The following is a 115,343-nucleotide window of genomic DNA, read 5'->3' on the forward strand; positions in this document are numbered from 1 at the left end:
GGAAAAGGTGGTGGCCTTCGCGGCTGTCCAGCGCTTCAATCACCGTGGTGCCGGGCGTGGGCAAGGCTGACCAGCGCTGCTGGATCTCCAGCAACGGACGGATGGCCTGCATTTCCGGCCCTTCGTAGCGCCCCTCCGTGGCGCGGCGCATCTGTTCCAGCGCAGCGTGCGCCAGTTCCGACGACAGCGGCATCTTCCCGCCCTGCCAGCGCGGCACAGCGCCCTTGGCGCCGGTGGCGCGACGTACCCAGGCCGTCATCTCGTGCACGCGCACGAATTCGAGGATGCGGCCCCCGAACAGGAAGTGGTCGCCCTTGCTCAGGCGCGAGATGAAGCCCTCCTCCACCGTGCCCAGCGTGGAACCGTTCATATACTTCACCTGTATCGTCGCTTCGGACACGATGGTCCCGATGCCCATGCGGTGGCGGCGCCCGATGGCCGCGTCCGGCACACGGTAGACGCCCTCCTCGTCCGGCAGCACGCGGCGGTACTCCGGATAGGCGATCAGGCTTTGTCCGCCGCGCGCGACGAAGTCCAGCGCCCATTGCCATTCTTCCGCCGTGAGCTCGCGGTAGGACCAGGCGCTGCGCACTTCCTCGTACAGTTCCTCACTGCGAAAGCCGCCGCCCAGCGCCACGGTGACGAGATGCTGCACCAGCACGTCCAGCGGCTTTTCCGGCACGGGCCGCGGCTCGACGTGGCGTTCGCGCACGGCCTCAATGGCGCCCGCCGCTTCCAGCAATTCCAGGCTGTGCGTGGGCACGAGGGTCACGCGCGATTTGCGCCCCGGTGCGTGGCCGGAACGGCCGGCCCGCTGCAGCAGCCGTGCGATGCCTTTGGCGCTGCCGATTTGCAGCACACGCTCGACCGGCAGGAAGTCCACACCCAGGTCCAGGCTCGATGTGCAGACCACCGCTTTCAACGTGCCCTGCTTCAGGCCCTGCTCGACCCAGTCCCGCACTTGCTTGTCCAGCGAACCGTGATGCAGGGCGATCAGGCCGGCCCATTCGGGTTTCGCGTCCAGCAGGTTCTGGTACCACAGTTCGGCCTGCGACCGGGTGTTGCAGAAGACCAGGGTGGTCGCGTGCTTTTCGATCTCGTCTGCCACCGGCTGCAGCATCTGGATGCCGAGGTGGCCGGCCCAGGGAAAGCGCGAGGGGTGGTCGGGGATCAGCGTATCCACGATGATGTCCTTGCGCAGGTGGCCTTCGACAATGGCGCCGCCGGGCGCCAGCGCGTCGCGGGCCTGCTGCAGGTTGCCCAGGGTGGCCGAGAGGCCCCAGACCGCGATGCCCTGCCGCCACGCCCGAAGCCGGGTCAGGGCGAGCTGGGTCTGCACGCCGCGCTTGTTGCCCAACAGCTCATGCCATTCGTCGACGATGGCCATGTCCAGTTGCGCGAACAGTTCTTTCGCGTCGGGGCGGCTGAGCAGGACGGTCAGGCTTTCGGGCGTGGTGACCAGCGCTTGCGGCAGATGCTTCGCTTGGCGGGCGCGCGTGGCCGCATCCGTGTCGCCGGTGCGCGATTCGATTTGCCAGCCGGGGAGCAGGGCTTGTGCTGCGTCCTGCAGGGCGCGCAGGGTGTCCGCGGCCAGCGCGCGCATCGGCGTGACCCACAGAACGCGCAGGCCTTGCTTGCGGCTCGGCTGCGCGCGCTGCAAGGCGGCCAGCCAGACGGCCAGTGTCTTGCCCGAGCCGGTGGTCGCGTGCAGCAGGCCGGATTCGCCCTTGGCCGCGGCGTCCCACACTGCGCGCTGGAAGGGGAAGACTTGCCAGCCGCGCGCGGCGAACCAGGCCTCAACCTCGTCACGCGACGGCGCCGGTCCCGCGTCGGTGACGGACGTCGCGGCGGCGGTGGCGGGGACGACGGGCGAAAGGGGCTTGCGCGGCGGCAGTGGGCGCGGACGGGGAAAGGACGGCATGGTCAGGGCAGCGGTTCGCGGGACAGCAAGCCGCGCAGGGTGTCGAGCGTATCGGCATCCTCGACGGTCTTGTCATCGCGGCGGCGCAGGATGCGCGGGAAGCGCACGGCGATGCCGGATTTGTGCCGCGGCGACAGGGCAATACCCTCGAAGCCGATCTCGAACACCATGGTCGGCTTCACGCTGCGCACCGGCCCGAAACGTTCGACCGTCGTGCGGCGGATCGCATTATCGACTTGCGCTATCTCCGCATCGGTCAGCCCGGAATAAGCCTTGGCAAAGGGCACCAGACGGCGCTCGCCGCCATCGTCGTCCCACACCGCAAAGGTATAGTCCGTGTACAGGGAGGCGCGCCGTCCGTGACCTGCCTGTGCATACACCAGCACGGCATCCACGCTGTAAGGATCGATCTTCCACTTCCACCACGTGCCCACATCCTTGGTCCGTCCCACGCCATACTGCGCGCCGCAAGCCTTGAGCATCATGCCCTCGACGCCGCGCAGGCGCGACTCCTCGCGGATGGCAGCCAGCTGCATCCAGCTATCCGCGTGCACCAGGGGAGAAATGCGCAGCTGCGGCATATTCACCTGCGCGACCAATTTCTCCAGCAGCACACGCCGCTCGCGCTGCGGCAGCTGGCGCAGATCGACGCCATCCTGCTCCAGCAAGTCGTAAGCGACCAGTACGGCCGGGAACTCCGCCAGCAGCTTCGCGCTGAGCAGCTTGCGGCCAATGCGTTTCTGCAGCGCCGCAAACGGCGCCGGCGCATCGCCTTCGGCCCAGACCAGGATTTCGCCATCGATGACCATGCCCTCCGGCAGGCGCAACGACACCAGCTCCGGAAAGCGCTCGGTGATCAGATCTTCGCCGCGCGACCACAGCCAGTTCGCGCCGCCGCGCGACACCAGCTGCGCGCGCATGCCGTCATACTTCCACTCCACCTGCCAGTCGGCCAGCTCGCCCAGCGACTCCACCGGCGCCTGCAGCTGGTGCGCCAGGAAGAAAGGATATGGCTGGCCGCCCCGCTCCGCATGCTCGCTGGCCGAGGGCGGCGCCAGCAATTGCAGGAAGCCTTTCGCGGTGGGGCTGACGCGGCCATCCGTCCACCCCATCAGGCGCTGCGCAATCAGCTTGCTGTCCACCGCCGCGATGGCGCTCAAGGCCCGCGTCACCAGCAGGCGCGATACGCCGACACGGAAGCCGCCGCCGATCAGCTTGATCAGCAGGAAGCGCTCGCGCGTCTCCAGCTCGTCCCAGTAGCGGAACAGGGCCAGGCGTACGGCCTCCGGCGGCTGCCCGCGCAGCGGCGCAATGCGCTGTTCTATCCATTCCGCCAGCCCCACACTGCTCTCGTGTTTCGGCGCCGGCAGGATGTGGGCGATGGTCTCCGCCAGGTCGCCCACGGCGCGATAGCACTCGTCGAACAGCCACTCGTCCAGCCCCGCATACTCCGTCGCGTACTGGCGCAGCAGCTTGACCGGCACGGCCTGGCGCGGCTTGCCGCCGGCCAGGAAGTATACGGCCCACGCCGCATTTTCCGGCGCGGCGCTGGCGAAATAAGCCTGCAGCGCTTCCAGCTTGCGCCTGGTGGCCGTGGTCTCATCCAGCTCGGCGTAGAGCCGGGCGAATTCACGCATTGGCGCCCTCCTGCGGCGCCGCGGCCGCTGCTGCTTCCTCCGCCTCGTCGTCGCCGTATTCCGTGTCGAAGGCTTTTGCGTCAAAGCCGTTCTGGCACAGCCAGCGCACCATGACGGGGATCGAGCCATGGGTGACCACCACGCGTTCGGCGCCCGTGGCGCGGATGGCCTGCATCAGGCCCGGCCAGTCCGCGTGGTCGGACAGCACGAAGCCGCGGTCCACGCCGCGCCGCCGGCGCGCGCCGCGCAGCTGCATCCAGCCGCTGGCAAAGGCATCGCTGAAATCGCCGAAGCGGCGTATCCAGGGTGAGCCGCCGGCCGAGGGCGGCGCAATGACCATCGCGCGCCGCAGCGCGGCCTTGTCCACATCGCCCACCATCACGGTCGGCGGCAGCGGCACGCCCGCCTCGCGGTAGACCCGGTTCATCGGCTCCACCGCGCCGTGGCAGACGATGGGGCCGATCGAGGGATCGAGCCCGCTCAGGATGCGCTGCGCCTTGCCGAAGGTGTAGCACAGCATCACGCTGGCGCGGCCTTCCTCCGCATTGCGCCGCCACCAGGCGTTCATATCGTCGAAGACCTGCTGCTGCGGTTGCCAGCGATAGATGGGCAGGCCAAAAGTGGACTCGGTGATGAAGCAGTCGCAGCGCACCGGCTCGAAAGGCGTGCAGGTCGCATCCGGCTCCACCTTGTAGTCGCCGGAGGCCACCCACACCTCGCCCTGGTATTCCATGCGCACCTGGGCCGAACCGAGTACATGGCCGGCAGGATGCAGCGAAATATGCACGCCGTTGTGCACGACCCGCACACCGTATTCGAGGCCCTGCACCGTGATCTCGCCCAGGCGCGACTTGAGGATATTCACGCCCGGCTGCGCCGTCAGGTAGTGGCCATTGCCCACGCGCGCATGGTCGCTGTGGCCGTGCGTGATCACGGCGCGCTCCACCGGCCGCCACGGATCGATGTAAAAATCGCCGGGCACGCAATACAGTCCTTCTTTGCGCACGACAACCATTTCGGACATGGCGGCTCCCAAAAATGTTGGGCCATTGTAGCCACGGCGCAGCCGCGCTTTCTGTCCGTTAGCGCACAGAGTCTATGGTCGGAGGTGACTTGCAGTTATCGCAAGTGCCGCAACGGTCGACGCCGGCCGTGTCGTCGCCGAAGTAATCGAGCAGCAGTTTCCAGCGGCAGTAGCCGCTCTGCGCATAAGCCACCATCTGCTCCAGCGCATCGCGGTCGCGCTCCTGCTTTTGCTGATATTGGGCGGCCAGGCGCTCGAAGTCCAGCGCGCGTGGCGCGCGCGCCGTGGCGCCGAACTCCATGCGACGGTTCTGCCTTATCAGGCCGCCGTCCTTGAGCAGCTTGAGCGCCACCTGCAGCCGCTTGTCGCGCCGCGGCGGCAGCTGATTCGCTGCCCACTGCGTCATGGGCGGAGCGCAGGTCGGCTGCGTCGGGATAGTGCCTGGCGAGGAAGAATTGCTGCACGCGCTTGTCGTCGTGGAAATAGAGCAGCGTGCAGTCCGCCGCTTCGCCATCACGGCCGGCGCGGCCCGATTCCTGGTAATAGGCTTCCAGGCTGGCCGGTACCTGCAGGTGGATGACGAAACGGACATCGGCCTTGTCGATGCCCATGCCAAAGGCATTGGTGGCAATCATCACGCGCCGCTCGCCGCCCATGAACAACTCCTGATTCTGCTTGCGTTCCGTAGCACGCAGCTTGCCGTGGTACAGCACGACGCTCTCGCCGGCCTCTTCCAGCACCGGCAGCAATTCCTCGGCCGCCTTGACGGTGGCGGCATAGATGATGCCGGTGCCGGGCGTCTCGCGCAGCAGGCGCAGCACCTCCATCGTGCGTTCATCCGGGTTGGTCACCTGCTTCACTGCGTAATGCAGGTTGGGACGGTAGATGCCCGTGTTCACCACCTGCATGCCCGGTGTGCCGAGCTGCCGGATGATATCGGCGGCCACGTCGCCGGTGGCGGTGGCGGTCAGGGCCAGCACGCGCGGGCGGCCCAGCGCATTGATGGCGGCGCCGATCTCGAGGAAAGCGGGACGGAAGTCGTGGCCCCAGTGCGAGATGCAGTGCGCCTCGTCCACCACCAGCAGCGCAATCTTCGTTTCCTTCAGCAGGGACAGGAAATCGGGCGTCGCCAGCCGCTCCGGTGTGCAGAACACGATCTCGCTATGGCTGCGGCGGACGCTGTCCAGCGCTTCCAGTTCCTCGTCCGCCGTCAGGCTGCTGTTCAACTGGGACGCGGCGATGCCGATTTCCTCCAGCTTTTCCAGCTGGTCCTTCATCAGCGAGATCAGGGGCGACACGACAACGGTGGTCCCTTCCAGCAGCGAGGCCGGAATCTGGTAGCACAGCGATTTGCCGCTGCCGGTCGGCATGATGGCCAGCGTATCCTGCCCGGCCAGCACGCTGTCGATCACGCGCTGCTGGCCGGCCCGCAACTGGTCCATGCCGAAGACATTGCGCAGCAGGCTGCGTATCAGCTGCGTGCGCGTTTTTCCGATATCTGGTTTGCCCATGCTGTCACTGTAGGACACGCCCGGCGGCGGCGTTATCGGACAGAATCCGGCCGCGCCGTAGGATTAATGCTCAGCAGGGAGGTCCAGCGCGGCCTGCAATTCGGCCAGGTCGTAGGGCTTGCGCAGCACGCGGGCAGGGAAACCGACCCGTTCCAGCGCATCCTTGCCATAGCCGGTGGAGAAGACGATGCGCAGCGGGCCGCGCGCCAGCGCCCGCCGCGCCAGTTCGATGCCGGACATCCCCGGCAGGCTGACGTCGGTGAACAGGAGGTCAAAATCCTGCTGCGCCATCAGTTCCAGCGCCGCCTCGCCATTGCCCACGCCGGATACCGTATGCCCGAGCATGCCCACCAGCTCGCACACCATCTGCAGCGAATCCGGATTGTCTTCCACCACCAGGATGCGCAGCGACGAAGCCGAGCCCTGGGCCGGAGCCGGCTGCGCCAGCGGCGCGCTGTCGCCGGCCGGTGCACAAGGCGCGGCCTGCCGCTGCTCCAACACCTCGCGCAGCTTGCGCGCCAGCTCGTCGCGCTGGTAGGGCTTGCTGAGCAGCTCCAGGCCCTCATCCAGGCGGCCGCCGTGCACGATGGCGTTGCGCGGGTAGCCGGAGGTGAACAGCACGGACAATCCAGGCCGCAGCTCGCGCGCCAGCTTTGCCAGCTCGGGGCTGCTGATCTTGCCCGGCATGACCACGTCCGTAAACAGCACGTCGACGGGCACGCCGGCCTGCAGCACGAGCAGCGCCTCGTCGCCATTCTCCGCCTGCAGCACGCGGTAGCCCAGCGTGGACAGCATGTCGTGCACGACAGCGCGCACATCCGGATCATCCTCCACCACCAGCACGGTTTCGCTGCCGCCTGTGACAGGGGCGGATTGGCCGCGCAGCGCCGTTTGCTCTTCATCCATCATGGAACGGGGCAAATAGATTTTGACGCTGGTGCCCTGCCCCGGTTCACTATAAATCTTGATGTGGCCGCGGCTCTGCTTCACGAAGCCGTAGGCCATCGACAATCCCAGCCCGGTGCCCTGTCCTTCCGGCTTGGTGGTGAAGAAGGGTTCGAAGGCGCGCTCCAGCACTTCCTGGCTCATGCCGCAGCCCGTGTCGCTCACAGCCAGCATCACGTACTGGCCCGACGGCACGTCAATCAGCTTGTTGACGTAGTATTCGTCCAGCACCGCATTGCCCAGCTCAATCGTCATGCGGCCCGCGCCCCCCATGGCATCGCGCGCATTGATGGCCAGGTTCAGGACCACGTTCTCGATCTGGGTCGGGTCCACCAGCGTATTCCACAAACCGCTGCCGACCACGGTCACCAGCTCGATCGCCTCGCCCAGCGCGCGCCGCAGCAGGCTGTCCATATTGATGACGAGGCGGCCCAGGTCCGACACCACGGGGCGCAGCGGCTGGCGCCGCGCAAACGCCAGCAGCTGCGCGGACAGGCGCGCGCCGCGGTCCACGGCCGCCTGCGCGATTTCCACGCGGCGGCGCGCCACGTCGTTGCTGCGCGTTTGCTGCTGCAGCAGCTGCAGATCGCCCGAAATGATCTGCAACACATTGTTGAAGTCATGCGCCACGCCGCCCGTCAGCTGGCCCACCGCTTCCATTTTCTGCGACTGGCGCAGCGCTTCCTCGGCCTTGTCGCGCTCCTCGACTTCGCGCGCCACGCGCTGCTCCAGCGTGTCGTTCAGGTCGCGCAGCGCGGCTTCGATGCGGCGCCGCTCCGTGATGTCCGTCTTCACCGCGATCAGGGCCAGCGGACGGCCGCCGACGTCGTCCAGGCGGCTCATGCTGGAAGAGACCCACACCCAGCGCCCGTCCGGCCGGTAGTAGCGCTTCTCCAGCGTGAAGGGTTCGCCCGTCTTCAGCAGCTGCTGGACGCGGGCGCGGTTCTCCGCCATGTCTTCCGGATGGATCAGGTCATCCATGTGCAGGCCCAGCAAGTCTTCCTCGCTGCGGCCCAGCATCTGGCACAGGGCGTCGTTGACGCGCGCGAAGCGGCCGTCCAGGCTCAGTTCCGACAGGCCCACGGACGCCTGGCCGAAGATGTCGGCAAAGCGGTCCTGGCCGTTCAGCAGCGCCTGTTCGAAGGCGCGCCGCTCGTTCAGCAGCGCGCTGTCGGCGCGCAGGCGGCGCTCTTCCAGCACGCGCGACGTGGCTTCGATCACCGTGCACAGCACGCCGCCGATGCTGCCGCCGACTTCATGCACCGGCGTGTAGAACAGATCGAACCATACTTCTTCCGGCAGGCCATTGCGCAGCAGGGTCATGGCCACGTTCAAATGCTGGCGCATTTCTCCGGCCAGGCCGGCAGCCAGCATCTCGCGGTTCCAGTCCCAGATCTCGGGCCAGATCAGCGGCACCGTGCCGCCGAGCGCCGCGGGATGGCGCGCGCCGGCAATGGGCACATAGCCGTCGTTGTAGATCATCGTGTGAGAAGGACCCCGACATCAGCACCATGGCGATCGGCGAGTTCAGGACAATGTCGACCGTCGTGCGCAAGGCGGAGCTCCAGTGCGTGATGGGGCCGATGCCGGTGCCGCCCCAATCGAGGTCGCGCACCAGCGCACCGGTGGCGCCACCGCCGCGGGGCTGCCAGGCGCTCATGCTGCTGCCGCCGCCTGGCGCGGCAGGGTGACGATGAATTCGGTGTTGCCATGCACGCTGTCCGCGGCAACGGCGATCTGGCCGCCGTGGGCCTTGATGAACATGCTGGCCGTGTACAGGCCCAGTCCCAGGCCCTGCCCCGCCTTGCGCGCCTCGGCCCCGTGCTGGAAGGGCTCGAAAAATGTGCGGCAGCAGCTCCGGGGCAATGGCGCCGCGATTGCTCACGCGGAGCACGATGGCAGCAGGGGTGCTGCCGTCCAGCTGCAGGCGCACCAGGTGTTCCGGTTCGCCGTGCTGCAGGGCGTTGCCCAGCAGGTGACTCAGCGCCTGCGTGAACACGGCCTGGTCAACCTGGGCTTGCATGTCGCCCTGACTGTCGAGGGTGATGCGGCGCGCCTTGTCCGCCGGCTCCAGCTCGGCGCACAGCAGGCGGCACAGCGCGCACAGATCATGCCCGGCCAGCGCCAGCTTCACGCCGCCATTGCGGATGCGCGCCAGGTCCAGCAACTGGTCGACCATCTGGCCCATGCGCTTCGCGCTGCTCTGGATGCGCCGGGAGGTTACAGCGACCTTTGGATTGTCGGTCATCATCGGCAACAGCATGGCGCCGTTCATCACGACGGACAGCGGCGTGCGCAGGTCGTGTCCCAGCACCGTGGTGAATTTCTCATTGAGGTCGAGGGCATGCTTGAGCTCTTGCAGCTGGCGGGCAATCTGCTCGCCCACTCCGGCAAAATAAATCTGCGGGACGCGTGATTGCTGTGCGCTGCGGCGAATCCGTTCGGCCAATTCCGTGGCGCTCATGTCCGGTAGTTGCGCGCCGATCAGGACCAGCGCGACCTCCTGCTGCGCCAGCAAGTCCAACGCGTCGCGGCCGCAGGCGGCCGTCAGCATGGCTGCGCCAGGATGGGCCAGCGCGGCTTCCATGGCAAGCAGCTGCTGCGGGTTGTCGTCGACGACAAGGATATGTAAAGGCGTACTCATGAGGTGAAACATGCTAGCAGCTTTTGCCACTTTGACAGCGCATGTTTGAAAAATATTATTGCTCAGGAGCCCAGCAACGACGGGCGATTCACGGTAAACTGCCGGATTCAGACTTTCACTCAGCAATACATCATGACTTTCACTCTCAACGAAACTGTTTACTCCACCGACACGCCGGAAGCGAAGCAGGCCATGTACGACGATCTGCGCTCGCAGCTGACTGGCCTGGTGCACGGTGAACGCGACTGGATCGCCAACACGGCCAACGCCAGCTCGCTGGTGTTCAATACGATGCCGGGCCTGAACTGGGCGGGCTTCTACTTCATGCAGGGCGCGGACGAGCTGGTGCTCGGCCCCTTCCAGGGCAAGCCGGCCTGCATCCGCATCAAGAAGGGCCGCGGCGTATGCGGCACCACGGTCGAGAAGCGTGAAACCATCCTGGTGCCGGACGTGCATGCTTTCCCCGGCCACATCGCCTGCGACGCAAACTCGCGCTCGGAACTGGTGGTGCCGATCTTCGGCAGGAACGGCGAGGTAATCGGGGTGTTTGATCTGGATAGCCCACAGCCGAATCGCTTTGATGCGGTGGATGCAGAGGGGATTCAGTCGCTGGTGCGCATCCTGGAGCAGACGCTGGCCTGACATTTCCCGCGCCGCGGGCCGGGAGGCACGGCGGATCAATGATCCGCCCTACGCACCTACGCACCGCGACGGATTTCACCGTTCCGCCCGGCCGAATGTATGGTGACGCGTAGGGCGGATCATTGATCCGCCGCCCACGCGGCGTGTGCTTACACCAGCAACGCGCTGCTCATCGAGCGCGCCTCGTCGGCCGCCTCGTCGATAAGGGCGGAGATGGCCGGGTAATCCTGCAGATACCTGGCCACGGCAGCGGTGCGGGACAGGTAATGGTCGTCGGAATGCGGCATCGGCGACAGCACGGGGCACAGGTGCTTGGCCAGCAGCAGCGTGTCGCGCAGGCCAACGGGCGGGAAGCTGACCGCGCCGCCGCGCAGGGACACGATGGCAGCCATCACCGGCCCTGGCACCTTCAGCTTGCGCAGGATTTCGCGCGCGACAATCTCCTGCGCCGCGCCCATCCACTCTTCCGGATCCTCCAGCAGGCCCGGAATCGCGTCCGCCTGCGCCAGCAGATAGAAGCCGCCCGCCTCGTGCATGATGCCCGCGAACAGCGCCGTATCGGGATCGCTGCGCGTGATGCGCTGGGCGATCAGGTAAGCCAGCGCCGCGACGTGGGCCGAATACTTCCACAACTGGTCGGCACGCGCGCGCAGCAGGGGATCGCGGATGCGGCTGCCGAACTGGCGCACCACCATGGCGGCGGCCAGCGTATAGAGGTTGCGGTAGCCCAGCCGCATCACGGCTGTGCGTGCACTGGTCACCTCGGGGCCGCGCGCGCGGAACACGGCCGAATTGGAAAGCGCCACGGCGCGCGAAGCCAGCACCGGCTCGGCCAGTACCTTGCGGATGACTTCCTCGTCATGCACATCGGGATCGGAAACGGCCATCTGCAAAGCCAGTGCCGCGTTGACGCTGGTCGGAAAGACCAGTTCCCCGCGCTGGGCTTCGGAAATGATAGTGGCAAAGTCCTTGAGCTTCTCCATGCAAAAATTATACTGTTGACAGCTACTCAAGGTCACGCGAATTCCGTCAGCACGATTCCAATAATGCCGCCAGCTCCGCGCCGAGTTGCGCCAGCAGCGCGGTGAGCACCACCCGGCCCGCGCGCAAGGCTGTCATGCGCCGTCCGCGCCGGTGCACCACCAGCTCGGCCGCCTCCATCTGCACCGCCTGGCACAGCGCCTTCGTGACGGATAACGACAGCAGCGTGGCCTGGGCCGACGGCGCGTCCGGCGCATGGTCCGTTGCGCCGTCGAGAAACTCCGTCATGCGCCGCGCCCAGGCACGGTACTCCACCTGCGCCGCCAGCAGCGGCAGCGCTTCGCGGTTCAGCACCGCAACCGACATCAGCTCCGGCGCGGGACGCCAGGCCGCCACCCAGCGCGGCAAGTCCTGCGCCGGCATCGGCCGCGCGATGCCGTAGCCCTGCGCCAGGCGGCAGCCCAGCTGCAGCAGCATGCGCGCATGCGCGTCGCTTTCCACGCCTTCCGCAATGGCCTCGCGGCGAAACGCCGCAGCAAGACCCAGTATGCCTTCCAGGATGGCCAGGTCGTCCGGGTCCTCCAGCATATTGCGCACGAAGCCCTGGTCGATCTTGATCTGGGCCGCGGGCAGGCGCTTCAGGTAGAGCAACGAGGAATAACCGGTGCCGAAATCGTCCAGCGCGAAGGACACGCCCAGCGCCGCGCACTCGGCGATGATGCGCGACACATGCGTGATGTCCTCCAGCGCGCTGGTCTCCAGCACTTCCAGCTTCAGGCGCGACGGCGCCACGCCGGGATGGGCCTCCAGGAGCGCCTTCAGCCGCTCGACAAAATCGGGCTGCTGCAACTGGCGGCTGCCGATGTTCACGCTGCTCACGATGTGCAGGCCCGCGTCCTGCCAGGCTTCCTGCTGGCGGAGTGCCGCCTCGATCACCCACTCGCCCAGCTGCACGGCCAGCGGATCATCCTCGATCAGTGGCAGGAACTCGGCGGGGCTGAGCAGGCCACGGCGCGGGTGCTGCCAGCGGATCAGCGCCTCGGCCGCCACCACCCTGCCCTGGCGCAGATCGACAATGGGTTGGTAGTACAGCACGAATTCATCGCGCGCCAGCGCGCCGCGGATCGCATCCAGCTGCGCGTGGCGGCTGATGGTGCTGCGCTGCTGCTCGGGGTCGAAGATATGGAAGCGGTTCTTGCCCGCCAGCTTGGCTTCGTACATGGCCTGGTCGGCCTGGCGCATCAGCTGGTCCGCATCGACCTCGCTGCGCTGCGGGTACAGGGCCACGCCGATGCTGGCCGACACCTGCAGCAGGCGGCCGCCGATATTGAAGCTGCGCGCACAGGCATCCAGCAGGCGCGAAATGAAGGGCATGCAGGCGCTGCCATCGGGCAGGTCCTGCAGCACGGCCACGAACTCGTCGCCGCCGAGGCGGCAGATGGTATCGCTGTCGCGCACCGAATGCTTCATGCGCTGGGCAATGGCGATCAGCAGCTCATCGCCGCACTCGTGGCCATGCTGGTCGTTGACGGCCTTGAAGCCGTCCAGGTCGAGGTAAACCACCGCCAGCGTGCTGCCGCGCCGCTGCGACAAGGCCAGCGCCTGGTGCAGGCGGTCGGCCAGCAGGCGGCGGTTGGGCAGGCCGGTGAGCGCATCGTAATTGGCGATGCGTTCCAGCTCGCGCTCATGCTCCTTCTGGCGCGTGATGTCCGAGAACAGGCCGACGTAGTTCTCGGCTTCGCCGCGCTGGTTGCGGATGGCCGTGATGGTCAGCAGCTCTGCATAGACTTCGCCGGACTTGCGCCGGTTCCAGATCTCGCCCTGCCAATGGCCCTCCTCGCGCAGTCGCTGCCACATGGCGGCGTACAGTTCCGGCGGCTGGCGCCCCGATTGCAGCATGCGCGGATTCTGCCCGCGCACTTCTGCCGCGCTGTAGCCCGTGATGCGCGTGAAGGCTTCATTGGTATTGACGATGGTGCCTGCGGGTCGGTGATGATGATCCCCTCGCGTACGTTATCGAACACGCTGGCGGCCAGCAGCAGCTTTTCGCTGGCGGCTGCGCGCTCGATGGCGCCGCCGATCCAGCGGCCCAGCAGGGACATGAATTCCTCGTCGCCCTCATCGAAGGACCGCGCGAAAGGCTCGGCCGAACCAAAGCTCAGCACACCCCACGGCGCGCCCGCCACATCGATGCGTACGCCGATATAGGCGCACAGGCCGCCCTCCACGCAGCTGTGCAGAAGGCCGGGCGCCGCTGCCCGCGCGGCCAGCGGCGCCCCGTTGCGCATTGCGGCCGCGCAGCAACTGTCCCCCAGGGGACGCGGGATACCGGAGGCGGTGACGCCTGGCGGCAGGTGCGCCACCGGCACGCGCGCGCTCGCCGTCCACCCGCGCCAGCACGCCGACGGGCAGCCCAAGCAGGCGGGCGCCAATGGCCAGTGCCCCGTGCATCTGGTCGCCAAAACCCTGGAAGGCGATGGCAGAAATCTCGTTCATCGCGTGCAGGCTGGCCAGCTGACGCACGCCGCGCGCTTCACGGGCCTGGCTGCCGGCGCGCGCCAGCAGCACACCGTCCGGCAAGGCGCAGACCTGGCAGATGCGTTCGGAGGAATCAGGGCTGCGCAGGCGCAGTTCGGCGAGGAAGGGATGGCCGGCGGAAAGGTCGGCCGTCAGCGCGGCCCAGTCCTCGGCGGCAAAGCAGTGTTCGGCCTTCGGTCCGGCCAGCGCGGCGGCGGCGGGATTGGCGCTCACGGTACGCCACGCGGCGTCCAGCTGCCAGACGCCGATGGTGGAGTTCTGTGCATTCATGGGACGATTCTAGGCAGGCGAGGCACCCGTTTCCCATGATCCAGATCAATTATGCTCGGGAAAGGTCCGGCTCGGCCGCGAACAGCGCTTCCAGCCAGCGCGCGAAAACCTGCAGCTTGGGCGCGGCCATGCGGCCCTGCGGATACACCAGCGACACCGGCATCGGCGTGGGCGGCGTATCGGCCAGCACCTCGACCAGGGCGCCGCTGGCCAGATGCGGTCGCACCAGATAGGTGGCGATCTGCACCAGCCCCAGGCCCTGCAGCGCCAGCGTGGCATAACCATCGGCGTCGTTGGTGGCCAGCGTGCTGCGCACCTCGGCCCTGCGCACCACACCGTCCACCACGAAATCCCAGTCGAAGGGACGCCCGGTGCTGCCGGCAAAATGCAGGATCGCCTCGTGCCCGGCCAAGTCCTCCAGCGTGTGCGGCGTGCCGCGCGCCGCCAGGTAGGATGGTGCGGCGCAGGTCACGCTGCGCATGGTGCCGATCTGGCGGCCGATCAGGGACGAATCCTGCAGCTCGCCCACGCGCACGGCGCAATCAATCCCTTCGCGCACCACATCGACCACGCGCTCGCCCAGGCTGAGCACCAGTTCCACGTCCGGATAGGCGTGGCGGAATCCGTCCAGGCGCGGCAGCACCACGAAGCGCCCCACGGCGCCCGGCATCTCCACCCGCAGTCGGCCCTGCGGGCGCTCGATATCGCTGGCCCGGAATGGCGCCTCCGCCTCCTCTACCGCCGCCAGGATGGCCAGGCAATGACGGAAGTATTCGGCGCCGTCACTGGTCAGCGAGAGCGTGCGCGTGGTGCGCTGCAGGAGTTGGGTGCCCAGGTAGGCTTCCAGCTTCTGGATCGTGGCCGTGAGCGCGGCGCGCGGCAGGTCCAGCGTTTCGGCGGCCTTGGTGTAGCTGTTCGCTTCCACGATGCGGACGAAGGTTTGCATGGCTTTCAAGCGATCCATCTTTGCACCATTGTTCATATAAAATGAAAAGTATAGGGCACTTGTTGGATAATTATCTTTTTGCTGCCGTCGCCCAGAATGAACGCCATCCTTTCTTTCTGGAGCAAAAACGATGAAAAACGATATTTCTCGTGGCATGGTGGCCCTGCTGGCGGGCGCCTGTGGCCTGATCGTGGCCAGCCTGTATTACGCGCAAACCCTGGTCGGTCCCATCAGCGCCGCCACCGGCCTGTCGCCCGAAGCGGCAGGGCTGATCGTCACGCTGACCCAGGCCGGCTACGCGCTGGGCCTGCTGTTCGTGGTGCCGCTGGGCGATTTGCTGGAAAACCGCCGGCTGGTGTTCGGCGCCCTGCTGTTTGCCGCGGCGGCGCTGGCGGCCGCCGCGTCCAGCCACAATGCCTGGCAATTCCTGGCTGCCTCGCTGGCAATCGGACTCGGTTCGGTGGCCGCCCAGGTGCTGGTGCCGTTTGCCGCCCACCTGTCGCAGGAAGCCACGCGCGGCCAGACGGTGGGCAAGGTGGTGAGCGGGCTGCTGATGGGGATCATGCTGGCGCGTCCCGCGGCCAGCCTGATTGCGGACTACGCCAGCTGGCGCGTGGTATTCGGCGCCGCGGCCGTGCTGGTGGCCGCTCTCGCCTTCGTATTGCGCGCCAAGCTGCCGGAGCGCCTGCCGTCCGCGCCGCTGTCCTACGGCCGCCTGATCGGATCGCTGTGGCATCTGTTCCGCGACACGCCGGTGCTGCGCCGCCGCGCCGCCTACCACGCTGGCCTGTTCGGCGCCTTCAGCCTGTTCTGGACCGTGGTGCCGCTGGTGCTGGCCGGCGAGCACTTCCACCTGTCGCAAAGCGGCATCGCGTTGTTCGCGCTGGTAGGCATGGCAGGCGCTGTCGCCTCGCCGGTCGCCGGCAAGCTGGCGGACAAAGGCTACACCCTGCCCGCCACTGCGGCCGCGCTGCTGCTGGGGATTGCAGGATTCGCCCTGCCGCTGTGGGCGCCCGAATCGCGCCATGTGGCGCTGGGCATGCTGGTAGTGGCGTCCATCGTGCTGGACATGGGCGTGGCCGCCAACCTGGTGCTGGGCCAGCGCGCCATCTTCACGCTCGGCGCGGAAGTGCGCAGCCGCCTGAACGGCATTTACTTCGCGCTGTTCTTCGCAGGCGGCGCGGCCGGTTCGGCGGCCGGCGCCTGGATGCTGGCGACGCACGGCTGGCGCGCCGCCCTGTTGACGGGCATGGCCTTCCCGGCGCTCGCCCTGCTCTACTGGCTGGGCGAAGCGTTTGCCGCGAAGGCGGTGAAAGGCCGCGCCGTGGGCTTATCGCGCTGAGCCGGCGCCAAAGCTGCCGCCGTAGTCGGCCAGCTTGTCGCGCCACACGCTGCGGTAGGCCACCTGGTTCGGGTTGGCGCTGCCCGGCGTGACGATGAATTCGATCCACACGCGCGGTCCGTCGATTCGCAGGTAGGAATTCTGCGAAGACAGCGGCACCGCGCGCGAGTTCGGATTCGGCGCGAAATCAGCCGTGCCATTGGCGCCCGGCGCGAAACCCACATAGGTCTGCGACAGCGCCGTTTCATCCTCGTACACCGGGATCAGCGAGTTGGCGAGGTAGTCGCGCTGCGTGCGCACCCAGGCTTCGATCATCGCCTTCACATAAGCCTTCTGCGCGTCATTCAGGCTGCTGTATAGGGCACCGCGACCGCTGGTCGGATAGTTCAGCGAACCGAAGTTGGTATCGCCGGTCGCGCTGGCGCCCATCAGGATGTCGGTGAAAGTGCCGCCCAGGCGCGCCGCGGTGCCGGTGGTCGCGTCGTACTGCAGCGCATTGGCCAGGTTGTAGACGGCCTGGCGCTGGGTTTCCAGCGGCGCGTGCTGCACGCCGCCGGTGGTCCAGTCGGTCGGCTCGGCGCCGGCGAACATCGGCGTGGCGCTGTCATACAGGCCGTTGTAGGTGATGTTGTAGCTGATATTGTGGCCGCTGATCTGCAGCATCCACGGCGAATCGGTGACCGGCGTGCCCATGATGGACACCCAGTACAGGCCCGAGCCCCAGCCTGCATTCGGGTAAGCCGCATTCAGGATATCGTCTGCCGCGCGCACTTCGGACAGCAGCTTCGCGCCGCTCGCGCTCAGGGCGCCGGTGACCAGGTTATTCGCTGCCGTCAACTGGTCGGCCGTCAGCACACTGCCATCGAGGCGCAGGCCATGGCGCAAGCCGGCCTGGCCGGACCAGGCCAGGTTGTCGGTACGGGTGTAGGGAAAGAGCACCGTGTCGTTGGAGGTCGTGCTGGTCGCCACCGTCTTCTGCGCATCGGACAACGTGGACGTGAAGGCATTGGCCAGCGACACAGCCGGATAGCTCGCCACGTTCGGATTCAGGCTGGTGACGTTCAAGGTCACCGTATTGCTGGTCACGTTGCCTGCCGAATTGGTGACGGTGACGTAATAGGTGCTCTGGTCGGTCGCCACCGTGGCGCTGATCGTGTAGCTGGACGAGGTTGCGCCCGTGATGGCCGTGCCGGCCTTGTACCACTGGTAGGTCAGGTCCGTCCCCGTTGCCGTGACGGACAAGGTGGCGGCCGCCCCCAGCGCCACGGACACGGCGGAAGGCTGGACGGAAATGGTCGGTGCGGTGGTAGCGGTGGACGTCGTGCTCGAACCGCCGCCACCACAGGCGGTCAGCGTCGAGCAAACGAGGACCGCCGCCAGCGCAAGCGCGGGCGTATGGCGATTCAAGGCTGACTCCTTTTACTGGTAAGAACCCCAGTGTAGAAAGCCTGGCGCACGCCATGGGACGCCTTTACGCAACTTTACACCCTACCAACTTGCCGTTACACAACGCAACACCGTGAAAACTTTGCAATGTTCCCGCCGCCTGCCGGTGGACGCGCTAAGGTAAAATGGCAGGCTTCGGCCGCGCCGCGGCATTGCATTACCAATAACACCGAAATGACCACCCTGCCATCCGAAATCAACGCCGCCGCCGTCAAGAACAGCCCCGCAGAAAAAGTGACTCCCATGATGCAGCAGTACCTGCGCATCAAGGCCGACTATCCGACCATGCTCGTCTTCTACCGCATGGGCGACTTCTATGAGCTGTTCTTTGACGATGCCGAAAAGGCGTCGCGCGTGCTGGGTATTACGCTGACCGCGCGCGGCACGCAGAACGGCGTGCCGATCAAGATGGCGGGCGTGCCTTTCCATTCGCTGGACGGCTACCTGGCCAAGCTCGTGAAGCAAGGCGAATCCTGCGCGATCGCGGAACAGATTGGCGATCCGGCGCTGGCCAAGGGGCCGGTGGAGCGCAAGGTGGTGCGCGTGGTTACGCCAGGCACGCTGACGGACTCGGACCTGCTGCCGGAAAAATCCGAGCGTCCCCTGCTGGCGCTTTTCCAGATCAACAACCGCAAGAACCACACGATGGGCCTGGCCTGGCTGTCACTGGCTTCCGGCGCGCTGCGCCTGATGGAATTCTCGGGCGACCAGCGCCACGTGAACATCCGCCTGCAGCAGGAACTGGAGCGCATTGCGCCGGCCGAAATCCTGCGCGCCGATGGCGGCGACCTGTTCGACGACATCACCATCTGCCACGTCAACAATGTGCCCGAGTGGCACTTCGACGTGGTGCACGGTCACAAGGCCCTGCTTGACCAGCTGGCCGTAGTCACGCTGACCGGCTTCGGTGCGGAAGGCCTGGGCGCGGCCTTCGGCGCGGCGGGCGCGCTGCTGCGCTATGCCCAGGCCACGCAAGGACGCGGCCTGCAGCACGTGAAGTCGCTGACCTGCGAAACGGAAAACGAATACATCGGCCTCGATGCGGCAACACGCCGCAACCTGGAGCTGACCGAAACCATTCGCGGGCAGGAGTCCCCTACCCTGTTCTCGCTGCTGGACCACTGCCGCACGGCCATGGGTTCGCGCATGCTGCGCCACTGGCTGCACCATGCGAAGCGCGACCAGTCCGTGGCCCGCGCGCGCCATGATGCGATCGCGGCGCTGATGCAGAACGACACCACGGGTTCGCTGGGCTATCACCTGTCCCATGTGCCGGATATCGAGCGCATCACCACGCGCGTGGCCCTGCTGTCGGCCCGCCCGCGCGACCTGTCCGCCCTGCGCGACGGCCTGCAGCAACTGCCGAAACTGCAGCATGCGCTGCAACGCGCGGTGGACGCCGACAGCGCGGCCAGCCTGCTGTCGCAGCTGCACCAGCAACTGGCCACGCCGCAGGAGTGCGTGGACCTGCTGGTGCGCGCCATCATGGAAGAACCGGCGACGATGGTGCGCGACGGCGGCGTGATCGCCGGCGGCTACGATGCGGAGCTGGACGAGCTGCGCGGCCTGTCCGAAAACGCGGGCCAGTACCTGATGGACCTGGAAACGCGCGAGCGTGCGCGCACCGGCATCGCCAACCTGCGCGTCGAATACAACAAGGTGCACGGCTTCTATATCGAAGTCACCAACGGCCAGGCCGACAAGGTGCCGGACGATTACCGCCGCCGCCAGACGCTGAAGAACTGCGAGCGCTATATCACGCCGGAGCTGAAGGCGTTCGAGGACAAGGCCCTGTCTGCACAGGACCGCGCCCTGGCCCGCGAGAAGCTGCTGTACGACGAACTGCTGGCCGCACTGGCGCCGCATATCGGCACGCTGCAATCGATCGCCCAGGCCCTGTCCCAGGTGGACACGCTGACCGCCCTGGCCGAGCATGCGCTGCGCAACAACTGGTGCGCGCCGCAGCTGGTGGCCGAACCCTGCATCAATATCGTGGAAGGCCGCCATCCGGTGGTGGAGAACCAGATCGAGCGTTTCATCGCCAACGACTGCAAGTTGCTGTCCGAACGCCGCCTGCTGCTGATTACCGGTCCGAACATGGGCGGTAAATCGACCTTCATGCGCCAGGTTGCACTGATTACGCTGCTGGCCTATGTGGGCAGCTATGTGCCGGCGGCCAGCGCCACGATCGGCCCGATCGACCGCGTCTTCACCCGTATCGGCGCCACCGACGACCTGGCCGGTGGCCGTTCGACCTTCATGGTGGAGATGACGGAAGCGGCCACCATCCTGAACGGCGCCACCGAGCACTCGCTGGTGCTGATGGATGAAATCGGCCGCGGCACCTCGACCTTCGACGGCCTGGCGCTGGCCTGGGCTATCGCGCGCCACCTGATCGAATCGAGCCGCAGCTTCACCCTGTTCGCCACCCACTATTTTGAACTGACCCAGTTGCCGGAAGCGCATCCGACCGCCGCCAACGTGCACCTTTCTGCCGTCGAGCACAAGGATTCGATCGTCTTCCTGCACGCGGTGCAGAACGGCCCTGCGTCGCAAAGCTACGGCCTGCAGGTGGCGCAGCTGGCCGGCGTGCCGCAGCCGGTCATCAAGGCCGCGCGCAAGCACCTGGCGCGCCTGGAGGCGCAGGCGCTGGACGCCACGCCGCAGCTGGACCTGTTCGCGGCGCCGATCGCGGACGCCAACGATGATGAAGCGCACTCTGCGCCGGCAGCAGCGGCCGCCGATCCGCGCGCCGAAGAACTGCTGGCGGCGCTGGACGACATCGATCCCGATGCGATGACGCCGCGTGAAGCCCTGGACCGCCTGTATCAGCTGAAGCGCCTCGCCCAGCCATGATGCGCCGCGCCGCCACGCTGCTGCTGATCGGCGCGTCCCTGCTGGCTGCCCTGCCCGCGCAGGCGCGCTCCGGCAAGGAGCAGAAATCGCGCGACTTCAGCTTCGGTGTGATCGGCCACACGCTCGGCAACGACACGGGCGACGCGGACCTGAAGCGCGCCATCGCGGAAGCCAACCAGTCCGATCCCGCCTTTGTGCTGGCGACGGGCATCAAGTCCTATGCGGAAGCGTGCAGCGACCGCCTGTACGAGGAACGGCGCATGATGATGGACGCATCCGAGCGTCCGCTGATCCTGCTCACGGCCGGCAGCGACTGGACCGACTGCCGCAGCAGCGACGGCCGCTCCAGCGCCATCGAGCGCCTGAACCGCATCCGCGAGCTGTATTACACCGATAACGAGTCGCTGGGCATCAAGCACCTGTCCGTGAGCCGGCAATCGTCCATCCCCAAGTTCCGCAGCTATGCCGAGAACATGCACTGGGAACGCGACAAGGTGCTGTTCGCGACCATCAACCTGCCGGCCAAGAATAACCACTTCCGCATGGAGGCCGGCCGCAACAGCGAGTACGAGGACCGCATGGTCGCCAACCGCGCCTGGCTGCAGCGCCTGTTCACCTGGGCCAAGCGGCGCAAGCTGGATGCAATCGTGCTGGTGTCGGACGGCCGCATCGGCGCCCATATCGAGCAGGGCTTCTTCTCGCGCCTGGCGACCAGGAAGGACGGCTTCACGGAAACGCGCCCGCATCGTGCGCGGCTTGGCCGAGAAATTTCCCGGCAAGGTGCTGCTGATCGACAGCCAGAAAGCGGAAAACGGCAAGCCTGCCTCCATCGAATGGAGCGGCAATATCGGACATGTGGGATCGGCCGCTGAATGGGCCGAGATACGCGTGGCGCCAGGCAGCGCCACGTTGTTCACGCTAGCCGCACCATAACCGCACACACGCCGGTCATCGGGGCCGCGTAGGGCGGATCATTGATCCGCCGTGTATGCTCAGTGAATCGGGTGGCTACGGAACTGATCGCCCTCTTCACCCTCATCTTCATCATCGCCATGATGATGCCCATGTGCACCGTGCACGTGCTCATGCGCGATCTCATCTTCGGTGGCCGCGCGAACGTCAACAACCTTCAGGTCAAAGCGCAACGCCATACCCGCCAGCGGATGGTTGCCGTCCAGGACTACCTTGTCGTCGGCGATTTCAGTCACGGTGAAAATCATGGCTTCTTCCTCGCCGTCTTCGCCATCCGGCATGCCTTCGAATTGCATGCCCACTTCCAGCGGCTCCGGCAGACGGCTGCGCTCTTCCACCTTGATCAGGTTGGGGTCGTAATCGCCGAAGGCGTCTTCAGGTTCAATCTGGATCGTGTTGTGGTAGCCCACATCCTTGCCGTCCAGTTCTTCTTCAATTTTCGGCAGGGTGTTCTCATAGCCACCGTGCAGGTAGACCATGGGTTGGCGGCCATCCTCGATCAGATTATTCTGCGCGTCGGACAGTTTGTATTCCACCGTCACAACGGTATTCTTGTCGATCTTCATTTGGCTTCCTTTCAGTTTAGCTCGGGCAGATTATACCCCGTGCAGCCGCGGGCCGACGCCGGGCTATAATCTCGCCATGAAAAAACTACCTCTCCTCGGCAACATCACGCCGGCGCAATTCCTGCGCGATTACTGGCACAAGAAACCACTGCTGATCCGGCAGGCTGTCCCCGGCTTCAAGCCCCTGCTGCCCTTCGACAAGCTGGCCGAACTGGCCACCAAGGACTATGTCGAATCGCGCCTCGTCACGCTCGAAGCGGGCCAGTGGGATATGCAGCACGGACCGCTGCACAAACTGCCGCGACGCAGCCAGCGCGAATGGACGATGCTGGTGCAGGGCGTCAACCTGCAGGATGAGCGCGCGGACGAATTGCTGCGCCAGTTCCGCTTTGTTCCCGATGCGCGCCTGGACGATCTGATGGTCAGCTTCGCCACCGATGGCGGCGGCGTGGGCCCGCACTTCGATTCCTACGACGTGTTCCTGCTGCAAGCGGAGGGACAACGCAAATGGCGCATCAGCGCGCAGAAAGACCTGAGCCTGGTCGAAGGCTTGCCTCTGAAGATCCTGAGCAAGTTCAAGCCGACCGAGGAATTCATTCTCGAACCGGGCGACATGCTCTACCTGCCGCCGCACTATGCGCACGACGGCGTCGCCATCGGCGATTGCCAGACTTATTCGATCGGCTTCCGTTCGCCGTCCTACCAGGAGCTGGGCGAAGCCTTCCTGCAATTCATGTGCGACTCGATCGAGCTGCCGGGGCGCTATGCCGATCCGGAACTGGAGCCGACCAGCAAGCCGGCGGAGATTCCGAAGGCCATGCTGTCGCAGCTGGCGGACGAGCTGAACAAGGTGTCTTTCACGGAAGATGATTTCACGATCTTCCTGGGCGAGTACCTGTCCGAGCCGAAGCACAATGTCTTCTTCACGCCGCCGGAAAAACCGCTCACGGCCGGCAAGTTCACCCAGGCGGCGGCGAAGAAAGGCGTGGCCCTGTCGCGCAAGACGCAGATGCTGTATCGCGGCAAGAACGTGTTCATCAACGGCGAATCCTTCGCTGTCGGCAAGGCGGACAAGGTTGCGCTGGAATTGCTGGCGAATGAGCGCAAACTGGATGGTGAGGCGGTGGCGGCGGCGTCCGAGGATGTGGCCGAAGCGCTGTTCGCCTGGTACACGGACGGCTGGCTCGAATTGGGCAAATAAGGGGATCAAGCATGGAGAAGCAGCCTTTTGACAGCCGAACCCAGTTCGAGGCCCTGCTGCTGGATTGCTTCTCCCGTGCCCGGTTCACGCTGTGGATGTTCGACCCCGACTATGCCTGGTGGCGCCTGGGCCATTCCCAGACGGACATCGTGCTTCGCCAGTTCCTGCATGGCGGCGGCCGGCTGCGCCTGGTCGCCCACAGCAATCTGGCCTTGCAGCGCGATGCGCCGCGATTCCTGAAATTATTGCAAGATTATGGGCATTTGATTGAATGCCGCGCCACCAGCAAATCCCTCAAACAGCTGACAGACTCCTTCGTCGTCGCCGACGGCATTCACATCGTGCGCCGTTTTCATGCCGATCATTTCCGCGGTGAAGCAGATTTTAATGCGCCTTCGTCAACCCAAACGAGTCTGGAACGTTTTGAGGGGATCTGGGCCGAAACCATGCCGGGTCTGCAGGCAGACGTGACGGGGTTGTAGGCCGGAAGAATGTAAAATGCGTTTGGTTGAAAGGTAGACCGGATAGCCGGTAGATGCGCGCAAATCGAAGAAGTAAGGAAATATTGCGTTTTCGCAAAATACTTGCGTTTTCGACTGGTTTCACTATTGCGACGCACCAAAAAAGGCTATAATATTGGGTTAGGAAGTTTCCGTGTCTAGGGCACGAAACGCCCTAACGAGCGATAATTACCGGTAATTATTCATCGCAATAGTGTTCAATTTTTGTTGAAGAAATAAAGGAAAATTAAATGAAAAAATCCCTGCTGATCGCTTCCCTGCTGGCTGTGGCTCTGGCTGCTTGCTCCAAGAAAGAAGAAGCCGCTCCTGCAGCTCCAGTAGCAACCCCAGAAGCAGCTGCTCCTGCAGCCGCTCCTGCAGCTGACGCTGCTGCTCCTGCTGCCGCTCCAGCCGCTGACGCTGCTGCTGCTGCCGCTACCGCTGCTTCCGCAGCTGCTGAAGCCGCTTCCGCTGCTGCTTCCGCTGCATCGGCTGCCGCTTCCGCTGCCAAGTAATTCCCTCGCAGGGAGAAAAAACCGGCCCTCGCGGCCGGTTTTTTTTCGCCCCCGCCCTGGGGTCAGATCCGACATTCGGACACGAGCCCAGCGCTACCCCAGCTTTTCTCCTATGACGGGACGCTGCAACTTTTCGCGGCGCAGCTCGTCATAAAATTACTGAACCGCGCCCGCGGTTGCAATAGCTTTCAAGATGAATGTCCGAATGTCGGATCTGACCCCAGGGTGGCGAAAAAAAACCGGCCGCGAGGGCCGGTTTTTTGAGCATTACTTGAGCTGCTCGTACAGCAGATTGAGGATCTTGTCCGCCGTTGGCGACGTATCCGGCTTGTTCTCGTTGGTCCAGACGGAAACCTGGCTGGTGCTGGTCGAGTCCGCGCGCACGGAAATGCGGTAGCGCTGCGCGTCCTTGTCCTTGTCGGACGAGCCCCAGCTGAACAGGCGGCTGAAGAAGCCCTTGGTTTCGGCCGCGTCGGCCACGTAGCGGACGAAGTAGACGCCCTGTACGCGGTCGCGGTCTTCCACGGTGAAGCCGGCACGGTCCAGCGCCAGGCCCACACGACGCCACGAGCGGTCAAAGCCTTCGTCGGTTTGCACGAACTTGCCGGCGCCTTCGCCCTTGATGAAGGCGTGTTGCGGCTGGACGGCTGCATTGTCGACCGAGGTACGGGCGGTCGCTTCATCCTTCGAGCCGCCCAGCTTGGTCATCAGCTTGGCCAGGAACAGCGCTTCCAGGTTCGGATCGGTCGCGCGCGGCTGCCACTGCGTGGTTTCCTTCTGCGCACCGGTCACGACTTCTTCGGCGCCGCGGTGGCTGATGTAGATCTCGGTCGAGCCGTCGGCATTGCGCTCCAGGCGGGTGCGGTACTTGTCGCGCTCGCCGCTCGAATACATGCCATCGAACACCTTGCCGATCGTGCTGCGGATGAAGTCTTGCGGGATCTTGGCGCGGTTCTCGTTCCACTCGGTTTCCATGATGCCGGCAGTGGAGTTATCCAGCGCCAGCGTGAAGCCCGATTCTTCCCAGAAGGACTTCAGCTGCGGCCACAGCTGTTCCGGCGTCTGCTTGACCACCAGCCAGCGCTGGTTGCCGGCGCGTTCCACTTTCACGGCTGCCGTGCCGGTCGATGCCACGTCGTTGACGGCTGCGGTGGAACCGGCCAGCGTGCCGCGCTGGGCTGCGTAGCCCGAAGCGGTCGCCACGCCGCGGTCCGTGTTCGGCAGCGAATAGCGGTTGTCTTTCTGCAGCTGGGTCAGGTCCGGCGGCACGTCCAGCGTGCTGGCCTTCTTGGCGGACTTGTAATCCACCTTGCTGTCGCCAACAACCGACTGGATCATGCCGCAGCCGGACAGGCTCAGCACCAGGGCGCTGGCGACCAGCCCACGCGACGACGGGGAAAGGGAAGCGATCTTGCGAATAGTCATGTGTTCAGAGTGATTAGTTCAGCACACCGGATTCGCGCAGTGCGGCGCGAACGGTCTCGTGGAATTGCTCTGCCAGCGGTACCAGCGGCAGGCGGATGCCGGCCGGCATCTTGCCCATCTCAGCCAGGGCCCACTTCACCGGCACTGGATTCGGTTCCACGAACAGCTTTTGATGCAGGGGGAAGAGCTTGTTGTTTCAGCTCGATGGCGCGGGCGATATTGCCTTCCATCGCAGCCTTGCACAGTTCGGACATGGCGCGCGGCGCCACGTTGGCGGTCACCGAGATATTGCCCTTGCCGCCGGCCAGCATCAGGGCAACGGCGGTTGGATCGTCGCCCGAGTAGACGGCGAAGTCGGCTGGCGCCAGGCGCAGCAGGTCCAGGCCGCGGGCGATATTGCCGGTCGCATCCTTCACGCCGATGATGTTGTCGACCTCGGCCAGGCGCAGAATGGTTTCATTGGACATGTCCGCCACGGTACGGCCCGGCACGTTGTACAGGATCACCGGCAGGTCCACCGCTTCGGCGATGGCCTTGAAGTGCTGGTACATGCCTTCCTGGGTCGGGCGGTTGTAGTAAGGGACAACCTGCAGCGACGCCTGGGCGCCCGCGCTCTTGGCAAAGCGGGTCAGCTCGATGGCTTCCAGGGTGGAGTTGCCGCCGGAGCCGGCGATCACAGGGATGCGGCCTGCCACGCGGTCCACCGTGGCCTTGATCAGCGCGCAGTGCTCGGCCACGTTCACGGTGGCGGATTCACCAGTGGTGCCGACGATCACGATAGCGTCCGTGCCTTCGGCGATGTGCCAGTCGATCAGCGCGTTCAGGCCTGGGTAGTCCAGGCTGCCGTCAGCGTGCATCGGGGTGACGATTGCTACAATGCTGCCCTTAATCATAGGTAACCAATTGCAAAAAGAATTAAAACGACGATTGTAGACGATAGTCTGCAGATGTAGTGCATTTCCCGTCGTCAAATAGGCGGCAAGAGCGCCGCCTCCCTCGGAAACTCTTCCTTCACGGCGCAAATTCGTTGCACCATGGCAGGTTTCGGCGTGTTAACGACCCCATCCTCGAAAGCGATGACACGCAGGCCGTTTTGGCGTGCAATGTCCAGCAATTCGCCGGACTTCAGCAGGAAATCGGGGTTGGACGGCTTGCCGAAGGCGGCATTGCCATCCGCGAAGGTTTCGTAAATCAGCACCCCATTGGGGGCAAGGCTGCCCAGCATGCCGGCGATCAGCGGACGATGCAGGTAGTTGGTGACCACGATGCCGGCAAAGCGCAACGGACCGAAAGGCCAGGCCGCACCCTCGCCTTCCAGGTCGATTTCGCTGGTGACGATGCCATCGCCCGCCGCAGCGGCCAGCGCTTGCGGATCGCGGTCGACGGCCACCACAAGATGTCCCAGCGCCTGCATATAACGCGAATGGCGGCCGCTGCCGCACGCCAGGTCGAGCACTTCGCCGCCGGGCACCAGGGGCGCGTAACGCTGCACCCAGACCGATGGGTCATCCATAATTCAATCCCATTGCTTCGCGCACATCGCGCATCGTTTCCTGCGCCAGCTTGCGCGCCGCTTCATTGCCGTCCGCCACGATGGCGCGCACCAGCGAAGGATCGTCCAGATAAGGCTGGGCGCGCTCGTGCATCGGTTCCTGTTCCTTGATGATGGCGTCGATTACCGGCTGTTTGCACTCGATGCAGCCGATGCCGGCCGAGCGGCAGCCCTTCTGCACCCATTCCTGGGTGGGGCCATCCGAATACACCTGGTGGAATTGCCACACCGGGCAGCGCTGCGGCTCGCCCGCATCGGTGCGACGCACGCGCGCCGGGTCGGTGGGCATGGTGCGCACTTTCTTGGTGACCACTTCCTTATCTTCGCGCAGCGCAATCGCATTGCCATAGCTCTTGGACATCTTGCGGCCGTCCAGGCCCGGCAGGCGCGACGCTTCTGTCAGCTTCGCCTGCGGTTCGACCAGGATCAGCTTGCGCGAGCCTTCCAGGTAGCCAAACAGGCGCTCGCGGTCGATCATGGAGAGGCTCTGCGCATCGTCCAGCATGGCCTTGGCCTGCTCCAGTGCCGCTTCGTCGCCATTCTGCTGGTAGCCGGTGCGCAATTCGTTGTATAGCTTGGCGCGCTTGCTGCCCAGCTTCTTGACGGCGGCCTCGGCCTTCTCTTCGAAGCCCTTTTCCTTGCCGTACAGGTAGTTAAAGCGGCGCGCGATCTCGCGCATCATTTCCACGTGCGGCACCTGGTCGTCACCCACCGGCACTTCGCTGGCGCGGTAGATCAGCACGTCGGCCGCCTGCAGCAGCGGGTAGCCGAGGAAGCCATAGGTGGCCAGGTCCTTGTTGGCCAGGTTCTCGATCTGGTCCTTGTAGGTCGGCACGCGCTCCAGCCAGCCCAGCGGCGTAGCCATGGACAGCAGCAGGTGCAGCTCGGCGTGCTCGGGAATCTTGGACTGGATGAACAGCGTGGCCTGGGTCGGATCGATGCCGGCGGCCAGCCAGTCGACCAGCATGTCCCAGGTGGATTTCTCGATGATCGAGGGATCGTCGTAATGCGTGGTCAGCGCATGCCAGTCGGCGACAAAGAACAGGCAAGGCTGTTCGGACTGCATGCGGATCCAGTTCTTCAGCGCGCCGTGGTAATGGCCAAGATGCATCGTGCCGGTCGGGCGCATGCCGGAGACTACGCGGTCTGGGTACATAGTGTCAGCTCAGGAGATAGGTAATCGGGTACAGCACCAGCCCGAACAGGCTCATGACCAGATAAATAAGGCCGCTCAGGAAGCTGCGGAACGGTCCCGTGTTCAGCAGCACGATCAGCGCGATGAAAATGATGGGGCCCAGACGCTCGATGCTGGCAAAGCGGTTCGCCAGGTCGTTCGGCAGCAGGGCTGTGACGATGCGTCCACCGTCCAGCGGCGGAATGGGAATCAGGTTGAAGGCGCACATGGCGGCGTTGACCAGCACGCCAGCGCGCGCCATCTCGATCAGGAAAGGCTCCTGCACGCCCATGGCGCCCAGCAGGATGAAGGCCAGCATCCAGAACACGCCCATGGCGAAGTTCGCCAGCGGACCTGCCGCGGCCACAAAGCCCATCTGCTTTTTCGGATTGCGCAGGCGGCTGTAATCGACAGGCACCGGCTTGGCGTAGCCGAATGGCGGCAGACTGGCCAGGTGCAGCAGCAGCGGCAGCAGGATGGTCCCGATGGGGTCGATATGACGCACGGGATTAGGGCTCAAGCGGCCCAGGCGTTCAGCCGTGTTATCGCCAAAATAGCGGGCTACATATCCGTGGGCAGCTTCGTGCAGGGAAATGGCAAACAGAACAGGGATCGCGTAGACAGCTACGGTCCGGATGATTTGATCGATATCACTCATGGGAAAGATTTTACCAGACGCCAAATTGCGGCTTTGCGGACCGGCGATCCGCCAACGCCGCGTTGGGCGGATCATTGATCCGCCGTGTCAAAGTCCCAGCAAAGCCGGATCGCCCCGCCCGGCCCGAACAAGCTCCGGCTCCGCACCAGTCAGATCCACCACCGTCGTCGGCTCAAAACTGCAGGCGCCACCGTCAACGATCAGGTCGACCTGCTTGCCGATGCGCTCGCTCACGGTATCGGCATCGGTCAGCGGCTGGTCCTCGCCCGGCAGGATCAGCGTCGTGCCCAGCAGCGGCTGCTGCAGCTCGGCCAGCAGCGCTTCGACAATGGCGTTCTCCGGCACACGCAGGCCGATGGTCTTGCGCGACGGGTGGGACAGGCGCCGCGGCACGCAGCGCGTCGCCTCCAGGATGAAGGTGAAGGGGCCTGGCGTGGCCGCCTTCAGCAGGCGGAACTGGCGGTTGTCCACGCGGGCGTAGACGCCGATTTCGCTCAGGTCGCGGCACAGCAGGGTCAGGTGATGCTTCTCGTCGATACCGCGGATACGCCGCAGTTTGTCGACGGCGGCCTTGTCGTCCAGCTGGCACACCAGCGCATAGCAGGAATCCGTCGGCAGCGCGACAATGCCGCCTTCGTTGATGATCTGCACCGCCTGCTTGATCAGGCGGAGCTGGGGATTTTGCGGGTGGACCTGGAAGAATTGGCTCATAAATTAGCGCAGCTGCTGCAGCGCTGCGATACGCTCCTCGATCGGTGGGTGGCTGGAGAACAGGGCAGCCCAGCCGCTCGGCGCGGTAATGCCGGACGCAGCCATGTTCTGCGGCAGTTCGCCCGGATGCACGCCGCCCAGGCGGGCCAGAGCGTGCTGCATCGGCACGGTGCTGCCCAGCAGCTTGGCGGAGCCGGCGTCGGCGCGGAATTCGCGCTGGCGCGAGAACCAGGCCACGATCATCGAGGCCACCAGGCCGAACACGAGTTCGCAGACGAATACCGTGATCGTATAGCCAATGCCAGGGCCGCGGCGCTCCTCACCCTTGTTGATGGCGGAATCCACGATGCTGCCCACGATGCGCGCCAGGAAGACGACAAAGGTGTTGACCACGCCCTGGATCAGGGTCAGCGTGACCATGTCGCCGTTGGCAATGTGCGCCACCTCGTGGCCCAGCACCGCTTCCACTTCTTCGCGGTTCATCGATTGCAGCAGGCCGGTGGACACAGCCACCAGCGCATCGTTCTTGAAGGCGCCGGTGGCGAACGCGTTCGGCTCGCCCTCGTACACCGCCACTTCCGGACGGCCGATGCCGGCGCGGTCAGCCAGCCCGTGCACGGTGCTGACCAGCCACTGCTCGGTGGAGTTCTGCGGCGCATCGATCACGCGCGCGCCCGTGGACCACTTGGCCATGGGCTTGGACATCAGCAGGGAAATGAAGGAGCCGGTGAAGCCCACCACGGCCGAGAAAGCCAGCAGGTTCCCCATCTGCATCTGGCCCGGACCAGGACGGCCAATGCCGAAAATGCTCAGCACGACGGACAGCACCAACATCACGGCGAGGTTGGTGGCGAGGAAGAGAATGATGCGTTTCATATGGTTGGGTCTCCGGACAGATTTGCCGAATGATAATGTATGGTTGGCGGGAGGGAAATACAAGGGGTTGATGTCTCCCTTGCTTGCGAGCCACGCAATTTTTTAGAACCCAAGGCGTGAAGCTAGTGTCTGCCACGATGTGGCAGACACTTGTTTTGGGCCGTGGGTTTTAAAACCAGTCGTGCCAGACCGGCTTCACATTCCCCGGCAATTGCGGCAGCAGCGCGAAATCGACCCGGGTTTCGCCCGGCGCATGGAAATCCGTTCCGCGCGAGGCGAGGAAACCGTAGCGGTTGGCGAGGGTAGCGTACTCCGGATACTGATCCGGCGTATGGCTGCCGGTCACGACCTCGATCGCCGTCCCGCCCAGCTGCTTGAACTCATCGAACAGCACGCCTTCCTGCAAGTCGGTGAACTTGTAGCGTCCCGGATGGGCAATCACAGCGATGCCGCCGGCGCCCTTGATCCAGCCCACGGCCTGGGCCAGCGTGGCCCAGCGGTGCTCGACGAAGCCCGGCTTGCCCGGGCACAGGAATTTGCGGAACACTTCCGGAATATCGCGGCACACGCCCTGGTCCACCAGGTAGCGCGCGAAGTGCGTGCGCGACATCAGGGCGGGATTTTCCACATACTTCAGCGCGCCTTCATAGGCATATGGGATGCCGACCGCTGCCAGCTGGCGGCCGATTTCGCGGCCGCGGTTGTCGCGGCCCGAGCGCGTATCTTCCAGGCCCTTCACCAGCACCGCATCATTCTCATCGATCTGCAGGCCGACAATGTGCACCGTCTCGCCGCCCCAGGTGATCGAAATCTCCACGCCGGACACGAAGCGCATCCCCTCCTGCCCTGCCGCCACGCGGGGCAGCGCCCACGCCGGCCACCTCATCGTGGTCAGTCAGCGCCCAGACATCAACGCCAGCCTTGCGCGCATAGGCCGCCACGGCGGCCGGCGCCAGCACGCCGTCGGAAACATTGGAATGGCAGTGGAGATCTACGTTCAGCATACGGACACTTGCATAAAAACGAAGACTTCATTGTACGCTGTCGGCGCCGAACACGGAATTTATGGCAGGAACTCCTCGAGCATGCGCGCCAGCAGTTCAGGCTGGTCATGGTGAAGCATATGGCCGGCATCCGGCATCATCTTTGCCGTAACGTTCTTCAAGTGGCTCAGGCGGCGGTCCACTTCGATGCGCGCCTGGTCCTTCGGGCCCATCCACAGCCACATATTGGTGTCGTCCGCCTCCACCCACAGCACGGGCGCCGCGATGCGCTTCCAGCAGGCCAACACTTCATCCACGCGGTAGAGAATGGGGCTGGAACGCTTGTGCAGCGGGTCGCCCAGGATTTCCCAGCGTCCCTCATCGTTCTGTTCCGACCAGTGCTGCGACAGGAAAGCCGCGCGCTCATCGGTCAGGCGTGGATTGGTTTTTTGAAGGCGGGCAGCCACGGCGGCCTGGCTGTCGTAGCTGCGCATTTCCGGCGGCGTTTGCAGCTCATCGAGCCATTTCGCATAACGGTCCGGCGCGTTTTCCGGCGTGGTCGCCTTCAGGCCGAAGCCTTCCAGGTTGACCAGGCGGCGGATGCGTTCAGGGCGCACGCCCGCATACAGGCTGACAATATTGCCGCCCATGCTGTGGCCCACCAGGTTGATGGCGCCTTCCGGCTGGTAATGACGCAGGATGGCGTCCAGATCGGCCAGATAGTCCGGGAACCAATAGGTATCGGTGCTGATACTGTCCGTCAGGCCGAAACCGCGCCAGTCCGCCGCGATCACGTGCCAGTCTCCCTCCAGATTATCCACCACGAACTGGAAGGAAGCGCCCACGTCCATCCAGCCGTGCATCATGAAAATCTTAGGCGCCCCCCTCCCGGCCCCAGTGATGAACGTGGGTGCGCAGGCCGCGCACGGTAATAAATTCTGTACGGGAGGGTTTCATGATGTTTGCCTTGAATTGGGTGCGCTTGTCGCAATATAGATGGCTTCGTGGCCGCGAGCTCACATATTAGCACGACCGTTCGCAAACCGTATTCCCCGGCTTGCCCCAGGCAAGGCGTAAAATAACGCCAATTTCCTGAGGGCTAACCAATGACAATTTACCAGCTGGGCGAAGATTCGCCAGAGATCGATGCATCCGCTTACGTCGCCGACAACGCCACCGTCATCGGCAAGGTCACGCTGAAGGCCAGCAGTTCGGTGTGGTTCGGCGTCACCATCCGTGGCGACAATGAGCGCATCACCATTGGCGAGGGCAGCAACGTCCAGGAAGGCGCCGTCATGCACACCGACATGGGCTACCCGATGACCCTCGGGCGCGACGTGACTGTTGGCCACCAGGCCATGCTGCACGGCTGCACCATCGGTGACGGCACGCTGATCGGCATCCAGGCCGTAGTGCTGAACGGTGCAAAGATCGGCAAAGGCTGCCTGGTGGGCGCCGGCGCCCTCGTCACGGAGGGCAAGGAGTTTCCGGACAATATGCTGATCATCGGTTCGCCGGCCAAGGCTGTGCGCGAACTGACGGTGGAAGACGTGGCGCGCATGAAAGGCGCCGCCGACAGCTATGTGAAGCGCGGCCTGCTGTTCAAGTCGCAACTCAAGAAGATTGGATAAAGAATGACCGACACCCTGCAAAAATTTATTTTCGAAAACGCTGCCGTGCGCGGCGAGCTGGTCGATATGTCCGCCACCTGGCGTGAAGTGCTGGCCCGCCATCACTACCCGACCGCGGTCAAGCACCTGCTGGGGCAGATGGTGTCGGCGGCCGCCCTGCTGTCGGCCAACCTCAAATTCAATGGCTCCATCATCATGCAGATCCATGGCGACGGTCCCGTGCGCCTGCTGGTGGTCGAATGCGATTCGGACCTGAAGCTGCGCGCTACCGCCAAGCTGAATCCGGATTATGCGATTGCCCAGGATGCGGGCCTCTCTGCCCTGGTCAATGCGCACGGCCAAGGCCGCTTCGTCATCACCCTCGATCCGGCCGAAAAAGTGCCGGGCCAGCAGCCCTACCAGGGCGTCGTTCCGCTGGACGGCGACGATATCGCCACCGTGATCGAAAACTATATGCTGCGCTCCGAACAGCTGGACACCAGGCTGTGGCTGGCGGCCAACGACCAGGTGTCGCGCGGCGTGCTGCTGCAAAAGCTGCCCCTGCACGGCGGCAAGATCGAGCCGGGCGCTCTGACGGCCGACGAGGCGCAGGAAACCTGGAACCGCGCCGTGGTGCTCGGCTCCACGCTGAAGGAAGAGGAAATGCTGAACACCACCATCGATGTGCTGCAGCAGCGCCTGTTCTGGGAAGAGACCATCCGCGTGTTCGAGCCGCTGCACCCGTCCTTCCACTGCAGCTGCACGCGCGAGAAGGTGGGCAATATGCTGAAGATGCTGGGGCAGGAAGAGGTTGAGAGCGCGCTGTCCGAACAGGGCAAGCTGGGCATCAATTGCGATTTCTGCGGCAAGCATTATGAGTATGATGCGGTGGATTGCGCTCAGCTCTTTACCACCACGGCGCCGGCGGAGGCGCTGCTGCACGCTACTGAAGCGAAGCATTAATTTTTCTCTCTGCGCAGGCACGGCGGATCAATGATCCGCCCTACACGCCTTCGGCCCGCCGCGTTTGTGTCCATCCCGGCGCGGTCAAAAACCCTTGTTCCATCGAAACGCGTAGGGCGGATCATTGATCCGCCGTGTGTGCGCGCCATCGGCGCCGGTGCTCGCCCGACATGTCTCACACCTTTATGATCATTGTCGCAAAATTGTCGGCGATACAATTATAAATAATACACATTTGACCAAAAGTTAACGCTAGAGTGCCTGGCGACGCTTGGTTACGCGTCAAGTTTTACCTGTTTTACCTTTCTTACAAATTGGAAAATAAGGGATGAAACATGACTCAGCTAACAGCTCGTACCCGCAGGCGCCTGCGCACAGGCGCTGCGGCAGCAGCACTCGCACTATCCCTCTCCTCGCCGGCGTTCGCTGGCGATCTCACTCTCGATTTTGACGACCTCGACCACACCTTCCTGGGCGCCGGCGACAGCTTCCAGCACAAAGGCCTGCAACTGACCGCCTACAGCAACCTTGACGAAGCGCAAACCGGCGACCTGGTCGGTGGCCTGTTTGACGGGCGGGATCCGGCGATGTGCATGGCCCTGCTCTGCCCGGTCGACAACAACAGCCCCGGCTATTACGCCGGCCTCAACGACGGCGTGCTCGTCATCGATTCCGGCAACGCGCACAGCCTGCACATGAAATCCTTCGACGCCAGCTTCATCGGCGCCTTCGAGCGCGACGGCCAGTACCACACTTACCCGGAGGTGGCCGGCCTGCTGGAAGTACGGGGCTACCGCGCCGACGGCAGTTTCCTCGCCGAGCAATTCCGCCTGCCGGGCCTGGGCTACGTGGGCAGCGACTTCCACATGTCGCATTTCGAGACCAGCGCCGGCTTCGCCAGCCAGGGCTTCGCGGAATTCGCCATCTTCGGCTACAGCTGCGATTTCTCGGGCAAGTGCGCGGCATTCGAAACCAATGCCGGCCAGTTCGCGCTCGATAACGTGAATATGCAGATTTCCGCTGTGCCCGAGCCGGGCAGCTGGATGATGCTCCTGGGCGGCTTCGGCACGATTGCCGCCTTCCGCCGCCGCCGCACCGCCTAAAAACACATCCAAGAAAACCAGATCATGAAACTGAACCCGATAGTTATCGCGGTGGCCCTGTGCTGCCTTGGCGCTTCCGTCCACGCGGACGAAACGCGCAGGCCCTACATCGTGCAGCTGGGCGACAAGCCCGTGGCCACCTACAACGGCGGCATCACCGGCTACCCCGCCACCCGGCCGGCCGCCGGCCAGCGCCTCGACCTGAGCGCGCCCAATGTCCAGCTGTACACGCAGTACCTGGCGGAGCGCCAGGCGTCCGTGATGGCCGTGGTGGCCAGCGCGCCCGTGCAGTACCAGTACCAGCTGGCACTGAACGGCTTCTCCGCCATGCTGACCGATGCCGAAGTGCGCGCCCTGAAGGCGCGCGGCGATGTCGCCTCCGTCTCCGCCGACGGCCGCCACCACCTGCTCACCGATTACACGCCCACCTTCCTCGGCCTGGACAAGCCGGGCGGCCTGTGGAGCCAGGTGGGCGGCAAATCGCGCGCCGGCGAAGACGTGGTGATCGGCGTGCTCGATACCGGCGTCTGGCCGGAGAATCCATCCTTCAGCGACCGCGTCGATGCGAACGGCAATCCCAGCTGGGACAGCAGCGCCGCCCTCGCCTACAACGCTCCGCCCGCCAGCTGGAAAGGCAGCTGCGCCAGCGGCGAAGGCTGGGAAGCCAGCTTTTGCAACAACAAGCTGATCGGCGCGCAATACTTCGTCAAGGGCTTCCAGGACGCCGTGCCCGGCCTGCATGCGGGCGAATTCAAATCGCCGGCGCGATTCCAACGGCCACGGCACGCACACGGCCACCACCTCCGGCGGCAACAGCGGCGTGGAAGCCAGCGTGCAGGGCATCGTGATGGGCAAGACTTCCGGCATGGCGCCGCGTGCGCGGATCGCCGCTTACAAAGTGTGCTGGTCCGGCGACGACAACGGCGAGCAGGTGGACGGCTGCTATGGTTCGGACAGCGTGGCCGCCGTCGAGCAGGCGATCCGCGACGGCGTGAATGTGCTGAGCTACTCGATCAGCGGCGGCTGGCAGCTGGACGATCCGGTCGACCAGGCCTTCCTGCACGCGGCCAACGCCGGCATCTTCGTTTCCGCCGCGGCCGGCAATGAAGGCCCGAAGCACTACACGCTGTCGCACCAGGCGCCGTGGCTGACCACGGTGGCCGCCACCACGCATGACGCGCAGCTGCTGTCCACGCTCACGCTGGGCAGCGGCAAGCAGTACCGCGGCCTGTCGCTGAACCAGACTGCCCTGCCGCAGACCGCCATGATCATGGCCCAGGATGCGGTGCTGCCCGGCGCCGACACCAGTACCGCCCAACTGTGCTACAGCACCGGCTACAACGGCGGCACGCCCCAGCTCGATCCGGCCAAGGTAAAGGGCAAGATCGTGGTTTGCCTGCGCGGCGCCAGCCCGCGCCTGGACAAGAGCGTGGCCGTGAAGGAAGCCGGCGGCGTCGGCATGGTGCTGCTCGACGACGGCAACGGCCCGCTGGCCGAAGTGCATTCCGTGCCGACCGTGCACCTGTTCCAGGAAGACCGGGTCGATGTCACCGCATACGCCCAGGGCGCCAGCCCGAAAGCCGCGCTGTCGGCCTTCGCCCACGTTACGGGCAATGTGCCGGCGCCGGTCGTGGCGCGCTTCTCTTCGCGCGGCCCCGATACGGCGGACATGAGCGTTCTCAAGCCCGACCTGGCGGCGCCAGGCGTCGACATCCTGGCCGGCGTGGTGCCGGCCATGAACCAGGCGCAGCACGACCAGGTGGCGGCCGGCACGCTCAAGCTCGGCCCGGCATGGGATTACTACAGCGGCACCTCGATGGCCACGCCGCATATCTCCGGCATCGCTGCCCTGCTGCACCAGCTGCATCCGGCCTGGACGCCGGCCGCCATCAAGTCGGCCATGATGACCAGCGCCAGCGCCACCCTGCCCGATGCATTCACCGGCCACACCTTCTCGGGTCCCATGCCCTGGGCCCAGGGCGCCGGCCAGATCCAGCCGAACCGCGCGCTCGATCCCGGCTTGGTGTACGACCTGGGCGCGGCCGACTATGCACGCTACCTGTGCAATGCCGGCATGTCCGCACAGTGCTCCGGCGGCGCTGCGCCCAGCTTCAACCTGAACCTGCCGACCATCACGGTGGCCGGCGCAGCCGACGAGCAAGTGGTCACGCGCCGCGTGACCAATGTGGGCAGCAACGCGGCCACCTACACGGCCACCGCCAGCCTGACAGGTTATGAAGTCACGGTGTCGCCCGCCACGCTGATCCTGGCGCCGGGCGCCAGCGCCAGCTTCAACCTGATCATGAAGCGGGTCAACGCCAGGGACTATGAATGGCAGTTCGGCAAACTGGTCTGGAGCGACGGCAGCCACACGGTCACCAGCCAGCTGATCGCGGCGGCCGGCAAGATGGTCGATTCGCCCTCGCCCGTCACCTCGGAAAAGGCCAGCGGCATGAAGGCGCTCAGCATCTACACCGGCTACAACGGCAAGCTGGGTGCGGTGGTCGGCGGCATGAAGCCGGTCACGCGTGCCAGCTACGAGGTAGCGCAGGCGCCCTTCAATTCGGTCGATACCCAGGACCAGATCATTGCCGCCTGCCAGGCGGGCAAGCCGGGCGTGCGCATCATCCCCGTCACCCTGCCGAGAAAACGCTGGCGGCGCGCTTCGAGCTGTTCAACCGCGACACGGGCGACGGCGGCAACCACGACCTGGATCTGGCCCTGCTCGACACCAAGGGCGCGAGCTGGGGCCTGAGCCGCCTGCAGGGCTCGAACGAGCGCATCACGCTGGAAAGCCCGCCGGCCGGCGAGTACCGGGTCTGCGTGGTGGGCAACTGGATCGCCAACAATGTGTCGACCACCTTCGAGTTGTCCTCGGCCATCGTGACGGCAGCGGACAGCAATGGTTCGCTGAAAGCCATGCTGCCCACCCGCGTGTATGCGGGCCAGTACGCCACGGTGGGCCTGAGCTGGTCGGCGCTGGCGCCGCAGCAGCGCTACTTCGGCGCCCTCCAGTTCACCGACGGCAGCGGCAAGGTCGCCGGCACGTCCTCCGTTTCCATCGACACCGCCGACCCATTGCCGGTGGCTTACCTGAGCAAGCCTGCGCCGGCACGGCGCGCGCAATAAACGATGAAAGGAATGATGATGAAATTACGTACATTCGTTGTCGCGGCAGTGGCCGCCCTGGGCAGCACGGCCGCCCTGGCCGCCAGCTCCAGCGTGGTCGATTTCTCCAACGGCATGCAGGGCTGGTTCGGCACGGGCGCCGCCGGCAATACCTTCTCCGGCATCGACTCCGGCCTGGGCAACGGCAGCCAGGCCTTCCACGCCGTCGGGCCGGCCAGCCACTTCGGCATGGTCACCAATACGAGCAAGGACTTCCTCGGCAACTACACCGACATGAAGTCGCTGACCTTCAGCTTCGACATGACGGTGAAAGAACTGGCCATCGGTGGCCCCGGCGGCTTCCCCCTGGGCCAGGACCTGGTATTGGAATTGCGCGACTATGACAAGCGCGGCCCGCAGTTGCCATATTCGAGCGTGTGGGTCTTCATGGGCGTGATCGGCGGCTATGCGCCGGCCAGCCAGCACTTCTCGGTGACGATTGCCGACACCTCGTCCAACCTGCTGCCGGCGGGCTGGCACGGCAATGGCGATGCGGACCAGTACGGCGGTCCCACCCTGCCCTACGGCCAGACCTTCCGCCGCATCCTGATGGACGTGGATGAAGTGGCGATCACGACGGCGGTGCCAGGCTTTATCTATGGCGCGGAGCAGTATTACGATGTCGCCATCGATAACATCGCGCTCAGCGCCGTGCCCGAGCCCGAGCAGTACTCAATGATGGTCGCCGGCCTCGGCCTGCTCGGCTTCACCGCCCGCCGCCGCAAGCGCGCCTAAGCAATCCGGGGTCACAATCCGGGGTCAGGCACGAAATGTTACATGAGCCCGCCTGGCCCCGGCTTATTCCTTGCCGTGCTTTTGCAGCAGGGAGTCGAGCCGGTCGCGGTTGGCGTCAAACCAGTTCCACAGCGCCTCGGCCTGCTCTTTGTGCTGCGTGTAGTAGCGTTGGTTGAAGGCGAACCAGGCCCGCGAGCTGAGCAGCGACTGCGGCAGGCGCACGATCTCGCCGTGATACGGTTTCAGCAGGGCTTCCACATGGCCGGGCCTGGCGACCGGGACCACGACGCCATCGATGCGCCCCAGCCGGAGTTTTTCGATATTGCGCGCGACGTCGCGTGCGCCCTCATCGACGGCAATACCCAGCTTGCGCACGCGCTGTGCGGTGAGGCTGCCCTGCGGCACGCCCAGCGTCCTGCCCTTGAACCAGGCGACCGGATTGGCGCCGGCGGGAATATGGTCCTGCGCCCGCACCAGTACGACCAGTTCATAGCCCATGGCGCGCCGGATATCGGGCGCGCCGTTCTTGTCGAGAGGGATGACGATTTCGGCGGATATTCGGCAACTTCCACCAGCGGCGTCAGGTCGATGTCGCCGCTGGCCAGCGCATGGCGCAGGCGCGCGGGCGGCAGGCGCACCAGTTGCGGCGCACAGCCGAAACCGGCTGCGATGACAGCCTCGCGCACCTGGTCAATAAGTACTCCGGCGGACGCCGGGATATTGGGCCCATCGCCCAGGTAGTAGGGCGGACGGGCCTGGTCCGGATAGCCGAAGCGCAGCGGCGTGCAAGCCGCATGCGCCAGCTGCGCAGCCGCCATGAGCCAGGCGATCAGGATGACGGACAGCAGTCGTTGCGGGGCCATGCGCGGGAAAGGGGAAAATCAGGGACGTGCGGCCGGAGCTTCCGCCGGCGTGTCGCCTGCGTCGGGCTTGGCCTGGCCCTTGCCGAGGATCTGCACATAGATCTCGTTCTGCTTGATCATGCTCAGCTCGAAGCGGGCGCGTTCTTCCACGGCGCCGGTGCCGTCCTTCAGGTCGCGCACTTCGGAATCGAGCTTGGCGTTACGCTGGCGCAGCGTTTCGTTTTTCTGCTGGGCGACAGCGACCTGCTGCTCCAGTTCGGACACGCGAAACCAGCCGCCCTTTCCCAGCCACAAAGGGAACTGGATCAGGATCAGCAGGGTTGCCAGAGCGAGGGTGATGAGACGCATGTCGTGTTAAAAACCAGATGCATAAAACTGGTGGCAGCCACGATGTGGCAGCCACCTTGCCGAAGCCGGCGGCCTGAAACGAGTGGTTGCCACCTGCTTCTGGCCTTGGGTTTACTTCAGGTTGTAGAACGCGTCGCGGCCAGGATAGGAAGCGATGTCGCCCAGGTCTTCTTCAATGCGCAGCAGCTGGTTGTACTTGGCCATGCGGTCGGAGCGGGACATGGAACCGGTCTTGATCTGCAGCGCGTTCAGGCCCACGGCGATGTCGGCAATGGTCGAATCTTCGGTTTCGCCCGAGCGGTGCGAGATCACGGCGGTGTAGCCGGCGCGCTTGGCCATCTCGATGGCGGCGAAGGTTTCGGTCAGGGTGCCGATCTGGTTGATCTTGATCAGGATGGAGTTGGCGATGCTCTTCGAGATGCCTTCCTTAAGGATCTTGGTGTTGGTGACGAACAGGTCGTCGCCCACCAGCTGCACTTTCTTGCCCAGGGCGTTGGTCAGGTGCGCCCAGCCTTCCCAGTCGCCTTCGTGCATCGCGTCCTCGATCGAGATGATCGGGTACTTGTCGCACCAGGTGCCCAGCAGGTTGGTGAACTCTTCAGCGGACAGCACCATGCCCTCGCCTTCCAGGTGGTACTTGCCGTCCTTGTAGAACTCGGAAGCGGCGCAGTCCAAGCCGATGGCGATCTGGGTGCCCGGCTCGTAGCCGGCTTCCTCGATGGCCTGCATGATCAGCTTGATCGCATCTTCGTGCGAAGCCAGCGACGGTGCGAAGCCGCCTTCGTCGCCCACCGCGGTGTTCATGCCCTTCTTGTGCAGGATCTTCTTCAGGGTGTGGAACACCTCGGCGCCAAAGCGCATGGCTTCCTTGAAGGTCGGTGCGCCCACCGGGATGATCATGAATTCCTGGATGTCCAGGTTGTTGTCGGCGTGTGCGCCGCCGTTGATGACGTTCATCATCGGCACCGGCATCTGCATCGAGCCCGAACCGCCGAAGTAGCGGTACAGCGGCAGGCCGGCTTCTTCAGCGGCAGCCTTGGCCACGGCCATGGACACGGCCAGCATCGCGTTCGCGCCCAGGCGCGACTTGTTCTCGGTGCCGTCCAGCTCGATCAGAGTGCGGTCCAGGAAGGCTTGCTCATTGGCGTCCAGGCCCATGATGGCTTCCGAGATCTCGGTGTTGATGTTTTCGCAGGCTTGCAGCACGCCCTTGCCGAAGTAGCGCTTCGGGTCGCCGTCGCGCAGTTCGATGGCTTCGCGCGAGCCGGTGGAGGCGCCGGACGGCACTGCGGCACGGCCCATTACGCCGGATTCCAGCAGCACGTCGCACTCCACGGTCGGATTGCCGCGCGAGTCGATGATTTCGCGGCCAATGATGTCAACGATTGCACTCATGTGTTTTCTCCAAAGTTAAAGCGATTCTTATGCGGCGCAGCAGACGTGCGCAAAATTGATGCAAGGATAACAGACGGAGGCCTTAAACCCAAACCCAAGGCGTGGCCCGGGTGTCTGGCACATCGTGCCAGACACCTGTTTTATGCCGTGGGTTGTAAAAAGGGGGCGGCACCTTGTAAGTGCCGCCCCCTCTTCGGGATTAGTTGAAGTTGGTTTCGAGGAAACCAGCCTTCTGGTGATGCGGTCCAGTTCGATCAGAACGGACAGCAGGTCTTTCATGCGGCCCAGAGGAACAGCATTCGGGCCATCCGACAGCGCCTGGGCCGGCACCGGGTGGGTTTCCATGAACAGGCCGGACACGCCCACGGCAACGGCCGCGCGCGACAGCACCGGCACCATCTCGCGCATGCCGCCCGAGGAAGTGCCCTGGCCGCCCGGCAGCTGCACCGAGTGGGTGGCGTCGAACACCACCGGTGCGCCGGTTTCGCGCATGATGGCCAGCGAACGCATGTCCGACACCAGGTTGTTGTAGCCGAAGGAGGCGCCGCGCTCGCAGGCCATGAAGTTGTCTTCATTCAGGCCCTTGGCCTTGGCTGCTGCGCGTGCCTTGTCGATCACGTTCTTCATCTCGTGCGGCGCCAGGAACTGGCCCTTCTTGATGTTGACCGGCAGGCCGGACTCGGCGCAGGCGGTGATGAAGTCGGTCTGGCGGCACAGGAAGGCCGGGGTCTGGATCACGTCCACCACGGACGACACGGCGGCCACTTCTTCCACGGTGTGCACGTCGGTCAGCACCGGCACGCCCAGTTCGCGCTTCACGTCGCCCAGGATTTCCAGGCCCTTTTCCATGCCCGGACCGCGGTAGGAAGTACCGGAGGTGCGGTTCGCCTTGTCGAAGGACGACTTGTAGATGAAGGGGATGCCCAGTTCAGCGGTCATTTCCTTCAGCGCGCCCGCGGTATCGAAGGCCATCTGGCGCGATTCGATCACGCAAGTACCGGCGATCAGGAAGAATGGTTTGTCGAGGCCGACATCAAAGCCACAGAGTTTCATGCTGCGTTCTCCTCTTTCTCGACCGCCTTCAGCGCCGGCTTGCCGCTGGCAGCCTTGTGGGCCAACGCCGCCTTGACGAAGGACGTGAACAGCGGGTGGCCGTCACGCGGGGTCGACTTGAATTCAGGGTGGTACTGCACGCCCATATACCATGGGTGGGAATTGTCGCCACTGCGCGGCAGTTCCATGATTTCGCACAGGTCTTCGGTCGGGGTGCGCGCCGCCACCACCAGGCCGGCGGCTTCCACGCGGCTCAGGTAATGGTTGTTCGCTTCGTAGCGGTGACGATGGCGCTCGGTCACCACGGAACCGTAGATTTCATGGGCCAGCGTGCCCGGCTTGACGGCGCAGGCTTGCGCGCCCAGGCGCATGGTGCCGCCCAGGTCGGAATTGGCGTCGCGCTTTTCGACCTTGCCGTCGGCGTTCTGCCATTCGTCGATCAGGGCCACTACCGGCTGGTCGGTTTCCGGCTCGAACTCGGTGGAGTTGGCGTTGGAGAGGCCGGCCTGGTGGCGCGCGTATTCGATCAGCGCCACCTGCATGCCCAGGCAGATGCCCAGGTAAGGCACCTTGTTCTCACGGGCGAACTGGGCGGCCTTGATCTTGCCTTCCACGCCGCGCTTGCCGAAGCCGCCCGGCACCAGGATGGCGTCGTACTTGCTCAGTTCAGCGGTGCCCTTCGATTCGATTTCTTCCGAGTCGATGTATTCGATGTTGACGCGGCTCTCGGTGTGGATGCCGGCGTGGCGCAGCGCTTCGGTCAGCGACTTGTAGGACTCGGTCAGTTCCACATACTTGCCGACCATGCCGATCGAGACTTCGGCCTTCGGGTTTTCCAGCGTGTGGATCAGCTTGCTCCACATGGACAGGTCGGCCGGCGCCGGGTTGATGTCCAGCGCTTCGCAGATGATGGTGTCCAGACCCTGGTCGTGCAGCATTTGCGGCACTTTGTAGATGGTGTCCACGTCCCACACGGAAATCACGGCGCGTTCTTCGATGTTCGAGAACAGCGAGATCTTCGCCACTTCGTCTTCCGGAATGCGGCGGTCGGCGCGGCACAGCAGCGCATTTGGCGAGATGCCGATTTCGCGCAGTTTCTGCACCGAGTGCTGGGTAGGCTTGGTCTTCAGTTCACCGGCCGATGCGATGTACGGCACCAGGGTCAGGTGGACGAAGGCGGAATTCTTGCGACCGGCGCGCAGGCTCAGCTGGCGGGCGGCTTCCAGGAATGGCAGCGATTCGATATCGCCCACGGTGCCGCCGATTTCGCACAGCGCCACATCGTAGCCTTCCGCGCCGCGGCGGATGTAGTCCTGGATTTCATTGGTGATGTGCGGGATCACCTGTACGGTCTTGCCGAGGTATTCGCCACGGCGCTCCTTGCGGATCACGGATTCGTAGATCTGGCCGGTGGTGAAGTTGTTCACCTTGCGCATGCGGGTGCTGATGAAGCGCTCATAGTGGCCGAGGTCGAGGTCGGTCTCAGCGCCATCGTCGGTAACGAAGACTTCACCGTGCTGCATGGGGCTCATGGTGCCTGGGTCCACGTTGATGTAGGGGTCCAGCTTGAGCATGGTGACTTTGAGGCCGCGCGATTCGAGGATCGCAGCGAGGGAGGCGGCGGCAATCCCTTTACCAAGGGACGACACAACGCCACCAGTGACGAAGACAAATTTGGTCATTGCGAGACGGGCGCCGGGTAGGCGCGGTGCGGGAAATTGAAATTATAGCTTAATTTCAGGGCGCCTTCATCATGCCTCCCCGAAAATGTGCGTTGGCGAACAGACCGTCGCGGGGCTTCTGGCCAAAATAACATCATTTCTCAACGGGAGGCCATCATGACTTACGAACGCGACGCATATGGCAACTACGTGGACGCAGGCCATCAGGGCCCCGGCCCGCGTCTGATGGGCGCCGACACCCTGATCGGCGACCACGTCCACAACCTGCAGAACGAGCACCTGGGCACGGTCAAGGAAATCATGCTGGACATGCAGACCGGCCATGTGGCCTATGTGGTGATGGCGTCCGGCGGCGTGCTGTCGATCGGCGAGAAGCTGTTTGCCGTGCCCTGGGAGGCGCTGACGCTGGATACGTCCCACCACCGCATGCTGCTGAACATCGACAAGGACCGCATCGAAGCGGCGCCCGGCTTCGACAAGGACCACTGGCCGGATATGGCCAACCAGAGCTGGGCTGCCGAAGTCCACACCTACTATGGCACGTCCGGCGTGACGTCCGGCACCAGCCACCTGGACCAGAGCTCGCGCTAATCCTCCGCCGGTGCGGCCCCCAGCCGCATCGGAATGAAGCGCAGCCCGTGCTGCTCCTGCACCGGCGCCGTGGGCGCGAAGCCCCAGCGCCGGTACATCTTTTCCGCATATACCGACGCGTTCACCGTAAAGCTGCCTTCGTTGCCCGCGGCTTAGCGCGTCCTCCCGCGCCGCTTCCCATAGCCGCTTCCCCAGCCCCTGTCCGTGGAATTCTTCGGCCACGTAGAGGTTGAACAGGTGCGTGTTATCCCTCACGGCTACCACACCGGCCAGCGTATCCGCAAGCAGGGCCAGCTGATACCGATAATTTTCCGCGCGCAGGTTCGCCGCGATCACCTCCGGCTGTATCGTCGCCATGAACTGCTCCGCCCCCGCGCCATCAGGCTCTATCGTCAGGAATGGCTGCAGCGTGATGATCAGCGCACTGATGGCGCGCGCATCGTCGGGGGTAGCAAAGCGTATGGTCGTCATCCGCCCATTATGCCAGCGTGCCCAATCCCCGCGTAGGGCGGATCATTGATCCGCCGTGCATGAAGAGCCGGCGGCGTGCGCTAGCAGAAGTCGCGCGAGGTGGTGGGGAGGCGCTGGATTAAATGCGAGAGGTCGACCAGGCGCTTGGCGACGAGGTGGCGGACGTTGGCTTCTTCCTGCCACACGCCGTACACGCCCAGCAGCGATGCGCCGAGCACTTCGCGGCGGAATTTTTCGACCAGGCTGGGCCAGATAATCACGTTCACATTGCCCGTCTCGTCTTCGATGGTGATGAACAGCACGCCCTTCGCCGTGCCGGGGCGCTGGCGCACGGTGACGATGCCTGCGCCGCGTGCCAGCTGTCCATTCTGGAAAGTGTTCAGCACCTCGGCCGGCATGAAGCGCTGGCGCAGCAATTGCGGACGCAGCAGCGCCAGCGGATGGCGGCGCAAGGTCAGTCCCTGCGCGCGGTAGTCGCCGATGATTTCGTCGCCCTCGCTGGGCGGCTTCAGCTGCGGCAGTTCTTCTTCCGGCTTGGCAGGACGCAGCAAGTCCTTGTCCGGCACCGCGCCGACGGCTTCCCACAGCGCCTGGCGACGGTTGCCCGCCAGGCCGTGCAGCGCATTGGCGCCGGCCAGCACCTGCAGGTCGTGGCGGTTCAGGTCCGCGCGCCGCGCCAGGTCGGCCACGCTGGTGAAGGGCCGCTCACCGCGCGCCATTTCGATCCGCTCCGCCGCGTCGGGACGCATGCCGCGCAACACCGACATCCCCAGCCGCACCGCCGGCTGCCGGCGCCGCGCATGGCCGGCGCCGGAGGCATACGCCGCCGCAAAATAATCCATCGCTACGTACTCCGCCGCCGCCTCGGCCGCGCGCAACTCCGCCACCCCAGCCGCCGCAACCTCCACCTCCTCCAGCGCCGAATCCCAGTTGCTGATATTCACATCCACCTCGCGCACTTCAACGCCATGCCGCTTCGCGTCCTGCACCAATTGCGACGGGCCGTAAAAGCCCATCGGCTGGCTGTTCAGCAGCGCACACAGGAACGCCGCCGGCTCATGGCATTTGATCCACGAGCTGACATAGGTTAGCAAGGCAAAACTCGCCGCGTGCGATTCAGGAAAACCATATTCGCCGAAGCCCTGGATCTGCCTGCAAATCTGCTCCGCGAATTCCAGCGTGTACTCGCGTTTTCAGCATGCCGCTGATGATGCGGTCGCGGTACTTGTCCACGCCGCCCTTGCGCTTCCAGGCTGCCATTGCGCGCCGCAGCTCGTCCGCCTCGCCGGCACTGAACCCGGCGGCGATCATGGCCACCTGCATCACCTGCTCCTGGAAAATGGGTACGCCCAGCGTGCGTCCCAACGCCTGCTCCAGGCCCGGCGGATACTCAGGCTCTTGCGCACCCGTGCGCCGCTGCAGATAGGGATGGACCATGCCGCCCTGGATCGGCCCCGGCCGCACGATGGCCACCTCGATCACCAGGTCGTAGAACACGCGCGGTTTCATGCGCGGCAGCATGCTCATCTGCGCACGCGACTCGATCTGGAACACGCCGATGGTATCTGCCAGCTCCATCATGTCGTAGGTGGCGGAATCCTCGGCGGGCACATCCTGCATCGTCATTGGACGGCCGTGGCGCTCGCTGATCAGGTCGAAGGCGCGGCGCAGTGCGGACAGCATGCCTAGCGCCAGCACGTCCACTTTCAGCAGGCCCAGTTCCTCGAGATCGTCCTTGTCCCACTGGATCACGCTGCGGCCTTCCATGGCCGCGTTCTCGATGGGCACCAGGCGCGACAGCTTGTCCTGCGCGATGACGAAGCCGCCCACGTGCTGCGACAGGTGGCGCGGGAAGCCCGTGATCTGCATCGCCAGCGAAGCCCACTGCTCCGCGATCTTCGAGCCGTCTTCCAGGCCCGCTTCCACGAAGCGCTCCATCAGCTGGTGCTTGCTGTCGAACCAGTGGTGCGAGCGCGCCACCTTCTCCACGATGGCGAGATCGACGCCCAGCGCCTTGCCGCTGTCGCGCAGCGCGCTCTTGGTGCGGTAGCAGATCACGGTGGCCGCCAGCGCTGCGCGGTGACGGCCGTATTTCCCGTAGATGTACTGGATCACTTCCTCGCGCCGCTGGTGCTCGAAGTCCACGTCGATATCGGGCGGTTCGTTGCGCTCGCGCGAAATGAAACGCTCGACCACGCTGTTGCCGCGCGCGGGATCGACTTCCGTCACGCCCAGGCAATAGCAGACGGCGGAATTGGCCGCTGAACCGCGTCCCTGGCACAGAATGCCTTGCGAGCGGGCGAAACGGACGATGTCGTAGACCGTGAGGAAGAAGAACTCGTACTTCAGGTCGGCAATCAGCTCCAGTTCGTGCAGCAGCTGCTTTTGCACATTGGCGGGAATGCCGTGCGGATAGCGCCGGTCGGCGCCGGCATAGGTTTCCTGGCGCAGGTAGCTGGACGGGGTATAGCCGGGCGGAATCAGCTCGTGCGGGTATTCGTAGCGCAACTCTTCCAGGGAGAAATCGCACAGGTCCGCGATGCGCATGGTCTCGGCCAGGGCCTTGGCCGGATAGACGTTGGTCAGGCGCAGGCGCGAGCGCAGATGCTGCTCGGCGTTCTGGGTCAACTCGTAGCCGCACTCGGCCACGGACTTGCCGAGACGCACGGCGGTCAGCGTGTCGTGCAGGGGCTTGCGCGAGCGCACGTGCATGCACACGTGGCTGGCGGCCACGACAGGCAGGCCATGTTGCAGGGCCACCTCGTCGATGCTGATGCGGTGGGCATCGTCGAACGCGCGCGCCAGCTGGGTCAGGCCGATCCAGCTGCGCTCCGGGAAGGTGGACGCCATCCACGCCGCCTGTTCATGCAGTTTGTCGACATCATCCGGCTCCTGTACTGGGTAGGTGGGCAGCAGGATCAGCACGCAGTCCGGCAGCCCGCGCAAGTGCTCGCGCTCGGGCGACGGCGCGGCGAAGTCTTCCGGATGCAGCAGATAACTGCCCTTCTCCGCCCGGCCCCGTCCCAGCGTGATGATTTCGGACAGGTTGCCATAACCGTTGCGGTTGGTTGCCAGCGCCAGCAGCGAAAGCGCCGGCGAACCATCCTTGTTCTTCAGGTGGAAATGCGCGCCGATTAACAGCTTCAGCCCCGCCTCCTTGGCTTCGGCGTGAGCACGCACTACGCCTGCCAGCGAGCACTCGTCAGTGATCGCCAGCGCCGCATAGTCGAGCTGCACCGCGCGCGCCACCAGCTCTTCAGCGTGCGACGCGCCTTGCAAAAATGAAAAGTTCGTCAGGCAAAACAGCTCGGCAAACGCCGGCAGGCCCAGGAGGAACGGTAGATTAATCACTGGCATGGGACAGCTATTTTACTGTATGCGCATACAGTATTCTAGGACATTCCCACCTTTGCGCCAGATCACGCTCAGAGCGCCCCAAGGACAAGTCTCGGCAAAAGTTGCATACTTCACGGTCCAGATAGCAAAAGTGGGGATGGCGGGCGATGGAAGTGGTTGAGCTGAGATGTTTTGGGGCGCGGGCGGGGGAAGGCAACGCGGCGCTGGTGGTGATCGGTGGCGCGCAGGACGAGGCGGTGCGGCTGGCATTTGCGAAGGCGAGCAATAAACCGGCCTGCGTGTTTGTCGACGGCGATGTGCTGGATTACTACTATCCGCATATGCGCAGCCCTCTGTGCCTGCACGCGACGTTGGCGGCCGGCAAGGTGCTGCTGGGCGACCAGGCGGGACCGCTCAAGGTGCGCACGGGGCTGAAGGGACAGGAACTGGCGCTGTCGCAGCGGAACGGCACCATCTTCGTCAGCCTGCGCCGGCAACAGACGCCAACTGTGGCGATCTCCACGGAACTGCCGGGAAGGCTGCTGGGTGACCAAAGCATCAGCCTCGCCTCGGAACCTGCTATCGCATCGGTGGGCAGTCCGAAACTGCTGCTCGAGGTCGCCGACAGCGCCACGCTGCAGGCGCTACAGCCCGACCTGGCGGCAATTGCAGAATGGGGCAAGGCCAACGGCGTCAGCGGCGTCTATGCCTGGTGCCGCCGCGAGGATGGGGCGCTGGAAGGCCGCAATTTCAACCACCTGGACCCGAAACTGGAGGATGCCGCCACCGGCGTCGCGGCAGGCGCGCTGACCGTATTGCTGGACAAGCCGGTCACGCTCTATCAAGGCGCCAATATGCGCCAGCCCTGCCTGTTGCGCACGACTATCAACGGTGAAGACATCCTTGTAGGTGGCGCTGCGGAAATTGTATAGCCCATTTTGGTGCAAAATAGTCACACATATAGAGAGAACAATGGTTTGCCCGGGAGAGTTTGATTAGAATCAGGGAAACTTTTCCTGGGAGTCACGCAGTGCTTCATCAAAAAACCATACGCAAAGCCGTGCTGGTCGCTCTCTATGGCGGCGCGGCAGTTTCCCTGGCCCCGGCGGCCTTCGCGCAAACCACTTCCCCCGAAGTAAAAAAAGAAGACATGCAGGTCGTGAACGTGGTCGGCTCGCGCCGCGCAACCAGTTCCGCTACCGACACTGTCGCCCCGGTCGACATCATTCCGCTGACCAAGGTTGCGGAGCAGAGTGGCCAGTTCGACCTGTCCCAGACCCTGACCTATATTTCCCCATCGTTCAACTCGACCCGCCAAACTGGCGCGGACGGCGCCGACCTGATCGACTCCGCCGCCCTGCGCGGCCTGGGTTCCGACCAGACCCTGGTGCTGGTGAACGGCAAGCGCAAGCACACCACCGCGCTCGTCAACCTGTTCGGCGCGCGCAACCGCGGCAACACCGGCACGGACATGAACACCATCCCCGTGCTGGCGATCAAGGATGTCCAAATCCTGCGCGACGGCGCCGCCGCCCAGTACGGCTCGGACGCGATTGCCGGCGTGATGGACATCGGCCTGAAGAAGAACGTCGGCTGCGAAGCCGTGGCCGGCTATGGCCAGTACCACGTGGGCGACGGCAAAAACTGGCTGACCTCGGCCTACTGCGGCTTCAGCGTGGCCGGCGGCGTGATCGCCGTAACCGGCGAATACTTGGACCGCGGCCGCTCCAACCGCTCCGAACCGGGCAACCCACGCACCATCGGCGACACCAAGACCAAGAACGCCACCCTCTACATTAACGGTGAAATCCCGGTCGGCCCAGGCAAGTTCTACTTCACCGCCGGCGACCAGTCGCGCGACGCGTCCAGCGGCGCCTTTGCGCGCGGCACGCCGGAAGACGATCCGGACCGCAACATCGGCCCGCGTTACCCGAACGGCTTCGTGCCCTTCATCAACGGCGACCTGGTGGACCGCTACGGCATCGTTGGCTACAAGATGAAGTTCGGCGAGTGGAATGCCGACCTGTCGCAGACCTACGGCTATAACCGCCTGCGCTATGACATCAGCAACACCATCAATGCGTCCATCGCCAACGCCGATCTGCTGAAAGGCGGCACCGGCCTGAGCCCGGACCGCTTCAATGCGGGGCGGCTTCTCGTTCCAGCAGAACACCACCAACTTTGACGTGAGCCGCTACTTCGAAGGCCTGGTAGGCGACGGCCTGAACGTGGCGTTCGGCGCCGAGTACCGCTCGGAAGAGTACAAGATCTTCGCCGGCGAGCCGGGCTCCTACATCGATGCCGACGGCGTGGGCTTTGGCGGCGCAGCCGGCTCGCAAGGCTTCCCTGGCTTCCAGCCGGGCGATGTAGTCGATGCCAAGCGTCACAGCAAGGCCGCCTACATCGACCTGGAAGCGGACCTGAACGCCCGCACCAAGGTGCAGGCCGCCGTGCGCTATGAGGACTACAGCGACTTCGGCTCCACCACGACCGGCAAGCTGGGCGCCAGCTTCCGCCTGAAAGAAGACGTGCTGCTGCGCGGCTCGGCTTCGACCGGCTTCCGCGCCCCGTCGCTGCAACAGGCTTACTTCTCCTCCACCTTCACCGACTTCATCTCCGGCGCGCCGGTGGATGTGGTGCTGGCGCCGAATGGCGGCCCGGTCGCCACCCTGGCCGGCATTCCGAAGCTGAAGGAAGAAAAGTCGCGCAGCTTCACGCTGGGCACGACCTGGACGCCAAGCCAGGCAGTGTCGGTCACGGCCGACCTGTACCACATCAAGATCAAGGACCGCATCGTGCTGTCCGGCCGCTTCGACGATTCCAACTACCCTGCCCTGGCCGCCAAGCTGGCCACCCTGGGCGTGGGCCAGGCGCAGTTCTTCGTCAACTCGGTCGACACCACCACCAAGGGCCTGGACCTGACCGCCTCCCACCGCGGCGAGCTGATGGGCAACAAGCTGACCACCTTCCTGGCCGCCAACTTCAGCAAGACCGATGTGGACGCGATCCACGCTCCGGCTTCGCTGGCCGGCTTCGAGGATGTGCTGCTGTCCGAGCGCGAGCGCCTGTTCATCGAACAGGGCGGCCCGCGCCGCAAGGCCACGCTGGGCTTCGACTACGTGACCGGCGCCTGGGAAACGGACTTCAAGATCATCCACTTCGGTCCGCAAACCCTGGGCACCTTCAGCGGCACCGCCGCCGGCGTGCCGAACCAGCACTACGAAGCGAAGACCTCGGCTGACCTGAGCTTCACCTACACCATCAACAAGAACATCAAGTTCACCTTCGGCGGCACGAACATCTTCAACGTGCACCCGACCCCGCAGGACCCGAACGAAACCGACAACGGCTTCAAGTACGAGTCCGTGCAGTTCGGCCTGAACGGCGCGTCCTACTTCGGACGTTTGCACGTACGCTTCTAAAACCCAGAGCAAGATCTGGTGGCTGGCACGATGTGCCAGCCACCTGGTTGAAGCCTGCGGCTCAAAACAAATGGCTGCCACATCGTGGCAGCCATTTGTCTTTCCGGTTTGTCATCGCGCCGTCATCTAAACCACTTAAAGTCCCGGCTTTAAAATTTTGCTCCGGGAGTGGCAATGAAAAAGAATTGGGTACTGGTCGCGGCGATGGCGTCGGCAGGCCTGCTTGGCTGCGGTTCGTCGAACAACGACAATACCGGCGCGGTAACGGCCCCACAAGGACCGTCTATCGCCGAAGGCACCACGCTGACCCTGGCGCTGATGGAAACCACCGACCTGCACCAGAACGTGCTGGGCTATAACTACTACGCCCTGGCCGAAGACACCACCCTGGGCATGGACCGCACCTCCACCCTGGTGCAAGCCGCCCGCGCCGAAAACCCGAACAATGTGCTGCTGGACGACGGTGACGTGATCCAGGGAACCCTGCTGGGCGACCTGCAGGCATCGACCAAGCCGATCGGCTGCTCCGAAACCCTGGCCATCCACAAGGCCATGAACGCCATGAAGTATGACGGCGGCGGCTTCGGCAACCACGAATTCAACTATGGCCTGCCCTTCCTGAGCCAGGTCACCAACACGGACCTGGGCATCCCGGGCGTGAGCAAGCCGGCCGGCAACTGCGGCGCGCCGACCTTCCCGCTGGTGCTGACCAACGTCACCGGCGTCGCCAGCGGCAAGCCGATCTACCAGCCTTACGCCCTGCTGCCTCGCGACTTTACCGCCACCGCGCCGGACGGCAAGTCGGTCACCGTCAAGCTGAACATCGGCATCATGAGCTTCGTGCCGCCGCAAATCCTGGAATGGGACCAGAAAAACCTGGCCGGCAAGGTTGCCGTGACCGGCGTGCAGGAAGCGGCCAAGCAGTACGTGCCTGAACTGCGCAGCAAGGGCGCCGACGTGGTCGTGGCCCTGTCGCACGGCGGCCTGGACGTGAGCCCCTACAGCCCGAAGATGGAAAACGGCAGCTACCACCTGACCAGCACCGGCATCGACGCGCTGATGGTCGGCCACTCCCACCTGATCTTCCCGAAGGGTAAGGAAACGGGCGCCCGGCGCTGGACGCTTCCTTCGCCGCCATCCCGGCCGGCGCCAATGTGGACGCCATCAACGGCTTCGTCAACGGCATCCCGACCGTGATGGCCCAGAGCTGGGGCCGCCCGCCTCGGCATCATCAAGATGACCCTGGCCTACCAGGGCGGCAAGTGGGTGGTGCAGCCTGCCAAGACCACCGTCGAATCGCGCGGCTTCAAGTACAAGGACGGCACCACCAGTGTGGCCGCCGACGCCGCTATCGGCACGCTGATCAAGACCGAGCACGAAGCCGCCATCGCTTATGCCAGGCAGCCGCTGGGCGTGAGCACGGACTTCGAAATGTCGTCCTATTTCTCGCTGGTGGGCGACGTGGCCGCGATCCAGCTGGTGAACCAGGCGCAGATCGACTACGTGAAGAACTTCATCAACACCAGCACCGATGCGACTATCTCCAGCTACAAGAACATCCCCGTGATTTCCTGCAGCGCGCCATTCAAGGCCGGCCGCAACGGCGCCTCCGACTTCACCGACGTGGCGCCGGGCGCTACCGCCGCCGCACCGGTGGGCCTGCAAGTGCGTAACCCGGGCGATCTCTACCTGTACAGCAACAACAACCTGCAGGCGGTGAAGATCAAGGGCTCGGACCTGAAGAACTGGCTGGAAGCCGCAGCCAAGCAATTCGGCCAGATCGACCCGGCCAAGACCACCGAGCAGGACCTGGTCCCGTCCTACGGCACGATCTACAACTACGACGTGTTCTACGCCGAGAACAATGGCCTGACCTACCAGATCGACGTGACCAAACCCGCCGGCAGCCGCATCGTCAACCTGACCTACAACGGCAAGGCGATTGCGGACAGCGACGACTTCATCGTGGCCACCAACGACTACCGCGCCGGTGGCGGCGGCAGCGTGCCGGGCATCGACGGCAGCAAGACCATTATCAAGTCGCCGGATGCCAACCAGGCCGTCGTCAGCAACTACCTGACCAGGCTGGGCACCACCGGCGGCAAGGTCACGCTGGCGACCAACGGCAGCGCGCGCAGCTGGAGCTTCGTGAAGACCACGACCGCCGGTCCGGTGATCCTGCGCTCCGCTCCGGGCCACCTGGCCCTGGCCAAGAGCACCGGCATCAATGTGGTGACGGCTGAAGGCGGCCTGGACGCCAGCGGCTTCGCCAAGTACGCGATCGACCTGAGCAAGTAAGCACATGGCAGCGAAACGCAACAAGTCCGCTGCCGCCCGCATGGCGGCAGTCGCGGTGGCCCTGGCGGCCATCGTGGCGGCCTGCCAGCAGCACCAGGCGACGCCGGCCGCGGCGGAAATCGAAAGCACGGCCATGCGCGCGGCGCAGCAGGGCGACCCGGGCGCCTTGCGCAGCCTGCAGCAGTGGGCGGCCTACGGCATGCCGGTGGCGCAGCGCGAACTGGGCTTGCTGTATCGCTCGCGTTCTTCCTTCCGCGCCGAAGCGCTGCGCCTGCTGGAGCATTCCGCACGCAGCGGCGATGCGGAGGCGGCTTATGCGCTGGGCGAGATGCTGCGCGCCGGCACGCCGGGAGTGGCTGCCGCGCCCTCCGCGGCCTGGCCGTGGTACAAGATGGCTGCGGATAAAAAACATGCGCGTGCAGCGCTGGTTCTGGGGCAGATGACGGCCAATGGCGACGGCGTGCCGCGCGATGCGGCTGCAGCGGCGCATTGGCTGGAGCTGGCCAGTGAGCTGGGCAATCCGCATGCGATGTTCTTGCTGTCCAATGCCTACCGCGAGGGCGTGGGCGTGACGCGCAACGCTGAACGGGCACGCGTGCTGCTCGAAGAGTCGGCAGAACATGAGTATCCGCCGGCGTTGCAGGAGCTCGCCATGGCCGTGCAGGGCGAGGATGCCCTGCGCTCGAGCCATTTGATGAAGGAAGCGACGGAGCACCGGCGCAATAATTGGAACCGTTTTTAAGCCGCGTGCCGGGCACGGCGGATCAATGATCCGCCCTACAACGACGCCAATTCTTCCGACATATTCGAAATGGCGAGCCCGGTGTAATTGGCCGTGAAATACGGATCGGCAAACAAGACCCCCGCCTCCGCCTTATTCCGCAAATGCGTCAAAATCTTGCTGCGTTCCGCGTTATAAACCGCATCCGGCACATGCGCATACTCGGCGCGAATCCCGCGTGAGTAGGCCCGGTACACCTCCTCTTCCTGCCCGAGAATCGCCAGATCCACGCTCAGCATCGTATCCTTGAGCGGATGGGCAATCGAAGCGCCCTGGAAGTGATCGGTGGCGCGGATCAGGGCAGCCACCTCCTCCGCCCGTCCCGCATCCGTTTCCAGCCCGCTGCACAGCCACATGCGCGCGCTGGCTTCCTCGTTCGACAGGCCCGCCTTGTCGTGGGCATACACTGCGTCGTGGAACCAGAACGCCGCCTTCACGATATCCGCATCACGCTTGGCCGGACGGGTATTGGCCGCCCAGGCGCGGATTTCCGCCATGCCGTGCACCAGGTGATCCAGGTTGTGATAGCTGCGGTCCGCACCGCCGTAAGCCGAGGGGCCGGTCAGATGTTCGAACCAGTGATTGATATTGGCGATCGCGGCCGCATCCTGCGCCGCGTTGCGCCAGAGCGCGTCCCATTCCTTGCGCAGCCAGGCTACGATCCAGGCCGTGTAGGCCGGGCCGGGGACGAATTTCTTCATCGTCCAGTTCCAGCCGACGGGGCCTTCCAGCGCCTTCACGAAGCTCGAACTCACGGAACCCAGGTCGCGCGGCGGCATCACGAACAGCGTCTTGGCGCCGCCGATCACTTCCACATTGGTCTGCTGGATCAGGTTTTCGTAATCGAAATCGGCCGTGCTGCGGATGCCGCGAATCAGGTAGTCCACGCCATTGCGCTTGGCCACGCGCGCCGTGTACTCGCTCTTGACGATCTGCACCTGAACATTCGACCAGCCCAGCTCGGCGCAGCTTTGCAGTACGATGGACTTGCGCTCCTCCGCCGAGAACTTGGGCGCCTTGCTCGAATTCTCGGACAGGAAGACCACCACTTCTTCCGCAATTGAACGCGCTTCGCCTATCACCCACATATGGCCGTTGGTGATAGGGTCCAGCGTTCCCGAAAATCCGATTTTCTTCATGCGCCGCTCCAGAATGTCGAAAATGACATTCTAGCTTGCGGGAAAGGTTACCGTCACCTTGAGGCCGCCAAGCCGTTCTGACTGGTCCAGCGCCAGGGTCGCGCCGTGGCGTTCCGTGATGGCCTTGATGATGGCCAGGCCCAGGCCGCTGCCGCTCGCTTCCGTGCCCGGCACGCGATAGAAGCGGCTGAACACGCGCTCGCGCTCCTCCGGCGAGATGCCGGGGCCGCTGTCTTCCACCACCAGGGCCGGGCCTTTGTCCGTCCTCAGGACCGACAAATCGACCGTGCCGCCGACCGGCGTGTACTTGATGGCGTTGTCGACCAGGTTGCGCAGCAGGATCAGCAGCGCATCGCCCTGCCCTTTCACGCTGGCTTCGTCCGCGTGCTGCAGGCCTAGGTCGATCTCGCGTGTGCCCGCCGCGCCGGCCAGGTCGCCCAGCGTGCGCTTGGCCAGTTCGGTCAGGTTGACCGGTTCCATCTTCGACTCCGCCGCTTCCTGCCGCGCCAGCACCAGCAATTGCTCGATCAGGCGCGAGGCGCGTTCGATGCCGGCGGTCAGGCGGCCGATGGCGATGGAGCGGGCGTGCTGGTCGGTCGCGCGTTCCAGGCTCAGCACCTGCAGCTTGAGCGCGGCCAGCGGCGTACGCAGTTCATGCGCCGCGTCGGCCACGAAGTGCTGCTGCGCCTCGAAAGCGGTGCGCACGCGGCCAAACAGCAGGTTCAGCTCCTGCACCAGCGGCAGCACTTCATCGGGCAAGTCGCCTTCGGACACGGGCGAGAGATCGTCCGCCTGGCGCGAGGCCACCTGGCGCCGCACGCGCTGCACCGGCGCCAGCGAGCCGCTGACCACCCACCACACCACCAACATCAGCACCGGCGCCATCAGCGCGATCGGGCCGACGGTACGCAGCGCCAATGTGCCGGCCATGCGCTGGCGCACGCGCATGTCCTGCGCGATTTGCACGGTCTGGGCGGCGGTCTGCACGGAGAATACGCGGTAGACCGTGCCGTTCACGCGCACATTGGAAAAGCCCAGCACGGCGCGCTGCGGCAGCTCGGTGCGGGACATGGAACGGAACACCTGGATACCGTCCGGCGTCCACACCTGCACCACCATATCGTCGTTCACGTCATCCGTGCCGCCGGGGCTGGCGGCGCTGGCGATCGGCGCGCGCGAGCGCAGCGACATCGCCATCTGCTGCATGTGTTCATCGAAGATCAGGTCGGCGTCTTTCAGCGCGCTGGAGTAGGCAATCATGGCCTGGGCCACGGCCGCCATCGTGATCGCCGCCAGCAGGAACCACAGCAGGCGGCCGCGCAGGGAGTGCGAGACGTTGACCTTCGGAACTACCCTCATGCTTTCGGTACCATGTAGCCGAGGCCGCGCACGTTTTGGATCAGGTCGGCGCCCAGCTTCTTGCGCAAGCCGTGGATATAGACTTCCACGGCATTGCTGTTGACTTCATCCTTCCAGCTGTACAGCTTTTCCTCCAACTGGGCGCGCGACAGCACGATGCCAGGCCGCGCGATCAGCGCTTCCAGCACGGCCCATTCGCGGGCGGACAGATTGACCGGCTGGCCGTTGGCCATCACTTCGCGGGTCTGGGGATTGATGGTGACGCCCTTGTGCTCGAACACGGGCTCGGCGCGGCCGGCGGCGCGGCGCAACAGGGCGCGGATGCGGGCCAGCAGCTCGTCCAGGTCGTAGGGCTTGAGCACGTAGTCGTCGGCGCCGGCGTCGAGGCCGGCAATGCGCTGCTCGACGGCGTCGCGCGCGGTGGCGACCAGCACGGGGGTCAGCTCTTTTCTTGCGCGCATCGACCGCAGGACTTCCAGGCCATCCTTGCGCGGCAGGCCGAGGTCGAGCAGGACCAGGTCGTAGGTCTGGGTTTGCAGGGCGGTATCCGCCATGGCGCCGTCCTTGACCCCAGTCCACGGCGTAATGTTCGGCCCTCAGCAGGTCGAGCACGACTTCGCCGATCATGGTGTCATCTTCTACTAGCAGGAGGCGCATTGAATTTTTTCCTTAGGGTTTCATCGGCCGACGGCCCTTGATCGCGTCGCAGGCCAGTCGGCACGGCGGATCAATGATCCGCCCTACATTGTGCGACGGCGCCAGCGATCCCGCAATGTCACACTGGCGGCAGTGCCGTCGGGTGCGTAGGGCGGATCATTGATCCGCCGTGATTGCGCCGCCGTCGGCTCTGGCGTCCGCCGCCGGCCCGCGCACCGCCATTTTATCCGAGGCGCACCGGAATGAAGATGCGTTCGTCACCGCGCTGGATGAGCAGGGCTACCGACTTCGAGGACTTGCCCACCACATCCTTCACATCGCCAATCGAATTGACAGCGCGGCCGTTGACGGACAGCAGCACGTCGCCCGGCTGCACGCCGGCGCTGGCAGCGGCGCCGCCGGCATCCTCAATCAGCAAGCCGGACGGCAACCCAGCCTGGCGCTTTTCCAGCGGATCGAGCGGACGCAGGGCCAGGCCCAGGCGCATCTTGGCCGTCGGGCCCTCGTCATCCTGGGCCGACGCCACATTGCGGTCGCGGGCGTTGCCCAGCTTGCCGTCCAGCGTGATGCTCTTACCCTGGCGCCACACTTCCAGCGTCACCTTGTCGCCAGGCGAAGCCAGCGACACCATGGCCGGCAAGTCAGCCGAAGCGACGATCTTCTGGCCATTCATCGCGCGGATCACGTCGCCAGCCTTCAGGCCGATCTGCTCGGCCGGGCCGCCGCGCTCCACATTCGACACCAGCGCGCCTTCCGGGCTCGCCAGGTTGAAGGAATCGGCAAAGCCCTGGTTGATTTCCTGCACCGTCACGCCGAGGCGTGCATGCACCACCTTGCCGGTCTTCACGATCTGGTCGCGGATCCTGGTCGCCACGTCGATCGGGATCGCGAACGACAGGCCCTGGTAGCCGCCGCTCTGGCTGTAGATCTGCGAGTTGATGCCGACCACTTCGCCGCGGGTGTTGAACAGCGGACCGCCCGAGTTACCGGGGTTGATCGCCACGTCAGTCTGGATGAAGGGCACATTGCCCTCATCGATGGAGCGGCCTTTCGCGCTCACCACGCCGGCGGTCACCGTGTTCTCCAGGCCGAAGGGCGAGCCGATCGCCAGCACCCATTCGCCGACCTTCACGTCGGTCGAGCGGCCCGAGAGGGACTACAGGCAGGTTCTTGGCGTCGATCTTCAGCACAGCCACGTCGGTTTTCGGGTCGGAACCCAGCACCTTGGCGCGGAATTCGCGGCGGTCGGTCAGCTTGACCGTCACTTCCTGTGCATCGCGCACCACGTGGGCATTGGTCAGGATCAGGCCATCGGCGCTGACGATGAAGCCGGAACCGACGCCATGGGTCGGCACTTCGCCGCCACCGCGTCCACCGCGGCCGCCTTGCGGGCCCTGGAAGCGGCGGAAGAATTCGAGGAAGGGATCATCCCCCAACGGCTCGCCGCGCTGGCCCTGGCCCTGGCTCTGGTACGAGGCCTTGGTGGTGCCGGTGGTGCTGATATTGACCACGCCAGGGCCATTGCGCTGGGCGATCACACTGAAATCCGGCAGCGCGATCATCGGCGCCGGGGTTGGAGCAGGGGCGCCTGCGGCGGCATTGGAAGGCACCGCAGGCGTTGCTTGCGCCACGGCCGCAGGCGCGGCCGGGGTCTGATTCTGCTGGATTGCGAAGGCGGCGCCGGCACCCAGCACGCCAACGGCGGCCAGTGCCGTTACCACCCGTTTAACGGTCATCGAAGCGGTGACGGTTTTGCTCATGTTCTGGACTCCCAAGTAAGAACTGTTGATGGCATCAATATGCGCCTGCAGTCTTAGGCTCGTCTTAATAAATATTTTGCAGGCGGCAGAGACACGGCGGATCAATGATCCGCCCTACGCGCCGCCACGACGCAGAGGTATATGGTGTTCGATCCGTCACGAGGCGTAGGGCGGATCATTGATCCGCCGTGCCTGCGTTGCCGTAAACGCAAAAAGGCCGGCAAATGCCGGCCTTCACAGGTGAAGCCAGAAGCGATTAAGCAGCTTGCTGTTCCAGCGCGCTCACATTGGAGGCCACGCCGTCAATCGCGATCTTGCGCGCCTTCAGGGCTTCGGGCACTTCGCGCACCAGTTCGATGGTGAGCATGCCGTTGTCGAAGGAAGCGCCGGTCACCTTCACGTGGTTCGCCAGCTGGAAGCGCTGTTCGAAGTCACGGGCGGCAATGCCGCGGTGCAGGTAGGTGCGCTCAACGCCGTCGCGCTGCTTGCGGCCCACCACGATGAGCGAGTCGCGCTCGGAGGTGATGTCGATTTCAGAACGATCGAAGCCGGCCAGGGCCATCACGATACGGTACTGGTCTTCGGAAACCAGTTCGATGTTGTACGGAGGATAGCTGGGAGTGGCATCGCCACGGGCGGAGTCATTCAGCAGCTGGGCCAGGCGGTCGAAACCGATAGCAGAACGGTACAGCGGAGTCAGGTCAAAAGTACGCATGATAAATATCCTTTTAAAGTTAAGCGATATGTCCAACGGCCCCCATCTGGGCGACCGCTGAGTCGGATATAGGCATGCCCAAAAAGGTTTTCAAGAGGTCTTTTTGCAAAATGTTGGTGTTACGTTCTGAAACAAATTGCCAGGAGGTGCATGCTAAACTCGCGCGCTTGAACTTTCCCCTCGGAACGATAATGAAACTTGCTTTGCTGTCACTGCTGATGGGCGCCGCCTTCAGCGCCTCCGCCGGATCTCCCCTGCCAACGCCTGCCGACCAGAACTATCCCGGTACCATCGTGATGAAGCTGGACGCATCGAACACGGCGCAAAACATTTTCCGCGTGACGCAAAGCATCCCGGTCAAGCCGGGCAAGATGACCCTGCTCTACCCGCAATGGGTGCCGGCCAATCACGGCCCCAGCAGCCCGATCAACCAGTTCGCCGGCCTGAAGATTTCGGGCAACGGCAAGCCGATCGCCTGGCACCGCGACAACGTCAATGTGTTCGCCTTCCACCTGGATGTACCGGCCGGCGTGAAAACCATCGACCTCGAGTACCAGTACCTGTCGCCGACCGAAGCCAGCCAGGGCCGCACCACGATCACGCCGGACATCCTCGGCATCCAGTGGCACTCGATGACCATGTACCCGGCCGGCTACTACACCCGCCGCATCCCGATCCAGACCACGGTGACGGTGCCGCACGACTGGCAATACGGCAGCGCGCTGGAACTGGCCGAGCGCAAGGGTGACGACCTGGTCTTCAAGACCACCGACCTCGAAACCTTCGTCGACTCGCCGCTGTTCGCCGGCCGCTACTTCAAGCGCTACGACCTCGATCCGGGCGGCAAGCTGCCGGTGCACATGAATGTGGTGGCCGATACCCAGGAAGCCGTGGAAGCCAAGCCGGAGCAGCTGGAGCCTCACCGCAAGCTGATCCAGCAGGCCTACAAGCTGTTCCAGTCCCAGCACTACAAGCACTACGATTTCCTGTTCGCGCTGAGCGACGAATTCGGCGGCGTGGGCCGCGAACACCACCAGTCCAGCGAGAATGGCGTGAAGCTCGATTACTTCACCGACTGGAACAAGGCCGAGTCTGCACGCGGCCTGCTGCCGCATGAATTCACCCACTCCTGGAACGGCAAGTTCCGCCGTCCCGCCGGCCAGGACGTGCCGGACTTTAACACCCCGCTGCAGAACGACCTGCTGTGGGTGTACGAAGGCCAGACCACCTTCTGGGGCCATGTGCTGGCATCCCGTTCGGGCCTGATGAAGCTTTCCAGCGTGCGCGACATCTTCGCCGCCAGCGCCGCGCGCTACAGCCTGCAGCCGGGCCGCGCCTGGCGTACCGTGCAGGACACGACCTATGACCCGATCATCAACGCGCGCCGTCCGCAAGGCTGGAACAGCTACCAGCGCAGCGAGGACTACTACAACGAAGGCTCGCTGATCTGGCTGGACGTGGACAGCAAGCTGCGCGAAATGTCCGGCGACAAGCTTTCGCTGGATGACTTTGCCCGCAAGTTCTACGGCGTCAACGACGGCATGATCACCGCCAAGCATTACAGCTTCGACGATGTGGTGAAGACCCTGAACAGCATCCAGGCTTACGACTGGGCCGGCTTCCTGCGCACCCGCGTGGAAGAACTCGCCCCGGCGCCGCTGGACGGTCTGAACCGTTCCGGATGGAAGCTGGTGTTCACCGACAAGCCGACCGATTACCTGAAAGGCGTGGAAGACCGCAGCAAGTCGGCCGACTTCCAGTACTCGCTGGGCTTCAACGTGGGCAGCGAGGGCCGCATCGAAAACATCGTCTGGGATGGCCTCGGCTTCAAGAATGGCCTGTCGCTGGGCACAACGCTGCTGGCTGTGAATGGCCGCGCCTACAAGGCGGATGTGCTGCGCAATGCCGTGACGGAAGCGAAGTCCAGCAAGAAGCCGCTCGAACTGCTGGTCAAGCGCGGCCAGCAATACCGCACGATCTCGCTGGCCTACTTCGATGGCCTGCGCTATCCGCGCCTGGAACGCATCGAAGGCACGAAAGACCGCCTGGAAATCCTGCTGTCGCCGCTGAAATAATCCCTTCCCCTGGCCGGGCGCGCTGCGGTGCGCCCGCCTTCACCGCCTCCGGCTACAGTGGCCGCAAATGACTGCATGGAGGCGCATATGATCACCCTGCTCACCTGGTCAACACCCAACGGCCGCAAGCCCATCATCATGCTGGAAGAGCTGGAAGTCCCCTATCAGGTGGTGCCAGTCAACATCAAGGAGGGCGAGCAATTCCGTCCCGAATTCCTGGGCATATCGCCGAATAACAAGATTCCCGCCATGGTCGATGACGGCGTCGAAGGCGGCTCCCTGTCCCTGTTCGAAAGCGGCGCCATCCTCACCTATCTTGCCGAGCGCTACGGCAAGCTGCTGCCGCCCAGCGGACATGTGCGCTATCGCGCCCTGCAATGGCTGTACTGGCAGATCGGCGGCCTCGGCCCGATGGCCGGACAGCTCGGCTATTTTGCGAAGAAGGATGATGCCATGCCGAAGGAGCACTTCACCGCCGAAGTGCAGCGCCTGTTCAAGGTGCTGGACAGCGGCCTCGGCAGCAATCCCTACCTGGCGGGCGATGAATACACCATTGCCGACATCGCGACCTATACCTGGACGCTGGCCATGGTCGAACACCAGCCGCAGGCCGTGGCCGAGCTGGTGGCGCAGAAACCTGCGCTGCACGAATGGCTGAAGCGCGTGGGCAACCGTCCCGCCGTGCAGCGCGGCATGGCCTGGAAACCGCCGGCCTAAACCAGGTAGCGCGAACTCCAGGCGGCAATCAGGTTGGCCACATAGACCGCATCCTCGCGCTTGCTGAGGAGGTGGTCGGCCGTGTCCAGCGAGATATAGCTTTTCGGGTGCTTGGCTGCGCTGAAGATGTCCAGCGCGTTATTGATGCCGACCGTGGCATCGCCCGGCGCGTGCATCACCAGCAGCGCCTTGCGCAGCGCACCGATCTTGCTGCGCAGGCTGTGCTCGGCCACGTCTTCCAGGAACTGGCGCTTGATGCGGAAGGGACGGCCCGCCAGCTGCACCACGGCTTCGCCCTCGGCCGTGATGGAATCGATCTGTTCGCCGAACAGGTGGGTGACGTGGCCCGGATCGCTGGGCGCGGCGATCGTCACCACGGCTTGCGCTTCCGGCACATTGCCCGCCACGGCCAGCGTGGCGGCGCCGCCCAGGCTGTGGCCGATCAGGATGCGCGGCGCCTGGTGCTCCTGGCGCAGGAAGTCGGCGGCGGCCAGCAGGTCGGCAATATTGGACGAGAAATTGGTGTTGGCGAACTCGCCTTCGCTGGCGCCGAGGCCCGTGAAATCGAAGCGCAGCACGGCGATGCCGTGGTCGGTCAGCGCCTGGGCGATGCGGCTGGCGGCAAACACGTCCTTGCCGCAGGTGAAACAGTGGGCGAACAGGGCATAGGCCTTGATGGCGGTTTCGGGTGAATCGAGGCGGGCAGCCAGCTTCTGGCCGTTGGCGCCCGGGAAATCCAGTCGTTCAGCACGCATACATGCTCCCTTCGGTTTTTGCGGTATTTTAACCTGCCCTCAACCGAACAAACCATGCAGGTACCAGCGCTGGTCTTCCTCGGTGCCGAGACGCTCGCGGTACACCCAGTAGTGGGCATGGTCTTCCCCTTCGGCGATGAAATAATCGCGCGTCTGCGTATCGTTCCACCAGCCGCCCTCGATGCGCTCGCCGGACGTGACCATGCGCAGCGGCGAGTTGTAGAAAGGCCGGTGGTCGCGCATCAGCAGCGCGACCGGCTTGGGGAAGATCCACACGGGACGCGGCAGGGGATGCGGCGGCATCTGTCCCTTCACATCCGCCGCGCGCAATTTCTGTTGCACCGGCACCCACTGGTTGGCATATTCGGGCCGGTAATCGGCGCGCGGACAAGGCTGCAGCACATTGTCCGCACCCAGGCGCGCCACCAGCAACTCGAACAGGCGCTGCTGGTCTTCCTTGCTGCCGCCCGGCTCGGGGAACAGCGAATCGCTGAGCGGCGCCATCGGTTCCACCTTCAGCGCTTCCAGCCGCAGGCCGATCACGGGCGCCACCAGTTCCACCTTGCCCAGGCGCTCCTTCAGCAGGCGCACCAGGTGTTCGTCGCGCCAGGTCGGCTCGGCCAGCATGACTTCGATGGGCGTGGGCGGAGCAGGCTTGCCGCCCCCGTTCATGCTCCAGCAGCAGGCGCACGCCTTCCACGGCGAACTGGCGCGCGCACAGCCAGCCGGTCAGCTGCTGCAGCAGGCGGCAGGCGCCGGCCAGCAACAGGTCCGCATTCTCGATGCGGCCGAACAGTTCCAGTTTCGCGCTGAAGGTGGGCGGCGCTTCGATCCATTCGAACATTTCCGGCATCTGGCCGCGCGCCGTGTCCAGCATTTCCAGCACGGCCGCGCCGCAGCGCCGCTTCAGGCCGGGACGCGGCAGCCGGCACAGGTCGCCCACCGTGTGGCAGCCTATGCCCTGCAGCCAGGGCAGGAAGGGACGCACGGGCGGCAACAGCCCGGCCGGCAGGCGCTCCAGCCGGCGCAGCAATGATCCGATTTTTAAAGATCGTCCGCCGCCGCTGTGCGCCAGCAGCCAGGCGCCGCGCGCCGTCGGCGCCACGCCAAGGTGGGCGCTGAAGCCGAGGGCGTGCAGGCTGTCCAGCACGCGCCGGCACAGCTTGCGGATGCCACCGAACAGGCGCAGGCTGGCGCCGATATCGAGCAGCAGGGATGCTTCCTCTCCTTCCGCCACCTGCGGCGTGAACTGCAGCATGGCCATGGCCACCGCATGCAGGGCTTCCGCTTCCTTCAGCGGCGCGCGCTCGTGCTGCATCGCTTGCGGCGCCATCATCATCACGCCGCCGCGCCGCATGCCCGGCCGCACCCCGCAGGCGTGGGCCAGATCGGATAAGGCTATGACGCCATCCTGCTCCAGCACCACGCTGCACTGGTCATCCGACCACCGCGGGCAGAATACCTCGAGCGGGAGCCGGGGCAGGTGCAGGGCGATCCACAGACGCATGTCGCAACAATGTAGAAGGGGTTAATGGCAGGAACAGCGGCTCGTCGCGCTGCGGTCCCCGCCGCTTGATAAATTCAATCCGCACGCCGCCGACCGCGCCGCGCACCGCCAGCCGCAGCGGCGCGGGCGAGGCATCCTGCGCTTCCTGGATGGGACGCATCATGCAGAACAGCGTGTCGCTGCTCTGGGCTGCCAGATGCAGGCGGCGCAGGGATTCGCCGCGCACATGGCGGTCCCACAGCAGCACGGCGCCGCAGCAGCCGCTGCGCAAGGCCTGCTCGGCCGCCCACTGGCCATCGGCCGTGCGGCCTGTGTTGCGCACCCAGATCAGCTGGGCGGGTTGCACGCCCAGCGCGGACAGGCCCAGCGCCTGCGGCACCTGGGGCGGCTGCAGCAGGACAATAGGACGTTTCAGCTCCGCAAGCGCCGGATGCAGCAGGCGCATCTCGCCGATGCCGCTTTGCTGCAGCAGCAGCTCGACCAGGCTGCCGGTCGGCCAGCCCCCACCGGGCAACTGGGCGGACAGGGCCGCATACCCGGTGTCGATGCAACGGGTGGTGCTGCGCGCCAGTTGCGATGCAAACCAGAGTGAGGGGTGCAAGGCTTCCGGCGCTGTGATCGGGTCAGAGCGGGCCATGGAATCAGAGAGCAAAATAGCTGTATGCATATACAGTACTCTGCGCACGGGATTTTGGCAAGGGGCTGATAAAATCGCCAACATTGCAAATCATTTCCTGAACACTATGCAGACCATCGGCGCCGTCCTGTTTGCCATCGCCCTGCTCCACACTTTCAGCGCCAAATCCTTTGGCATGCTGGCCCAACGCTATCCGCGCCATCACGGCCTGTTCCACCTGCTGGGCGAAGTGGAAGTGGTGTTCGGCTTCTGGGCATTCGTGCTGGTGGTGGTGATGGCCTTCGTGGCGGGTCCGCAGAATGCGATCGCTTATGCAGAAACCCAGCAATACACGGAACCGCTGTTCGTGTTCGTGGTGATGGTGGTGGCGGCTTCGCGTCCCGTACTGGAGTTCGTGCGGCGCCTGCTGGAAGCAATCGCGCGTCTCGCGCCGGGGCGCGCCGAGGTGGCGCTGGCCTGGCTGGGCCTGTCCGTGGTGCCGCTGACCGGCTCCCTGATCACCGAGCCCGCCGCGATGACGATTGCCGCGCTGATGCTGGCCCCGCTGGTGTTCCGCGACCCCGTGCCGGAATGGCTCAAGTACGGCGCGCTGGGCGTGCTGTTCGTGAATGTGTCGATCGGCGGCACACTGACTTCGTATGCCGCGCCGCCGGTCCTGATGGTGGCCGGTACCTGGCAGTGGGACAGCGCCTTCATGGCCGCGACCTTTGGCTGGAAGGCGGCGCTGGCCGTTGCCATCAATGCCAGCGTGGTGAGCGCGCTGTTGCGTCCCCACCTGTCGGCCCGTGCGGACGCCGCCCCGGCGCGCGATGCGAGTCCCGTGCCCCTCTTCGTCAGCGCCATCCACGTGGCCTTCCTGGCGGCCGTCGTGCTGCTGGCCCACCATCCCGTGCTGTTCCTCGGCGTGTTCCTGTTCTTCCTCGGCTACGCCACTGCCTACTCGCGCTTCCAGTCGCCGCTGATCCTGAAGGAGGCTTTGCTGGTGGGCTTCTTCCTGGCGGGACTGGTTGTGCTGGGCGGCATGCAGCAATGGTGGCTGCAACCGATCGTGTCGCGCCTTCGAGCCGGTCGCACTGTTCTTTGGCGCGCTGGCCCTGACCGCCGTCACCGACAACGCCGCACTCACCTATCTCGGTTCGCTGATCGACGGCATCACGCCGCAGGCGCAATACATGCTCGTTGCCGGCGCCGTGGCCGGCGGTGGCCTGACGGTGATCGCCAACGCGCCCAACCCCGCCGGCGCCTCCCTGCTTCGCGCCGGCTTCCGCGACGCATCCATCAGCGCCATCGGCTTGCTGCTGGGCGCGCTCCCGCCGACCGCAGTCGCCGCTCTCGCCTTCTTTCTTTAGTGCCGAGCAGCGATTCGCAGGACGTCTCAACGCGCGGCTGCGCAGACAGAAAGCGTATCCACTTTTCTGCGCGCTGCGTTAGGCATCTCACACATAACATCAATCCGAATAACACGGAACCGTAACACGCTCCCAGTGGCGCGAGCCATTGAAGCCGCACACTATTGAATCCCTGCAAGGACGCGAAAAATCTCGTTGGGCTATTCTGAATCTCATCCCGTTCCGCACCGGAGCGGAGCTTCCAAAGACATCAGGAGATCAGAATGAGCTATCTAGACCGCGATCCATTTGGTATCTATCGTGACCGCAGCGACAACGACGGCCCAGGCCCGCGCCTGATGGGCGCCGATACGCTGATGGGCGAAGATGTTTACAACCGTCAGGACGAAGACCTCGGCGACATCAAGGAATTCATGCTGGACATGCAGACCGGCCAGGTTGCCTATGCCGTGCTGTCCTTCGGCGGCTGGCTGGGCATGGGCGACAAGCTGTTCGCCGTGCCGTGGCAGGCGCTGCAGCTTGACACCGTGAACAAGCGCTTCATCCTGGACTGCACCAAGGAGCGCCTGGAAAACGCGCCAGGCTTCGACAAGGACCGTTGGCCGGATATGGCCAGCGCCGAGTTCGGCACCGAGATCCATAACTTCTACGGCACCCAGCAGAATATGCCGGGACATAGGACTGCCACCGGCAGCGTGATGGGGTCTGGCACCAGCACCATGCAGTCCGGTTCGTCGGGCAGCTATAGCGGCACCAGCAGCGGCGGCACCGTGGGTGGGAACAAGGGTAACTACTGAGCGTAGAACGGCGGATCAATGATCCGCCCTACGCGCTACGGACGGTTTTGGCCCGGCTTAGCCGGGCTGTAGGGCGGATCATTGATCCGCCGTGCGTGCATCACCGCTGCATCGATTCCCACACCTTCATCAAGCGCTTGACGGACACCGGCATCGGCGTCCGCAACTCCTGCGCGAACAAGGAAACACGCAACTCCTCCAGCATCCAGCGGTACTCGACCAGCTTCGGATCCGTATTCTTGCCCGCCGACTTGTCGCGCGAGACGCGCAAGTAAGGCTGCGCCGCGACATGCCACTCCGCCATCGCCTTCTGGTCGCGCGCCGAATCCGCGCGCAGCTTCTCGATGCGCACATTCATCGCCTTCAGGTAGCGCGGGAAGTGCGACAGCTGCGTGAACTCGTTCTCGATCAGGAAGCGCTTGTGCACCAGGCCTTGCAGCTGCTGCTGCATGTCCTGCGCAGCCTGCGGATTGATGCCCTGCAGGCGCTTGGGCAGGCCGTGGTACTCGGTCAGCACCTGCGACACCAGGCGCGCGATCTCGTTCACCAGCAGCACCAGGCGCGACTTGCCTTCGTCCTTGCGCTTGATGAAGCTCGCCTCATCGGTGGGCAGCGGGTCCTGCAGGCAGGCAATCTCCAGCGCCTTGGCGATGATCTGGTCGCGCAGCTCTTCCTGCGTGCCCATGGACATGAACTGCATGCCCATCTGCTGCAGGTTCGGGATCGACTTTTCCACGAACTTGATCTGATCCTTCATCTGCAGCGCGAACAGGTGGCGCAAGCCGATGCGGTGCGTGCGCGCGGCCACGTTCGGATCGTCGAACACTTCCAGGTCGCAGTGCGCGCCCTTGTCCACCAGTGCCGGGAAGCCGATCAGGCTTAGCTTGCCCTGCTGGATTTCCAGCAGTTCCGGCAGCTCGCCAAAGCTCCAGGTGGTGATATTCGTATGCGCCGACGGAGCCGCCGGTACGGCCGGCGTGGCGGGCGCCGGAGCGGACTTGCCCGCGCCGCGCGCGGCTTCGGCCGCGATGCCGCCGTGCGACGGCTTGGCCGCAGCGGCCGGCTGGCCTGTGAGCTGGGCCAGCTGCGCCGGCGTCGCCGCATTGCCGCCGCCTTCCGCCATACGTTGGAAGCTCTGGCGCGCCAGCACGCCGTACTCCGCCTGCAGCGTGGCCAGGTTGCGGCCCATGTCCAGCTGGCGGCCGTGCTCATCGACCACCTTGAAATTCATGAAGTGGTGCGCCGGCAGCTGTTCAGCCTTGAAGTCCGTGGTCAGCACGGTGATGGTGATCTGCTTGCGGATATCGGCAATGATGGCGTCAACCAGGTCGCCGCGGCCAAACTCCGTGCGCTCGACAAACCTGGCCGCGTAATCCGGCAGCGGCACCATATGGCGGCGCTGCTTCTGCGGCAGGGTCTTGAGCAGCAGGTGCACCTTCTCCTTCAGCATGCCCGGCACCAGCCATTCGCAGCGCTCGCGCGACAGCTGGTTTAGCGCATACAGCGGCACCGTCAACGTTACGCCATCGCGCACGCTGCCAGGCTCAAAGTGGTAGCTCAGTTGCATTTCCAGCCCGGCCGCCATCGTCTTCTTCGGGAACAGGTCGGTCGTGATGCCGGCCGCCTCGTGGCGCATCAGGTCTTCGCGGTTCAGGAACAACAGCTTGGGATCGTCATAGGACGCATCCTTGTACCACTTCTCGAAACCGGCGCCGTTCACCACGTCGGCAGGAACCGCCTGGTCGTAGAAGGCTTCGATCAGCTGATCGTCCACCAGCACGTCCTGCCGGCGCGACTTGTGTTCGAGGTTCTCGATCTCGCGCACCAGCTTGTGGTTATGGGCGAAGAACGGCGCGCGCGTGTCGTAGTCGCCGCCGACCAGCGCGTCGCGAATGAAGATCTCGCGCGCTTCGGCGGGGTTCTTCTGGCCGTAGTTGATGCGGCGCTGGCTGTAGACCACCAGGCCGTACAAGGTCGCGCGCTCGGAAGCGGTGACTTGCGCGGGCCGCTTTTCCCAGCGCGGCTCCCCCCAGGATTTCTTCAGCAGGTGTCCGCCGATCTTTTCGATCCATTCCGGCTCGATGCGCGCCACGCAGCGCGCATACAGTCGCGTGGTCTCGACCAGTTCGGCCGCCACGATCCACTTGCCCGGTTTCTTGGACAGCGCGGAACCCGGCCAGATATGGAAGCGGATGCCGCGCGCGCCAAGGTAGCCGGCGCCCGGTTCGTCCTCGGACTTGAAGCCGATATTGCCCAGCAGGCCGGTGAGCAGGGCCATGTGGAACTGCTCGTAGGTTGCCGGCGACTCGTTGGTGCGCCAGCCCTGCTCTTTCACGATGGTCAGCAGCTGCGAGTGCACGTCGCGCCATTCGCGCAGGCGCAGCTGGTTCAGGAAGGTGGCGCGGCACGTGTCCATCAGCTGGCGGTTGGACTTCTTGTGCTCGATCGCGCTCTCGAACCACTTCCAGATTTTCAGGTAGCTGAGGAACTCGGACTTCTCGTCGGCGAATTTCTTGTGCTGTTCGTCCGCCGCCTGCTGGTGTTCCATCGGACGGTCGCGCGGGTCCTGCACGGACAGCGCGGACGCCACGATCAGCACTTCGGTCAGGCAGTGGTATTCCTGCGCGGCCAGGATCATGCGGCCCACGCGCGGGTCGAGCGGCAGCTTGGCCAGCTTGCGTCCCAGTTGCGTGAGCTTGTTGTCTTCATCGACGGCGCCCAGTTCCTGCAGCAGCTGGTAGCCGTCCGCAATCGCACGGCCCAGCGGCGGTTCGATGAAGGGGAAGCTCTCCACATCGGCCAGGTGCAGGGACTTCATGCGCAGGATGACGGAGGCCAGCGAGGAGCGCAGGATTTCCGGGTCCGTGAATTTCGGACGCTGCAGGAAATCCTGTTCTTCGTAGAGGCGGATACATACGCCATCGGCCACACGGCCGCAGCGGCCGGCGCGCTGGTTGGCGGCCGATTGCGCGACCGGCTCGATCTGCAGCTGTTCGACCTTGTTGCGGTAGCTGTAGCGCTTCACGCGCGCCAGGCCGGCGTCAACTACATAGCGGATGCCGGGCACGGTCAGCGAGGTTTCGGCCACGTTGGTCGCCAGAACGATGCGGCGCGCGTTCGTGGTGCGGAAGACGCGGTCCTGTTCTTCCACCGACAGGCGGGCGAACAGGGGCAGGATTTCCACGTGCGGCGGATGGTGCTTGCGCAGGGCTTCCGCTGCGTCGCGGATTTCGCGCTCGCCAGGCAGGAAGACCAGCACGTCGCCGCTGCCGATGCGGCAGACTTCATCCACGCCGTCCACGATGGCGTCCATCAGGTCGCGCTTTTCGCGGGCGGCGGCGGTGCGCGCGCCTTTGGCGTCCGGCGTTGGTGCGCCCAGGTTGATTTGCTCGCGTTCGACGGGGCGGTAGCGCACTTCCACTGCATACAGGCGGCCGGAGACTTCAATCACCGGCACCGGCGGCTTGCCTTCCTGCGTGAAGTGTCTGGCGAAGCGCTCGGCGTCGATGGTTGCGGAGGTGATGATCACCTTCAGGTCCGGACGGCGCGGCAGGATCTGCTTCAGGTAGCCAAGCAGGAAGTCGATGTTCAGGCTGCGCTCGTGGGCTTCGTCGATGATGATCGTGTCGTAGCCCTTCAGCAGCGGATCGGTTTGCGTTTCGGCCAGCAGGATACCGTCGGTCATCAGCTTCACCGACGCGCCCTTGCTCAGGGTGTCGTTGAAACGCACCTTGAAACCCACGTGCTCGCCCAGCGGGCTGCCCAGTTCCACCGCGATGCGTTTCGCCGTGGACGATGCCGCGATCCTGCGCGGCTGCGTGTGGCCAATCAGGCCTTTCTGTCCCTGCCCAGTTCGAGGCAGATTTTCGGCAGCTGCGTGGTTTTGCCGGAGCCGGTTTCGCCGGACACGATCACCACCTGGTTGTTCTTTAAGGCTTCCGCGATTTCTTTCCTGCGGCCGGAGACCGGCAGGTCTTCCGGGAAGGTGATCGGCGGGAGCGGGTTGCGGAAGCTTGCGGCTTCCTCACGCGCCTTGCGCTCCTCCTCCGTCTCGCGGCGGCGCTCGCCGCCGCGGTCCCCTTCGCGTCCCCCTCCCCGCCGCGTCCCTCGTCACGCCGCGCCTCTGCGCCGCGCTTTTGGCCGCCAGCCAACGCGTCCGCGCCTCCGCCTCCGCGCGCCGGACGCGACGCGTCGCCGCCGCGCTGGCCAGAGCCACGCCTTTCGCCGCCGCGTCCTTGGCCGCCTGCCGACGCATCCGCGCCAGCGCCAGCGCCGCGTGCGGGGCGCGACGCGTCGCCGCGAGCAACTTCGCCTGCTGGACGCGCCGCGTCGCCGGCTTGCCGCGCGCTGCCTTGCTGGTGCGCCGCGTCGCCGCGCTGGCCGGAGCTGCGTACGTCGTTGCCGCGGGGCTGATCGGCGCTCGATGCGCCAGCGCCGGCGCCCTCGCGCTGCGGGCGTGCGGAGTCGCCGCGCTGGCCGCGTCCTGGCTCGCCGCTCGCTGGGCGCGCCGCGTCGCCGCGTTGGCCGCGTCCTGGCTGGCCGCCTTGGCCGCGCGGGGCGTCGCCCGGGGCCTGGGCCGCAGGGCTGGCAGGCGTGCCGGCGGACTGGCCGGCAGGCGCGGTGCCGGCGGGCGTCCGTCGGTCGTCGGTGGAGGCGGCAGGCGATTTGCCCGGAGGAGGTGTCTTATTGCTTGCTTCTGGCATTTTTTTAACAGTATTTGGTGCGAAAATCGCGCAGCGAATTATAATGCGCGGAATGGAAAATCCTACCCAATTCGTCCACTGGCTGCGCTCCGTCGCGCCCTACATCCACGCCTTCCGTGGCAAGACCTTCGTGGTTGCCTTCCCTGGTGAACTGGTTTCCGCCGGCGCCCTGCCGGTGCTGGCCCACGACTTGTCTTTATTGCACGCGCTGGACATCAACGTCACCGTCGTCTACGGCTCGCGTCCGCAGGTCGCCGAACAGCTCGCGCTGCGTAACGTGGAAGGCCGCTTCCACAATGGCGTGCGCATTACGGACAGCGCCGCCATGGAATGCGCCAAGGAAGCCGCCGGCGAACTGCGCCTGGACATCGAAGCCGCCTTCAGCCAGGGCTTGCCGAATACGCCGATGTCGAACGCGGCGATCCGTATCATTTCCGGCAACTTCATCACCGCCCGCCCCGTCGGCGTGATCGACGGCGTCGACTTCGAACTGACCGGCGTCACCCGCAAGGTGGATGCGGAAACCATCCACTCCATCATGGGCTCGGACGGCGTGGTTCTGCTCTCCCCGCTGGGCTTCTCGCCCACCGGCGAAACTTTCAACCTGACGATGGAAGACGTGGCCGTTTCCGCCGCCATCTCCCTGCACGCGGACAAGCTGATCTTCATCACCGAAACGGAAATGATGAAGGATGTCGCCGGTGTCGAAATCACCGAACTGTCCTCGCACCAGGCCGAAGCCGTGCTGCAGGCCGGCTTCCTGCCGGACGCCACCGCCTTCTACCTGAAGCACTGTATCAAGGCTTGCCACAACGGCGTCGAGCGCGCCCACATCGTGCCTTTCGCGCTGGACGGCTCCGCCCTGCTGGAACTGTTCACCCACGACGGCGTGGGCACCATGATCTCGCACGAGAACCTGGAAAGCCTGCGTCCTGCCACAATTGAGGACGTTGGCGGGATTATCAAGCTGATCGAGCCGCTGGAAGCTGACGGCACCCTGGTCAAGCGCGGCCGCGAGCTGATCGAGCGCGAAATCGAAATGTTTTCCGTGATCGAGCACGACGGCGTGATCTTCGGTTGCGCCGCCCTGTATGCCTTCCCGGAAGAAAAAATGGCCGAAATGGCATGCCTGACCGTCAACCCCGACGTACAAACGCAAGGCGACGGCGAACGCATCCTCAAGCACATGGAAAACCGCGCCCGCGCCCAGGGCATCACCAAGCTGTTCGTGCTGACCACGCGCACCGCGCACTGGTTCATGAAACGCGGCTTCGTGCCGTCCAGCGTGGAAGCCCTGCCAAAAGACCGCCAGCGCCTCTACAACTGGCAGCGCAAATCCCAGGTTCTGATCAAGACACTATAATTGCAATTTTTAGGAGTACCGAATATGGCTCGTACCGTCCATTGCGTCAAACTGAACAAGGAAGCCGAAGGCCTCGACTTCCCGCCTTACCCGGGCGAACTGGGCAAGCGCATCTATGAATCCGTGTCCAAGGAAGCCTGGGCTGCCTGGCTCAAGCACCAGACCATGCTGGTCAACGAAAACCGCCTGAACCTGGCGGACGTGCGCGCACGCAAGTACCTGGCCGCCCAGATGGAAAAACATTTCTTTGGAGAAGGCGCCGACCAGGCTGCCGGCTACGTGCCACCAGCAGAATAAAACCACCAGGAAAAGCGATGCCCCGATTGAAAGTCAAAGTAATAAGCGGGGCGATCGCCCTGGCCCTGTCCCTCCCCTCCTTCGGCGCCGAGCAAGCCTGGGTCGCCAAGTCCAACGAAAATTCCAAGCTGCTGCTGGCCGTGATGGCCAAGTATGCGCCCGAGGATGCGAGCAGCCTGGGCGTGGACGGCTTCGACGAAAAGATCGTCGACCTGTCGCGCGACCAGTTCGAGCCGGCCAGCAAGGATACGCGCGTCGTGGTCGCGGAACTGCAGAAGCGCGAAAAGGCTGAAACCGACAAACGCATCAGGCAGGATCTGGACATCCTGATCGCCAGCGCCAGCAACAACCTGCATACCTCGGCCCTCAACCACAAATACTTCATCCCTTACACCGATGTCACCCGCCTGATCTTCGGCGTGGTGCGCCAGACCCTCGATCCGCGTATTCCCAAGGAACGCCAGGCGACGCTGCTGGTGCGCCTGGAGAAATATGCCGGCCTGGCCAAGGGCTACCGTCCGCTGACGGAGCTGGCGAAGGAGCGCACGGCCGAACGCGTGAAGGCCGACCGGAAGCTGATCGGCCCCTACAAGGGCGAAGTGGAAAAAGCCATCGCCGACGCGCCGGCCCTGATCAAGGGCATGAAGGACTTGCTGGCCAAGAGCGACATCAAGGGCTGGGAAAAGCCGATGGCGGCGCTGGAGAGCCAGCTCAACGCCTATACCGAATACCTGAAGAAGGACATGCTGCCGCTGGCGCGCGCCGACCACCGCCTGCCGCCCGAAGTCTATGCTGACAACCTGAAGCAGTTCGGCGTGGACATCTCGCCGCAGGAGCTGATGTCCAAGGCGATGACCTCCTTCGCCGAGATCCGCAACCAGATGAATATCACGGCGCGCCTGATCGCGGCCGAGCGCAAGCTGCCAGATTCGGATTACCGCGCCGTGATGAAGGAACTGAAGAAGAACCAGATCCCCGAAGCGGAAGTGATGGCGCTGTACAAGGAGCGCCTGGGCCAGATCGAAACGGCCGTGCGCGAGCAGCATATCGTCACGCTGCCGGCACGGGAGGCGAAGATCCGTCTCGCCACCGAAGCGGAGAATGCACAGAGCCCGGCGCCGCATATGAGTCCGCCGCGCCTGATCGGCAACACGGGCGAGTATGGCGAATTTGTGCTGACCACGGGCACCAAGTCACCGGACGGCAAGTCCCTGGCCTTCGACGACTTCACCCACCAGGCCGGTACCTGGTCGATTACCGCGCACGAGGCCCGTCCCGGCCACGAACTGCAATTCGCCAAGATGCTGGAAACGGGTGTCTCGACGGCCCGCGCCGTGTTTGCCTTCAACAGCGTGAACGTGGAAGGCTGGGCCCTGTACGCTGAAGCCGAGACCCAGCCCTACGAGCCGCTGGACGGCCAGCTGTTCGCCCTGCAGGCCCGCGCCATGCGCGCCGCACGTGCCTTCCTCGACCCGATGGTCAATCTGGGCCAGATCACGCCCGAGGGCGTGAAGTCTTTCCTGATGGATGAGGTGGGCTTGTCCGAAGGCATGGCGACGCAGGAGATGCAGCGCTACACCTTCACCGCGCCGGGGCAGGCGACGTCGTACTTCTACGGCTACCAGCGGCTGATGGAAACGCGCCAGGCGGCCGAGGTTGCCCTGCGCAGGAAGTTCGACCGCCAGGCCTTCAATGACTTCGTGCTGGCGCAGGGGCTGGTGCCGCCTGCCGTGCTGCGCAAGGCGGTGATGGAGGAGTTTGTGGCCGGGAAGGCGAAGTAAGACCGCTTACTTGGCTATGCCCGGGGCGCCCTGCCCCGGCACCATCGGCGTGCACTGGCGCAGCTCGCAGCGCGCCAGGAACACCTTGCCATTATCACAAGCCATGCGGTAGACCTCCACCGGGCCCGGCTCGGTCATCAGGCTGGCGCCCAGCCCGCCCTTGCAGGACTGGGCATGCGCCAGGCGCTCCACCGTGGCCGATGAAATCCCGGGCCGGAATTCCACCTTCTGCACTTCCACCCCATCAACGACCACGCGCGGCGTGCCGTCCGCCCCCAGCTCCTGCTGGGCGGACTTGCGCTTCACAGGGGCTTGGGCAACTTCTTCCTTCTGCAGGAAGGGAATATAGGAACAGGCACTCAGCAAACCAGCGGACAGCAACAGCAGCGAGAGTCGTTTCATAGGGATCAGTACTTGAGGGTCTTGACGCCGTCGGCCGTGCCCAGCAGGCACACATTCGCGCCGCGGGCCGCGAACAGGCCCACAGCCACCACGCCAACGATCTGGTTGATTTCGGTTTCCAGCGCCACCGGATCGGTGATGGACAGGCCGGCCACGTCGATGATGTTGCCGCCGTTGTCGGTCACGAAGATTTCGTCCGAACCGGCTTTGGTGCGCACCTTCGGCTGGCCGCCCAGGGCCGCCAGCTTGCGCATCACGGCGTTGCGCGCCATCGGCAGCACTTCCACCGGCAGCGGGAACTTGCCCAGCGTTTCCACCAGCTTGGAGCCGTCGGCGATGCAGACGAACTGACGCGACACGGACGCCACGATCTTCTCGCGGGTCAGTGCCGCGCCGCCGCCCTTGATCATGTGGCCGGCCGCGTTGATCTCGTCGGCGCCGTCAATGTACACCGCAATGTCCGAAACTTCGTTAAGATCGAACACCGGAATGCCGTGGCCGGCAAGGCGGGCCGCGGTCGCTTCGGAGGAAGCAACGGCGCCTTTGATGCGGTGCTTGATCTTGCCCAGTTCATCAATGAAGAAATTCGCGGTGGAACCGGTGCCTACGCCGATGATTTCGCCGTCGATAACGTATTCGATAGCCGAAATAGCAACAGCCTGTTTCAATTTGTCTTGCGTCATGGTTAGAATGAATTGGAAGATGCGGATACAGAAATGGGCGTATTTTAGCTGATGTCACCACCCTCACCAGGAAATCAGCATGAAAACAAGCACCGTACTGATCGTCGATGACAGCCGTGTCTCACGCATGCTCACCCGGCAGCATATCCAGGTTCGCCATGCCGACTGGATCGTGGAGGAAGCGGCCAACGGCGAGGAAGCCATCGCCAAGGCAACCGAATTGCAACCCGATTTGGTGTTGTTGGATGTAAACATTCCCGGCATGGGCGGCGTGGAAGCGGCCGCCGCCCTGCGCACCATGCTGCCCCAATGCCACATCTCCCTGCTGACGGCCAATGTGCAGGCTGCAACGCGCCAGCGGGCGGAACAGATCGGTGTCGGTTTCATGGAGAAACCCATTACCGCCGAACGCATCGCGCAGCTGATCGCCCCGCTGGAAGCGTGAACATGATCCGCCTCTCCGAACTGGAGCTGGACGCCCTCGTCGAGCTGTTCAATATCGGCGTGGGGCAGGCGGCAAGCGCCATGAGCGAGATTGTCAACGAAACGGTGACAATGTCGGTACCATCCATCAGCTTCCTCACGCGTTCGGCGGCGGCCAAGCTGCTGACCACCAAGAGCTCCGGCAGCGGCCGCATCTGCGGCATCAGCCAGCGCTACACGGGCGCCTTCCAGACCGACGCCATCCTCATGTTCCCCGAGGAGAAGAGCCAGCAGATCGTGCGCCTGATGGTGGGCCAGTCCATGCCGTTGGAAGAGTTGTCGCAGATGGAGCAGGAAGCGATGAGCGAGATCGGCAACATCCTGCTGAACAGCTGCGTGGGCGCACTGGCCAATATCTTCGAACGGGAACTGAATGGCTCGCTGCCGGATTACCGCGTGGGCTACAGCGACGACCTGATGGCGTCCGCCGGCGCGCCGGAGGCGATGGTGCTGATGCTGCACATTGAATTCACCATCGAGCGCCAGCAGATCACCGGAGACGTGGCCTTCATCATGGACCTGACCGCGCTGGAGGATTTGAAGGCGCATGTGGATTCCTACCTGGCGCGCGCCATGGGTGGGGCCTGAATCATGCACTGCCAGACCGAGTCCCTGCCCCTGTTGCAGAGCGTGCTCGATAATATTGAAGTGGGCGCGGTGGTATTGGACAGCGAGCACCTGGTCGTGCTGTGGAACCGCTGGATGAGCCAGCACTCCGGTGTGCTGTGCGCCGAAGCCATCAGCCGCAACTTCTTCGACCTGTTCCCGGACCAGCGCGGCAAGCGCCTCGATGGCGCGATCACCCAGGCGCTGCGCCACAATATGCCGTCCCTGCTGTCGCAGACGCTGAACCGCTGGCCCCTGCCCCTGTATGCGGACAAGGCCCGCGCCGAACAGGGCGAGCGCATGCACCAGGCGCTCACCGTCACGCCGCTGAATATTCCGGACGAAGAACGCCACTGCCTGATCCAGATTTCGGACGTGAGCGCGGCCGTGCTGCGCGAGAACCTGCTGCGCGAGCAGGCCATGGCCCTGCGTTCGCAAACCCTGCTCGATGACTTGACCGGCGTGGCCAACCGCCGCCATTTCGATATCGCCATCGACCGCGAAGCGCGCCGCGCGCGCCGCACCGGTTCGCCGCTGTCGCTGATGATGCTCGATATCGATTACTTCAAGGCCTACAACGACCATTACGGCCATCAGCAGGGGGACGCCTGCCTGGAAGCCGTGTCGGCCGCGCTGGCGACGATGCAGCAGCGTCCTGCCGACCTGTTCGCGCGCTATGGCGGCGAAGAGTTTGCCGTGGTCCTGCCCGACACGCCGGGCGAGACGGCGATGCAGATGGCGCGCCTGATGTGTCGCAAGGTGCGCGGCCTGCATATCCCGCACGAAGCATCGCAGGCGCCGCACAAGCTGGTCACCATCAGCATCGGCGTCGCCAGCACGGACAACGGCCCTACCGGCGAAGTCTATGAATTGATCAACGCCGCCGACCGAGCCCTGTATCACGCCAAAGCCTGCGGCCGCGACCGCGTCGAGACACTCTCCATATGAAAACCTCCATCTTCATCGCCGCCAGCCTGGATGGCTACATTGCCCGCAGCGACGGCCGCATCGACTGGCTGATTGCCGCCACGCCGCCGGGCGACGAACATGGCTACAACGAATTCATCGCGGATATCGACACCATCGTCATGGGCCGTAAGACCTTCGAAACGGTGCTGGCATTCGACGGCTGGCCGTATGAAGGCAAACGGGTGATCGTTTTGAGCCGCACTCTCGCGGCGATACCCGAGCGCCTGGCCGGCAAGGCTGAACTGCACCGCGGGCCCGTGCTGCAACTGCATGCCGACCTGATAACCGTCGGCTGCAAGGGCCTGTACATCGACGGCGGCCAGACCGTGCAAAGCTTCCTGCGCGAGGGCCTGGTGGACGAGCTCACACTGACCCACATCCCCATCCTCCTTGGCGCGGGCACGCCGCTGTTCGGCGCCCTGCCCTACGACCTGCCGCTGCAGCACCAGCGCACCCGCGTGATCGCGGACAGCCTGGTGCAATCCACCTACTCTTGCAGGAAGCCTGCCACGTAATCGATGAAGGCGCGGCTTTTTGCCGGCAGCTGGCGGCGCGAGGGATAGTAGCAATAGAGCGGAAAGCGCTCGTCGCTCCACTCCGGGAACAGGTTTACCAGTTCGCCGGACGCCAGCATGGATTCCACGGTGAAGTCCATCACCTGCGCGATACCGAAGCCCGCGAGGCAGGCCGAATAAAGCGTGTCGCCATCATTGACCGTCAGCGTGCCGCTGGCGTCCACCACCTTGCGTTTGCGCCCCCTGTGGAATTCCCACGCGAAAGGCCGCCCTGTGACCGGGTCGCGGAAGTGAATGCACTGATGATGCGCCAGGTCTTCCGGCTTCGCGGGCGCGCCGCGGCGGGCGATGTAAGCCGGCGCTGCAACGGTGATGATGCGCGCCTCCATCATCTTGCGCGCCACCAGCGTTGAGGGCTGCGGATGGCCGAAACGCAGGGCGAGATCAACGCCGTCGCCAACCAGGTCGCCAAGATCGTCGCGCGTGATCAGTTCCAGCTGCAGCTCGGGGTGGCTTTCGAGGAAAGCGCCGAGGCGGGGGCCCAACATCAGCTTGGAGAAGAAAAGATCGACATTCACGCGCAAGCGCCCGCGCACCCTTGCCGCACCTTGCGATGCATCGCTGATGCACTCCTCCAGTTCTGCCATCAGTGGCAGCACCTGGCTGTAGAAACGGTGGCCCTCATCGGTCAGCTTCAGCGCGCGGGTGGTGCGCTCGAACAGGCGTATGCCCAGCCGCGCCTCGAAGCGCGATACGGCCCGGCTCACGCCCGACGGCGACATGCCCAGCACCTCACTGGCAGCCGCAAAGCTGCCCGTGTCGACGATGGCGGACAGTACCTCAATCCCACGCAGCATTCCTTCTTCCATCAGCCTATTCTAATTCATGCGTCGCAGTCATGAAAGAAGTGCCATCCATGCCATCGCCAAACGGCAGCGCGGCCGCCAGAATGGCTGCACTTACCAACGCATAGGAGCAATTATGTACGTCATCACTGGAATCACCGGACAAGTCGGCGGCACTGTCGGCCGCACCCTGCTGGCCGCCGGCCTGCCTGTTCGCGCCGTCGCCCGCGACGAAGCAAAGGCTGCCGCCTGGGCAGCTCAAGGCTGCGAAATCGCTTACGCCGAAATGAACGATGCCGCCGCGCTGACGGCCGCTTTCACGGGCGCGGAAGCGGTCTTCGTGCTGCTGCCGCCGAACTTCGATCCAGCGCCCGGCTTCCCCGATACCGAGGCACGCGTCGCCGCCCTGCACGCTGCGCTGCTGGCAGCGCAGCCGCGGCGCGTGGTTTGCCTGTCCACCATCGGCGCCCAGGCGCAGCAGTCGAACCTGCTCAATGCCCTTCGCATCATGGAGCGCCGGCTTGGCACACTGCCGATGCCGGTTGCCTTCCTGCGCGCCGGCTGGTTCATGGAGAACCTGATGTGGGATATCGCGCTGGCCAGGGCAACCGGGATCGTGCCCAGCTTCCTGCAACCGCTGGACAAACCGGTGCCCATGGTCGCCACCGTCGATGTCGGCCGCATGGCTGCCGAACTGCTGCAGCAGGAATGGAACGGCGTGCGCGTGGTGGAGTTGGAGGGCCCGGTGCGCATCACGCCGAACGAGATTGCCGCCGTCATGTCCGCCGTGTTCAACCGCCCTGTGGCAATGGAAGCGGTGCCGCGCAATAGCTGGGACAGCCTGTTTCGCAGCCAGGGCATGAAGCACCCGGAGCCGCGCATGCGCATGCTGGACGGCTTCAATCAGGGCTGGATAGAGTTCGAAGGCCCCGTGGTTTGCAAGGGCCATGTGCCCGTAAGCGCCGTGGTACAGGCGCTTGTGGACAATGCGGTCAGCTGATCGTCAGGGCCAGCACGGCCAGCGAGTACACGGTCAGCGCGATGAAGGACATCAGCATCAGCGCGCAAGTGCGCCACAACGCTTCGCCGCGGCTCAGGCCATAGGCGCCGCGCAGTTGCAGGAACATGTGGATCGGCGGCACGAAGGCGAACAGGCTGGCCGCCGTGCCGCTGAAGTCGAAGTAGCCCGCGATCGCGATCAGCACGAACAGCAGCGACATGAAGGACAGCGAATACAGCGAAAACACGGCGTGGTGGAACATCGTCACGCCGCGCTTCCAGAAGAACATCAGCCACAGGAAGGGCATCGAAATCGGGATCAGCAGGAAGGAGTATTTGTAGGCCGCGTTCTTCAGCTTGTACAGCGCCAGTTCGGGATTCTCTACGGCGTGACGCACCGCTTCATTGATCCACGGGATGTCGCTGTAGGTATTGGACTCGGCGCCCTTCAGCTCCTTCTTCCAGTCCCATTTGCTGTCCGAATCGATGGCGCCGCCGGCAGCGAGCGCCTTCATCGACATTTCGGTGGCCTCCAGCTTTTTCTTCGCCTTGTCCACCGCCGCCTGGGCGGCAATCGCATCCTTCGAACCGGGTTCGAGGACCTTCAGCGCCAATTCCGCCTCCTCGAAGGCTTCCTTGCGCTCGGCGATCTTCTTTTCCAACCTGGCGCGCGCCTGGTCGCTGCTCTCGGGCGTGGAAGGCGACCCTTGATTCAGCTTGCCCATCGTGAGCGAGAACACGAAGAACATCAGGAACATCATGAACAGGAACAGCGCCAGCGGCGACACGAAGCGTGTACGCTGCCCGTCGATATAGCGCTTCGTCAGTTCGCCGGGACGAAATACCAGCAGGGGCAGCGTACGCCAGCCCTTGGTCTCGAAGTGGAACAGGCCGTGGATCAGTTCCTCGACCAGGTGCAGCACGGAGCTGTGCAAGTGGCCCTTCTGCCCGCAGTTGCCGCAGTAGTTAGCCGTGACGTGCGCGCCGCAGTTGGCGCAGTTCACGCTGTGCGCATGTGCCGCGCCGCCGCCCGCCTTGCCGTCGATCTCGTGTGCTATCAGGCCGGCCGTTACCAGGTCGCCCGCTGCCTCCAGTTCTCCGCCCATGTCCACCCCGCTGCTTATGATTGCAAAATCGCCATCATAGCTGAATAAAAACCAACAGCGCAAACCAGGTGTCTGCCACATCGTGGCAGACACCAGTTCACGCCTTGGGTTTTCAGGGAAGCAGCAACGAATGCTGGGTCGCAGTGTGGAAGTCCCGCCACACGCGGTTGATGGTACTGTGGACATTGGCCGCGTACAGCCCGCAGTAAGGATAAAGCCCATCCACCGCCCCACGCGCAGCAGCGACCATGGCCAGCGAAGCATCCTGCAGCGCCGTGATTTCATCCGCCGGCGCCTCACGGCCGGCAACTACCTGCGCCCAAACCGCATCCAGCCGCGCATAAGCCTCCGCGCGCGCCGCAACCAGCCCCTCGCCCGCCTCGCGCAGCAGGCGCTCGACTTCAGGCCGCTCGACCAGCGGCTGTCCGCTCATCGCATGCTTGCGGCGCGAAATCGCATCCTGCGCCAGCGCGATGAAGTGGCGCGCCATGCCCGCCAGGTTGGCCGCCAGCGTGATGTAGGCCAGCGGATAGAACGGAAAACGGTAAAGCGGCCCCGGCGCCGTGGCGTGGGCTGCGTCAATCGTGAAGGCATGTGTGGCTGGCACCCACTGACCCTGGATGCTATAGCTGTGCGAAGCCGAGGCGCGCATGCCGATGCTGTGCCAGGTCGGAACGACCGACACCTGGGCAGCCGGCACCACGAAGGCGCGGATGCGCGGCATGCCGTTCTCATCGTGCAGCGGTCGCCCGTTCTCGCGCAGTACGGCGTTCAGCGTGAAGTGCGTGGCCATCGGCGCGCCGGACGCATAGTCCCAGCGCCCCGTGATGCGAAAGCCCTCGCCCTCACGCTCAGCGTAACCGGTCGGCGCTCCGCTGCCAGCCAGGCACACGCGGCGCGTGCCTATCACCTCGCGCGCCAGTTCCGGCGGCAGGAAGCCCGCAAACCAGCCGGCACCCGCGCACAGCGTGACCACCCAGCCCATGCTGCCGTCAGCAGCGGCGACCTCCTCCTCCAGCCGCACCACCTCCGGCAGCGGCAGCTCCATCCCGCCTGCAGCCTGCGGCGCCAGCATACGCAACCACCCGCGCCGATGAATCAGCGCCCGCTGCACGGGCTCCAGAAAACCTGCCGCATCGGCGGCCGCGGCATGCTGGCGAATACGCGCAGCGTCCAATTTCGATAATTTAGATTTCAACATACTTCCTCTGGCGAAGACCGAAGTATAGTCAAACCAGGGAGAACTGACGTTTCAGCCCGCGCGTCGGCCCGCTTGTTTCCTGCGAGCGTTTTTGCCACAATGATAAGTAAATGAAAACGCGGCCCTATCTGTCGGAGATCGGATTAAAACCGTCGGCCATCGCGATGGCCAGTGAATTTCCATTCAATTTGCCAGCGATAGCTTCGTTGGATCATCTTCTGCTTCATCCCGCCGTCACTTTCCTCGTCGGCGAAAACGGCTCCGGCAAATCGACCTTGCTGGAAGCAATCGCTGCGGGCATGGGATTCAATCCGGAGGGCGGCAGCCGGAATTTCAACTTCGCCACGCGTGCATCGCATTCAGCGCTGCATGAACATCTGCGGCTGGTGCGTGGCGTAAGACCGCCGCGCGATGGTTTCTTCCTGCGAGCGGAAAGCTTCTATAACGTCAGCACGGAGATCGAGCGTCTCGACGAACCGCCGGGCGGGCCGAAGATCATCGATTCGTTTGGCGGACGATCCCTGCACGAGAAATCACACGGCGAAGCCTTCCTAACCCTGTTCATGGAACGCTTCCGCCACGACAGCCTGCTTATTCTGGACGAACCCGAAGCGGCGCTGTCGCCGCAACGCCAGTTGGCGATGCTGAGCCGCTTGCACGATCTGGTCAGGGAACGTTGCCAATTTATCGTCGCCACCCACTCGCCGATTCTGATGGCCTATCCGAATGCCTACATCTACGAGTGCGGCGAACGGGGCATACGCCTGATCGAATATGAAGATACAGAGCATTACCGTGTAATGCACGACTTCATGGCGCATCCTGAACGCATGCTCAAGGTGCTGCTGGAGCGCTAGGGCAGCAGCTCCACGCCAAACCAGCGCGCGACGACTGCGAACAGGGCGAAACAGGCCACGGTCAGCAGCACGCACAGGCCCAGCGTGGGCCAAAAGCCCAGGCGCGGCAGCAGCCAGGGGAAAACGAGGAACATTGGCAGCGTGGGGATCACGTACCAGAAGGTGTACCAGGCATGGTTGGCGATCTTTTCCTGCGGCTGGTTTTCGACGTAAAGCCAGATCAGGGCCAGCACGGTTACCAGCGGCAGTGCGGCAATCAGGCCGCCGAGGCGGTCGCTGCGCTTGGCGAACTCGGAAACCACGACTACAACGGCGGCTGTGAGCAGGTATTTGGTGATCATCCAGCCCACGGCGGTCTCACTCAGTTCGGGTAGTAGACCAGTGAGCTGCCCAGGGCGCAGGCTTCGTCGTAGTTGACGCGATAGCTCTGGAAAGCCTCTTCTTCCAGTACGGCCGGGTTCATGATGCCGAAGTCCAGGCGCTGGATATCGGCAAAGCCATAGTGCGCCGCTTCGGCGATGGCGGCATCCCAGGCCTCCCCTTCCGCATCCTGCACCAGCAGCAGCATGCAGTTGTGAACCGCGTCCGGCTCCGGAAGATTGAACTCGTATTCAGCCTGGCCGCTGAAGCGGCCCTGGAAGCTGTAGATTGCGACAGTGCTCATCGATCAGTGATCTCGTTATTGTGTCCGTAGCAGAGATACTACCACCAGGCGCTGACCACCCATCCACGGAGAAGAACGGGAATCAGGCGCCGGCAAGCCCTTTTGAGCGGGCGCCGGGCAGATGGCAGGGGTCGGAGGGATCGGCGAGGAAGCCGTTCAGCGCAGTCTGGTAGACGCCGATATCGGCGCCCTGGCGGAAGCGCAGCAGGAAGTAATCGGCCAGCAGCTCGGCCTGGGCTTCCATATTGTAGTCACCCAGCGACAGCTCGGCGGACAGCTCATAGTCATACGAAAGCCCCAGCCGGATCGCGCCGCGCAGGCGCACCGGATAGCCCAGCTGGTGCTGCCACACATGCGCCATCTCGTGCATGAACCAGTGCTGCTCCTCTTCGGAAGCGAGGGAAAAGTCTTCCAGATAGCGCGAAGCGTGGAAATAGAGGGAGCCGTTGGGCGTGATGCAGACGTTTTTCGGCTGCACCAGAGGAAGGTAGCGGGTGTTGTGGACACGCACCCGCGTGTAGTCGATGGCGTCGCCAAAGACCAGGCGGGCCATCGAAATCTCGCCCGCCGTCAGCGGGCGGGCGATGCGGGACATATCAGGGGCGCAGGCCCGATGCCGCGCGGGCCAGTTGGGTGATGCGGTCCCAGTCGCCGGCGACCATGGCATCCTTCGGCGTCAGCCAGGAGCCACCCACGCAGGCCACATTCTTCAGCGCCAGGAAGGCCGGCGCGGTTTCCTGCGAAATGCCGCCGGTCGGGCAGAAAGTGATGTCGGACAGCGGACCGGCAATTGCATTCAGCATGCCCACGCCGCCGGCCGGCACCGCCGGGAACAGCTTGAGCTGACGGAAGCCCTGCTCGCGCGCCTTCATCACTTCGGATGGGGTCATCACGCCCGGCAGCAGCGGCAGGCCGCTGGACTTGGCCGCGCCGATCAGCGCATCGGTCAGGCCCGGCGACACGCCGAACACCGCACCCGCATCGCGCGCGGCTGCAAATTCTTCCGGCTGCGTCAGCGTGCCTACGCCGACGATGGCGCCTTCCACCTGGCTCATGGCGCGGATCGCACCCAGGCCATGCTCGGTGCGCAGCGTGACTTCCAGCACGCGGATGCCGCCAGCCACCAGCGCTTTCGCCAGCGGCACGGCGTGGTCGGGATTGTCGATCGCGATCACGGGAATCACGGCCGAAGTACGCATAATTTCAAGTAAGGTCATCTTAAGCTTTCTTGATCAGGAAATCTTCATCGGAACCGGGCACGGTGTTGCCGATGTTAATGCCGCCATGCAGTTCGACGGTGGTCGGGATGGGCGAAGGCAGCGGGAAGGTGGTTGCACCCTTTTCCGCCTCGCAGACGCTGTTGCGGAACATGGTGAACAGTTCACGGCCCATGCCGATCTGGTTCGGCGACAGGTCGGCCTGCGCCAGCGAGCGCGCATGCCATACATCCGAGGACACCAGCGCTTCCAGCGTGCCGGATGCCGCATCCAGGCGGATGATGTCGCCATCGCGCACCAGTCCCAGCGGACCGCCGGCCAGGACTTCGGGCGACACGTGGATCGCCGCCGGCACCTTGCCCGAAGCGCCGGACATGCGGCCATCGGTCACCAGCGCCACCTTGCGGCCGGCATCCTGCAGGTTGGCCAGCGCCGGGGTCAGCGCGTGCAGTTCCGGCATGCCGTTGGCGCGCGGGCCCTGGAAGCGGATCACGGCCACGAAGTCGCGATCCAGCTTGCCGGCCTTGTAGGCGGCCATGAAATCTTCCTGCGAATCGAAGGTCAGCGCAGGCGCTTCCACCGACTGGTGTTCCGGCTTCACGGCGGACACCTTCATCACCGCGCGGCCCAGGTTACCCTGCACCAGCACCATGCCGCCGTCCTTGGAGAATGGCTCCGCCGCGCCGCGCAGCACTTTCTCGTCCGCGCTCTTGGCCGGGGCATCCTTGAAGACCACGCCCTCGCCATCGTCGGACAGGAAAGGTTCGGCGCAGTGACGGCGCAGGCCCTTGCCCAGGATGGTGGTCACATCGTCATGCAGCAGGCCGGCGTCCAGCAGTTCGCGGATCACGAAGCCCGTGCCCCCGGCAGCGTGGAAGTGGTTCACGTCCGCGTCGCCGTTCGGGTAGATGCGGCATAGCAGCGGCACCACCGAAGACAGCTCGTTGAAATCGTCCCAGTCGATCACGATGCCGGCCGCCTTGGCAATGGCAACCAGGTGCAGCGTGTGATTGGTGGAGCCGCCGGTCGCCAGCAGGCCCACGATGGCGTTAATGATCGCTTTCTCGTCGACGATATGGCCGACCGGCGTGTATTCGGCGCCCATCTCGGTCAGCTGGGCGGCGCGCACGGCAGCGGCAGCGGTCAGCTTGTCGCGTAGCGGGGTGTACGGGTTGATGAAGGCGGCGCCCGGCAGGTGCAGGCCCATGATTTCCATCAGCAGCTGGTTGCTGTTGGCGGTGCCGTAGAAAGTACAGGTACCCGGGCCGTGATAGGACTGGGATTCGCCTTCCAGCAGCTCTTCACGCGTCGCCTTGCCCTGCGCATAGCGCTGGCGGATCGCTGCCTTGTCCTTGTTGGACAGGCCGGACGTCATCGGGCCGGCCGGCACGAAGACGGCCGGCAGGTGGCCGAAGTGCAGCGCGCCGATCAGCAGGCCCGGAACGATCTTGTCGCACACGCCCAGGTAGAGCACGGAGTCGAACATATTGTGGGACAGCGCCACGCCAACGGACATCGCAATCGTGTCGCGCGAGAACAGCGACAGTTCCATGCCCGGCTGGCCCTGGGTCACGCCGTCGCACATGGCCGGCGTGGCGCCCGCGAACTGGGCCACGGCGCCCGTCTTGCGCACGGCATCCTTGATGATGGCCGGGAAGTGCTCAAAGGGCTGGTGGGCCGACAGCATGTCGTTGTAGGCGGAAACGATGGCCACGGATGGCTTTTTCACTTCCTTCAGGACCAGCTTGTCGTTCGGCGGGAAGGCGGCGAAGCCGTGGGCGAGATTGGTGCAGGCCAGGGTGCCGCGCTGCGGACGCCCTTTGACGCGGGCGGCCTCGAGATGGGCCAGGTAGGCGCCGCGCGAGGCACGGCTGCGCTGGATAATCCGCGCGGTAACTTTTTCCAGGACTGGATGCAACGGCATGATCGTTCCTCATCAATGAATTGTCAGAAATTTTACTACAAAATTCCCCCGCGCCCGTATTTTTCGCACGCAAGAGGGAATCTGCATTATCAAACTGACAGGCAATCTTGCCCTGAAGCTGCCTGGGGCAGGACCTGGCTAAAACTTTTTGTAGTGAATTTACCTGTTTTTCCTGTATAGTTGAATAATATTCCGAAACCAACCGACTAGCGACCCCAACATGCGCCAGCCCGCCCTGACCTCCACGCCCGCTTACCAGGCTCTCGAAATCCACGCGCATGACGCCCGCGAATGGGAAATGCGCCAGCTGTTTGCCAAGGACCCGCAGCGCTTCCCGCGCATGACGGTGGATGCCGCCGGCCTGTTCCTCGACTATTCGAAGAACCGCGCCAACGATGAAACCATCGATCTGCTGATCCACCTGGCCCGCACCCGTGGCGTTGCTGAGCAGCGTGACGCGATGTTCGCTGGTGAAAAGATCAATATAACCGAACGGCGCGCGGTGCTGCATACGGCACTGCGTATGCCGCGCGGCAAACAGCTGGTCGTCGATAACCAGAATGTGGGCGCGGACGTGCACGCCGTGCTGGACCACATGAAGGCGTTCACGGACAAAGTCCGCAACGGCAACTGGCTGGGCCACACCGGCAAGCCGATCACCGACGTGGTCAATATCGGCATCGGCGGCTCGGACCTCGGTCCGAAAATGGCCGTGCTGGCCCTGCGCTCCTACTGCCACCCGCGCATGAAGATGCATTTCGTCTCCAATGTGGACGGCCATGACATGGATGCGGTCCTGGCCCAGGTAAATCCGGAAACCACGCTGTTCATCGTCGCCTCCAAGACCTTCACCACGGCCGAAACCATGCTGAACGCCCAAACGGCGCGCAACTGGTTCCTGCAGTCGGCCAAGGAAGCGGACCTGCCGCGCCACTTCGTCGCCGTGTCCACCAATACGGATGCGGTACGCGCCTTCGGCATCGATCCCGAGAATATGTTCCCGTTCTGGGACTGGGTCGGCGGCCGCTACTCCGTGTGGTCGGCGATCGGCCTCTCTGTGGCGCTGGCCGTGGGCTTCGGCTACTTCCAGACCTTCCTGCAGGGTGCGCACGACATGGACGAACACTTCCGCACCGCGCCGCTGGAGCAGAACATGCCGGTGCTGCTGGCCATGATCGGCTTCTGGAACCGCCAGTTCCTCGGTGCGGCTTCGCTGTCCATCGCGCCTTACCACCAGGACCTGAACCGCTTCCCTGCCTACCTGCAGCAGCTGGACATGGAAAGCAACGGCAAGCGCGTGACCAAAAACGGCCAGCCGGTCGATACGCCAACCTGCCCTGTCGTCTGGGGCGAGTGCGGCACCAACGCGCAGCACGCCTACTTCCAGTTGCTGCACCAGGGCACGGACCCGACGCCGATCGATTTCATCGCCGCCCTGCGCGCCACGCATGATCTGGAAGGCCACCATGATGCGCTGCTGGCGAACTGCTTCGCCCAGTCCGAAGCTTTCATGAAGGGCAAGACGGATGCGGAAGTGCGCGCCGAGCTGAAAGGCATGAATATGTCCGCCGCCGACGTCGAGGAAATGGTGCCGCACAAGACCTTCCCCGGCAACCGCCCGTCCAATACCATCCTGATGGACCAGCTGACCCCCGCCACGCTGGGCGCCCTGATCGCGCTGTACGAGCACAAGACCTTCGTGCAGGGCGTGATCTGGAATATCGCCAGCTTCGACCAGTGGGGCGTGGAGCTGGGCAAGGTGCTGGCCAAGAAGATCCAGTCCGAGCTGACCGGCAATGTCGACCCGGAAGCGCACGACAGTTCCACTAATGGCCTGATCGTGATGGCCAAGGCAGCGAAAATCCAATGAGCGCCTACGACATCCAGGTCGCCTGCGACGCCGTGATGACCGTCGGCGAAGGTCCGCTGTGGGCGCCGGAAGAAAAAGCCCTGTACTGGGTCGATATCGAGGGCAAGGCAGTGCACCGCCTGTGCGCCATCAGCGGCAAGCATGAACAGTGGGCGATGCCGGCCGAACCGTCCGCATTGGCGCGCGATGCCCAGGGCGGTCTGGTGGTTGCCATGCGCAGCGGCCTTGCCCACCTGAATACGGACAACGGCGAGCTGACTCACATTGCCGGCGCGCCCTACGACCAGGCAATCACCCGCTTCAACGACGGCAAGGTCGATGCGGCAGGCCGCTTCTGGGTCGGCACCATCTACGAACCGCGCGACAAGCCGGCCGCCGAGATGTACGTGCTGGAGCGCGGCAAGCTGCGCAAGGCCTGGGCGGGCGGCATGACCAATTCGAACGGCCTCGGTTTCAGCCCGGACGGCAAGACCATGTATCACGCCGATACCGCCACCCACCGTGTGCGCAGCTTCGATTTCGATGTGAAGACCGGCGCGGTGTCGAATGAGCGCGAAGTGCGCCGCTTCGATGACAACAAGTCCTCGCCCTCCTACGGCGGCCGCCCCGACGGCGCTGCCGTGGACAGCGAAGGCAATTACTGGGTCGCCATGTTCGAAGGCGGCCGCGTTGTGAAACTGTCCCCGTCCGGTGAACAGCTGGATGAGATCAGGCTGCCCGTGCGCTGCCCCACCATGGTGGCCTTCGGCGGCGCCGACCTGTGCACGCTGTATATCACCAGCGCCAGCAAGCGTCCGGCGGAAGAATTGGCGGCGATGCCGTTGAGCGGCAAGCTGCTTTCAGTCCGCGTACCAGTAGCCGGCCGCATCGAACCGGCCTACGTAGCGTTATAAATTCTTATAAACTGAACTCACCACGAAAACATTATGGCCCTTACCGATTTTGACCTGGTTCTGTTTGGCGGCAGCGGCGACCTGGCGATGCGCAAATTGCTCCCTGCGATGTTCAGCCGCGACGTATGCGGCGACCTGCCGCCGACCGCGCGCATCATTTGCGTTGGCCGCGCCGACAGCACCCAGGAAGAGTTCATCAATGTCGTGAACACTACCAGCCGTCCGCATGTGAAGTCCTCCAAGGCGACGGATGAGAACTGGGCACGCTTTACCAGCCGTATCACCTACGTGTCGCTGAATGCGACCGACCCGGATACCTACAAGCCCCTGGCCGACGCCCTGCGCAACGACTTCTCGCTGACCCGCGTCTACTACCTGGCCACGCCGCCCGCCCTGTTCTCAAAGATCTGCGACAACCTGAAGATCAACAAGCTGGTGGCGCCGAATTCGCGCGTGGTGCTGGAAAAGCCGCTGGGCCGCGACCTGGCCTCGGCCAAGCAGATCAACGCCGAAGTGGGCAAGGTCTTCGACGAGCAGCAGATCTACCGTATCGACCACTACCTGGGCAAGGAAACGGTGCAGAACCTGCTGGCGCTGCGCTTCGGTAACATCCTGTTCGAACCGCTGTGGCGCCGCGAATGGATTTCAGACGTGCAGATCACCATCGCCGAAAAGCTCGGCGTGGGCAACCGCATCGGCTACTACGACACGTCGGGCGCGCTGCGCGACATGCTGCAGAACCACCTGCTGCAGCTGCTTTGTATCGTCGCCATGGAACCGCCAACTTCGATCGCACCGGATGCCGTGCGTGACGCCAAGCTGCAGGTGCTGCGCTCCCTGAAGCGCTTCACGCCAACCACGCTGGCGCAGAACATCGTGCGCGGCCAGTACCGCGCCGGCCATGTGGACGGCCAGCCGGTGCCCAGCTACCGCGACGAACCGGAAGCGCCGCAGAATTCGCGCACCGAGACCTTCGTCGCCATGAAGGCGGAAATCGATACCTGGCGCTGGGCCGGCGTGCCTTTCTACCTGCGCACCGGCAAGCGCATGGCCGACTCGCTGGCGGAAATCGTGGTGCGCTTCAAGCAGATCCCGCATTCGATCTTCAACCAGCCGACGTCGAGCTTCCAGCCGAATTCCCTGGTAATTCGCCTGCAGCCGGATGAAGGCCTGCGCATGAACCTGATGGCCAAGACTCCGGGCGAAGGCATGCGGCTAAAACCGGCGGAGCTGGAACTGGACTTCCGCGAAACCTTCAAGATGCCGCGCATGGACGCCTACGAGCGCCTGCTGCTCGACGTGCTGCGTGGCCAGCTGACCCTGTTCATGCGCGGCGACGAGCTGGAAGCCGCCTGGGATTGGGTCGAACCGATCCTGAACAACTGGGAGCAGGACGACAGCGCACCACTGCCTTACACCTCCGGCACCTGGGGCCCGGCCGCCGCCAGCGCCCTGATCGGCCGCGACGGGCTGCAGTGGCGCGAAGAAGCGCTTCCGGAAGACTAAGAATGAGAAGCGCAAGGAGCCTGGCCATGCATGGCCAGGCCGTTACGCAGGCGCGGAGCATGCTCCGCGAAACCCCTGCTTCACCACTGCCTGAAGACTAATGCTGCTCGATTCCATCCGCACCCAGCTCGACTCGCTCTCGAAGTCCGAGCGCAAAGTCGCGCTGGCGGTGCTAGACAATCCCTCGCGGACCGTGGGCGCGAACATCACATCGCTGGCAAAGACGGCGCAGGTGTCCGAACCCACGGTAGTCCGTTTTTGCCGTACGCTAGGCTACGACGGCTGGCACGAGTTCAAGCTGAAGCTGGCGCAGGGCCTGGCCCTCGCCCTGCCCGGCCTGAACGAGCAGCCGGCCCAGGACGACCTGGCGGCGGACCTGATCTCGAAGATCTGCAGCCGCTCCATCAACACCCTGCTGGACCTGCGCAATAACCTGCACGCGGAACCGGTGCAGAAGGCGCTGGACATCCTGTCGCGCGCCAAGAAGATCGAGTTCTACGGCCAGGGCACGTCCGGCATCGTGGCGGCGGACGCGCAGCACAAGTTCTTCCGCTCCGGCGTGCCGACCGTCGCCTATTCCGATCCGGCCATCCACAGCATCTCGGCAGCCCTGCTGCGCCAAGGCGATGCGGTGGTGGCGATTTCCCAGCGCGGCAATAATCCATCGCTCGTGCGCTCGGCCAAGCTGGCGCGCGAAGGCGGCGCGGAAGTGATCGTGCTGGCGCCGTCCGGCACGCAGCTGGCGGAAGCAGCATCTGTGCTGATTCCGATCGACCTGATTTTCGCTACCGACCCGTATACGCCGATCTCGGCGCGCCTGGCTTATCTGGTGGTCATCGACGTGCTGGCCGTCGGCCTGGCGCTGCAGCGCGGACCTGAGTTCCGCAAGAAGATGCTGAACGCGCAGAAGGCGCTGCAGGAATTCGATATGCAGTTCGATTCGTTCATCGGCTGAAAACCCAAAGCAAATGCTGGTGTCAGGTCTCAGCCACGGGGTGGCTGAGACAATGTGGCAGACACCTGGTATGCGCCGCTGGTGTCATCGCAAGCCGCCGGCATGGAACAGGTGCCTGCCACATCGTGGCAGGCACCAGCCTTTCGCCGTGGGTTCTTGCGTATAATCCCAGCCATGATCGAATCTACCCTGTTCGGCCGCATCCTCGGCCTCGCCAATCTCGGCATGATGGTGCTGGACGCCGGCCAGCGCGTGATCTACTGGAACCAGTGGCTGTCCAGCCGTTCCGGCATGTCCGCCAGCCGCGTGCAGGGCGCACAACTACTGGAACTCTTTCCCGAACTCTCAGGCCAGCGCGTCGAGCAAGCCGTGCTCACGGCCCTGTCCAGCAACCTGCCCTCCATCCTGCCGCCCACGCAAAACGCCGCCCCCTTCCCGCTGTATGCCGCCGGCACCTGGGGTGGCGACCGCATCGACCAGGCTGTGACCGTCACGCCGTTCAGCGAAGGCAAGGAGCGCTACTGCCTCATTGAGGTAGCCGATATCACCGGCACCCTCGGCCGCGAGCGCCAGCTGCGCGGCCAGGCCGAAGCGCTGCGCCAGCAATCCTATGTGGACGGCCTGACCGGCATCGCCAACCGCCGCCACTTCGACGTGGCACTGGACCGCGAACTGCGCCGGGCCCTTCGCAACGGCGGTCAGCTGTCGCTGCTGCTGATGGACATCGATTCCTTCAAGGCCTATAACGACCACTTCGGCCACCAGCAGGGCGACGCCTGCCTGACCATGGTCGCCGAAGCTTTTGCATCACGCCTGCAGCGTCCCGCCGACCTGGCCGCCCGCTACGGTGGCGAGGAATTCGCCGCCGTACTGCCCGATACCAGCGCCGAACAGGCGGCCCAGCACGCGGAAGTAATCCGCGCCCATGTCGAATCGCTGAAACTGGCGCACGCGCCCACGGCCGTGCACCCGCACGTCACCCTGAGCATCGGCGTCGCCAGCTTCGACAAAGCAAGGCTGGCGGACGCCAAATCCCTGCTCGAAGCAGCCGACCGCGCTTTGTACGCGGCCAAGCACGGCGGGCGAAACCAGGTGGTTTTCGAAACGGGCGAACAGCAGGCCGCGTCCTAGCCCTTGTAGAAATACGGATCGAGCACGTTCACCAGCGTGATCTTGTCCACCGGGAGATTGTTGGCCGCTGCCGTCTCGCGGATCGCTTCCGGTGACGGTGCTTCATACAGGCAATAAGTCTTTTTCAGGTCGTCGCTAACGTAGGAATGGATCCAGGTGACGCCGCTGCGGGCGTTGGTGCCTACGACGGCATTGCAGGCTTGCGCGCCCTCCGCGTTCACGGGGATGTGCAGGCCCTCTGGGAACGTGCGTTCGACGATATAGCGTGGCATGGTCGGTCTCCTTTTTCAGGCGGCGCGGCTCGATGGCCGCATCCTTTCACCATAGCCCATGGCGGCCGATTGCGCGACCATATCCGCGACGATTTCCGCTGTTGCTGCGGACAAGGTCCAGCCGAGGTGGCCGTGGCCCGTGTTGTAGAAGACGCCCTCCCGCCGGCCTTTGCCCACGCGCGGGAGCATGTCCGGCATCATGGGCCTTAGCCCGGCCCAGGGGATGACTTCCTTGGTGCTCACACCGGGGAAGGTGTTCTGCACCCACTCTGTGAGCGGCCGCACGCGGTCGGCGCGGATGTCGCGGTCCAGTCCCGCGAATTCCGCCGTGCCGGCGACGCGATAGCGGTCTTCGCCGAACCGGCTCGCCACCAGCTTGTGCGCATCGTCCACCAGGCTCACGGTCGGCGCTGCGGCGCGGCTGGAGGGGTCGTTCAGCTTGACCGTGATCGAATAGCCCTTCACCGGATATACATTGACCCGGTCGCCCAGCATTGCCGCCAGCGCGCGGCTGGCCGTGCCGGCGCAGATTACGACCGCGTCGAAACCGAGTGCGTCCACCGTGTCCGCATGCCGCACCGTCACCGCCACTCCGCCGCTCCCGCCTTGCGCACCGCCAGCTGCGAGCGCGATGACTTCCCGTTCGCACAGGATGCGCACGCCGCGGCGCTCACTGGCCGCCGCGAGGCCGGAGGTGAACTTGTGAATATCGCCCGAGCTGTCGCTCTCGGTAAAGAAACCGCCGTAATAAGCTCCCTGCAAAGCCGGTTCGATCGCGCGCATCTCCAGCGGCGTGACAGCGCGACGCTGCAGGCCGCCCTGCGCGAGAAGAGAGGAAACGCCCGCAGCATGCTCGAAGCCCGCCTTGTCGCGGCAGACGTGCAGTATGCCCTCGCGCCGCGAGTCGAAGTCGATGCTTTCCGCGTGAGCCCAGTCGAACAGACAGGCGCGGGCATCGACCGCCAGGCGGGCGATGGCGACGGTCGTGTCGCGATAGCGTGGAATCGCGCGCAGGAATTCGCCAAACCAGGAGAGCTTGTGCCAGCTGGGCGCGGGACGAATCAGCAGCGGCGCATCCGCGCGCAGCATCCAGCCCAGGCCCTTGCGCACATTGGACCAGCTGTTCCAGGCCTCGGCATGCGAGGCCGAGAGCTGTCCGCCGTTGGCGAAGGAGGTTTCCATTGCCGGATAACGGTGACGCTCGAACAAAGTGACTTCCAGGCCGCGCTGCGACAGCGCGTATGCGGTGGTAACGCCGGTGATGCCACCGCCAATAACTGCAATCTTCACTACTGCACCCGCCTCACCTTCGGCGCGCGGTAGGCGCCTTCGATATCCAGATAAACGGCGCCCAGCAAACCTTTGCGCAGGACGGCTTTGGGATTGTGCAGATTGGTGTCCTCGGTGCTGCCGTCTTCCACGCGCCAGATCTGGCCGTTGGCAAGGCGGATGCGCTGGTTCGGCACCCAACCCAGGAAATTGCCTTCGATGATGGTTTCGACCGCGTCCGGCTGCCTGGCGGGTTCCGCCTTTGCGGCGGCCTTGGCGGGCAGCGCCGTCCACGCGGGTTCGGCTGGAGCGGCAGCCGGCGTCACAGCCGGAGCAACGGCGGCGACTGGCGCAGGCGCGCTGGCGGCAACGGCACGCGGCGCGGCAACCGGAATCGCGTCATAGCAGGCCACGCGGGCGGCGACATCGGAAAGCGCGCGGCAGCGCAACAGCGCCGCGTCGTCGGCAACGGCGCTGCCGGCGGCCAGCAGCAGGAGCAGGGGCAACGTCTTCATGAATCTCCCGGATGCAATCTGAACACTCCGACAATACCATCAAACCGCGCCCCGCGGGCCGGGAAAATCGCGGCGCAGGCCGCAGATTTAGTACAATAGCGGCTTTGTCCCCACTTTGGAATTGGTGCTTCATGAACCAGCTCGAGCAGCTTAAGCAATACACCACCGTGGTCGCCGACACCGGCGATTTCCAGTCGATCAAGGCCTACGCCCCGCAGGATGCGACCACCAACCCGTCGCTGATCCTGAAAGCCGTGCAGAAGGATGAATACAAGCCGCTGCTGGAAAAAGCCGTGCGCGACAACCCAGGCGCCTCCATCGGCACCATCGTCGACCACCTGCTGATCGCCTTCGGCACCGAAATCCTGAAATACGTTCCAGGCCGCGTGTCCACCGAGATCGACGCTGCCCTGTCCTTTGATACCGAAGGCAATGTTGCTAAAGGCCGCGAGCTGATCGCCCTGTACGAAAAGGCCGGCATCCCGCGCGAGCGCGTGCTGATCAAGATCGCCTCCACCTGGGAAGGCATCCGCGCTTCCGAGATCCTGGAGAAGGAAGGCATCCGCACCAATATGACCCTGCTGTTCTCGCTGTGCCAGGCCGTGGCCTGCGGCGAAGCGGGTTCCCAGCTGATTTCCCCGTTCGTGGGCCGCATCTACGACTGGTACAAGAAGTCCACCGGCACCGACTACCAGGGCGCCGAAGATCCGGGCGTGCAGTCCGTGAAGCGCATTTACAACTACTACCGCACCCACGGCTACAAGACCGAGGTGATGGGCGCTTCCTTCCGCAACACCAGCCAGATCCTGGAACTGGCCGGCTGCGACCTGCTGACCATCAGCCCGGACCTGCTGCAAAAGCTGGCCGACACCACCGGCGGCGTGGAGCGCAAGCTGAGCGTGGAAACCGCCGCCGCTGATGCGCCGGCCAAAATCGCCATCGACGAGAAGACCTTCCGCTTCATGTTGAACGAAGATGCCATGGGCACCGAGAAGCTGGCTGAAGGCATCCGCGCATTCGTGGCCGACGCGGGCAAGCTGAAGCAGATGATCGCGGCGCTGCGTTAAGCCGCCGACACGCAAGCACGGCGGATCAAAACGATCCGCCCTACGCTGTGTTGGACGTCATGCGACGGTGGCCCGATGCGACGTGATGCGTCCGCGTGGGCCAATCCGACGTGGTGCGCGCGTACCCGATGTGCGTAGGGCGGATCATTGATCCGCCGTGCGTGCGCTCACGCGGCGGTCTTTGATGACGCGGCCGCGCCCACCGTCCCCAGCAAGCCGGCCACCGCCAGCACATACCATAACGACAACGTCCCACCGACAGGGCTGATCAGCGCCGTCGCCTCCAGCACCAATCCCGCCGCCGACGCCACCGCCAGCACCAACAGCAGGCAGGACACGGCAAACGACAGCGCCCGGAAATTCCCCACCCTCGCCCCGGTTGCAAACAGCGTGTAACCGATGATGCTCAGCAGCGGGAACAGCACCCACAGCATCGCCCCGCTATTCATGGCCGCCAGTCCGAGCGGCACCAGCACCAGCACAATGCCGGCGAACAGGCCGAGCGCCAGCAGCAAACCACCCACGATAGCCAGGATCATCTTTGTTCTCCTACGGAAATTTTGTGACCAAGTGTCGGGAAACCATTTACAAAACGATACATTTGACACTGTTATACAATGCTCCCCTTGTCCCCTGCCCATAACCGAAACACGAGACATCCATGATACCCGTATCCCGGTACCTGCCCCTTGCTGCCGCCGCCCTTACCCTGACGCTCGCAGCCTGCGGTAAAAAAGAAGACGCCGCCAAAACCGCCCCTCCTCCTCCCCAAGTTTCCGTCATCACCGTCTCCACCGGCTCCCTCGCCATCACCGATGAGCTGCCCGGCCGCGTGGAAGCCTACCGCATCGCCCAGGTGCGCGCCCGTACCCCGGGCATCGTGCTGAAGCGCGTGTTCGAGGAAGGCGGCGACGTGAAGGCGGGCCAGGTCCTGTTCCGGATCGACCCGGCCCAGTTCCAGGCCACCTACGACAGCGCGGAAGCCGCCGTGGCGCGCGCCGAAGCCAACCTGGCCCAGGCCGACCTGAAGGTCAAGCGCTACAAGCCGCTGCTGGCCGCGCAGGCCGTCAGCCAGCAGGAATACGATGACGCTATCACCGCCCAGAAGCAGGCCAATGCCGACCTGGCAACGGCGCGCGCCAACCGCAAGACGGCCGGCCTGACGCTGGGCTACGCCACCGTGACCGCGCCGATTTCCGGCCGCGTGGGCCGCGCCCTCGTCACCGAAGGCGCGCTGGTGGGCCAGAATCGAAGCCACGCCGATGGCGCTGGTGCAGCAGCTCGACCCGATCTACGTGACCATCACCCAGTCTTCCTCCGAACTGCTGCGCCTGAAGCAGGCGCTGTCCAGCGGAAAGCTGAAGAGCGTGGGCAAGGATACGGCGCGCGTTACGCTGCAACTGGAAGACGGCACCGAATATGGCACCAGCGGCAAGCTGCTGTTCTCGGACGTGAGCGTGGATGAAAGCACGGGCTCCGTCTCCATGCGCGCCGAATTCCCGAATCCGAAACGCACCTTGCTGCCCGGCATGTATGTACGCGCCCGCCTGGAGCAGGGCGTGGACGAGAAAGCCATCACCGTGCCGCAGCAGGCCGTGGTGCGCAGCGCCGAAGGCTCGGCCGTGTTCGTGATCGGTCCGGACAACAAGGTTACTTCCCAGCCGGTGACGGCGGAAGAATCGCAAGGCAAGAACTGGGTGATCACTTCCGGCCTGAAGGGCGGCGAGCGCATCATGGTCGAAGGCTTCCAGAAGACCAAGCCGGGCGGCACCGTCACCCCTGTGGCCTGGAACGGCCCGCCCAAGGCCGCCATTGCCGGAGCCCCGGCTCCGGTAGCCGCCGCCACGGCCGGCGCAGCCCCCGCTCCCGCCAACGGCGCAGCCGCCAAATAACGGGGAGCCCTAATGGCAAAGTTCTTTATCGACCGCCCAGTCTTCGCCTGGGTGATCGCCCTCTTCATCCTGCTGGGTGGAGCGCTGGCGATCAAATTCCTGCCGGTGGCGCAATACCCGACCATCGCCCCGCCTTCCATCGTCGTCACCGCCAACTACCCGGGCGCCACCGCCCAGGTGCTGGACGACTCGGTCACCTCCGTGATCGAGCAGGAGATGAACGGTGCGGACGGGCTGCAATATGTTGAATCGGAAAGCACCGCCAGCGGCGGCGTGACGATCACCGTGACCTTCCAGCCGGGCACCAATCCGGACCTGGCTGCCGTGGACGTGCAGAACCGCATCAAGCGCGTGGAATCGCGCCTGCCGCAGGCCGTGATCCAGCAGGGCGTGCAGGTGAACAAGGCGCGCTCCAACATCCTGATGTTCGTCGGCGCCTATTCCGAAGACGGCCGCATGGACCCGAACGCCATCGGCGACTACCTCGCACGCAATGTGCTGAACGAGGTGAAACGCCTGCCGGGCGTGGGCCAGGCCCAGTTGTTCGGTACCGAGCGCGCGATGCGCATCTGGGTCGACCCGGCCAAGCTGGTGGGCTACAAGCTGAATATGGGTGATGTGACGGCCGCGATCCGGGCCCAGAACGCCCAGGTGGCATCGGGCACCGTCGGCGACCTGCCGAACCCGCGCGAGCAGACCTATAACGCACCCGTCGTGGTCACGGGCCAGCTGACCTCCATCGAGGAATTCGGCAATGTGATCCTGCGCGCCAATCCTAATGGCTCCACCGTGCGCCTGAAGGACGTGGCCCGCATGGAACTGGGCGGCGCCAACTACAATCTCAGCGCCCGCCTGAATGGCAAGCCCTTCGTGGCCATCGCCGTGCAGCAGTCGCTGACGGGTAATGCGCTGGCCACCGCCACCCTGGTGCGCAACAAGATGGACGAGCTGGCAAAGTATTTCCCGCCCGGACTGAAGTACACCATTCCCTACGATACCTCCCTGTTCGTGAAGATCTCGATCGAGGAAGTGGTCAAGACGCTGTTTGAAGCGGTGGCCCTGGTGTTCCTCGTGATGTACCTGTTCCTGCAGAACATCCGCTACACCCTGATCCCGACCATCGTGGTGCCGATTGCCCTGATGGGTACCTTTGCCGCGATGCAGGTGTTCGGCTTCTCCATCAACGTGCTGACCATGTTCGGCATGGTGCTGGCCATCGGTATCCTCGTCGACGACGCCATCGTGGTGGTGGAAAACGTGGAGCGCATCATGAGTGAGGAAGGCCTGTCGCCGCGCGAGGCAACGCGCAAGGCGATGAGCCAGATCACGGGCGCCATCATCGGCATCACGCTGGTGCTGATCGCCGTGTTCATTCCGATGGCCTTCTTCGGCGGCGCCGTGGGCGCGATCTACCGCCAGTTCTCGCTGTCCATGGTGTCGGCCATGGTGTTCTCGGCGCTGATGGCGCTGTCGCTGACGCCGGCCCTGTGCGCGACCATGCTGAAGCCGGTCGAGGCGGGACACCACCACGAGAAGCGCGGCTTCTTCGGCTGGTTCAACCGCAGCTTCCACACCACGGCCACGGGTTACCAGGGCTGGGTGGCGAAGATCCTGAAGCGCACCGGCCGCTACCTGCTGATCTACGCGGCCCTGCTGGGCATCGTGGCCTTCCTGTACGTGCGCCTGCCGTCTTCCTTCCTGCCGAACGAAGACCAGGGCTACATCATCACCAACGTGCAGCTGCCGCCGGGCGCTTCGCGCAGCCGCGCGGAAGACGTGCTGGCCCAGGTGGAAGCCTATTTCCGCAAGCAGCCGGGCGTGGCGCGCACCATTGCCGTCGCCGGCTTCAGCTTCTCCGGCAATGGCCAGAACGCGGGCCTGGTGTTCATTCCGCTGAAGGACTGGAATGAGCGCGGCCCCGAAGACACCGCCGAGAAGATCGCTGCACGTGGTCTGAAAGAACTGTCGGGCATCAAGGATGCGATCATCTTCCCTCTCAGCCCTCCGCCGATCCGCGAACTGGGTAACGCCACCGGCTTCACGGCGCGCCTGCAGGACCGCAGCGCCGGCGGCCACGAAGCCCTGGTCAACGCCCGTAACCAGTTGCTGGGCCTTGCCGCCAAGAGCGAAATCCTGGCCGGTACCCGTCCGGAAGGCCTGGAAGACGCCCCGCAGCTGTCGCTGGACATCGACCGCGAGAAGGCCAACGCCCTGGGCGTTTCCTTTGCCGACATCAATGCCACGCTGTCCACTGCCCTGGGTTCGTCCTATGTGAACGATTTCTCCAGCAGCAATCGCCAGCAGCGCGTGATCGTGCAGGCCGACCAGAACCGCCGCATGCAGCCGACCGACATCATGCACCTGTATGTGCGCAGCAGCACCAGCGGCAATATGGTGCCGTTCTCCGCCTTCGCCACTTCGCACTGGGTCCAGGGCCCGCTGCAACTGGTGCGCTACAACGGCTATCCAGCCATCCGCATCACGGGCGGCGCGGCGCCGGGCCGCTCCACCGGCGAGGCGATGGATGAACTGCTGCGCCTTTCCGAGCAGCTGCCGCCGGGCTTCGCCATCGAATGGACCGGCCAGTCGCTGGAGGAACGCCTGTCCGGCGCCCAGGCGCCGATGCTGTTCGCCCTGTCCATGCTGGCCGCCTTCCTGGTGCTGGCCGCGCTGTACGAGAGCGAATCGATTCCGGTAGCCGTGCTGCTGGTGGTGCCGCTGGGCGTGCTGGGCGCGCTGCTGGGCGCCCATATCCGCAGCCTGCCGAACGATGTGTACTTCAAGGTGGGCCTGATTGCGATCATCGGTCTGTCGGCGAAGAACGCGATCCTGATCATCGAGTTTGCCAAGGACCTGCAGGCGCAGGGCAAGGGCCTGATCGAGGCGACGCTGGAAGCGGTGCACCTGCGCTTCCGCCCCATCATCATGACCTCGCTCGCCTTCATCCTCGGCGTGCTGCCGCTGGTTGTCGCCAGCGGCGCCGGTTCCGCCAGCCAGCGCGCCATCGGTACCGGCGTGATGGGCGGCATGATCACCGCGACGGTGCTGGCCGTGTTCCTGGTGCCGGTATTCTTCGTGGTGGTACGCCGCATCTTCAAGGGCAGCGAACGCCAGCGCCGCCTTGCAGCACATGAACTCGATCTGCCGGAGGCCAAAGCATGACGAAAACTTCCCTCACCGTGCTGGCGGCAGCCCTGCTGTCCGCCTGCTCGCTGGCCCCGACCTACCAGCGCCCGGCAGCGCCGGTGGCCGAACAGTTCCCGGCAGCGCTGCCGGCCGGTGGCGCCACACCTCCCGGCCCGGTCACGGCCGGCCGCGCTGCCGTGGACATCGGCTGGCGCGAATTCTTCACCGACGAGCGCCTGCAGCAGCTGATCGCCACCGCGCTGGAAAACAACCGCGACCTGCGTACGGCCGCCCTGCGCATCGAGGAAGCGCGCGGCGCCTACCGCATCCAGCGCGCCGACCGCCTGCCCACGCTGAACGCCACGCTGAGCGAAACGCGCGGCCGCACGCCGGGCTTCGCCAACGGCACCGGCCAGTCCATGGTCGGCGAGCGCTTCGATGCCGGCGTCGGCATTTCCGCCTTCGAGCTGGATTACCTGGGCCGCGTGAAAAGCCTGAGCGATGCCGCGCTGGCGAACTACCTGGCCACCGACGAAGCGCGCCAGACGGCGCAAATCAGCCTGGTGGCCGAAGTGGCGAAGGCCTACTTCACGGAACGCGCCTTCGCCGAGCAATACGATCTGGCACAGCGCACCTATGAAGCCCGCAAGCGCACCTACGACCTGACAAAGCAGCGCATGGACGTAGGCGCTTCGTCGCTGCTGGACCTGCGCTCCAACGAGCAGCTGATGGAAACGGCGCGCGCTTCGGCCCTCGCCCTGGCGCGCCAGCGCGCCCAGGCCGAGAATGCATTGACCCTGCTGGTCGGCGCGCCGCCGAAGAGCGCTGCCGCCGGCAACATGGCCAGCGATGAGCAGATCGATGCGATGAGCGCCGTGCCGGAAGGCCTGCCCTCCGACCTGCTGGCGCGCCGTCCCGATATCCGCGCCGCCGAGCAGCGCCTGAAGGCGTCCAACGCGAATATCGGCGCCGCCCGCGCCGCCTTCTTCCCGCGCATTTCGCTGACGACGGCCATCGGCAGCGCCAGCCCGTCCTTCTCGCAGCTCTTCGACGGCGGCAACAGCACCTGGTCCTTCGTGCCGCAACTGACGCTGCCGATCTTCGATACAGGCCGCAACAGCGCCAACCTGGACGTGGCGAACGTGCGCAAGAACATCGCCGTGTCCGACTACGAGAAGACCATCCAGGTGGCGTTCCGCGAAGTGGCCGATGCACTGGCCGCGCGCAGCTACCTGGGCGACCAGGTGGCGGCGCAGCGCGCCGTGCAGGATGCCCAGGCCGAGCGCCTGAAGCTGCTGCAACTGCGCTTCGAGAACGGCGTGGCCAGTTCGCTGGACGTGCTGGATGCGCAGCGCGAGCTGTTCAGCGCCGAACAGGCGCTGGTACAGGCCCGCCTGCTGCGCACGACCAGCGCCATCGACCTGTACCGCGCCCTCGGCGGAGGCATGAAGTAAGTGGATTCGCCGATCAGCATCCGCCTGGGCGCAAGGGCGCGCCAGCGCATCGAGCGCGAAGGCTTGCAGGCGGCGGACATCGCCATCGTCCCCGCTGCCGCAGGCGGCCCGAAAGGGCTGATCCTGAGCGGCATCGACCAGTGGATGTTCGGTGAATGGTTCAGGAGCGCGCCGCGCAAGCGCAGGCTGGTCGGCGCTTCCATCGGCGCATGGCGCATGGCGGCGGCCTCGCTGCATGACCCGATCGCGGGCCTGCGCCGCCTGGCCCACCACTATGCGCACCAGACCTATCCGGAGAAAGTGGACGCGGCCTACGTCAGCCGCACCTGCCGCGGCCTGCTCGATGAAGTGCTGGAGGGACGTGGCGCAGAGCCGCTGTCCAATCCGGACTATCTGCTGTCCATCATCACGGTACGCGGCATTGGCGCCCTGGGCCGCACCCAGGGCAGCCGCTGGCGCGAAATGGCGGGCTTCCTGCGCGCTGCGGCCGGCAATGCCCTGTCGCGCAGCCGCCTGGCCGGTTCGATGGAGCGCGTGATCTTCCACGACCAGCGCGACGATGCCGCATGGCTGCGCGAGCGCTTCGACGCCTTCGCCACGCACTTCGTCGGCCTCGCCGGGAACAATGTGCGCGATGCGCTGCTGGCATCCGGCTCGATCCCGCTGGTGCTGGAAGCGGTAACCGGCATCGCCGGCGCACCGGAAGGCGCTTACTGGGACGGTGGCCTGATCGACTACCACCTGCACCTGCCCTACCAGCGCGACGCAGGCCTGGTGATGTATCCGCACTTCACCGACCACATCGTGCCCGGCTGGCTGGACAAGTCCATGCCATGGCGCCGGGCCAGGGATGCTGCGGTGGAAAATGTCATCCTGATATCGCCCTCCCCTTCCTTCCTCACCCGCCTGCCGAATGGCAAGCTGCCCGACCGGGCGGACTTCAAGCATTACGGCCAGGATCACGGCGCGCGCATCCGCGACTGGACTGTTGCCATCGGTGAAAGCGAGCGCATGGCCGAGGCGCTGGCGCGCTGGGCCGAGAAACCTGACCTGCGGCAGGCATCGCCGATTTAACTGTTGCGCTCGCGCAACTCTACTACCCGGCTATGCGCCTCGCTGGCGCATACTAGCGTGACCATTACAAAACGCCTTCGCTGGGGATTAGAGAGATGAAAAGTTTGTCGCAAATGCGTATCGGAACCCGGCTGGCCGCCGGCTTCGGCATTGTTCTTCTGATATCGGCCTTCGCTACCGGTTATGCGCTGATCCATTCGCGCGGCACCGCCGAGGCCACGCGGGCCATGATGGATAAGCCGCTCGCCAAGGAGCGCATCGTGGCCGACTGGTATGTGCTGATCTATTCGGCCATCGCCCGCACAGCCATGATCGCGCGCAGCAGCGACGCGGACTTGCCTACCACTTTTGCCGATGTAATTGCCGACAGCACCAAGCGCGGTTCGGCGCTGATGAAGAGCATCGATGAGCTGATCGAAACGGACCAGGAACGCACGATCTACAAGGCCGTGGTGGACCTGCGCGGCAAGTACCAGGAAGCAAAGAACCATGTGATGGACGCGCGCAAGAAAGGCGATGCGGAACTGGCCGAGCGCCTGTACAAGGATGAATTCGCGCCCTCCGCGCAGGCTTACCAGGACAAGGTGAAAGAGTTGCTGGTCCTGCAGCGCAAATCGATCGACGATACCGCGGCCGCCATCGACAAGGCGAGCGACCGCAATACCAAGCTTCTGCTGACTCCGGGCGCCCTGCTGCTGGCCTTCGGTGCATGGGCGGCGTGGATGATCTCGCGTAGCATCACCGTGCCGCTGAATTCCGCGCTGGGCATTGCCGACACGGTAGCCAGGGGCGACCTGACAACGCGCTTCGATGAAGAGACGACGCGCGATGAAATCGGCGACCTGATGAAGTCCCTGCGCGCAATGAACGATGCGCTGCGCCGCGTGGTCAGCGAAGTGCAGACGGGCACCGGCTCGATTGCCAATGCGTCGCAGGAAATCGCAGCCGGCAACCTGGATCTGTCGGCACGCACCGAGGAGCAGGCCAGCTCGCTGGAGGAAACGGCATCCTCGATGGAGGAACTGACTTCCACCGTGCGCCAGAATGCGGACAATGCGATGCAGGCGAACCAGCTGGCACAGGCGGCTTCGGACGTTGCAGCACGCGGCGGCGATATCGTAAGCCAGGTTGTGGACACCATGGGTTCCATCGACGCGTCTTCACGCAAGATCGTGGACATCATCGGCACCATCGACGGCATCGCTTTCCAGACCAATATCCTGGCGCTGAATGCGGCGGTTGAAGCGGCGCGCGCCGGAGAACAGGGTCGCGGCTTTGCCGTCGTGGCCTCCGAAGTGCGCAACCTGGCGCAGCGCTCGGCCGCGGCGGCCAAGGAAATCAAGGAACTGATCGGCAATTCGGTCGAGCAGGTGAATAATGGCACGGCGCTCGTGCAGCGCGCGGGAACGACGATGGACGAGGTGGTGTCCTCCGTGCGGCGCGTGACGGATATCATGGGCGAGATCACCTCCGCATCCCGCGAGCAGAGCGTGGGCATCGATCAGGTCAATGAAGCGATCGGGCAGATGGATACGGTGACGCAGCAGAACGCGGCGCTGGTCGAGGAAGCTGCTGCGGCGGCGGCCAGCATGCAGGAGCAGGCGGCAAGGCTGGCGGAGGTGGCGGCGAGTTTCAAGCTGGGCGACGCGGGCTTCGCGCCTGCCGCCCGCGCCGATCGCCCCGCGCGTCAAGCGTCCGGCAACGCCGGCGCGCCGCGCAATCACTGCAGCGCCGCGGCCAGCGCCGGCAGCCGAGCCGCGTGCGCCTGGCGTCGAGCGCCGCAAGCCGGCGACCGTCAATGATGAGTGGGAAGAATTCTGACGCGGGCGACGCATACAAGGCGGGTCAATGACCCGCCCTACGCGCTTCGATCCGCACACACGGCGGGTCAATGACCCGCCCTACGCTCTACCGATTCGCGTAGGGCGGATGATCTGATCCGCCGCCCACGCGGCCCCAAACGCGAGCCGTTATGCCAGGAACATCTCCTGCAAATCGTTCAGGAACCTCTGCCCCAACTCAGTCGGCTTGATCAGCTGATAATCGCGGTACAACAGGCCCTTCGCCTCAGCGGCGTTAAGGGCCTTTTCTATGGCATTCATCGCCAGGCCGGTGCGCTCGGAGAACAGATTCGGTTCGAAACCATCAACCAGGCGCAGTGCGTTGAGCATGAACTCAAAGCCCATCTCGTCGCGTCCAATCTCGCGTTCCTCCTGCACCTGGCTGCCCGCCTTCACCGCATCCATATAGGAACGCGGATGCTTGTGGCGTGCCTGGCGCAGCACGCGGTGCGGGAAGGACAGCTTGGAGTGCGCACCGGCGCCGATACCGAGATAATCGCCGAACTGCCAGTAATTCAGGTTATGGCGCGCCCGATGTCCCGGCTGGGCGTACGCGGACACCTCGTAATGCCCGTACCCAGCCGCGCCGGTCAGGTCGGCGATCATGTCCTGCATATCGGCCGAGGTATCATCGTCCGGCAGCGCGGGCGGATACTTGGCGAACAGAGTGTTAGGCTCCATCGTCAGGTGATACAAAGACAGATGCGGCGGCGCAAACGAAATCGCGGTTTCGATATCCTGGCGCGCTTCGGCCAGCGACTGCTTCGGCAGCGCGTACATCAGGTCCAGGTTGAAGTTGTCGAAGTTGGCCTGGGCGATTTCCACCGCGCGGCGCGCCTCGTTCGAATCGTGGATGCGGCCCAGCGCTTCCAGGTGCTCACTGTTGAAGCTCTGGATGCCGATCGACAGGCGATTGACGCCGCTGGCGCGGTAGGACTTGAACTTCTCAGCCTCGAAGGTGCCGGGATTGGCTTCCATCGTGATCTCGGCTGCGCCATCCAGCGGCAGCAAGGAGCGCAGGTCGGACATCAGCTGGTCCATGCCCGCGGCAGACATCAGCGAAGGCGTGCCGCCGCCGATGAACACCGTGTAGATCTTGCGGCCCCAGATCAGCGGCAGCGACATTTCCAGGTCGGCGCGCAGGGCGGCCAGGTATTCCTGTTCCGGCACTTCGCCCTTGGCCTCGTGCGAATTGAAATCGCAATAGGGACATTTGCGCACGCACCAGGGCCAGTGGATGTACAGCGACAGCGGCGGCAGCGCCGACAAATTCAGCGCGCCCGGCTGCAGGTATTGCGCCGCCACGCCGGCGGCAGTGTCTATGGTCCGGGTAGCGCTCTTGCTGCCCACCGGTTTAATCGGAATCATTTTTTCAGCTTCTCTACCAGTGCGCGCAAGGCCTGACCGCGGTGGGACAGGCGGTTCTTCTCTTCGGACGGCAGCTCGGCCACATGCTTGCCCAGCGAGGGAATCAGGAAGAACGGATCATAGCCAAAGCCGTTTTCGCCGCGCGCCTCGGCGCGGATCTCGCCATCCCAGCGGCCGTCCGCAATGATGGGCTGCCGGGTCGTCCGCATGGCGCACGTAGACCAGCACGCAGTAATAATAGGCGGACTTGTCTTCAAACGCTTGCAGGTCATCGATCAGCTTTTCGCTGTTGCGGGCGTCCGACTTCGGTTCGCCCGCGTAGCGCGCCGAATACACGCCCGGCGCCCCGTTCAGCGCAGTCACGCAAACGCCCGAATCGTCGGCCAGCGCCGGTAGGCCGGTCTGGCGCGATGCATGGCGCGCCTTGGTCAGTGCATTTTCGACAAAAGTATGGAACGGCTCCGGCGACTCCGAGACGTTGAATTCGCCCTGCGGATGGACCGTGAAGCCAATGGTCGAGAGCAGCTCATTGAATTCCTTGAGCTTGCCCTGGTTGTTCGATGCGAGAACGATGCGTTGAGTCATGGATAATCCGGCAATTCGTTGGTGACAGCCCGCCATTGTAATCCTACGGCACCAGCAGCGCTTGAATCTCGGGCTTCTGGTAATTCTCCAGGGTGACCATGACCGCGTCTGTCAGGATGGTCGGCTCCCTGATCGCGGCGCCGCGGACGGCGGCAACAGCGGCTTTCATGGACAGATAGCCCATCTGGCGCGGATTCTGCACCACCAGCGCATTGATTTCCTGTTTCGCGAGGCCTTCCAGCAGGAAATCGGAGGTGTCGAAGCCGATAAATTTCTTTTTGCCGGCAAGGCCCATATGCCGCAATGTCCGCAGCACGCCGTCACTGGACGATTCATTGACGGCGAATATGGCATCGACGTTCGGATATTTTTCCAGCAAGCCCGCCGCGCTGCGCGCCGACTTGCCGCGCGTGCCGCCACCATATTCGTCGGCCACGATGACCATGTCCGGCGCTTTCTTCTTCAGGTAATCGACGAATCCGTTGGCGCGCTCATTGGTCGAGCCACTGCCGACATTGGTGCGCAGCACGGCCACCGTGCCTTGCCCCTTCATCAGGGTGGAGAGGCGCTCGGCCGCCATCCTGCCGGCCGCGTAATTGTTGGTCGTGATGAAGTTGACGTGGGCATTGCCGTCCAGCGCGGAATCCACCGCCACGATCTTGATCCCCAGCGCCGCGGCCTGCCGCACGGGCTCCGCGAGGCGCGCATGGTCGGTCGCGGCGATGATGATGGCGTCAATGTCGGGTTTCGAATAGATGCGCACGATATCGATCTGTGAATCGATATCGTCGTTGTAGGCAGCACCGCGCCAGGTCAGGTTCACATGCCCGTCTTCCTGCACCGCCCGTTCCACGCCCTGTCGCATGAAAGTCCAGAAGTCCTGGTCGCGCGCCTTCGGTACGAAGACAATGTTCAGGTCCCGGGCAAAGGCGGGACACACCGCAAACGCGATGCACACCAGCAGGAGCGGGATCCACTTTTTCATGGTTGCCCATTTTACTCCCGCTGCGGCGCGCGTCCGCTTAGCCGGCGGCCAGCCCCAGGGCCTGCTTTTGCCGACCGATCAGGTTCTCGATGCCGGCCTGCGCCAGGTCCAGCAGGCGGTTCATGGCCACGCGATCGAAGGCAGCCCCTTCGGCGGTGCCCTGCACTTCTACGAAGGAGCCGGCGTCGGTCATGATCACATTCATATCGGTGTCACAGTCCGAATCCTCCAGGTAGTCGAGATCCAGCACCGGCACGCCCTGATAGACACCGACCGAGATCGCGGCCACAAAGTGCTTGATGGGCATGGCCGGAATCGCGCCGGACGCCACCAGCTTCGAAAACGCGTCGTAAGCCGCCACCATGGCGCCCGTGATGGACGCGGTGCGGGTGCCGCCATCGGCCTGGATCACGTCGCAATCCAGGTGCAGCGTGCGCTCGCCGAATGCCTGCAGGTCGAAAGCTGCGCGCAGGGAGCGGCCGATCAGGCGCTGGATTTCCTGGGTGCGGCCACTCTGCTTGCCCTTGGCCGCTTCGCGGTCCATGCGCGAGTGGGTGGAGCGCGGCAGCATGCCGTATTCGGCCGTCATCCAGCCCTGGCCCTTCCCTTTCAGGAAACCGGGCACCTTCTCTTCGATGCTGGCGGTGCAGATCACTTTCGTGTCGCCGCACTCGATCAGCACGGAGCCTTCGGCATGCTTGGTGTAGTTGCGCGTGATGCGGATCTCGCGCAGCGCATCGACCGGGCGGCCGCTTGGGCGGGTAACAGAAGTCATGAAAATCCTATTTGAGTATTTGGGATGATTTTTCGATGGCGCCGCGGATTTCCGCAATCGCCTTTTCAATTTCGTCGTCGTCGAACACGTCCACCCCGGACTTGCCGTGGATGGTGGTGCTGACCAGGTCATCGGGCAGCGCCTCGGTCGAGATCACAGTGGACGAGACCTGGGTGGAAGTGGGCGCACTATCCGTGACCAGGCTGCCCTGCCACATGATGGCCAGGGCGGTCACGTTGTCGCTGGTATCGCCGGCCCGGCGCAGCGCGGTGGACAGCATTTCCGGCACGGCGCGCACCACCGTCTGGCTGGACATGGCCTGCACCAGTTCCTCGTCCGGCAGCATGGACCACAGCCCGTCCGAGCATAATAACAGGGTATCGCCGGGCAGCAGGCTGGCGCGGCCCGAGATGTCCACGCGCGGAACCGTGTTCGCGCCGACGCAGTTATACAGCTTGTTGCGGTCCGGATGCGTGGCGCGGGCGGACGCCGGAATCTGGCCCTTCTCGATCATGTTCTCCACATGCGAGTGGTCGCGCGTGCGTCCGTGCACCTGGCCATTGCGTATCCAGTACAGGCGCGAATCGCCGCAGTGCGCCCAGGTGGCCGTGTTGTGCTGCACCAGGCAGGCCACGATGGTCGTGCGCGGCGACTCCGGCATATTGTTGGCCGCCGTGTAGCGGTGGATTTCGCGATGTACGGCGTGGAAGGCATCCTCCAGGAAGCGCTCCGGCCCCTTCACATAGGGCGTGGCCTGCTGCTGGAACATGGTGGACAGCACCTGGGTGGCGATGGTGGCGGCGATTTCGCCTCGGGCGTGGCCGCCCATGCCATCGGCCAGCACCAGCAGCAGCGCGTCGCGTGTGAAGCTGTAGCCCATGCGGTCCTGGTTGACCTTGCGGCCGCCGATATGCGTTTGCTGATAGACGGAGAATTGCATGGCCAGCCTCCCTTAGTGTTGCGTGCGCGGCGAACCGGCTTTCTTGCGGCCGAAGCCGAGGCGTCCCGCAAAGTCGCGCATCTGGTCGCCCAGCTTTTCCAGCGTGCCCGGTTCGGGCGCGGGCTTGGGCGGCGCGGCGGGCGCCTGCAGCAGCTTCTGGAGTTCAAACAGGCTTTGCGGACGGGCCAGCGGATCAAGCTGCAGCGCCCAGCGTACCAGCTTCACCAGTTCCGGCGAATACTGGCCGTCAAGCTTGGCGAAGTGGGCTTCCATCCTGTCTTCCTTGCGGCGCTGGTCGGCCGGCTGCGGCGGCTGGCCCACCATGCAGGCGAACATCGAGGCGCCGATACTGTACACATCGGTCCAGGGGCCCAGGGTCTCGGTCTTGGAATAAAGCTCGGGACCGGCGAAACCGGGCGTGTACATGGGCATCAGCTTCGGGCTGTCCGTATTCACGGTCTGGCGCGCGGCGCCGAAATCCAGCAGCATCGGCGTGCCGTCGGTGCGCAGGTAAATATTCGCCGGCTTCAGGTCCAGGTGCAGAAGTTTATTGGTATGCACCTCGCGCAAGCCTTTTAGTACCTGCGTAAAAATCTGGCGGATAAAAGCTTCACCCGAATTGCGCCCTTTTGCGCGCTGACGCTGGATGTGTTCCTGCAGCGAATGGCCCGATTCATAATGCATGACCATATAAACAGTTTCATTCGCGCGAAAGAAATTCAACACTCTTACAACATTTGGATGTGAAATTCTTGCGAGGGCTCTACCCTCTTCAAAAAAGCATTTCAGCCCTATACGAAAGACCGCAAGGTTCGCTTTGGACACCGCCGGGATGAATTCTCCCTCTTGACGTAATGCAAGCGTGCTTGGTAAATATTCTTTTATTGCAACCGCATTGCCTTCTGCGTCATAGGCGAGGTACACAATACTGAACCCACCTGACGCAATTTTCTTTACAATGCGGTATCCAGCAATTTCCAGGCCATCCGGTAGGGGAGCGTTGTTCTGAGCTGCCATAAGTTTCCTCGCTTCAACTAACCGGATTGTGTGGACAAAACAGTGTATTGTAAAGACAAAGACAAAATCGGGGATATCCTTTGAGCATTTCCAGCATGACAGGCTACGCGGTTGCCACCAGCGAGAGCGCGGCGGGAACACTGACAATTGAGATCAAGAGCGTCAACTCGCGCTTCCTTGATCTACAGTTCCGAATCAACGACGATCTGCGCGCCCTCGAACCCGATTTACGCTCGGCCATCATGGGCGCGATCACGCGAGGCAAAGTCGAGCTGCGACTGAGTTTTGGCCGCAAGGCGGCTGCCGCGGGCACCCAGGCTCTGAACGTCACCCTCCTGAATGAACTGGCCCGCCTGCAAGGCGAAGTCGGCCAGCACTTTGCCGGCGCGACGCAGATGTCCGTCGCCGAACTGTTGCGCTGGCCGGGCGTGGTGGAAGAGGCCCAGATCGGCCAGGAATCGCTGCAGCAGGACGTCTCCGAGCTGATGAAGCGCACCCTGGAATCCTTCGTCAACAGCCGCCAGCGCGAAGGCGCGGCGCTGGAAGCGATGCTGGTTTCCCGCATCGAAGCGATGGAAGCGATCGTAAAACGCATCACGCCGCTGATTCCGCAGGTAGTTGCACAATTCCAACAAAAGGCCGTCGAGCGCATGCAGGAAGCACTGGGCCTGGCTTGCCAGGGCTCTAACACTTCCCTGTCGCGCCAGGACGCGATGGAGCGCATCCGCCAGGAAGTCATCCTGTACGGCATCCGCATCGACGTGGCCGAGGAACTGGGCCGCCTCTCCGCTCACCTGACCGAAACCCGCCATATCCTGAAAAAAGGCGGCCAGGTCGGCAAACGCCTGGACTTCATGATGCAGGAATTGAACCGCGAAGCAAATACGCTCGGCGCCAAGGCTTCCGTGAAGGAGCTGGCCGATGCGTCGATGGAATTGAAGCTGCTGATCGAGCAGATGCGCGAGCAGGTTCAGAACCTGGAATAAAACCCAGGGCAAAATCTAGTGTCAGGCACATCGTGCCTGACACTTGCTTTACGCCTCTGGTTTAGTGCAAATACCCCGCCACCCC

91 protein-coding genes and 17 pseudogenes (2 of these 108 running past the window's edge) are annotated in these 115,343 nt (G+C 64.4%); 47 read left to right on the plus strand and 61 right to left on the minus strand.

Annotated features, from left to right (window positions below; genetic code table 11):
* The 8 genes and pseudogenes from ACHMW6_RS26465 to ACHMW6_RS26500 all read right to left on the minus strand — a co-directional run.
* A protein-coding gene (locus ACHMW6_RS26465) for a ligase-associated DNA damage response DEXH box helicase (RefSeq protein ID WP_395401331.1) crosses the window boundary here: on the minus strand, positions 1-1,921 show its 5' portion. 605 nt of this gene lie to the left of the window's left edge; the window shows 1,921 of its 2,526 coding nt (coding positions 1-1,921); it begins with the start codon at positions 1,919-1,921; its stop codon lies beyond the left edge, outside the window.
* A gap of 2 nt (positions 1,922-1,923) precedes the next feature.
* A complete protein-coding gene (locus ACHMW6_RS26470; RefSeq protein WP_395401333.1) occupies positions 1,924-3,558 on the minus strand; it encodes an ATP-dependent DNA ligase in 1,635 nt (544 codons plus the stop codon).
* A complete protein-coding gene (locus ACHMW6_RS26475) occupies positions 3,551-4,582 on the minus strand; it encodes a ligase-associated DNA damage response exonuclease (RefSeq protein WP_395401335.1) in 1,032 nt (343 codons plus the stop codon). Before ACHMW6_RS26475 ends, ACHMW6_RS26470 begins: the two co-directional genes overlap by 8 nt.
* 58 nt (positions 4,583-4,640) lie before the next feature.
* Positions 4,641-5,204, minus strand: a complete 564-nt coding sequence (locus ACHMW6_RS26480) for a RecQ family zinc-binding domain-containing protein (protein ID WP_395408720.1) — start codon at positions 5,202-5,204, stop codon at positions 4,641-4,643.
* Positions 5,089-6,093, minus strand: a pseudogene (locus ACHMW6_RS26485) (RecQ family ATP-dependent DNA helicase); the annotation flags it as partial. The pseudogene ACHMW6_RS26485 and the gene ACHMW6_RS26480, both read right to left, overlap by 116 nt.
* Positions 6,094-6,156: 63 nt before the next feature.
* Positions 6,157-8,520: a response regulator gene (locus ACHMW6_RS26490; RefSeq protein ID WP_395401337.1), complete on the minus strand. Its 2,364-nt coding sequence runs from the start codon at positions 8,518-8,520 to the stop codon at positions 6,157-6,159.
* Between the two features lie 174 nt (positions 8,521-8,694).
* Positions 8,695-8,904, minus strand: a complete 210-nt coding sequence (locus ACHMW6_RS26495; RefSeq protein WP_395408721.1) for an ATP-binding protein — start codon at positions 8,902-8,904, stop codon at positions 8,695-8,697.
* 331 nt (positions 8,905-9,235) lie between these two features.
* Positions 9,236-9,694, minus strand: a pseudogene (locus tag ACHMW6_RS26500) (response regulator); the annotation flags it as partial.
* Positions 9,695-9,814: 120 nt separating this feature from the next.
* Between ACHMW6_RS26500 and ACHMW6_RS26505 the strand changes: the two are divergent.
* The gene (locus tag ACHMW6_RS26505; protein ID WP_395401339.1) at positions 9,815-10,324 is read left to right on the plus strand and encodes a GAF domain-containing protein; all 510 of its coding nucleotides are present in this window, start codon (positions 9,815-9,817) and stop codon (positions 10,322-10,324) included.
* Between the two features lie 149 nt (positions 10,325-10,473).
* Here ACHMW6_RS26505 and ACHMW6_RS26510 read toward each other — a convergent pair whose 3' ends face one another.
* From ACHMW6_RS26510 to ACHMW6_RS26520, 3 genes and pseudogenes are all read right to left on the minus strand, one after another.
* Positions 10,474-11,307, minus strand: a complete 834-nt coding sequence (locus tag ACHMW6_RS26510) for an HDOD domain-containing protein (RefSeq protein WP_395401341.1) — start codon at positions 11,305-11,307, stop codon at positions 10,474-10,476.
* A 46-nt stretch (positions 11,308-11,353) separates the two neighbouring features.
* Positions 11,354-13,279 carry a putative bifunctional diguanylate cyclase/phosphodiesterase gene (locus ACHMW6_RS26515; protein ID WP_395408722.1) on the minus strand — a complete coding sequence of 642 codons (1,926 nt, stop codon included), beginning with the start codon at positions 13,277-13,279 and terminating at the stop codon, positions 11,354-11,356.
* Positions 13,280-13,431: 152 nt separating this feature from the next.
* Positions 13,432-13,674, minus strand: a pseudogene (locus ACHMW6_RS26520) (hypothetical protein); the annotation flags it as partial.
* Positions 13,675-13,750: 76 nt separating this feature from the next.
* On the opposite strand from ACHMW6_RS26520, the gene ACHMW6_RS26525 reads away from it, so the two are divergent.
* Entirely contained in the window at positions 13,751-14,152 is a 402-nt protein-coding gene (locus ACHMW6_RS26525) for a hypothetical protein (RefSeq protein WP_395401343.1), read from the plus strand.
* A 10-nt stretch (positions 14,153-14,162) separates the two neighbouring features.
* Here ACHMW6_RS26525 and ACHMW6_RS26530 read toward each other — a convergent pair whose 3' ends face one another.
* Positions 14,163-15,059 (minus strand): LysR family transcriptional regulator, encoded by an 897-nt coding sequence (locus tag ACHMW6_RS26530; protein ID WP_395401345.1) that lies wholly within the window; start codon positions 15,057-15,059, stop codon positions 14,163-14,165.
* Positions 15,060-15,189: 130 nt separating this feature from the next.
* On the opposite strand from ACHMW6_RS26530, the gene ACHMW6_RS26535 reads away from it, so the two are divergent.
* Complete coding sequence (locus tag ACHMW6_RS26535; protein WP_395401346.1) at positions 15,190-16,401, plus strand: MFS transporter; 1,212 nt, start codon at positions 15,190-15,192, stop codon at positions 16,399-16,401.
* Here the strand turns inward: ACHMW6_RS26535 and ACHMW6_RS26540 are convergent.
* The gene (locus ACHMW6_RS26540; protein WP_395401348.1) at positions 16,390-17,808 is read right to left on the minus strand and encodes a DUF3500 domain-containing protein; all 1,419 of its coding nucleotides are present in this window, start codon (positions 17,806-17,808) and stop codon (positions 16,390-16,392) included. The genes ACHMW6_RS26535 and ACHMW6_RS26540 overlap by 12 nt on opposite strands.
* 213 nt (positions 17,809-18,021) lie before the next feature.
* Here ACHMW6_RS26540 and mutS point away from each other — a divergent pair, with 213 nt between their 5' ends.
* Positions 18,022-20,703: a DNA mismatch repair protein MutS gene (mutS, locus tag ACHMW6_RS26545; protein WP_395401350.1), complete on the plus strand. Its 2,682-nt coding sequence runs from the start codon at positions 18,022-18,024 to the stop codon at positions 20,701-20,703.
* A complete protein-coding gene (locus ACHMW6_RS26550) occupies positions 20,700-21,575 on the plus strand; it encodes a hypothetical protein (RefSeq protein WP_395401352.1) in 876 nt (291 codons plus the stop codon). The genes mutS and ACHMW6_RS26550 overlap by 4 nt, the downstream gene beginning before the upstream one ends.
* A gap of 120 nt (positions 21,576-21,695) precedes the next feature.
* Here the strand turns inward: ACHMW6_RS26550 and ACHMW6_RS26555 are convergent, their stop codons facing one another.
* Positions 21,696-22,241: a peptidylprolyl isomerase gene (locus ACHMW6_RS26555; RefSeq protein WP_395401354.1), complete on the minus strand. Its 546-nt coding sequence runs from the start codon at positions 22,239-22,241 to the stop codon at positions 21,696-21,698.
* 76 nt (positions 22,242-22,317) lie between these two features.
* Between ACHMW6_RS26555 and ACHMW6_RS26560 the strand changes: the two genes are divergently transcribed.
* From ACHMW6_RS26560 to ACHMW6_RS26570, 3 genes are all read left to right on the plus strand, one after another.
* On the plus strand, positions 22,318-23,442 hold the full coding sequence (locus ACHMW6_RS26560; protein WP_395401356.1) for a JmjC domain-containing protein: 1,125 nt from the start codon (positions 22,318-22,320) through the stop codon (positions 23,440-23,442).
* 11 nt (positions 23,443-23,453) lie between these two features.
* Positions 23,454-23,924, plus strand: a complete 471-nt coding sequence (locus tag ACHMW6_RS26565; protein ID WP_395401358.1) for a hypothetical protein — start codon at positions 23,454-23,456, stop codon at positions 23,922-23,924.
* A gap of 269 nt (positions 23,925-24,193) precedes the next feature.
* Positions 24,194-24,457, plus strand: a complete 264-nt coding sequence (locus ACHMW6_RS26570; protein WP_395401360.1) for a hypothetical protein — start codon at positions 24,194-24,196, stop codon at positions 24,455-24,457.
* Between the two features lie 267 nt (positions 24,458-24,724).
* Here the strand turns inward: ACHMW6_RS26570 and bamC are convergent, their stop codons facing one another.
* The 9 genes and pseudogenes from bamC to ACHMW6_RS26615 all read right to left on the minus strand — a co-directional run bounded on the left by bamC (position 24,725) and on the right by ACHMW6_RS26615 (position 32,793).
* A complete protein-coding gene (bamC, locus tag ACHMW6_RS26575) occupies positions 24,725-25,882 on the minus strand; it encodes an outer membrane protein assembly factor BamC (protein ID WP_395401362.1) in 1,158 nt (385 codons plus the stop codon).
* A gap of 13 nt (positions 25,883-25,895) precedes the next feature.
* A pseudogene (gene dapA / locus ACHMW6_RS26580) lies at positions 25,896-26,775 on the minus strand (4-hydroxy-tetrahydrodipicolinate synthase).
* Positions 26,776-26,849: 74 nt separating this feature from the next.
* Positions 26,850-27,395 (minus strand): class I SAM-dependent methyltransferase, encoded by a 546-nt coding sequence (locus ACHMW6_RS26585; RefSeq protein WP_395401364.1) that lies wholly within the window; start codon positions 27,393-27,395, stop codon positions 26,850-26,852.
* Positions 27,388-28,590, minus strand: coding sequence for a tryptophan--tRNA ligase (locus tag ACHMW6_RS26590; protein ID WP_395401366.1), 1,203 nt, complete (start codon positions 28,588-28,590; stop codon positions 27,388-27,390). Before ACHMW6_RS26590 ends, ACHMW6_RS26585 begins: the two co-directional genes overlap by 8 nt.
* Before the next feature lie 4 nt (positions 28,591-28,594).
* The gene (locus ACHMW6_RS26595) at positions 28,595-29,266 is read right to left on the minus strand and encodes a site-2 protease family protein (protein ID WP_395401368.1); all 672 of its coding nucleotides are present in this window, start codon (positions 29,264-29,266) and stop codon (positions 28,595-28,597) included.
* 87 nt (positions 29,267-29,353) lie between these two features.
* A complete protein-coding gene (locus ACHMW6_RS26600; protein ID WP_395401370.1) occupies positions 29,354-29,977 on the minus strand; it encodes an L-threonylcarbamoyladenylate synthase in 624 nt (207 codons plus the stop codon).
* A 3-nt stretch (positions 29,978-29,980) separates the two neighbouring features.
* Positions 29,981-30,853 (minus strand): protease HtpX, encoded by an 873-nt coding sequence (gene htpX, locus ACHMW6_RS26605; protein WP_395401372.1) that lies wholly within the window; start codon positions 30,851-30,853, stop codon positions 29,981-29,983.
* A gap of 169 nt (positions 30,854-31,022) precedes the next feature.
* Positions 31,023-31,857 (minus strand): annotated as a pseudogene (locus ACHMW6_RS26610) (3',5'-nucleoside bisphosphate phosphatase).
* A gap of 59 nt (positions 31,858-31,916) precedes the next feature.
* Positions 31,917-32,793, minus strand: a pseudogene (locus ACHMW6_RS26615) (alpha/beta fold hydrolase).
* Positions 32,794-32,942: 149 nt separating this feature from the next.
* Between ACHMW6_RS26615 and ACHMW6_RS26620 the strand changes: the two are divergent.
* The 7 genes and pseudogenes from ACHMW6_RS26620 to ACHMW6_RS26650 all read left to right on the plus strand — a co-directional run bounded on the left by ACHMW6_RS26620 (position 32,943) and on the right by ACHMW6_RS26650 (position 39,415).
* Positions 32,943-33,467, plus strand: a complete 525-nt coding sequence (locus tag ACHMW6_RS26620; RefSeq protein ID WP_395401374.1) for a gamma carbonic anhydrase family protein — start codon at positions 32,943-32,945, stop codon at positions 33,465-33,467.
* A 3-nt stretch (positions 33,468-33,470) separates the two neighbouring features.
* The gene (hslO, locus tag ACHMW6_RS26625; RefSeq protein WP_395401376.1) at positions 33,471-34,409 is read left to right on the plus strand and encodes an Hsp33 family molecular chaperone HslO; all 939 of its coding nucleotides are present in this window, start codon (positions 33,471-33,473) and stop codon (positions 34,407-34,409) included.
* Positions 34,410-34,744: 335 nt separating this feature from the next.
* Positions 34,745-35,512 (plus strand): NF038120 family PEP-CTERM protein, encoded by a 768-nt coding sequence (locus ACHMW6_RS26630; RefSeq protein ID WP_395401378.1) that lies wholly within the window; start codon positions 34,745-34,747, stop codon positions 35,510-35,512.
* 24 nt (positions 35,513-35,536) lie between these two features.
* Positions 35,537-35,902, plus strand: a pseudogene (locus ACHMW6_RS26635) (protease inhibitor I9 family protein); the annotation flags it as partial.
* Between the two features lie 349 nt (positions 35,903-36,251).
* Positions 36,252-38,267, plus strand: coding sequence for a S8 family serine peptidase (locus ACHMW6_RS26640; protein WP_395401380.1), 2,016 nt, complete (start codon positions 36,252-36,254; stop codon positions 38,265-38,267).
* A gap of 71 nt (positions 38,268-38,338) precedes the next feature.
* Positions 38,339-38,641 (plus strand): hypothetical protein, encoded by a 303-nt coding sequence (locus ACHMW6_RS26645; protein ID WP_395401382.1) that lies wholly within the window; start codon positions 38,339-38,341, stop codon positions 38,639-38,641.
* Between the two features lie 18 nt (positions 38,642-38,659).
* On the plus strand, positions 38,660-39,415 hold the full coding sequence (locus ACHMW6_RS26650; RefSeq protein ID WP_395401384.1) for a PEP-CTERM sorting domain-containing protein: 756 nt from the start codon (positions 38,660-38,662) through the stop codon (positions 39,413-39,415).
* Positions 39,416-39,478: 63 nt separating this feature from the next.
* Here the strand turns inward: ACHMW6_RS26650 and ACHMW6_RS26655 are convergent, their stop codons facing one another.
* The 5 genes and pseudogenes from ACHMW6_RS26655 to ACHMW6_RS26675 form a co-directional block, all read right to left on the minus strand.
* The gene (locus ACHMW6_RS26655) at positions 39,479-39,913 is read right to left on the minus strand and encodes a hypothetical protein (protein ID WP_395401386.1); all 435 of its coding nucleotides are present in this window, start codon (positions 39,911-39,913) and stop codon (positions 39,479-39,481) included.
* A gap of 383 nt (positions 39,914-40,296) precedes the next feature.
* Positions 40,297-40,626 (minus strand): cell division protein FtsB, encoded by a 330-nt coding sequence (ftsB, locus tag ACHMW6_RS26660; protein ID WP_395401388.1) that lies wholly within the window; start codon positions 40,624-40,626, stop codon positions 40,297-40,299.
* A gap of 111 nt (positions 40,627-40,737) precedes the next feature.
* Positions 40,738-42,021: a phosphopyruvate hydratase gene (eno, locus tag ACHMW6_RS26665; protein WP_395401390.1), complete on the minus strand. Its 1,284-nt coding sequence runs from the start codon at positions 42,019-42,021 to the stop codon at positions 40,738-40,740.
* 199 nt (positions 42,022-42,220) lie between these two features.
* A pseudogene (kdsA, locus tag ACHMW6_RS26670) lies at positions 42,221-43,074 on the minus strand (3-deoxy-8-phosphooctulonate synthase).
* Entirely contained in the window at positions 43,071-44,756 is a 1,686-nt protein-coding gene (locus ACHMW6_RS26675; protein ID WP_395401392.1) for a CTP synthase, read from the minus strand. The pseudogene kdsA and the gene ACHMW6_RS26675 overlap by 4 nt, the downstream one beginning before the upstream one ends.
* A 156-nt stretch (positions 44,757-44,912) precedes the next feature.
* Here ACHMW6_RS26675 and ACHMW6_RS26680 point away from each other — a divergent pair, with 156 nt between their 5' ends.
* On the plus strand, positions 44,913-45,347 hold the full coding sequence (locus ACHMW6_RS26680; protein WP_395401394.1) for a PRC-barrel domain-containing protein: 435 nt from the start codon (positions 44,913-44,915) through the stop codon (positions 45,345-45,347).
* Here ACHMW6_RS26680 and ACHMW6_RS26685 read toward each other — a convergent pair.
* The 3 pseudogenes from ACHMW6_RS26685 to ACHMW6_RS26695 all read right to left on the minus strand — a co-directional run.
* Positions 45,344-45,475: pseudogene (locus tag ACHMW6_RS26685) on the minus strand (GNAT family N-acetyltransferase); the annotation flags it as partial. The gene ACHMW6_RS26680 and the pseudogene ACHMW6_RS26685 sit on opposite strands and share 4 nt — an antisense overlap.
* Before the next feature lie 13 nt (positions 45,476-45,488).
* Positions 45,489-45,818: pseudogene (locus ACHMW6_RS26690) on the minus strand (GNAT family N-acetyltransferase); the annotation flags it as partial.
* An 80-nt stretch (positions 45,819-45,898) separates the two neighbouring features.
* A pseudogene (locus ACHMW6_RS26695) lies at positions 45,899-49,175 on the minus strand (error-prone DNA polymerase).
* Between the two features lie 146 nt (positions 49,176-49,321).
* Here ACHMW6_RS26695 and ACHMW6_RS26700 point away from each other — a divergent pair.
* From ACHMW6_RS26700 to ACHMW6_RS26725, 6 genes are all read left to right on the plus strand, one after another.
* Positions 49,322-50,086 (plus strand): PhzF family phenazine biosynthesis protein, encoded by a 765-nt coding sequence (locus ACHMW6_RS26700; RefSeq protein ID WP_395401396.1) that lies wholly within the window; start codon positions 49,322-49,324, stop codon positions 50,084-50,086.
* A gap of 98 nt (positions 50,087-50,184) precedes the next feature.
* Positions 50,185-51,339: a TonB-dependent receptor plug domain-containing protein gene (locus ACHMW6_RS26705; RefSeq protein WP_395401398.1), complete on the plus strand. Its 1,155-nt coding sequence runs from the start codon at positions 50,185-50,187 to the stop codon at positions 51,337-51,339.
* Complete coding sequence (locus tag ACHMW6_RS26710) at positions 51,296-52,576, plus strand: TonB-dependent receptor plug domain-containing protein (RefSeq protein ID WP_395401400.1); 1,281 nt, start codon at positions 51,296-51,298, stop codon at positions 52,574-52,576. The genes ACHMW6_RS26705 and ACHMW6_RS26710 overlap by 44 nt, the downstream gene beginning before the upstream one ends.
* Positions 52,577-52,750: 174 nt before the next feature.
* A complete protein-coding gene (locus ACHMW6_RS26715; protein ID WP_395401402.1) occupies positions 52,751-53,773 on the plus strand; it encodes a metallophosphoesterase in 1,023 nt (340 codons plus the stop codon).
* A 39-nt stretch (positions 53,774-53,812) separates the two neighbouring features.
* The gene (locus ACHMW6_RS26720; RefSeq protein ID WP_395401404.1) at positions 53,813-54,874 is read left to right on the plus strand and encodes a 5'-nucleotidase C-terminal domain-containing protein; all 1,062 of its coding nucleotides are present in this window, start codon (positions 53,813-53,815) and stop codon (positions 54,872-54,874) included.
* A 4-nt stretch (positions 54,875-54,878) separates the two neighbouring features.
* Positions 54,879-55,616, plus strand: coding sequence for a tetratricopeptide repeat protein (locus tag ACHMW6_RS26725; RefSeq protein ID WP_395401406.1), 738 nt, complete (start codon positions 54,879-54,881; stop codon positions 55,614-55,616).
* 35 nt (positions 55,617-55,651) lie between these two features.
* Here ACHMW6_RS26725 and coaD read toward each other — a convergent pair whose 3' ends face one another.
* From coaD to ACHMW6_RS26750, 5 genes and pseudogenes are all read right to left on the minus strand, one after another.
* On the minus strand, positions 55,652-56,794 hold the full coding sequence (coaD, locus tag ACHMW6_RS26730) for a pantetheine-phosphate adenylyltransferase (RefSeq protein ID WP_395401408.1): 1,143 nt from the start codon (positions 56,792-56,794) through the stop codon (positions 55,652-55,654).
* Between the two features lie 30 nt (positions 56,795-56,824).
* The gene (locus ACHMW6_RS26735) at positions 56,825-58,153 is read right to left on the minus strand and encodes an ATP-binding protein (protein WP_395401410.1); all 1,329 of its coding nucleotides are present in this window, start codon (positions 58,151-58,153) and stop codon (positions 56,825-56,827) included.
* A pseudogene (locus ACHMW6_RS26740) lies at positions 58,150-58,810 on the minus strand (response regulator). The gene ACHMW6_RS26735 and the pseudogene ACHMW6_RS26740 overlap by 4 nt, the downstream one beginning before the upstream one ends.
* Positions 58,811-59,033: 223 nt before the next feature.
* A pseudogene (locus ACHMW6_RS26745) lies at positions 59,034-60,570 on the minus strand (Do family serine endopeptidase).
* 256 nt (positions 60,571-60,826) lie between these two features.
* Positions 60,827-61,285 (minus strand): Hsp20 family protein, encoded by a 459-nt coding sequence (locus ACHMW6_RS26750; protein ID WP_395401412.1) that lies wholly within the window; start codon positions 61,283-61,285, stop codon positions 60,827-60,829.
* A 191-nt stretch (positions 61,286-61,476) separates the two neighbouring features.
* Between ACHMW6_RS26750 and ACHMW6_RS26755 the strand changes: the two genes are divergently transcribed.
* Both ACHMW6_RS26755 and ACHMW6_RS26760 read left to right on the plus strand, forming a co-directional pair.
* A complete protein-coding gene (locus ACHMW6_RS26755) occupies positions 61,477-63,360 on the plus strand; it encodes a M61 family metallopeptidase (protein WP_395401414.1) in 1,884 nt (627 codons plus the stop codon).
* An 87-nt stretch (positions 63,361-63,447) separates the two neighbouring features.
* Positions 63,448-64,077 carry a glutathione S-transferase family protein gene (locus tag ACHMW6_RS26760; RefSeq protein ID WP_395401416.1) on the plus strand — a complete coding sequence of 210 codons (630 nt, stop codon included), beginning with the start codon at positions 63,448-63,450 and terminating at the stop codon, positions 64,075-64,077.
* Here the strand turns inward: ACHMW6_RS26760 and ACHMW6_RS26765 are convergent.
* The 3 genes and pseudogenes from ACHMW6_RS26765 to imuA all read right to left on the minus strand — a co-directional run bounded on the left by ACHMW6_RS26765 (position 64,074) and on the right by imuA (position 66,976).
* Positions 64,074-64,832: an alpha/beta hydrolase family protein gene (locus tag ACHMW6_RS26765; RefSeq protein WP_395401418.1), complete on the minus strand. Its 759-nt coding sequence runs from the start codon at positions 64,830-64,832 to the stop codon at positions 64,074-64,076. The two genes, ACHMW6_RS26760 and ACHMW6_RS26765, sit on opposite strands and share 4 nt — an antisense overlap.
* Positions 64,833-64,871: 39 nt before the next feature.
* A pseudogene (locus ACHMW6_RS26770) lies at positions 64,872-66,339 on the minus strand (Y-family DNA polymerase).
* Entirely contained in the window at positions 66,269-66,976 is a 708-nt protein-coding gene (gene imuA / locus ACHMW6_RS26775; RefSeq protein ID WP_395401420.1) for a translesion DNA synthesis-associated protein ImuA, read from the minus strand. Before imuA ends, ACHMW6_RS26770 begins: the two are co-directional and overlap by 71 nt.
* A 106-nt stretch (positions 66,977-67,082) precedes the next feature.
* Here imuA and ACHMW6_RS26780 point away from each other — a divergent pair.
* Positions 67,083-68,325: pseudogene (locus tag ACHMW6_RS26780) on the plus strand (putative Na+/H+ antiporter).
* 263 nt (positions 68,326-68,588) lie between these two features.
* On the plus strand, positions 68,589-69,122 hold the full coding sequence (locus tag ACHMW6_RS26785) for a PRC-barrel domain-containing protein (RefSeq protein ID WP_395401422.1): 534 nt from the start codon (positions 68,589-68,591) through the stop codon (positions 69,120-69,122).
* A 100-nt stretch (positions 69,123-69,222) separates the two neighbouring features.
* On the opposite strand, the gene hrpA is transcribed toward ACHMW6_RS26785, so the two are convergent.
* The gene (gene hrpA, locus ACHMW6_RS26790) at positions 69,223-72,984 is read right to left on the minus strand and encodes an ATP-dependent RNA helicase HrpA (RefSeq protein WP_395408723.1); all 3,762 of its coding nucleotides are present in this window, start codon (positions 72,982-72,984) and stop codon (positions 69,223-69,225) included.
* 893 nt (positions 72,985-73,877) lie between these two features.
* Between hrpA and argA the strand changes: the two genes are divergently transcribed.
* Genes argA through ACHMW6_RS26805 form a run of 3 tightly spaced genes read left to right on the plus strand, consistent with a single transcriptional unit; the run spans position 73,878 to position 77,266 of the window.
* On the plus strand, positions 73,878-75,188 hold the full coding sequence (gene argA / locus ACHMW6_RS26795; RefSeq protein ID WP_395401424.1) for an amino-acid N-acetyltransferase: 1,311 nt from the start codon (positions 73,878-73,880) through the stop codon (positions 75,186-75,188).
* A gap of 24 nt (positions 75,189-75,212) precedes the next feature.
* Positions 75,213-75,485 (plus strand): oxidative damage protection protein, encoded by a 273-nt coding sequence (locus ACHMW6_RS26800; protein ID WP_395401426.1) that lies wholly within the window; start codon positions 75,213-75,215, stop codon positions 75,483-75,485.
* 17 nt (positions 75,486-75,502) lie between these two features.
* Entirely contained in the window at positions 75,503-77,266 is a 1,764-nt protein-coding gene (locus ACHMW6_RS26805) for a DUF885 domain-containing protein (RefSeq protein WP_395401428.1), read from the plus strand.
* Between the two features lie 6 nt (positions 77,267-77,272).
* Here the strand turns inward: ACHMW6_RS26805 and ACHMW6_RS26810 are convergent, their stop codons facing one another.
* The gene (locus ACHMW6_RS26810) at positions 77,273-77,668 is read right to left on the minus strand and encodes a hypothetical protein (RefSeq protein WP_395401430.1); all 396 of its coding nucleotides are present in this window, start codon (positions 77,666-77,668) and stop codon (positions 77,273-77,275) included.
* Positions 77,669-77,673: 5 nt separating this feature from the next.
* Positions 77,674-78,351 carry a ribose-5-phosphate isomerase RpiA gene (gene rpiA, locus ACHMW6_RS26815; RefSeq protein ID WP_395401432.1) on the minus strand — a complete coding sequence of 226 codons (678 nt, stop codon included), beginning with the start codon at positions 78,349-78,351 and terminating at the stop codon, positions 77,674-77,676.
* Positions 78,352-78,430: 79 nt separating this feature from the next.
* On the opposite strand from rpiA, the gene ACHMW6_RS26820 reads away from it, so the two are divergent.
* The 4 genes from ACHMW6_RS26820 to ACHMW6_RS26835 are packed head-to-tail and all read left to right on the plus strand — an operon-like array spanning position 78,431 to position 80,924.
* On the plus strand, positions 78,431-78,796 hold the full coding sequence (locus ACHMW6_RS26820; protein ID WP_395401434.1) for a response regulator: 366 nt from the start codon (positions 78,431-78,433) through the stop codon (positions 78,794-78,796).
* A gap of 2 nt (positions 78,797-78,798) precedes the next feature.
* The gene (locus ACHMW6_RS26825; RefSeq protein ID WP_395401436.1) at positions 78,799-79,422 is read left to right on the plus strand and encodes a chemotaxis protein CheC; all 624 of its coding nucleotides are present in this window, start codon (positions 78,799-78,801) and stop codon (positions 79,420-79,422) included.
* Between the two features lie 3 nt (positions 79,423-79,425).
* Entirely contained in the window at positions 79,426-80,388 is a 963-nt protein-coding gene (locus tag ACHMW6_RS26830; protein WP_395401438.1) for a diguanylate cyclase, read from the plus strand.
* The gene (locus ACHMW6_RS26835; RefSeq protein ID WP_395401440.1) at positions 80,385-80,924 is read left to right on the plus strand and encodes a dihydrofolate reductase family protein; all 540 of its coding nucleotides are present in this window, start codon (positions 80,385-80,387) and stop codon (positions 80,922-80,924) included. Before ACHMW6_RS26830 ends, ACHMW6_RS26835 begins: the two co-directional genes overlap by 4 nt.
* Here ACHMW6_RS26835 and ACHMW6_RS26840 read toward each other — a convergent pair.
* Positions 80,897-81,781, minus strand: coding sequence for a LysR family transcriptional regulator (locus ACHMW6_RS26840; protein WP_395401441.1), 885 nt, complete (start codon positions 81,779-81,781; stop codon positions 80,897-80,899). The genes ACHMW6_RS26835 and ACHMW6_RS26840 overlap by 28 nt on opposite strands.
* A 124-nt stretch (positions 81,782-81,905) precedes the next feature.
* Here ACHMW6_RS26840 and ACHMW6_RS26845 point away from each other — a divergent pair, with 124 nt between their 5' ends.
* Complete coding sequence (locus tag ACHMW6_RS26845; protein WP_395401443.1) at positions 81,906-82,769, plus strand: NmrA family NAD(P)-binding protein; 864 nt, start codon at positions 81,906-81,908, stop codon at positions 82,767-82,769.
* On the opposite strand, the gene ACHMW6_RS26850 is transcribed toward ACHMW6_RS26845, so the two are convergent.
* Together ACHMW6_RS26850 and ACHMW6_RS26855 are read right to left on the minus strand one after the other, a co-directional pair.
* Positions 82,762-83,874, minus strand: coding sequence for a DUF3667 domain-containing protein (locus ACHMW6_RS26850; protein ID WP_395401445.1), 1,113 nt, complete (start codon positions 83,872-83,874; stop codon positions 82,762-82,764). The genes ACHMW6_RS26845 and ACHMW6_RS26850 overlap by 8 nt on opposite strands.
* Before the next feature lie 112 nt (positions 83,875-83,986).
* Positions 83,987-84,949 carry an acyl-CoA dehydrogenase gene (locus ACHMW6_RS26855; RefSeq protein ID WP_395401447.1) on the minus strand — a complete coding sequence of 321 codons (963 nt, stop codon included), beginning with the start codon at positions 84,947-84,949 and terminating at the stop codon, positions 83,987-83,989.
* Between the two features lie 236 nt (positions 84,950-85,185).
* On the opposite strand from ACHMW6_RS26855, the gene ACHMW6_RS26860 reads away from it, so the two are divergent.
* Positions 85,186-85,932 carry an AAA family ATPase gene (locus tag ACHMW6_RS26860; RefSeq protein ID WP_395401449.1) on the plus strand — a complete coding sequence of 249 codons (747 nt, stop codon included), beginning with the start codon at positions 85,186-85,188 and terminating at the stop codon, positions 85,930-85,932.
* Here ACHMW6_RS26860 and ACHMW6_RS26865 read toward each other — a convergent pair.
* From ACHMW6_RS26865 to edd, 5 genes are all read right to left on the minus strand, one after another.
* On the minus strand, positions 85,929-86,282 hold the full coding sequence (locus tag ACHMW6_RS26865) for a DUF3147 family protein (RefSeq protein WP_395401451.1): 354 nt from the start codon (positions 86,280-86,282) through the stop codon (positions 85,929-85,931). The genes ACHMW6_RS26860 and ACHMW6_RS26865 overlap by 4 nt on opposite strands.
* Positions 86,283-86,293: 11 nt before the next feature.
* Positions 86,294-86,596, minus strand: coding sequence for a hypothetical protein (locus tag ACHMW6_RS26870; RefSeq protein ID WP_395401453.1), 303 nt, complete (start codon positions 86,594-86,596; stop codon positions 86,294-86,296).
* A gap of 82 nt (positions 86,597-86,678) precedes the next feature.
* On the minus strand, positions 86,679-87,191 hold the full coding sequence (locus ACHMW6_RS26875; RefSeq protein WP_395401455.1) for a Rhs element Vgr protein: 513 nt from the start codon (positions 87,189-87,191) through the stop codon (positions 86,679-86,681).
* A 1-nt stretch (position 87,192) separates the two neighbouring features.
* Positions 87,193-87,813 carry a bifunctional 4-hydroxy-2-oxoglutarate aldolase/2-dehydro-3-deoxy-phosphogluconate aldolase gene (eda, locus tag ACHMW6_RS26880; protein WP_395401457.1) on the minus strand — a complete coding sequence of 207 codons (621 nt, stop codon included), beginning with the start codon at positions 87,811-87,813 and terminating at the stop codon, positions 87,193-87,195.
* Between the two features lies 1 nt (position 87,814).
* Positions 87,815-89,737, minus strand: coding sequence for a phosphogluconate dehydratase (gene edd, locus ACHMW6_RS26885; RefSeq protein WP_395401459.1), 1,923 nt, complete (start codon positions 89,735-89,737; stop codon positions 87,815-87,817).
* A 220-nt stretch (positions 89,738-89,957) separates the two neighbouring features.
* On the opposite strand from edd, the gene pgi reads away from it, so the two are divergent.
* The 5 genes from pgi (at position 89,958) to ACHMW6_RS26910 (ending at position 96,092) form a co-directional block, all read left to right on the plus strand.
* Positions 89,958-91,607: a glucose-6-phosphate isomerase gene (gene pgi / locus ACHMW6_RS26890; protein WP_395401462.1), complete on the plus strand. Its 1,650-nt coding sequence runs from the start codon at positions 89,958-89,960 to the stop codon at positions 91,605-91,607.
* Positions 91,604-92,500: an SMP-30/gluconolactonase/LRE family protein gene (locus ACHMW6_RS26895; protein ID WP_395401464.1), complete on the plus strand. Its 897-nt coding sequence runs from the start codon at positions 91,604-91,606 to the stop codon at positions 92,498-92,500. The genes pgi and ACHMW6_RS26895 overlap by 4 nt, the downstream gene beginning before the upstream one ends.
* 33 nt (positions 92,501-92,533) lie before the next feature.
* On the plus strand, positions 92,534-94,006 hold the full coding sequence (zwf, locus tag ACHMW6_RS26900) for a glucose-6-phosphate dehydrogenase (protein WP_395401466.1): 1,473 nt from the start codon (positions 92,534-92,536) through the stop codon (positions 94,004-94,006).
* Positions 94,007-94,106: 100 nt separating this feature from the next.
* Complete coding sequence (locus tag ACHMW6_RS26905; RefSeq protein WP_395401468.1) at positions 94,107-94,961, plus strand: SIS domain-containing protein; 855 nt, start codon at positions 94,107-94,109, stop codon at positions 94,959-94,961.
* Positions 94,962-95,135: 174 nt separating this feature from the next.
* Positions 95,136-96,092: a GGDEF domain-containing protein gene (locus ACHMW6_RS26910; RefSeq protein WP_395401470.1), complete on the plus strand. Its 957-nt coding sequence runs from the start codon at positions 95,136-95,138 to the stop codon at positions 96,090-96,092.
* Here the strand turns inward: ACHMW6_RS26910 and ACHMW6_RS26915 are convergent.
* Genes ACHMW6_RS26915 through ACHMW6_RS26925 form a run of 3 tightly spaced genes read right to left on the minus strand, consistent with a single transcriptional unit; the run spans position 96,089 to position 98,148 of the window.
* Positions 96,089-96,364 carry a DUF4242 domain-containing protein gene (locus ACHMW6_RS26915; RefSeq protein ID WP_395401472.1) on the minus strand — a complete coding sequence of 92 codons (276 nt, stop codon included), beginning with the start codon at positions 96,362-96,364 and terminating at the stop codon, positions 96,089-96,091. The genes ACHMW6_RS26910 and ACHMW6_RS26915 overlap by 4 nt on opposite strands.
* A 15-nt stretch (positions 96,365-96,379) precedes the next feature.
* Entirely contained in the window at positions 96,380-97,654 is a 1,275-nt protein-coding gene (locus tag ACHMW6_RS26920) for a D-amino acid dehydrogenase (protein ID WP_395401474.1), read from the minus strand.
* Positions 97,654-98,148, minus strand: coding sequence for a hypothetical protein (locus tag ACHMW6_RS26925; RefSeq protein ID WP_395401476.1), 495 nt, complete (start codon positions 98,146-98,148; stop codon positions 97,654-97,656). The genes ACHMW6_RS26920 and ACHMW6_RS26925 overlap by 1 nt, the downstream gene beginning before the upstream one ends.
* Before the next feature lie 131 nt (positions 98,149-98,279).
* Between ACHMW6_RS26925 and tal the strand changes: the two genes are divergently transcribed.
* Positions 98,280-99,215: a transaldolase gene (tal, locus tag ACHMW6_RS26930; RefSeq protein WP_395401478.1), complete on the plus strand. Its 936-nt coding sequence runs from the start codon at positions 98,280-98,282 to the stop codon at positions 99,213-99,215.
* 167 nt (positions 99,216-99,382) lie between these two features.
* On the opposite strand, the gene ACHMW6_RS26935 is transcribed toward tal, so the two are convergent.
* Positions 99,383-99,754 (minus strand): hypothetical protein, encoded by a 372-nt coding sequence (locus tag ACHMW6_RS26935; protein ID WP_395401480.1) that lies wholly within the window; start codon positions 99,752-99,754, stop codon positions 99,383-99,385.
* Between the two features lie 122 nt (positions 99,755-99,876).
* Here ACHMW6_RS26935 and ACHMW6_RS26940 point away from each other — a divergent pair.
* The 5 genes and pseudogenes from ACHMW6_RS26940 to ACHMW6_RS26960 all read left to right on the plus strand — a co-directional run bounded on the left by ACHMW6_RS26940 (position 99,877) and on the right by ACHMW6_RS26960 (position 108,563).
* Positions 99,877-101,107: pseudogene (locus tag ACHMW6_RS26940) on the plus strand (efflux RND transporter periplasmic adaptor subunit).
* 12 nt (positions 101,108-101,119) lie between these two features.
* Entirely contained in the window at positions 101,120-104,269 is a 3,150-nt protein-coding gene (locus ACHMW6_RS26945) for an efflux RND transporter permease subunit (RefSeq protein ID WP_395401482.1), read from the plus strand.
* The gene (locus ACHMW6_RS26950; RefSeq protein ID WP_395401484.1) at positions 104,266-105,687 is read left to right on the plus strand and encodes an efflux transporter outer membrane subunit; all 1,422 of its coding nucleotides are present in this window, start codon (positions 104,266-104,268) and stop codon (positions 105,685-105,687) included. Before ACHMW6_RS26945 ends, ACHMW6_RS26950 begins: the two co-directional genes overlap by 4 nt.
* Positions 105,688-106,761, plus strand: coding sequence for a patatin-like phospholipase family protein (locus ACHMW6_RS26955; RefSeq protein ID WP_395401486.1), 1,074 nt, complete (start codon positions 105,688-105,690; stop codon positions 106,759-106,761). It begins immediately after the preceding gene.
* A gap of 113 nt (positions 106,762-106,874) precedes the next feature.
* Positions 106,875-108,563: a methyl-accepting chemotaxis protein gene (locus ACHMW6_RS26960; protein WP_395401488.1), complete on the plus strand. Its 1,689-nt coding sequence runs from the start codon at positions 106,875-106,877 to the stop codon at positions 108,561-108,563.
* A 168-nt stretch (positions 108,564-108,731) separates the two neighbouring features.
* Here ACHMW6_RS26960 and hemW read toward each other — a convergent pair whose 3' ends face one another.
* The 6 genes and pseudogenes from hemW to ACHMW6_RS26990 all read right to left on the minus strand — a co-directional run bounded on the left by hemW (position 108,732) and on the right by ACHMW6_RS26990 (position 114,272).
* Positions 108,732-109,970: a radical SAM family heme chaperone HemW gene (gene hemW, locus ACHMW6_RS26965; protein ID WP_395401490.1), complete on the minus strand. Its 1,239-nt coding sequence runs from the start codon at positions 109,968-109,970 to the stop codon at positions 108,732-108,734.
* A pseudogene (gene rdgB / locus ACHMW6_RS26970) lies at positions 109,967-110,555 on the minus strand (RdgB/HAM1 family non-canonical purine NTP pyrophosphatase). Before rdgB ends, hemW begins: the two are co-directional and overlap by 4 nt.
* 43 nt (positions 110,556-110,598) lie before the next feature.
* On the minus strand, positions 110,599-111,540 hold the full coding sequence (locus ACHMW6_RS26975; protein WP_395401493.1) for a substrate-binding domain-containing protein: 942 nt from the start codon (positions 111,538-111,540) through the stop codon (positions 110,599-110,601).
* Positions 111,541-111,577: 37 nt separating this feature from the next.
* A complete protein-coding gene (gene rph, locus ACHMW6_RS26980; RefSeq protein WP_395401495.1) occupies positions 111,578-112,315 on the minus strand; it encodes a ribonuclease PH in 738 nt (245 codons plus the stop codon).
* Between the two features lie 7 nt (positions 112,316-112,322).
* Entirely contained in the window at positions 112,323-113,255 is a 933-nt protein-coding gene (locus ACHMW6_RS26985) for a PP2C family protein-serine/threonine phosphatase (protein WP_395401497.1), read from the minus strand.
* A 12-nt stretch (positions 113,256-113,267) separates the two neighbouring features.
* A complete protein-coding gene (locus ACHMW6_RS26990; protein ID WP_395401499.1) occupies positions 113,268-114,272 on the minus strand; it encodes a serine/threonine protein kinase in 1,005 nt (334 codons plus the stop codon).
* A 95-nt stretch (positions 114,273-114,367) separates the two neighbouring features.
* Here ACHMW6_RS26990 and ACHMW6_RS26995 point away from each other — a divergent pair, with 95 nt between their 5' ends.
* Positions 114,368-115,258, plus strand: a complete 891-nt coding sequence (locus tag ACHMW6_RS26995) for a YicC/YloC family endoribonuclease (protein ID WP_395408724.1) — start codon at positions 114,368-114,370, stop codon at positions 115,256-115,258.
* A 61-nt stretch (positions 115,259-115,319) separates the two neighbouring features.
* Here ACHMW6_RS26995 and ACHMW6_RS27000 read toward each other — a convergent pair whose 3' ends face one another.
* Positions 115,320-115,343, minus strand: partial view of a sulfite exporter TauE/SafE family protein gene (locus ACHMW6_RS27000; RefSeq protein WP_395401501.1) — the 3' portion only. Its footprint extends 690 nt past the window's final position; only the last 24 of its 714 coding nucleotides appear in the window; the start codon falls outside the window, past its right edge; it ends in the stop codon at positions 115,320-115,322.

This window comes from Pseudoduganella sp. UC29_106, from assembly GCF_044055365.1.
Lineage (GTDB): Bacteria > Pseudomonadota > Gammaproteobacteria > Burkholderiales > Burkholderiaceae_D > Rugamonas.

Coding starts and splice junctions, on each gene's coding strand:
- ACHMW6_RS26470 (WP_395401333.1), bottom strand. CDS start 3,558: ATGCGTGAATTCGCCCGGCTCTACGCCGAGCTGGATGAGACCACGGCC.
- ACHMW6_RS26475 (WP_395401335.1), bottom strand. CDS start 4,582: ATGTCCGAAATGGTTGTCGTGCGCAAAGAAGGACTGTATTGCGTGCCC.
- ACHMW6_RS26480 (WP_395408720.1), bottom strand. CDS start 5,204: ATGCCTTTGGCATGGGCATCGACAAGGCCGATGTCCGTTTCGTCATCC.
- ACHMW6_RS26490 (WP_395401337.1), bottom strand. CDS start 8,520: ATGATCTACAACGACGGCTATGTGCCCATTGCCGGCGCGCGCCATCCC.
- ACHMW6_RS26505 (WP_395401339.1), top strand. CDS start 9,815: ATGACTTTCACTCTCAACGAAACTGTTTACTCCACCGACACGCCGGAA.
- ACHMW6_RS26510 (WP_395401341.1), bottom strand. CDS start 11,307: ATGGAGAAGCTCAAGGACTTTGCCACTATCATTTCCGAAGCCCAGCGC.
- ACHMW6_RS26530 (WP_395401345.1), bottom strand. CDS start 15,059: ATGCAAACCTTCGTCCGCATCGTGGAAGCGAACAGCTACACCAAGGCC.
- ACHMW6_RS26535 (WP_395401346.1), top strand. CDS start 15,190: ATGAAAAACGATATTTCTCGTGGCATGGTGGCCCTGCTGGCGGGCGCC.
- mutS (WP_395401350.1), top strand. CDS start 18,022: ATGACCACCCTGCCATCCGAAATCAACGCCGCCGCCGTCAAGAACAGC.
- ACHMW6_RS26550 (WP_395401352.1), top strand. CDS start 20,700: ATGATGCGCCGCGCCGCCACGCTGCTGCTGATCGGCGCGTCCCTGCTG.
- ACHMW6_RS26555 (WP_395401354.1), bottom strand. CDS start 22,241: ATGAAGATCGACAAGAATACCGTTGTGACGGTGGAATACAAACTGTCC.
- ACHMW6_RS26560 (WP_395401356.1), top strand. CDS start 22,318: ATGAAAAAACTACCTCTCCTCGGCAACATCACGCCGGCGCAATTCCTG.
- ACHMW6_RS26565 (WP_395401358.1), top strand. CDS start 23,454: ATGGAGAAGCAGCCTTTTGACAGCCGAACCCAGTTCGAGGCCCTGCTG.
- ACHMW6_RS26570 (WP_395401360.1), top strand. CDS start 24,194: ATGAAAAAATCCCTGCTGATCGCTTCCCTGCTGGCTGTGGCTCTGGCT.
- bamC (WP_395401362.1), bottom strand. CDS start 25,882: ATGACTATTCGCAAGATCGCTTCCCTTTCCCCGTCGTCGCGTGGGCTG.
- ACHMW6_RS26585 (WP_395401364.1), bottom strand. CDS start 27,395: ATGGATGACCCATCGGTCTGGGTGCAGCGTTACGCGCCCCTGGTGCCC.
- ACHMW6_RS26590 (WP_395401366.1), bottom strand. CDS start 28,590: ATGTACCCAGACCGCGTAGTCTCCGGCATGCGCCCGACCGGCACGATG.
- ACHMW6_RS26595 (WP_395401368.1), bottom strand. CDS start 29,266: ATGAGTGATATCGATCAAATCATCCGGACCGTAGCTGTCTACGCGATC.
- ACHMW6_RS26600 (WP_395401370.1), bottom strand. CDS start 29,977: ATGAGCCAATTCTTCCAGGTCCACCCGCAAAATCCCCAGCTCCGCCTG.
- htpX (WP_395401372.1), bottom strand. CDS start 30,853: ATGAAACGCATCATTCTCTTCCTCGCCACCAACCTCGCCGTGATGTTG.
- ACHMW6_RS26620 (WP_395401374.1), top strand. CDS start 32,943: ATGACAATTTACCAGCTGGGCGAAGATTCGCCAGAGATCGATGCATCC.
- hslO (WP_395401376.1), top strand. CDS start 33,471: ATGACCGACACCCTGCAAAAATTTATTTTCGAAAACGCTGCCGTGCGC.
- ACHMW6_RS26630 (WP_395401378.1), top strand. CDS start 34,745: ATGACTCAGCTAACAGCTCGTACCCGCAGGCGCCTGCGCACAGGCGCT.
- ACHMW6_RS26640 (WP_395401380.1), top strand. CDS start 36,252: ATGCGGGCGAATTCAAATCGCCGGCGCGATTCCAACGGCCACGGCACG.
- ACHMW6_RS26650 (WP_395401384.1), top strand. CDS start 38,660: ATGAAATTACGTACATTCGTTGTCGCGGCAGTGGCCGCCCTGGGCAGC.
- ACHMW6_RS26655 (WP_395401386.1), bottom strand. CDS start 39,913: ATGGGCTATGAACTGGTCGTACTGGTGCGGGCGCAGGACCATATTCCC.
- ftsB (WP_395401388.1), bottom strand. CDS start 40,626: ATGCGTCTCATCACCCTCGCTCTGGCAACCCTGCTGATCCTGATCCAG.
- eno (WP_395401390.1), bottom strand. CDS start 42,021: ATGAGTGCAATCGTTGACATCATTGGCCGCGAAATCATCGACTCGCGC.
- ACHMW6_RS26675 (WP_395401392.1), bottom strand. CDS start 44,756: ATGACCAAATTTGTCTTCGTCACTGGTGGCGTTGTGTCGTCCCTTGGT.
- ACHMW6_RS26680 (WP_395401394.1), top strand. CDS start 44,913: ATGACTTACGAACGCGACGCATATGGCAACTACGTGGACGCAGGCCAT.
- ACHMW6_RS26700 (WP_395401396.1), top strand. CDS start 49,322: ATGGAAGTGGTTGAGCTGAGATGTTTTGGGGCGCGGGCGGGGGAAGGC.
- ACHMW6_RS26710 (WP_395401400.1), top strand. CDS start 51,296: ATGCGGGGCGGCTTCTCGTTCCAGCAGAACACCACCAACTTTGACGTG.
- ACHMW6_RS26715 (WP_395401402.1), top strand. CDS start 52,751: ATGAAAAAGAATTGGGTACTGGTCGCGGCGATGGCGTCGGCAGGCCTG.
- ACHMW6_RS26720 (WP_395401404.1), top strand. CDS start 53,813: ATGACCCTGGCCTACCAGGGCGGCAAGTGGGTGGTGCAGCCTGCCAAG.
- ACHMW6_RS26725 (WP_395401406.1), top strand. CDS start 54,879: ATGGCAGCGAAACGCAACAAGTCCGCTGCCGCCCGCATGGCGGCAGTC.
- coaD (WP_395401408.1), bottom strand. CDS start 56,794: ATGAAGAAAATCGGATTTTCGGGAACGCTGGACCCTATCACCAACGGC.
- ACHMW6_RS26735 (WP_395401410.1), bottom strand. CDS start 58,153: ATGAGGGTAGTTCCGAAGGTCAACGTCTCGCACTCCCTGCGCGGCCGC.
- ACHMW6_RS26750 (WP_395401412.1), bottom strand. CDS start 61,285: ATGCGTACTTTTGACCTGACTCCGCTGTACCGTTCTGCTATCGGTTTC.
- ACHMW6_RS26755 (WP_395401414.1), top strand. CDS start 61,477: ATGAAACTTGCTTTGCTGTCACTGCTGATGGGCGCCGCCTTCAGCGCC.
- ACHMW6_RS26760 (WP_395401416.1), top strand. CDS start 63,448: ATGATCACCCTGCTCACCTGGTCAACACCCAACGGCCGCAAGCCCATC.
- ACHMW6_RS26765 (WP_395401418.1), bottom strand. CDS start 64,832: ATGCGTGCTGAACGACTGGATTTCCCGGGCGCCAACGGCCAGAAGCTG.
- imuA (WP_395401420.1), bottom strand. CDS start 66,976: ATGGCCCGCTCTGACCCGATCACAGCGCCGGAAGCCTTGCACCCCTCA.
- ACHMW6_RS26785 (WP_395401422.1), top strand. CDS start 68,589: ATGAGCTATCTAGACCGCGATCCATTTGGTATCTATCGTGACCGCAGC.
- argA (WP_395401424.1), top strand. CDS start 73,878: ATGGAAAATCCTACCCAATTCGTCCACTGGCTGCGCTCCGTCGCGCCC.
- ACHMW6_RS26800 (WP_395401426.1), top strand. CDS start 75,213: ATGGCTCGTACCGTCCATTGCGTCAAACTGAACAAGGAAGCCGAAGGC.
- ACHMW6_RS26805 (WP_395401428.1), top strand. CDS start 75,503: ATGCCCCGATTGAAAGTCAAAGTAATAAGCGGGGCGATCGCCCTGGCC.
- ACHMW6_RS26810 (WP_395401430.1), bottom strand. CDS start 77,668: ATGAAACGACTCTCGCTGCTGTTGCTGTCCGCTGGTTTGCTGAGTGCC.
- rpiA (WP_395401432.1), bottom strand. CDS start 78,351: ATGACGCAAGACAAATTGAAACAGGCTGTTGCTATTTCGGCTATCGAA.
- ACHMW6_RS26820 (WP_395401434.1), top strand. CDS start 78,431: ATGAAAACAAGCACCGTACTGATCGTCGATGACAGCCGTGTCTCACGC.
- ACHMW6_RS26825 (WP_395401436.1), top strand. CDS start 78,799: ATGATCCGCCTCTCCGAACTGGAGCTGGACGCCCTCGTCGAGCTGTTC.
- ACHMW6_RS26830 (WP_395401438.1), top strand. CDS start 79,426: ATGCACTGCCAGACCGAGTCCCTGCCCCTGTTGCAGAGCGTGCTCGAT.
- ACHMW6_RS26835 (WP_395401440.1), top strand. CDS start 80,385: ATGAAAACCTCCATCTTCATCGCCGCCAGCCTGGATGGCTACATTGCC.
- ACHMW6_RS26840 (WP_395401441.1), bottom strand. CDS start 81,781: ATGCTGCGTGGGATTGAGGTACTGTCCGCCATCGTCGACACGGGCAGC.
- ACHMW6_RS26845 (WP_395401443.1), top strand. CDS start 81,906: ATGTACGTCATCACTGGAATCACCGGACAAGTCGGCGGCACTGTCGGC.
- ACHMW6_RS26850 (WP_395401445.1), bottom strand. CDS start 83,874: ATGGGCGGAGAACTGGAGGCAGCGGGCGACCTGGTAACGGCCGGCCTG.
- ACHMW6_RS26855 (WP_395401447.1), bottom strand. CDS start 84,949: ATGCTGGCGCCGCAGGCTGCAGGCGGGATGGAGCTGCCGCTGCCGGAG.
- ACHMW6_RS26860 (WP_395401449.1), top strand. CDS start 85,186: ATGAAAACGCGGCCCTATCTGTCGGAGATCGGATTAAAACCGTCGGCC.
- ACHMW6_RS26870 (WP_395401453.1), bottom strand. CDS start 86,596: ATGAGCACTGTCGCAATCTACAGCTTCCAGGGCCGCTTCAGCGGCCAG.
- ACHMW6_RS26875 (WP_395401455.1), bottom strand. CDS start 87,191: ATGTCCCGCATCGCCCGCCCGCTGACGGCGGGCGAGATTTCGATGGCC.
- eda (WP_395401457.1), bottom strand. CDS start 87,813: ATGACCTTACTTGAAATTATGCGTACTTCGGCCGTGATTCCCGTGATC.
- edd (WP_395401459.1), bottom strand. CDS start 89,737: ATGCCGTTGCATCCAGTCCTGGAAAAAGTTACCGCGCGGATTATCCAG.
- pgi (WP_395401462.1), top strand. CDS start 89,958: ATGCGCCAGCCCGCCCTGACCTCCACGCCCGCTTACCAGGCTCTCGAA.
- ACHMW6_RS26895 (WP_395401464.1), top strand. CDS start 91,604: ATGAGCGCCTACGACATCCAGGTCGCCTGCGACGCCGTGATGACCGTC.
- zwf (WP_395401466.1), top strand. CDS start 92,534: ATGGCCCTTACCGATTTTGACCTGGTTCTGTTTGGCGGCAGCGGCGAC.
- ACHMW6_RS26905 (WP_395401468.1), top strand. CDS start 94,107: ATGCTGCTCGATTCCATCCGCACCCAGCTCGACTCGCTCTCGAAGTCC.
- ACHMW6_RS26910 (WP_395401470.1), top strand. CDS start 95,136: ATGATCGAATCTACCCTGTTCGGCCGCATCCTCGGCCTCGCCAATCTC.
- ACHMW6_RS26915 (WP_395401472.1), bottom strand. CDS start 96,364: ATGCCACGCTATATCGTCGAACGCACGTTCCCAGAGGGCCTGCACATC.
- ACHMW6_RS26925 (WP_395401476.1), bottom strand. CDS start 98,148: ATGAAGACGTTGCCCCTGCTCCTGCTGCTGGCCGCCGGCAGCGCCGTT.
- tal (WP_395401478.1), top strand. CDS start 98,280: ATGAACCAGCTCGAGCAGCTTAAGCAATACACCACCGTGGTCGCCGAC.
- ACHMW6_RS26935 (WP_395401480.1), bottom strand. CDS start 99,754: ATGATCCTGGCTATCGTGGGTGGTTTGCTGCTGGCGCTCGGCCTGTTC.
- ACHMW6_RS26945 (WP_395401482.1), top strand. CDS start 101,120: ATGGCAAAGTTCTTTATCGACCGCCCAGTCTTCGCCTGGGTGATCGCC.
- ACHMW6_RS26950 (WP_395401484.1), top strand. CDS start 104,266: ATGACGAAAACTTCCCTCACCGTGCTGGCGGCAGCCCTGCTGTCCGCC.
- ACHMW6_RS26960 (WP_395401488.1), top strand. CDS start 106,875: ATGCGTATCGGAACCCGGCTGGCCGCCGGCTTCGGCATTGTTCTTCTG.
- hemW (WP_395401490.1), bottom strand. CDS start 109,970: ATGATTCCGATTAAACCGGTGGGCAGCAAGAGCGCTACCCGGACCATA.
- ACHMW6_RS26975 (WP_395401493.1), bottom strand. CDS start 111,540: ATGAAAAAGTGGATCCCGCTCCTGCTGGTGTGCATCGCGTTTGCGGTG.
- rph (WP_395401495.1), bottom strand. CDS start 112,315: ATGACTTCTGTTACCCGCCCAAGCGGCCGCCCGGTCGATGCGCTGCGC.
- ACHMW6_RS26985 (WP_395401497.1), bottom strand. CDS start 113,255: ATGCAATTCTCCGTCTATCAGCAAACGCATATCGGCGGCCGCAAGGTC.
- ACHMW6_RS26990 (WP_395401499.1), bottom strand. CDS start 114,272: ATGGCAGCTCAGAACAACGCTCCCCTACCGGATGGCCTGGAAATTGCT.
- ACHMW6_RS26995 (WP_395408724.1), top strand. CDS start 114,368: ATGACAGGCTACGCGGTTGCCACCAGCGAGAGCGCGGCGGGAACACTG.